Here is an 83,003-nt window from a genome sequence, read left to right on the forward strand (position 1 = left end):
CGACGGTGGAAAACGTCGAAGTGATGGGCAGTCACGTCGGGATGGGATTGAACGCCGATGTGTACCGCGTGATCGCTGATCGGCTGGCGATGCCGCATAGATCGCAGCTCCACTTGGCGGATTCACACGCCGCGGCCGCGCACAGTTGAATCCGGCGCGCGTCTCACGCGCGTCCGTAAACCGCAATAATCGCGCCCGGCGTCACGCGGCAATCGTTCGAGCACAGATAAGCGATCGCATCCTGGGCGAAGGCGTCGCGCCTTGACTGTTGACTATTTGAAATTCGCGTTTGCGAAATCCCAGTTGGCCAGTTCCCACCACGCCTCGACGTACTTGGGACGCGCGTTGCGATAGTCAATGTAGTACGCATGCTCCCAAACGTCGCAGGTGATTATCGGGGTCTGACCTTCGCGTATCGGGCATCCCGCGTCATGGGTCGCGATGACTTGCAGCGAGCCGTCCTTCGCGCGCACCAGCCACGCCCATCCGCTGCCGAAGTGACCAGCGGCAACCTCGCTGAATTTTTTCTTGAACGCATCGAAATTGCCGAAGCCTTTTTTGATCGCATCGGCGACCGGACCTCCGGGTTCGCCGCCGCCCTTCGGACTCAAGGATTTCCAGTAGAAGGAATGATTCCAATGCTGCCCCGCGCTGTTGAAGAGCGGCCCCGGTTCCGCCGTCTTCACAATCTCTTCGAGCGAAGCGCTCGCGAATTTGGTGCCCACCACCAGTTCGTTGAGCTTGGTGACGTAGGCCTTGTGATGCTTGCCGTGATGATACTCGAGCGTCTCGGCGGAGATATGGGGTTTCAGCGCGTCCATACTGTATGGGAGATTTGGAAGTTCAAAAGCCATGGCGAAATATCCTTTCGGGCGGAGACGCCAAATGCGATACGGCGCCCGGTTGTGGGTAAAGATCGACCGTAAAATCCTACGCCCGATTCGGAGTTGAGGATACACTACCGAATTTCGGTCCCGCTTCGTCCCGGCTAGTCCGGCCTAGTCCACCTCACAATTTCAAAACCGCCCATCACCTAATTTCGAGTTCAGCCGAAGTTTCTCGCTAAAAAGAAAGCATAAGCAGCGCCAACCGCGGCTGCTTCATTTCTTCTTCGCTGCCTCGGCAAGAAAAGCCACCAAGTCGTCGATCTTATTCTTAAGCTGAGGCTGCGCACGCATGTTATGCGTCGTGCGCTTGGGTTTGTATCCGGGCGGATACTTGAGATACAGAATGCGATCGGCAACCAACTCGCGCGATGAACCCGCGATCGCCGGTCCCTTGCTGCCGGCCAGGTTGGGATCGCGGTTATGGCAAACCATGCAGGTGGTCACGTACGCGATTCGCCCCCTCTCTGCCGGCGTCAACGGCTTTGACGGACCGCACGCCGACAGTGCTATCGCAAATATCGCCGCGCACGCGCCGAGCCACGATTGCCGTCGCGCACGCGCCGCCGTTCCTGACCTGATGGGTTGGCCGAAGACTGTTTGCACGTGGGCTAGAGTTCGCGGCGGCCGCTGAGCGCACTGGTCAGAGTCGCGGAGTCGCTGTATTCGAGGTCGCCGCCGGCTGGCAGTCCGCGCGCCAGCCGCGTCGTCCTCACGCCGAGCGGTTTCAGCGCGCGCGCGATGTAAAGCGCGGTCGCCTCGCCCTCGACGGTCGCATTGGTCGCGATTATCACCTCGCGAACGACCGCGGGCGGGCTCACGCGGGCAATCAGTTCTTTCATCTTGATGTCGTCGGGGCCGATGCCGTCCAACGGTGCGAGCGCGCCATTGAGCACGTGATACACGCCTCCAAAACTGCGGGCTCGCTCGATAGCCATTAAGTCCGCCGGCCCTTCCACTACGCAAATCACCTCCCGTTCGCGTCCCTCGTCGTCGCAAATCTGACAGCGTGGATGGTCCGACAGCCCGAAGCATCCCGAGCACAGACCGACACGCTCTTTCATTTCGAGCAGCGCTTCGGCCAGCGCGATCACCTGGTCGCGCGGCCGATTGAGCAGATTGAACACCAGCCGCGACGCTGTCTTCTCGCCGATCCCGGGCAGCCGCGACAGTTCTTTGACAAGCCGCGTCATCGCAGGCGGCAGGCCGTCCTGGCGCTTCAGGTTTTCCGGCATCCCGCGCTCCGTCATTCGGTGCCGAAGCCGGGGATCTGCAGACCCTGGAGCGGACCGAGCTTGCCCATCTCGTCGGCGAGCATCCTCTGCGCGCGCGCCATCCCGTCGTTAACGGCGACCAGGATCAGATCTTCGAGCATCGACTTGTCGTTGGCCGCGACGATCGCGGCATCGATTTCTATTTTGCGCAGGCGCAGCGAGCCGTCAACGACCACGCGCACCATCCCGCCGCCCGATTGAGCCTCAACGGTTCTGGCTGACGCCGTTTCCTGCATCTCCTTCATTCGCAACTGCAGCGCTTGCGCCTGCTGCATCAATGCCGACAAGTCTATTTCTGCCATTCTGATTGCTCCTTGCCGCGTGCTCCCCTGCGCGGCGTACTACCTTGATTCCGGGTCGCCGCCTTCCCTCGCCGAAGCCGGCGCGAGATTCGGTATCCTGAGTTCCACCAGCCGCGCGTCCAGCGTATCAAACACTCTTCGCACCGCGGGATCCGCAAGCACCGCTTGCCGTTCCTCGGGTGTCGCTGCGCGCCGCGCAGCATCCATCGCCGGCGGCGTCGGCGCGATTTCTCCGGTTGGTTCAACAGGCTTCGATGCCGCCGTCTCTTTTTGCGCGTTCTTCGTCGCAATCGGATTATTTGTATCCGCCGCCGCTGCAGACGGCAATTCTCGCGTCAGGCCGTTGCCGCCGAGCGGGATCGTAGCGCGGCCGGCAGCAGCAAGCTTCGCCACCCCGTTGGTCGAAAGCTCGACTCGAATCGCGCGGCCAAGATGCTCGCTCGCAAGCTCCGCAATCACCGTCTTGTTGTCGTTCAGATAGCGGACGTAAATGTCGTTTCGCGCCGTGACCGTCAGCAGATCGCCGTCGAGCACAAGTCCCGCGCCCTGCTCCATGAAACCGGCCAGCGCAGCGCGTCGGCCCCGGATGAAATCGCGCAGCTCGGGAAGTTCACGCGGGCTGTTGTCTTGAACCTCGTGGCGAAGCGGCGCATCGGCCTTGACTTCGCCCTCGACGCGCAGCCGCCGCGCACCACTGGATTGTTCCTTCGATGCGGCCTCCGGCTTCGCCGCGCCCCGGCTGCTCGAGCCGCCGCCGGACGGCGCGGGTGGAGTCCCCGAGGCCGGCGGCGCCGCAGTCTTGTCCGAGCCGATCGCACGCAGCAACTCGTCGGCGTCGATCACCGCCGCCAGCGACGCCATCCGTACCACCGCCATTTCGAGCAGCAGGTCGGGATACGGCGAGCGAAGAATCTGTTCCTGCGAATCGGCCATCAGACGAAACAGCCGCATGAGGTCGCGCGAGCTCGCGCCCGCGGCCAGCCGCTTGAGCTCCGTCACTTCGTGATCGGGAATATCGTCGAGCGGGCTGTCCGCGTCGCTTGCGGGAAGTTTCGCGACCGCGAGATTTCTGAACGTCTCGAGCAGATCGCGCCCCAGCGATTCAAGGTTTGCGCCGCGGCTCTTAAGCTCGCGCACGTGCGCGAGCGCTCCGGCCGCGTTCTTCTCCAAAATCGCGTCGGCCAGTTTCAAAACCGTAGTCCGGCTCGCGACGCCGAGCGACGATGCCACCTCGGCCTCCGTCACCTTGCCCGACGCCGTTGCCGTTGCCATCGCGGTCTCGAGCATCCGCTCCGCATCGCGCATGCTGCCGCCGGCCTCGCGCGCGAGCAGCCGCAGCGCGCTCTCCTCGACCTCGAGCCCTTCGCGCCGTGCGAGATCCTTCAGCCGCTCGAGAATCGTGGCGTACGGGATGCGCCGAAAGTCGTAGCGCTGCAGGCGCGACAGGATCGTCTCCGGCATCTTCTGCGGCTCGGTCGTCGCGAGGATAAACTTGACGTGCGGCGGCGGCTCCTCGAGCGTCTTCAGCAGCGCGTTGAAGGCCGAATCGGTCAGCTGATGCGCCTCGTCGATAATGTAAATCTTGAAGCGGTCGCGCGCCGGGCGGTAGCTCAAGTTTTCGATTATCGCGCGCGCGTCCTCGATCTTGCGGTATGTAGCGCCGTCGATCTCACTGACGTCGAGCGAGCGGCCGCCGCGAATCTCCACGCACGCCGCACATTCGCCGCACGGCTCCGCGGTCGGACCCTTCTCGCAATTGAGGCATCGCGCGAGAATTCGTGCCGCCGTGGTCTTGCCGACGCCGCGAATCCCGGTGAATAGAAACGCGTGCGCTATTCGGCCCCGCTTCAGCGCTTCGCTGAGCGTGCGCGTCACGTGCTCCTGGCCCACCAGCTCCGAGAAGCGCTCCGGCCGCCATTTGCGCGCGAGTACGAGATGTGTCGTTAGGGATTCGGCCATCGCGAAATCTTTTCGCACTGGAACTGCCCGTCGAATGATAGCCAGGCACCCCTGCGGCACAGGGTGTCAGCCGGTACCGTTGCTTCCTTCCGGACCTGGCGGGGTTCGCGGCCTTCCCTTGCGCAGGACCCGGCTATCAGCGGCGGGCAGTTCCGATAAATTACTCCAAACGCGCGTTCCTTTTGCGCGCTTTATTAGAATATCACAGCGCCGTTCATGCAACTGCCAATGACGAAAATTTTTCGTGCCCCATGTAACTCGATTGTGCTGCAACCGACGCGAGTCTTCGAGCGTCGGAAGACGCCAGGGGTGATGGCGTGCGCGGCGCGCGGTTGCTATCACAATTGTCATGGGATCGCGCGCCGACAAGGTCGCTATTGGCCTCCTCCAGATGAGCTGTGCGCCCGAGCCGCGTCTCAATCTCGACAAGGCAATCGCCAAAATCGAGGAGGCCGCCCGGCGCGGCGCGCAAATCGTCTGCACCCAGGAGCTGTTCGGCGCGCACTACCCGTGTCAGACCGAGGACCCGAAATTTTTCGATCTCGCCGAACCGATTCCCGGACCCACCACCGAAGCGCTCGGCGCCGTGGCAAAGGCGCGGAAAATCATCATCGTCGCGTCGATCTTCGAGCGCCGCGCGGCGGGCCTCTATTACAACGCTGCCGCTGTTATCGATGAGGCCGGGAAAATCGTCGGCCGCTACCGCAAGATGCATATCCCCGACGATCCCCGCTATTACGAAAAATTCTACTTCACCCCCGGCGATCTCGATTTCGTCGCGCACCCCACCTCGCGTGGCCCGCTCGGCGTGCTCGTATGCTGGGATCAATGGTTCCCCGAGGCGGCCAGGCTCACCGCGATGGCTGGCGCGCAGATCCTGTTCTATCCGACCGCGATCGGATGGTGGCATGGCGAGCCGGAAACAGTCCGTCCCAAACAGCAAAACGCCTGGGAGACGATCCAGCGCAGCCACGCCATCGCCAACGGCGTCTTCGTCGCGGCCGTCAATCGCGTCGGCGTCGAGGGTGAACTCGAATTCTGGGGCGCTTCATTCGTCGCCGATCCATCGGGCGAGGTCATCGCGCGCGCAAGCACCACCGACGAGGAAACGCTGGTCGTCGAATGCGACCTGGCCAAGATCGAGGAAGTCCGCCGCAACTGGCCCTTCCTGCGCGATCGCCGAATCGACGCCTACGCGGACCTGACGCGCCGCTTTCGATCGTAACCGTGAATCCCATTTCACCTGAGCATCGCCGCCTGCTCGCGGCCTACCGGATGCCGCCCGAATGGGCGCCGCATCTCGCCTGTTACCTCGCATGGCCGCACAATCTCGACACCTGGCCCGGCAAGTTCGACGTTATCCCACCGATCTATGCGGATATGGTCGCGGCCATCGCGCAATTCGAGCCCGTCCGCCTGATGGTCAACAACGAAAATGAAACGCAGATCGATGAAGTGCGTGTGATGATTCGCGACGCGGCCCGCCGCCAGGGCAATAACGACGGCGCGGCGATTCGGGCTGTCGATATATTTTATCTGCCCACCAACGACGCATGGGCGCGCGACCACGGTCCCATTTTTGTCAACCGCCTCGCAACCGATTCGCCCGTCGGCCCAAATCAGATCGCGCTCGACTGGCGCTTCAACTCGTGGGGCCGGAAGTACGGCGCATTCGATCTCGACGACGTCGTCCCGCAAAAGCTAGGGCTCCGCTACGGCTTCGAAGTGATCGAACCGGGAATCGTGCTCGAAGGCGGCTCGATCGACGTCAACGGCGCCGGCGCCGTGCTCACCACCGAGTCATGCCTGCTCAACCCGAATCGAAATCCCGCGCTCAGCCGCGCCGACATCGAGGATTACCTCCGCACATATCTCGGCGTGACCAACGTGCTGTGGCTCGGCGACGGAATCGCCGGCGACGACACCGACGGCCACATCGACGACCTCGCGCGCTTCGTCGCCCCCGACACTATCGTCACTGTCCTCGAGGACGACCCCGCCGACGTGAACTACACGACGCTGCGCGACAACCTTAACCGCCTCCGCGCGATGCGCGATCAGGACGGCCGCCCCTTCAACATCGAAACTCTCCCGATGCCACCGGCCGTCATCTACGACGGCACGCGCCTGCCCGCCTCCTACGCGAACTTCTATATAGCCAACCGCGCAGTCCTGATGCCGACCTTCGAATCCCCGCGGGATTCCGTCGCGGCCGCGACGCTCTCCCGACTCTTCCCCGGCCGCCGCGTCGTCGCCGTCCCCTCGACGGACCTGGTCTGGGGCCTCGGCTCGGTTCATTGCCTGAGCCAGCAGCACCCCGTGCCGCATGCTTAGAGAATCGGGAAGAGGTCAGGGCTTGGCTGGTTCCGCGTTCGGGGATGAACTGTTCAGCCTGCCCCCGGCGGATTTGCTGTGCTACGCGAACAGCATGCACAAAGTCACGATACTGCACGCCTCACTCGAAAGCGGACTACTCGTGCTTTTGCCACGACCCCGGTGTCCAGTGAAAATTAATTTTGACGGAACGAAACTACCGATAGAGCATGGTCGTCCAAGAACCACAACCAGTTGTATGAATTGCTCGTTTTGCGTCGAAATCAATAGGTGAAAAAGACGGCTTGCGGCGCGCATCGCGGCTCTGTCGCCTGCGATTCAGGCAAGCCCGCTTGCCATCCGCGGTTTCAATGAAAAATTAAGAATCTTAATCTGAACTTGACAATCTTAATATTTAGGCGAATCTTACTCATCATGCGGCCAATAATTCTTAAATGCCCATCATGCGACGGAAATCTCACCGTCGCGCGCCTGCGATGCCCCGACTGCTCGATCTCGATCGATGGCGAATTCGCCCCGCCCGCCCTGCTCAAGCTCAGCGGTGCGCAGATTGATTTCGTCGAGGTCTTCGTCAAGAACCGCGGCGTAATCCGCGAAGTCGAGCGTGAACTCGGCGTCTCATACCCGACCGTGCGCGCGCGCCTCGACGAAGTCATCACCGCGCTCGGCTACTCCGCCAAGTCCGCTCCCGAGGCCGCGGCTTCCGGCGACGACGGCTCGCGGCGCCGCTCGGTCCTGGCCGATCTGAAGGGCGGCAAGCTCACGCCAGCGGAAGCACTCGCCGCGCTCAACGAGCCCGGCTCAAAAGACGACTGAACAGTCAATCAAGCAAAATCAACGGAGGAAATCCGCTATGGCCATCACGACGCTTGAAGGAGTTGAATCGATCCGCATCCTGCGCGCTGCCGGAAATCTGAAAATCTCCGGCGCAAACCGTTCTGCCGTCGAGATCGATACCAACACCGCGCCCGAGCTCGCTCGCGACGCGGGCGTCGCCGAAATGACGCTGCGCGGCAACGCCACCATCGCGGTCCCCGCCGGCGTCACCGTCGAAGTCGAAGATCTTGCCGGCGACCTGAACGTCTCCGATCTCGCCACCCCCTTCGCCGTCAAGCGCGTCCGCGGCAATCTCCACGCGCGCCGCATCGGCGCCATTTCCATTCGCGACACCGTCAGCGGCAACGTCTCCATCAAGGAAGCCGGTTCGGTTGAAGGCCTCAAAGTCCGCGGCGCGCTCTCGGTTGAATCCGCCCACGCGATCGCTTTCAGCCTGGTCGCCGGCGAATTCGATTGCCGCGCCATCGACGGCGAAGTGGCGATCGAAAAAATAGCCGGCGGCGCGCGGCTGCTTGGCCTGCACGGGCCGTTCATCGCCCGCATCGTCGGTGGACATCTCGAAATCGAAGATGGCGCCCACGTCGAGGCCGGCGTCGTCGGCGGCAAAGTGCGCGCCTCGAATCTGTCTGGCGCAATCCGGATCGGCAAAATAGGCGGCAAGCTCGCGGCCGACAGTATCGCCGGCGAAATCGCGGTGGGCTTTGTCGGCGGCAGCGCGCGGATCGGCCGCGTCGGCGGCGCGCTCAACCTCGAAGACGTGGGCGGCGCGGTCTATCTCGCCGGTCCCTTTCCGGCCGATAAAACCTGGAGCGTCAGAAGCCGCGGACGGGTCAACGTGGAAGTGGAAGCGAACGCCTCGCTCGAGCTCGACGCCTCCGCGGGATGGGGCCGAATCCGCACCTATGGCGTCGACGCCGCAGGACTCAAGTGGCTCGGCCGCAATCATGTTCACGGTCCGATCGGTCCCGACCCGGCCTCGGGTGCGCGCCTGAAACTTGCCGTTGAGACTCGCGGCGCCGACGTGATTGTCGCGAGCGCCGACGCGCGCGAGCGCGATTTCTCCGGCCGCGGCTACCGCTCGCGCATGAGCGGCGCATTCTCCGCCCCGTTCGAGGATCTCGCCGACGAGCTTGGCGGCGAGATTCCCGCCTTTGTGCGCAGCGTGCTCGACGCCGCCGGCCAGTTCGTTGCCGAGAGCGGCGGGATGTCCAGCACCATCGTGCGCGAAGTTACCCGCGACGTGAAACGCAGCGTCAGCGAGGGACTCCACGAAGTCGAGCGGGCGGTTGCCGAAATCGAAGAGTCGGTTCCCGGCGATGTCGGCGACAGGCTCGCGAAGCTGGGCAAGGAAATCGGCGACCTGGTGGCGGATGCCGTGCGCGGCGGATCGCGCGAGGCGCGCCACGAGATGCGCGAGCGGGTGCGCCACGCCGCGCGCGAGATGCGCGACAAGATCCGCGAAGCCGCGCGCAACGTGCGCGACCGTTCGCATGATCGGGCCGGCAGCACTACTCAGTCAGCGACCGGATCAACTACTCAATCGAATACTCAGTCGGATGCTGAAACGCCGGCCTCCGATAGTCAGTCGGCGAAATTCACCCCCGGCGCAACTGAAAAACTGAGTCGCGATGACGCGATCCTTGAGATTCTCGCCGCCGTGAAAGATGGCCGCCTCGAGCCCGACGAGGCCGACGATCTGATCAACGCCTGGATGGAGGTATCCCGCGGTGCCGACGCCCGCCGCTGACGCGTCGGACTACTCACTTCGAAGGGAACTGAGTTAGCGACAGAGTATTGCCGTCGGGGTCCTTGAACCAGCATACCTTAGTGCCATCCGGAGTCGTCCAGACGCCGGCGTCATCTTGCGGCATCTCTTTGTAACGCTCGAACTTGACGCCCTTGTGCGCGAGTCTCGCCACGGTCGCGGCGATGTCGGCGACGGTCCAGCCCATCGCCGTGAACGGCAAAGGCGAAAACTGCTTCACCTTCTGAATATGGAGCCTCGTGCCTCCGGCCGTGAACACAATCGCGAACCATCCGTCTTCGACCAGCTTGAGCCCCAGCACGTCCGAATAGAAGTGTTTGGCGCGCTCCGGCTGCGTCGTCGCGATCATCGCTATCACTGGGTAGTCGCCTAGCATCTGTTATTCTCCTCGCGGCGCTTAGCCGGCCCAGACCCTTATAGCGCTTTGGCAGGGATGCGTCTTGCGCTGGATTGCCCGCAGCGGAGCCGCTGGCCGTCGATTGCAGTTATGGGGTAGACTCGCGCGGAGGTTAGTGGGTAGTTCGATACTCGACTTCTTCAGACGAGCGCCGTGGCTCACACGCCGGCGCCTCGTCATATATCCGAAACTGTTCCTCGCAGCTTACGCCATAAGCGCCGTCGTCTGGCTGATGCGCAGCAAAGGTCTCGTCGATCCCGCCGGACATGCCATCGGCGCCGACTTCATCGACCCGTGGTCTGCGTCGTGGCTGACGCTCCACGGCGCTCCGGCCGCCGTTTACAACGTCGCACGCCTGTGGACCGTCGAACGCTCGGCGGTAGCCGACCCGGCGCTTGGCTTTGCCGGCTTTCACTACCCGCCAATGTATCTGCTGATAGTGTTGCCGCTGGCGATGCTGCCGTACGCCTGGTCTTTGATCGCATGGACCGCGGCAAGCTTCGCCGCTTATTTCGGAGTCTTGTGGAAGATCGACCCCGAGCGCGATTCGCTTTGGCTCGCGATCGCTTTTCCCGGCGCGCTGGTCAATCTGACCAACGGGCAGAATGGATTTCTCACTCTCGCTTTGCTCGGAGCCGCCCTGCTGACGCTTAAGCGACGCCCGATTCTTGCCGGCGTGATGTTCGGACTGATGAGTTACAAGCCGCAATACGGCGTGCTCGTGCCGATATTTCTACTCGCCACCGGCCGCTGGCGCGCGATCGGATCGGCGTCGGTCACGGTGGTATTGTTCGCAGCTCTGTCACTCGCGATATTCGGTGAACAAACTTGGCAGGCTTTTTTTGCCAGCGTCAGCTTTACCCGCCACGTCGTGCTCGAGCAGGGCGGCAGCGGATTCGAGAAGCTACAGAGCGGCTTCGCGGCCGCGCGCCTGTTGGGATTCGATGTCGCGGCATCTTACGCCTTCCAAGCCGCGGTAAGCTTGATAACCGCGCTCGCCGTCATCTGGATATGGCGGCGAACCGCGAAATTCGAGCTTCACGCCGCCGCGCTCGCAACCGGCATATTGCTGGCGACGCCCTACATAATGGACTACGACCTGGTCGTGCTTGCGCTGCCCATAGCATGGATTGCGATTGAAGGCCGGCGCTCGGGTTTCCTCCCGTGGGAAAAATCGCTGCTCGCCTTCCTCTGGCTCCTGCCGCTGTTCGCGCGCTCACTCGCCGGTCGCGCGATGATTCCAATCGCACCCCTCGCGATGCTCCTGCTGTTGGCCGACATCGCCCGCCGCGCGCAGGCGCCAGCCCCTGCACCGGGTTTCGGCGCGATTGTCAGTGAAGGAGGGCGCGCGCGTGGCGGAACATAAAAAACTTTCGGGCGTTGCAATCGGCCTGATGTCGTTCGGGCCCTTTGTCCTCTACGGCTTTGCTTCCGGCGCCAATCACTGGCGCGTGGCGACCGGCGGCGGGTTAATCCTCTGTCTGGTATTTATCGCCGTGCGGCTGCGCCGCGGCATCTCGATCAGACTGATGGACTGGACCACGCTGACCTTCTTCGTGATCGGCTCAGTCCTGATGATAGGCCTGCACTCGACCGTGTTCCCGGCCTACAACGTGGTCGTCATCTGGTCATGCTTCGCGGTTGCCGCGTGGAGCTCGGTCGTGATCGGCCATCCGTTCACCGCCGCCTACGCCCGCGAAAACGCGCCGTCCGAATTTTGGGATCATCCGATCTTCATCCGGCTTAACCTGGTGATGACTCTTGTCTGGTGCGGACTGATGACCGTCAACGTCGGCTTCGCTGTGACCGGCGTCGTCATCGGCGGCAACTTCGGCAAGCTGGTACCCGGATTTGCGCTGCCGACGGCATTGTTGATTGCCGGGTTCGTCTTCAACAGTCGTTTCCCCGCCCGCTACCTGGCGCGATCCGGCTACCAGGGCGACGGCGCAAGCCCGACGGTTCCCAGGTAAGGGATTTCGCTTTCTTGCAAGCGCAGGCGAAGCGGGCAAGCGAGATGGTCGCGATGAAAATTCGTCCGGCGGAGAAATAGTACGGCGCCCGGACGGCGCGGCTACAGCTTCACAGCCTTGAGCGCATCCAGGACTCTCGCCGTCAGCTTCGGGTTCATCGTCTTGCCCTGGAGAGCCATCGCTTCGAGGATCAGGAACGCGATGTGCGGGATCAGCTCATAGTCGGCGCCGGCCGAATCGGGACGCGGGAAGAGTTCCTTGAAGGATTGATCGATGAAATCCGCCATCCGATCGTTCGCTGCGCTCACCGACTCGCGCAGATACGAATCGGTGCGGCTCGCGACAACCAGCTCGAGCCATGCGGTCGCCAGCCGGCCGTTGGCAATCTCCCACAACAAATCGATCGCCACGGTGCGCCGATCATTCTCACTGGTCAGGCGGCTGACCTTCTCCTTCATCTCGCCGAACATCAACCCGAAAAGGTGCTCGACCGCGCTGGTGAGCAATTCCTCTTTCTTGGGGAAATGGTAGAGCTGTGCACCGCGGGAAAGGCCGGCGCACTCCGCGATTTCGGAAGTCGTCGTGTTCGCGTAGCCGCGATCGATCAGGCACACAATAGCCGCGTCGAGAAGGCGGCGCCGCGTTTCCGCGGTTTTCTCGTCCTGCGTCAGCCGCGGCCTGAAACTATTTCCGGTTGGTGAAGAGGCGCCCATAGCGGCGACAATCGTAGCAGACCGGGAATCGCGATCAAGGAAGCGCTGTCCGAGCCGAACGGATCGTGAAGACGTTTACGCGCGATATCGGCATTTCAGGCGATATGAAGTCAGCAGCGCACGGCGCCGTGGGAATTTGACGCAGACGCGCAAGGAAGAGGCAAATGGACAGTTGTTGTGATACGGTCATCGCCGAGGAGGATGGAGAGCGGGGTGGCGAAGCCGTATAGCTCTGCGGAACCTTCGCAATGAGCGCAAGTCGGGGGGTTGGTGCGCCGGCTGCCGGATCGATAAACGTCGAAACGGCGGCGCCGTCGCGGCTGAAGAGGGTCTCACTTCTCCATTACTCACCTGCCTTAATCTTCATAGCCATCGTCGTTGCGGATTCGACGCGGCTGGCGGACCCGGACCTATGGGGGCACGTGCGATTCGGACAGGACGTGCTCGCGCAGCGGCGCCTGATTTTTTACGATCAGTATTCGTATTCGGCGCCGGGGCATCTGTGGCTCAACCATGAATGGCTGACCGAAGTTCTGATGGGTGCGATATACAACGCTTTCGGCACGGTCGGACTCAACCTGATGAAGTTCGCCTGCTCCGCTGCGACGATCCTTTTCCTCGCGGTGGCAATGGAGGAAACCGAATCGCCGGCGCGCGTCCAGTTCGCAATCCTGATCGCCGCAAGCGCGCCGTTGGCTATGCACATCCAGTTCAGACCTCAGATCTTCACATTTGCCCTGATGAGTGCCCTGCTCGCGATTCTTTCGCGGTACAACTATCGTGGCCGCGCCCCCGTATGGCTCGCGATTCCGATTCTCGCGATCTGGGCGAATTTGCATGGCGGCTTCATCATGGGTCTCGCCGCCCTGGGCACGTTCACCGCCGTGGTATTCGGTCAGGACCTGGTCCTTGGCCGCGGGATGCGTCGGGCGATGTGGCTGTTGGCGATCACCGCCGCTTCCACGATAGCGACGCTCGCGACTCCGTACGGCGTCGGTACCTGGCAGGCCGTCCTCCATGCGCTTCAGAACCCTCACACGCGCACGGCCATCGTCGATTGGCTATCGCTCCCACAGTCATTGCTTTTCCACTGGAGACAGAGCCACGGGTGGGGCGTCGCCTGCAAGATCCTGGCGTTAGCGATGTTCGTGGCGCTCGGTGTGACCTTCATTCAGACGCCACGCGGTGGCGACATTGCGCTGATTTCCATCGCGGCTCTGATGATCGCAGCCGCGTTGCTTGCGGTCAGAAATCTTCCGCTTGCAGTGATCGCCACGGTTACTCCGCTCGCGCGGCATACGACGCTGGCGCTCGAGGCTCGTCGCGAGCGCTTGGGGTTGCCGGTGGCGCATGCGAAAGAGCGCTCTGCAACGATAAATCAGTTGATGGTCGCGGTTGCGGCGTTTGAGTTGCTGATCCTGACCGGGCTCTTCTCGAAAAAGATGGCGGCAAACGATCCTTATCCGGTCGGCGCAATCTCCTACATGAAGGAGCATCGCTTGAGCGGCAACATCCTGGCCGACTTCCAATGGGGCGAGTACGTCATCTGGCACATGCCGCCCGCGAGCAAGGTCTTCATCGACGGGCGCTACGACACCGTGTATCCGCCCAAGGTTATTGACGATTACCTGGCGTTCGCCAATGGGAAAGTCGCCGGCAAAGAAACCCTGGCCAACTATCCGCACGATTTCGTCCTCGTCGGGCAAAAGAACGACCCCCCGTACAAACTGGTCATCGCGCAACCCGGGTGGAAGCAGATCTATCGCGACGGTTCCTGTGTCCTGTTCGCCCGTGACACTTCGGCCGCGGCAAAGATTGCGCCCATAACCGTTTCAGTCAAAGACACCCCTGAGAATTCTTTCCCTTGATTTTCCCTCCCGCCTTCGCGGCGACAACCGTAGCAGACAGGAAATCGCGATTTTACGTGCGATATCGGCATTTCAGGTGATATAAAGTCAGCATGCCGGGATTACAGGGTGTGACAAGCGAAGCGAAGGGCATGAATCCCTGGCGGCGTTCATTGGCGGATTACACCGATCGGCGCGTGCTGCTGATCCTGCCGCTCGGCTTCGCCAGCGGCATCCCGCTGCTGCTGACCTTTTCGACACTGTCAGCCTGGTTCGCCACCGCCGGCGTGAGCCGTGCAGCCATCGGCGCCTTCGCCCTGGTCGGGACGCCATACGCCTTCAAGTTCCTGTGGTCACCGCTGATCGATCGGCTGCCGCCGCCGATTCCGCTTGGGCGACGGCGCGGGTGGGGCATCGCCATTCAGCTCGCACTCGTCGCCGCGACGCTCGCCTTGGGCTCTTGTCAACCAAAGTTCGATCTCGCGCTCATGGGGGCGCTGGCGCTGCTGGTCGCATTCCTTTCCGCGAGCCAGGACGTCGTTATCGACGCGTATCGGGTCGAGATCCTCACGCCCGAGCAGCAGGGCCCCGGCGCCGCCATGATCCAGACCGGGTACCGGATCGCCATGCTGGTCTCGGGCGCCGGCGCGCTGATCGTTGCGGCCCGCTACGGTTGGTTCGCGGCCTATGCCACGATGGCGGCGCTGCTGGGTGTGGGGATGCTCGTGTTCATCCTCGGGCCCGAGCCAACGACGCCGCCAGAGGCCGAGCCGCATACCGCAACGGGGGGATGGGATGCGCTCCGCGATTGGCTCGCTACTGCGGTTACGGGGCCGTTCGCCGACTTCATGCGGCGGCCGATGTGGCCGGCGATCGTCCTTTTCATCGTCGGTTACAAGCTCGGCGAAGCGATGGCGGGCGTGATGGCGATGCCGCTCTACATCTCGCTCGGTTTCTCACTCAACGAGATCGCCGCCGTCTCCAAACTGGTCGGATTCGTCGCGACTGTTGTCGGCGCCCTGGTCGGTGGCGTGGTGACGTCGAAGCTCGGTGTGATGCGCGCCCTCATACTGTGCGGGGCCCTCCAGTCGGCCGGCAATTTGTTCTACGTGCTGCAGGCGGTGGGCGGCCATCGGCTCGACTATCTCGCGCTGTGCGTCGCCGCCGAGAATCTGACGGGCGCGATGGCGGGCACTGCCCTGGTGGCCTACCTCTCCGGCCTGTGCTCACCCGCGTTCACCGCTACTCAGTACGCGCTGCTGTCTTCACTGGCAGCGGTGGGGCGCACGATGGTCGCGTCTTCGGGGGGCGTGCTGGCAGACAAGCTCGGTTGGGTGCCGTTCTTCATCCTCACCACAGTCGCGACGATCCCGGCGCTTGTGCTGCTGATCTGGATCGCACGGCGCGACGCCGGGCCATTGCTTGGGAGCAGGAACACTACATTTGTGTGATCTGCACAGCGATTGAGCGTCAGCGCGAATTTGTTACATAGATAACAACATTCGTCGAATGAACTTTATGTCGCGGGCGTTATTCTGCTCGCGCGCCAATCCGCCTGCTAGATTCGAAAGATGCGCCCTGTTCGAGCATCCGGCAGCCGAAGACTGCGGGGCCTCAAGAATATCTCCTGGCTCACGGCGCGCCAGCTCGAAAAGCTCTCCAACGCGCTGACGGTCAGCACAGTCGAAAAACGCACGATCATTTTCGACGAAAAACATTCACCCGATTCCGCATATATCTTGCTGGCAGGAGTGGCGCGAATCACATGCCGCAATCGCAAGGGTCAGCGTACATTGGTGATCATGGTCGCGCCCGGCATGATACCCGGCTTCCCGCCGCCGGTCCCCGGCATCAGTTACAACTTTCGCTGCGAAGCGGTCACCCCTTGTCAGATAGGCACGATTGACCTCGAGTCGTTCGTCGAAATATCGCTGGGAATCGCATCGGCGGACTTCAAACAATTGGCAGCGAGCTATATGGGCCGCTGGGATTTGGTTCAATTGCGCTGCGCAAATTTCATGAGCTGCACTTTGGAAGAGCGCCTGGCTCTGATTCTGCTGGAATTGAGTGAAAATTTCGGCATCCCCGATGGAAAAAGGATCCGGCTGACATTGCCGGCCCGGCACAGGGACCTGGCTGACCTAGTCGGCGCCTCGCGGCCCCGAATTACCGAACATTTGAATTTGTTCGAGCGAAAGCATCTGATTTCGCGCGACAATCGTCAACTCATTGTCAATCGCGATCGATTGGAAAGTTTTCTGGCGCAAACTCATATTTCTGCTGATAAACACGAGTTCGAAAAAGTACGCCGTAGTTTGCATTAACGAGTAGTTGGCGACTGCTGCCTATTGCTGCATAGGGAATTTTCCGTTCTCGTTCTCAAGTGCTCTAGAGCACAAGACATATGTTATGCGGGTGACATCGCATTTCCTTTTTCGGCGCCAATGGAGTATGGTTTATTCTCTCTTGCGGTGCAATTCTGCACGAGGTGCGATCTTGAATGAAAGAAACACTTCCCGCGAAACCGACCTCGACAGACTAAGCAGGCTTAAGGCTCTGTCGTGGCTCTCACCGCCTGAGCTTGCGCTTCTGGTCGGCGCGCTTGCGCTGGCCAATTACAAACGGCACGCGGTGATTCTACGCGAGGTTGCGCTCGCCCAGGATGCTCACATCCTGTTAGCAGGAATTGCGCGGATCACCTGCTTAAACGCGCGCAATGAGCGGGTCACGGTGGCGATGCTCGCGCCGGGACCGATTCCCGAATTCCCTGCGCTGCCGATCAGCCAGTCCAGTTTCCAGTGCGAGGCTTACAACGATTGCCGCGTTGGCACCGTCAGTTGGGATGATTTCGACGGCATTACCGTAAATGCTCCCGAGTCCGCCTTCAAGCAATTTCATCGCAACGATTTGAAGCAGTGGTATCGCCTCCTGCTGCGCAGCTCGAGTTTCCTGAACCTTGGTCTGCACGAACGAATAGCGATTGCGCTGCTGGAACTATGTTCAGACTTTGGAATCGAAGAATCGCGCGGCACGCTGCTGCGCGTATCTTTCAGCCATAAGGACATCGCCAACCTGGTCGGCGCCTCGCGGCCAAGAGTGACCGAGCATCTGGCGCGATTGGAGCGCGAAAAGTTCGTGATTCGCCAGGGACGACAGATGGTCGTGCAGGTCGCCAAGCTCTTCGATTCCATGAATGCGCAAGCTGGTGCGCATCTAACTGATGCGCATCTGAATTGAGTGACGCCCACCGATAAACAGGTGGCGGCTTAAAGGCGCACGATCCGAAATCGCCGACCGAGGGCGTCGCAAAAGGAATCGCAAGGCTTGGCTCCGTGTGATCCGCGAGTTTACGGGGAAAGCTTTGGAAACTGACCCCAACTTTGTACGGGTCGAGTTGATCGACGATCCAGCCGCGATTGCTGAGTTCGGGTTTGAAGCCCGCTGCGAGGGCGACGACTTGATTTGCCGTCGCTGTGGAAATGCGAAGCTGTCGATCGCGGCGATCCTGGTTGTGCCGGCGGGCGGACACGCGCGATGGGCGCTGTGCGCCAATTGTTTGCTCGAGATGCCCTGAAGCAGCGCCGGTACAAGAAGCGATACTACCTCAGTCTCCGAGCGGTTCAGAGCTCCCAGGTAGGATCTTTGAGGGCACGCCGTGCTCCTTGATATGTTAAAGCAGTGTCGTGAAGAGAACCATCTGCCTGGCGATGATCGCCTGCTTATTTTCATGCGGCAGCGTGACCAAGGATAGCGTCGCGCCGGCTGCATGCGGGCCATTTGGCGATCCGTCAGCGGCGGTATTTTCGGAAGTCAAACCCAATTGCGGCGAAGGCAAGTTGATCGGTCCATGGAAAGACGCGGACCGCATCGATCGCTACGCTTGCCTCTACGAGCCCAAATCCACAGGCGCAAATCGCAAGTTACCAATGATCGTATACTTGCATCCGTCGCTGTTTTCGGCTGGATGGATTACTCAGACCAATATACTTGACCTCCAGGATTCCGTCTCACTCACCGACGATCCGAAGAATGTCGGATACATCGTGTTGGCTCCCCAGGGACGCAAAACGACGCACTATTACCCATTTCCGGACAACAAGGGGGTTGGATGGGATAATTGGTATCGCCAGTTGAACCCAACCGGTGACGTAAAGACCGGAGACACGACCTGGCGGGAAAATGCGGACGCGGCCGCGATCGATCATTTCATTGCGGCCGAGGTCGCGACCGGGAAGGTCGATGTTACCCGGATTTACGTCTCCGGATGGTCCAACGGAGCCGCGATGGGCTATCTGTACGCGGTGAATCGTCCGAACATAGCGGCGGCGGCGGTTTATTCGGGACCCGATCCGTTCGGCGCGTTCGACGATCCTTGTCAGCAGCGGCCGGTCGCCGGATCGCCCGAAAACAAACAACAGATTCAGATCTTCAATCCGGCCGCACGGACCATGCAAATCCACAACGCTTGCGACATCGGCGGCATCTGTCCCAACGGCGAGCAACTGGCGAGTGAATTAAACGCAGCCGGAGTAGTTGTCGATGACGTGATCCTCGACAATCACCATCGCCGGGTTTACTCATGTACCGATTCGTGCGGAACCGATCCAAAGGCTCCCGAGAAATCAACGGCCAGTACTATGGGATCTATAATTGGTCTTGGTAATCACATGCGATGGCCCAAAGAATGGACGACTACGATGCTGGACTTTTTCAGGAATCATCCGCTGAAGACTACGCCTTAGGTTGACCTGCCCTCTCGATTCCAGGCATCGATCGACTGCGCGATTCCATCTTCCAGAGTCGAAAAGGGCTCGGTGTAGGCGGCATTCCTCAGCGCCGAGATCTCGGCTTGCGTGAAGCTTTGATACTTGCCCGCCAGGTTCTCGGGAAACGGTACATACTCGATCCCGCCCGCACCGATCTGCGCGATTATTATTCTGGCGACGTCGTTGAAGCTGCGCGACTGTCCGGTGCCGGCGTTAAAGATGCCGTTGCGCACGGGACCTTCGGCAAGCGCCAGGTTTACGCGAACGATGTCGCCGACAAAAGTAAAATCGCGCCGTTGCTCTCCGTCGGCGTATCCGTCGGTGCCCTTGAACAGCCGTGCGCGTCCGCTCGCCTTCAACTGCCGGTAGAGCTGATACACCATCGACGCCATTTTGCCCTTGTGGGATTCGCGTGGACCATAGACGTTGAAGTATCGCAGCCCGGCCACAGTACTCTCGGACTTGGCGGCAACGCTGCGGACATGATTGTCGAAAGCGAGTTTGGACAGCCCGTAGAGGTTGAGTGGGCGTTCGTTTTCGCGTGACGGCGCGAATGCGCGCGATGAGCCGTACACGGCTGCGCTTGACGCGTACACCAGTGGAACTTTGCTCGAGAGAGCGAAGTGCAGAATCGACTTCGAAAACGTGAAATTGTTTTCGATCATGTAGCGGCCGTCGTCGCAGGTGGTGTCGGCGCATGCGCCCTGATGAAAAATCGCTTCGATTCGGTCAGGGAGAATCCTGCGCTCGATTGCCCGGGCGAATTCCCCGGGCTGCATGAAGTCCGAAAACCGCAGATCGCAAAGGTTGCGGAAATTATCGCCCAAGCGATCGACTACCAGAACGTCGGTGATGCTCTTGGCATTCAGCGCGTGTAGCAGATTGCTGCCGATGAAGCCCGCAGCGCCGGTTAGGATGATCATGGGTTGCCCGCCCGCAAGCATATAATGGATTTCGCCATTGCACTAACTGGCGCGGTAAAGACGCGCTGCTCCAGCATGGCGCTGTGCAATTTCTTTGCGCAGAGAGGCGGGCTTGAGCACCTCGATCCACGGCCCCATGCTCATTATCCAGTTCGCCAACTCCGTCGTACCCCTGACAGTCATCGTCATGATCGTCGTACCGTCGCGGCGATGCGAGAAACGCTGGCTGCGATGAATCGTGCGCGAACGAACGTACGCTTCGGTTTGTTCGCTATGAATCTTCAGTTCGACCTTGGTCTCGGGGCCTTCGACAATTCCGAAAGTCCCTTCAGTGTGCGCCGCCGGGTCGAAGCCGCGCGGATAGATGAACCGCGCCGGGGTCCCATCGGGTTGACGAATGAATTCGACCGAGCGGATTCGCTCCACCGCGAGATAGATGATCGCGCTGCTTCGATGGCTGTAGCCGAGAATGTAGAGACCGCCGCGGTAGGCGATCAGCGAGTATGGATCGAAGTCGTGCTGCCGGCCTTCGCCGGTCAGACCGGCATAGTCGACTTTGAGCCGAATCTGATCCAGCAGCGCTCGCAAAATTACGTCGAGTTGCTCGCTGAACTCACCGTAGTCCTTGGGCGCGTAAGGGACGGCGTAGAACTTGCGCTCGAGGTCGGACAGCCGCGTCTGCTGCGTGAGGCTCAGGTTCTGGTAAATCTTCTCCCACAATCCTTCCACGCCTTCTTCCAACACCGTGCCCTCCAGGAACTTGAGCACGGTCAGCGAGAAATACAGCAGCGCGACCTGGTACGAAGATGCCTCCGCGGCTTTCATCGAACTGACCAGCCGAAGTTTGCGCTCGCCGCCCGTGCCGACAACTTCAACCAGCGGATCGCCGCGCCAGTCGAGCAGATCGCTGCGCAGCACCGACACGTAGCGGGCAAGTGTGCGCCCGGAAATTTCCAGACTTTCCTCGATCGCCCTGAAACTCCAGCCGTATGGTTTCGAGAACAACCCGGCGGCGATTCGTGCCAGCCGAATCGCGGCGCCGTAGGTGGGTTTGCGGCGAAGTTTCTTCATGAATCGCCTCTGCTCCGAAGGTCTGCTGATCCAATCATCCCGCTTATTCGATGACAACGGTTGTCAGAAAGACAATATATGTTCCTCAAGTGTAAAACGCGTATAGCTGTGCCGCGATGATTCGTCTTTACTATTCCAATCGCCTCGAGAATCTGATCGCACCCCTGGCCAACGCCGTAGCCGCGCATCAGAGGCGCGAGCCGCTCGAGCCGGTCTCGATTGTCGTACCCAATCGCGTCGTCGAACAATTCGTCCGGTATCGGCTGGCCGAATCGATCGGCGTCGCGGCGAATCTGGAATTCCCGTTCCTGCGGAATTATCTGGCCGAACTTCTCCAATCGACGGATAAGAACCTGAAGATCCTGGACGCCGATGAGCTCCAACTGATCCTGTTCGAGTGCCTTCGAAGTTCGAGCCATCGCGACGACCTCGACTTGAAGCCGGCGCGCGACTACATCCAGGCGGGATCCAAAACTGACGCCGATGTCGAGCTCAGAACGATCCTGCTTGCCGCACAGTTGGCGCGGCTGTTTCGCGAGTATTCGATTTCGAGGCGGCGCATGATCGAGAAATGGCGCACTGCCCGGCGATCTGACGTTGATGCGATGGGCGAGACTGAGCGATGGCAGCGGCATTTGTGGCAGTCGGTATTCGATTCGCACGGCCGCGTGCGCGAGCAATGGTTGTTGGAGCGCGAGACTCGATTGATGATGTTGCCCGATGCATTCGAGGCGGGCGATGGCGGGCGCCTCAAATCTGCCCTGCCGGCGACGCTTCACGTGTTCGGTTCCTCGTACGCGGGGAATGCTTATGCGGAAATTTTCGCGAGACTCGGCGCGCTCGGCGATATTCGGATCTACGCGCTCAATCCGTGCCGCGAGTTTTGGGACGATGTGGACAGTCCCCGTCGCGGCGCGCTCACCTTGTGGGCTCATCGTCAAGACAAAGTCGGAGAACAACTCGCTGAATCCGAAGACCCGTTCGCGTTGAATGAATCGTCCGACCCGCCTGCTCTGAGGCTCTGGGGGCGGCCGGGCCGTGAATACGTTCGGCTGCTCAACGAGCTGTCTCAATGCGATTTCGCGCCGCTCTTCTCCGATCCGGTTTCTCGCGAACCACCGACGCTGCTCGAAGCTCTTCAGCAAAGCATCCTCGATCGAGAACCGCAGCCCCCGGACGTCGAGGATGGAGACGGCAAGCCATACGAAGCGCGAATCCGGTTTCTTGCCTGCCCGGGAATTAGACGCGAGGCCGAAATCGTCGCCAACGAGATCTGGCCGATCGTTCGCGACAACGAGAAGCTTGCCGCCAGCGGCAGCGCCGAGCGCATTCGGTTTCACGAAATCGCAGTGCTGATTCCTGACGCGGCGGTTGACGACTATATACCCCACATCGAGAGCGTTTTTCGAAAGCAGCACCGAATTCCAATCGATCTCGTCAGCCGCAGCATCGCTGGCGCGAGCCGCGTCGCCGAGGCCGTCGAGTTGCTTCTCAATCTGCCGCGCGGCCGCTTTTCGCGCGCGGAAATGATCCGGCTGCTGACGCATCCCGCGTTGAACAGCGAAAGCGAAACCCGAATCGACGTCGAGATGTGGCCTCGATGGAGCGAGGCGCTGGGCATTTTCTTCGGCGCCGACGATGCCGAATTGGAAGAAACGTACATTCCGCACGGCCTCTATCACTGGGATCAGGCGATCAAACGCCTCGCGCTGGGCGCCATGATGACCGGTCAGCGCGGCGGGATTCCCGCATTTTACGAGACCGGAGCAACAGCCCCCGGCTACCTGCCCTTTGAAGTTGCGCAGGATGAACTCGAGACGGCGGCGCGGTTCATGCGCAGGGCACGCTCGCTCATCGCCGATGCGCTCTCGATGCGCAATGCGCGGCTCACGCCCCGGCAATGGTCGCGAATGCTCATCGAATTTTTGAACACATACCTCCGCCCGGCGACCGCGCTCGATGAACGGGTTAGGGATAGTTTCCTCGAGGCGATCGAGTCTATCGGCGACTCAGAACTGAACATTGGTCCAATGTCGTACGAATCGGCGCGCGAGATGATCGCAACGCGAATCACCGATCTCGAATCGCGTCGCGGGCAATTTTCGGGGCGGGGTGTTGCGGTTGGATCGCTTTCCTCGCTGCGGTCGATCCCGTTCAAAGTCATCTTTGCGCTCGGGCTGAACGAAGCTGTCTTTCCTGAGCGCGACCGTCGCGACCCGCTTGATTTGCGGATGCTCAAGCGCGGCGCGGGCGACGTCACTCCGGCTGAGCGGGACCGTTATCTATTCCTCGAGACGATCCTGGCCGCGCGCGAGCGGATTTTTTTCTCCTACATTGCTCGCGATGCGAAAACCGGCGACGCCCTCGAACCCTCGTCCGTCATTCGCGAACTGCAATACATGCTGCGGGGATTCATCGATGAAAAGACGCTCGCGAAGCTGACGGTGAAACATCCGGTCAGCCGTTATGATTTGAAATATTTTCCTGAATTCGCCGATCGCGCAACTCCGGACAGCGATCACGAATTCGCGAGCTTCGATCCTGACGCGCGCCGCGGCGCACGGATGCTCGCGCTCCGGCAAAAACTCGATGCCCCTGCAACGCATCGAGCAAAGCCGCACCGTGAGCGTTTGCTGGATCGTCTCGGCGGGAAGTTGCGCGAGCGCGTGCAGGAGGATTTGCAATTCGCCGAATTCGAAACAGCGCCTGCCGCGGCACGCCACGCGCCGATGGAGGAGCTCGCGCTTCCGATAGCCGCGATTCGAAAATATCTCGAATGTCCTTTGCAGGGCGCCGCGCGTTATTCGCTCGGAATGCTGGAGGACGAAGATGCGCCTGAGCAGGCGGAAGACGAGCCGCTCCAGCAGTCGCGGCTCGATCGTACTGTGATGCTGCGCGATGTCTTCTGGCGCGCTCGCGCCAAGCTCAAGGTTCTCGACGAAGAGTACGCGCGCCAGGTTCGGATTGCGCAGGCCAATGGGCACGCACCCGCGGGACAATTTGCGCAGGCCGCTGCAACGGCTGACGCTGCGGCGCTTCGTCAATGGATCGCGCGGGCTTCCCAGGCCGGCGTAACCGATTTCGACGGATGGAAGGACATCCGGATCGGACGCGCCGACGAATTCGCCGACGTCGGCGAGATTCTTGCTCCAATCGCACTGAATGCCAGCGTCCGCCGCCACGACGGAACGATAGTGACGCAGCGCGTGAGTCTCTACGGCACGATTCGGGGCGCGTCGCCGCAGGCAGGCGCAGCGATCAACTGCGTGCTTCATAAGAACGTCAGGCCAAAAGATTTTCTCCCGGCGTTTCTAAACGCAATTGTCCTTGCCGCCAGCGGAGCGAAACTGCCCGAAAGATTTCGCGCGATCGTGATCGGAACACAGTCAACGAAGCAGAACGAATGGATTCGCGAGTTCCGGCCGATGGACCGGGATTCGGCGCTCGGCTTCCTGAACACGGTCGTCGGCGATCTGCTTTCGACGGGCAATGACTACTTTCTGCCGATCGAAGCGGTTGAAGAAGTCGTCAAGGAATCGCGCGAGCCCCCGAATCGTCGCGACTTGGTCGAAGCTGTCGAGCGCATCCGCTTCAATGAGTTCTCGAAGAGCAGTTCCGAATACGGACCAGTGCGAAACGCGACCCGTTTCGATCCGCCGGACGAAGAAGAGATCGAGAAAATCGTCGCGCGCCGCTTCGACTCGATAATCGGGATATTCAAATGAGCGCGACCGCATCTCCGGCAAACATCGAATATTATCGGCCCGCGATCCTCGATGAAATTCTCGACGGCGGGCACAAGGTTATCGACGCGTGCGCCGGTACCGGCAAGACGTTTACGATTGAGCATATCGTCGTTGACCTTCTCCTCACCGGCCCCGTTCTCCTCGATCAGATCCTGGTCGTGACGTTTACCGAAAAGGCGACGGCCGAGCTGCGCTCGCGAATCCGCGCGACGATCGAAGCCGTCCTGTCCGGGCATAGTGCGGACGCCACGCATACGTCGCAGCGCAAGCGCTTGGGTGACGACGAACGGCAAAGACTGACGACCGCGTTGTTTTCGTTTCATCATTCGCCCATCCACACGATTCACAGCTTTTGCCGTCGAATGCTCACGGAGCTCGCTTTTGACAGCGGAGTGCGTTTTGGAATTGACCTCACCAGCGGCCGTCTCGAGTTCCACGAGGCCCTGCGCGCTGTATTGCGCGAGCGGCTGAAGTCGGATGATCGCGTCGCGCGGCTCATTGACGAGTGGCTCTCGGATGAGAAACGCACTTCAGATGAACTCGAGGAACTGCTCTGGCAGGCTCACTCTCAACGCTACTTGCGAACGGCGGGGCGCGAACTCAATCAACAGGCGTTGACCGATTTGGAGAACGCGTTCGATGCAAACACGTTGGTGGACGCCTTCCGCGTCGCGGCGATCACAGATGATGCCCGGCACGATGCGATCGCCGCGACGCGTGAACTCGAGCTGCTCGTCAATCGTGCCGATGGATCGACCGCGATTCTGGCCGAAGGCTTGTGCGGCTTCGATCTCGATCGCATCTGCCGTCCCAGAAGCGCACGTCGCACGCGAACCGAAACGCGGCCGATTTTCCCCGACGAGATGCCCGACCGCGTGCGCACGATCGTCAACGCGGGGGATCGGGTTCAGGCAGCGCTGGCTATCGAGCAACGCGTGGTTGACGAACTGCTGCCCGCTATCGCTGCGCGAATGGACGCGCGAAAACGCGAGCGCGGGACACTGGACTACGAGGACATGCTGGCGTGGCTTGCAGACGCACTCGACGGTCCTCGCGGCAAATCGCTCGCGGCGACCCTGCGCGAGCGCTATCGGGTGACGCTGATCGACGAATTCCAGGACACGGACGAACTTCAGTGGAAGATCTTCCGACAGGTGTTCATCGAAGGCGGCGCCGGCAACACCGTCTTCGTAATCGGGGATCCCAAGCAGGCGATTTACGGATTCCGCGGCGCCGACGTGCACGCTTACCTGGAAGCGCGCGAGCAACTCTCCAAATCAGGAGCCACGGTTGTTCGCTTGCGCGAAAATTTCCGTTCGACCGGCGACATGATCGAGGCGTGCAACCTGATGTTCGATCAGAATGCTGCGGCGCCATTGTTCACCGGTGAGATCGCCTATACCCATCCGGTCAAATGCGGGCGTCCCGCTCTGCGAGCCGTCGCGGCGAACGGCCAGCCGATCGCACCCGTGACGCTCATGAAGTTCCAGCCGCGTAACGATCGATACAAGTCTTCGCGGCCGATGCGCGAAGCGATAGGGCCGCGAATCGCGCAAGCGATACGGCGAATTATTGCGGAACCGGATCACGCGATAGAAATTTGTGGCGACGGGCAGGCGCCGCGCAAGATTACAGCCAAAGACGTTTACGTCCTTACTCGGACCAACCGCGACAGCGCGGAAATTGGCAAGTATCTGCGCCACGCGGGAGTCCCGTTTGCCTTTTACAAGCAGGACGGGCTGTTCCAGACCTGCGAGGCCGCCGACATTCTCGACCTGCTCAGAGGAATTGACGAACCCGGCCGCCGCTCGAACCGCCTCAAGGCGTGGGCTTCGCCCTTCTTCGCGGTTGAATACGGGGACCTGGCGCGGCTTGACGACGAGCGCAACTCGCACCCGATGCTCGAAAGACTGTTCGAATGGCGCGCACTTGCCGAGGCCGGGCGTTTCGCCGACTTGTTCGACGCCTTGCTCCATCAAAGCGGACTGGTCGAACGTGAATTGCTGTTGTCAGACGACCGTCGCGAACTCACCAACTACGAACACATCTTCGAGATTCTAACTCAGCAAGCATCGCGGCACGGAATCTCGCTCGCGGAAATAATCGAACTTCTCGACGCCTACATCACGGGGCGCGCGGCGCCGGCGGGCGACGATCCGGATGTGCAACGTTCCGAAGACGATCGCGACGCCGTGCAAATCATGACGATTCACAAAAGCAAAGGACTCGAAGCCGGCGTCGTAGCTCTCTACGGAGGATTTTTCGCAAACAACCGGCGCGATTGGGTCAGCATCTACCACGACGGAAAGCAACGGCGCCTTGCGATTGGCAAACCGGCGCGGGACGTTGAAAGGACGGCGCTCAAGAAAGAGCAGGACGAGGAGGATCAGCGGTTGCTCTACGTCGCGCTGACACGCGCGCGCGCCAAGCTGATACTGCCCTACGTCCCGGACGGAACGCTGAATCGAGACCTGTCGGGCTCCTATGCGCAACTGAACAATCGGCTGCGCACCCTCGATCGCGAAGCTCGATTGGAGACGCTCTTCACGACGGAAACTGTGGTCGCTCCAGCGTCAATCGATTCACAAAGTGAAAAAGAGGACGACGAAACGGCGCCTGACGAGAATGCCTTGTGTGACTGGCTCGCATCCGCGTCCGACACCGGCGGCCTTGACCGCGAATTCGCCGAGCTGGGCGTTGGGCATCGCGGCTTGATGATCGAATCTTACACCTCGCTTCAGACGGCGCGCGAAACTGGGGTGGCCACCGCTTTCGATCCCGATGAATTCAAAACCAGCGTCGATGCCATCGATGCGCGTGCCGACAACCTCGATTTGCCCGGCGGCCGCCACGTCGGCATTTTCCTGCATGAGGCGATCGAGAAGCTCGATTTCAAATCCTTTGGCGATGCCCCGGATATGGAATCCTGGATGGCGCGGGATGACGTGCGCGAGTTGTTCGCGAGCGCCATGCGCCGCCACGGCGTGAATGATCCGCGATGGCTGGCCCGCGGACGCGAGATGGTTTTCAACGCGCTCACCTCGCCGGTCGCGCTGGGCGAAACGGTACTCGAGCGCGCACTGTACCGGCTGCCCGCCGTCCGCGAAATGGAATTCGCGTATCCAATTCCCGAGAAACATCACTCGTTGCTCGGCGACGGCCCGGACGGCGCGTGGATCGTCGGACGGGGCTACATAAAGGGTTTTATCGACTTGGTATTCCAGCGCGACAAGCTAATATACTTCGCCGACTGGAAGGGCGATCTTCTGCCATCGTATGAGCCTGCCGCAGTCGCACGGCACGTCGAACGCCACTATCGGTTGCAGGCGCGAATTTACTCAGTCGGTATCGTGCGCCTGCTCGCAATCCACAGCGAGCGCGACTACGACTCGAGGTTTGGCGGTCTTTTGTACGTCTTTCTTCGTGGCGTCTCGCAGGCCGGTGACGGAAAATCCGGATTTTACTTCGCAAGACCATCGTGGAATGAAATAGTCACTTATGAATCCGACCTATTGACTCGCGAACCCGGCTCCGAGCTCCGCGCTTGAAAGAGAAATACTCATTACTCGGAATGGATACCGCGTGGCGACGCTTCGATTCAGCCCGTGACGGCGGCCGTTCCGCGTTCAACGCTCGCATGCGCGCGCTCGAAGTCTCGGCGTCCGGGCTTAATCTTGCGCCTGAGTCGGTTCACTTGGCGGCCGAGCTCGCGGCCCTTGAACCGGTTCTGAAAGACGATGACCGAATCGCACTCATCGTGCTCATCCTCGTCTCGCTGGTAGCGCTTCAGGACGGAAGTACCCGCTTTCCGGTAGCTGGTCCGCTTTCGCGAGGGCCTATGCGGCGCGTGCTCGGTTCGCTCTGTGCCGATGGCTTTGGTGACGACGCCATCGCTACGATCGCTGCTTCGATCGAAGGCCTTATACAGTCCGACCGCGCATCAGCAGTAGTCGGTCGGCGGGAGGATGAATACAAACCCTTATTATATATCGCGCCTTACATAGTTCATCACCGCATTTATCACTACGAGTGTGAACTGGCTATTCGACTCGCTGCACTATTGACTACGGGTACGCAAGAAGAGGTGGACGCGGAAAACCTTAATCGCGCGCTTCAGGGTGTGATTGCTCGCCCCGTTATTGTGCAGGGCGAACAGATTGTGATGTCTGATGAACAGTGCAACGTCGTTGCCGCTTCGGCGCACGCCGGACTAACAGTTGTTTCAGGTGGCCCGGGCACCGGTAAGACTTCGATTATCGTCGCGATCATGCGTCTGATGGTGCGGCTCGGGGTCGACCCGTCCCAGATTGCCCTGGCGGCCCCAACGGGAAAAGCCGCCTATCGGATGGGCGAGTGCATCGGCGAGTCGCTGACGCGAATAGAACGGCTCGACAATGTAGATCAGGCACTCCTGGATGCGCATCTCGAGCCCGCGACGATTCATCGCATGCTCGGCTACTCGCCTGATTCCGGGCGCTTCCGCCATCATCGCAACAACCCGCTCTCCGCGAAGGTGGTGATCGTCGACGAAGGATCGATGCTTGATGTCACCTTGATGGAACGACTGACGAACGCGATTCAGCCTGGAGCGCGGCTGATCCTGCTCGGCGATGCGGATCAATTGCCGTCGGTCGCTGCGGGTTCCGTGTTTCGCGATCTCGTCCCGTCTGCCGGGGACGATACCGGTCCGCTCACCACGGCATCGATGCGGCTCGAAGTGAACCATCGGATGAACAGCGAAAGCAGCGCCGGCCGATGCATTTTGCTCGCGGCCCGGTCGATTAACGACGGCGATGCCCAGCTCCTGAATTCAATCGACGAATCGAATACTCCGATTGTGGCGCGGCGCTCATCACCGGATCAACTCACGTTCGCCGGCGTCGAATTTATTACAACCGCGTCGCGCGAACTCGGCCCGTTTCTGGATCGCTGGTACGCCGATCGAGTGCGCGGCGGCCCGGAAATGGAAGAATTGGTTGCGCATGAATACGTCGAACGCGATGGCCGTTTCGATGACGCCGACTGCGAGCGATTACGGTGCCTGTTCGCGCACGCCGGAAAATCACGCATCTTGTGCGTGACGCGCGTCTTCGAGACCGGCGCCGAGCGAATAAACGCGCGTCTTCATTCGCGCGCCGCCGAATCCGCGGGCGTCGCGGCAGAGCGCGCCCCATTGGTGGTTGGCGAGCCGCTAATCGTGCTGCGTAACGACTATGAACGCGGACTCTTCAACGGCGACAATGGAATCAGGCTGTGGGTCCGGCGCCGCAACGGCTCGCAAGTCCCGATGGCGATATTTCCGCGCGGCGACAACTTCGTCGCATTCCGATTCGAGGCGCTACGCGAATTCGTCGAGCTCAGCTACGCGATGACGGTGCACAAGGCGCAGGGCTCCGAGTTCGATTCCATCGCCATCGTTCTTCCCGAGAAACCCGTCGCTGTTTTGACCCGCGAGCTCATCTACACCGCCGTCAGCCGCAGCAGAACCTCGGTCGTCATCGTCGGCGACGAATCGACGCTCAACCACGCAATCGCCTCTCGCGTCGAGCGATTCTCGGGACTCGCCGATCGGATCAAACTGGCGCTCGCCGGTTAACTCTTCGGCGTGTGCGAGATCAGGAATTCTCTCGCGCGCTTCACCGTCGCGCCAATCACGTCAGGCGTCTTCCAGTTGTCGATAAGTTCGGAGTTCGGTGCGAGCGCGGCGATTTCCTTCGAGGTTTCCGCCGGATGATAGTCGTCGTTGCCGCAAAGAATCAGCATCGGCGTTTTGCACGAGCGCACAAATTCGCGCGAAACGTTGAACACGAAATCGCCGCCATACATCCGGTCGCGGAACTGCCGCAGCGCGGAGTCGTCAAGCTTTGGACGATGCGCCTTCAGCGCCTGCGCCCATCCGTCGAACATCGCGAAGAACATCTCGCGATTGCGCTGGCTGAGTCCGATTGGATTCTGCAGAATCGCGGCGCTGACCCGTAGCGGCGCGGCTTTGATCGTTCCGAGGCAGTACGACGATCCGATGCATCCGCCCATCACGTGGCATTGCTCGATCCCAAGATGATCGAGCAGTGCAATATGATCGCCCGTGTAAGTGTCCCATCCATCATCGCCGCTGATCGGCCCGGCCGACTTGCCGGCGTTGCGCTGGTCCATCGCGATCACGCGGAAGTTGGCCGCGAGTTCCTTGGTCGGATCGAACGGGCTCGTGGCCCAGAACTCGATACTCGAGCGCATCCCGCCGGGCGCGAATAGCAGAATCGGATACCCCGTGCCGTACTCCTCGTAGTATATTGATACATCGGCGCGCTTGAACGTTGGCATCTTCAGACTCCTTGCAAATGCTTGGAATGGATTCTCCACGCACGCGCGCTCGCCGACCCCGGCTTCTCAGCTATGCCACGGCTCGACCAGGATCTTCGCGTGCGTCTCCGGTGACGCGAGGTCCTCGAACGCCTTCGCTACTCCTTCCACGCCGACCTTGCCCGTGATCATCGGGTCGCCGTTGATCCGTCCTTCGGCGAGATGGCTCAGCGTCGCCGCGAACTCTTCGGGCGAATAGCCGAGCACGAACTGGATATTCAGCTCTTTGCTGATTCCTGTGAGCGGCTCGATCTGGTCGCGCTCCACGCATACTCCAACCACCACGATCCGCGCATTGCCCGGCGCCGCCAACATGATCGATTCGATCACGCCCGGCACCCCCACGCATTCGAAGATCACCGCGGGCCTGAGCGCCGGTCCCGGCATCCACGGCGGCAGCATCGGCGCCTTCGCGGGATCGCTGTACGTAGCCATCTGCCGCCAGCTCTCGTACGGTGACTTCTCTTTTGGATCGACGACGAGGTCTGCGCCCATCTGCCGCGCCAGCTCGCGCCGTCGCGGCGAAAAATCCGCCGCCACGATCGGATGCACGCCGCCGAGCTTGAGAGCCGCAATCACCGCAAGGCCCACCGGCCCGCATCCTATAACCAGCGGCGCGTCATCTCTGTCCAGCCGCGCTTTCTGCACCGCGTGATAGCCGACCGCCATCGGCTCCGTCATCGCCGCGCGCTCGGTGGAAAGCCCGTTGGGCACCTCGAGCAGCAGAAACTCCGTCAGCCGCATCAGTTCGCCGTATCCGCCCGGATATTCGTTCGAGTAGCCAACCGATTCGACGCCGGTCGCCTTGATCAGCACCGGCATCGCACACACGCGCGTCCCCGCCTTCAATCGCTTTTGCGTCTGCGGCCCGTAATCGACCACCTCCGCGCAGAACTCGTGACCCATCACGACGTCGCGAGTGAGATCCATCACGAACGGCGCTCCGGATTTTCGCGACGCCTCGACCAGCTTCTCGGCATGCTTGAGCGTGTGCAGATCGGACCCGCATATTCCGCACGCGAGCGTTTTAACCAGCGCCTCGCCCGCTCCAGGAGCCGGTGTGGGAATGTTATCGACGACGAGCTTTTTGCCTCGCATTACGGCAGCGCGCATTACTCTTCTCCTTCATCCTTTCCCGATCGAAATGATTTCAGTGCGGTTCCGGGCGGCGGTTTGAACGATCGGTCAAGCCCCCGCTCCGTTACTCTAGCAGGGTTGTTCCATCGCTCGTAAAGTCCCCGCTCCCGCGATTCTATTTCTGTTGCTTGTATTTGCACGGTGACTGTAACATCTCTCTCCGGGGATACAGCGATGGGCCGCAAGATTCTTTTCATTACCACCGATCAGCAGCGTTACGACGCGCTCGGATGCAACGGCGGCCGTATCGCGCGCACGCCGGTCGCCGACTCGCTCGCCGCCGCCGGAATCAATTATCGCCGCGCCTACAATCAGAACACCGTCTGCATGCCCGCGCGCTCGACCATGATCACCGGCCAGTACGTCCGCACTCACGGCGTGTTCTCCAACGGCGTCCCTCTTCCCTTGGACGCGCCCAGCGTCGCCGCGTGGCTTCACGACCGGGCTGGCTATCGCACCGCACTCATCGGCAAGGCGCACTTCGAGCCGATGTTCGATCCTGCCGGGCGATGGGCTGAGAACCGCATGGGCCGCGAACGCTCTCATGGACCGTATCGCGGATTCGATTGGATGGAACTTGCGATGCACGGGCCGATGGCCTTCTTCCACTACTCGATGTGGTTGCGCGAGAACTATCCCGCGGAGGTCGGCGGCTTCGTCACGATGTTGTCCGGCAGCCCCGGCGGCGACAGCGGCGCGCCCGAAGTCGCCTACAATCCGATTCCGCGCGAGCACTATCACACCGATTGGGTTGCCGACCGCACCATCGCCTATCTGCGCACGCTCTCGCCCGACGACGACTGGTTCGTGTGGATGAGTTTTCCCGATCCGCATCATCCATGGGATCCTCCGGCTTCCGAGGCGCGTCGAATCAACTGGCGCGATCTCGATCTCCCGCCCGGCCATCCCGGCTCGCGCGAGAAAATCGAAAAAATCCTTGCACAGAAGCCGCGCCATTGGCTCGATTGGTATCAGGGCCGCTTCCGCAACGAGGAGGGCGGCCCGTGGAACTTCGTGCCGTGCCAGATGACTCACGACCAGGTGCGCGAGATCAACGCGCTCGTCCACGTCAAGAATGAACTGATCGACCAGGCCTGCGGCCGCGTGCTCGCCGCCGTCGCCGCGCGCGGCTGGGAGGCTGACACCGACGTCTTTTTCACCACCGATCACGGCGAGCTGCAGGGCGACTTCGGCCTGATGTTCAAGGGCCCCTATCACGTGGACGCGCTGATGCGCGTGCCTCTCATCTGGCGTCCCGCACCGTCGGCAAAATTATCCGCCGCCGAAGTCTCCGAGCCCGTCGGACATCTCGATCTCGCGCCGACGTTTTGCGCCATCGCCGGCGCGCCAATCCCCGATTGGATGCAGGGTTCCGCTCTGCCCACCGCCGCCGGCTCGCCGCGCCAGCGCGCAATCACCGAGTGGGATAGCCAATTCGCGCAGCTCGGGATGCGTCTGCGGAGCATCTATCGCGACGGTTTCGTCTGCACCGTGTACGAGCCTTCGACCCGTGACATCGGCTTTGACCTCGTGCGCGCGTACCAGGCGCTTCGCATCGCAACTCCACTCCCCGACATCCGCTACGACGGTACCGAGGGCGAGCTTTACGATTTGCGCGAGGATCCCCTGCAATGGCGCAATCTCTGGAATGACGCCGGCCACGCCAGGCTCAAATCCGATCTCATCGCCGACCTCTACGGCCATCTTGCGCCCGAGCGGACTCCGCGGCTGACCGTCGACGCCCCCGCTTAACGATCCAACCCGTTCGCCGCATGCCGGGAGGGGATTCAACGCGCCCGCCAGTGCGCGGCTCTGGGAGCTGGCGTGGGTTCGACTCGCGTGGCAGGTGGACGTGCGCAGTCTCGTCGCGTACACAGTAGCCAAGGCTCGCGACGTTTCAGGCGGCGGAGCGGCAGCGCTGATGCCAGCAAAAATCAAACGCGCGATCGCATTGTCAATTGCTACGTGTGCAATTGCGCTCGCGGGATGCTGGCCGTTCCATTCCAATCAGGAAACGCAGCAGCAAAAATTTATCGAAGCGATGAATCACGGCAATGGCGCGCAGGCCAGCCAGATCTGGCTCAACATGGACGCCAGGAGCCGCGCCGACTTTGAACACAGCCAGGGAATGCGGCCGAACTTGTCGCCCGATGAAGTGCAGAAGCAAGTGATGCAACACTACCAGGACAAAATGGGCGCCGACGACAGCAACGAATCGATCGAACGGCCGACCCCCTACGTCGATCTCGGTGGGCTGGAGAGTCTTCCCGGGTATGTCGGCCCGTCGGGCGCGCCGCCCCAGTCCGTGACGGTGCCGACACAGAACGCGCCGTCCAGGTGAGGGTTACGACGATGGAGTTTGCGCTGACAGCCGAGCAGAAGTTGCTGCAGGAAACGCTGCGTGACTTCGCGCAGCGCGAACTGCTTCCCAATTACGCGTCGCGCGACGCGGATAGAGACCTGCCGCCGGCGCTGGTGAGGAAACTCGGCGAGCTGGGAGTGCTTGCGCCGACGGTCGGTGCGCAACTCGGCGGTTCCAGCCTCGATTATGTGTCGCTTGGAATCGCGCACGAGGAAATCGCGCGCGGCGATTTCAACGCCGCGTACGTCCTGCTGCTTGCGGCGCTGACCGCCGCAATAATCTCCCGCAGCGGCGACGCGCGTCAGCAGGCCGCGTTTCTTCCTCCGATTTGCCGAGGCGAAATTATCGCGGCGCTGGCTGTGACCGAACCCGGCGGCGGCTCCGACGCCGCACATGTCATGATGCAAGCGCGTCGCGATGGCGACAACTACGTCTTGAGTGGCGAGAAAACTTCCATCTCATTCTCATCATCGGCCGGCGCTGCCCTCGTCCTGGCCCGAACCGGCACGGCGCAACAGTCCGCTCGAGGTGTGAGCGCATTTTACGTCGATCTCAACTCACCGGGCGTATCGCGCACGCGCTTTCGCGATATGGGCTCGCGTGCCATCGGCCGCGGTCAGCTCTTTTTTGACGGCGTCCGCGTGCCCGCTGCCGCCCGCATCGGCGCGGAAGGCGCAGGCTTCGCCGAGGTGATGCAGGGATTCGATTTCAGCCGCTCGTTGATTGGCCTGATGTGCATCGGCGCGGCCGAGCAGAGCGTCGATGAGACTTGCGCCTACGTCGCCGAGCGCCAGGCGTTCGGCGCCCCGCTTGCACGGTTCGAGGGGGTATCGTTTCCGCTCGCAGAGGCGGCAGTTCGGCTGCGCGCCGCGCGTCTGCTCTGCTACGAAGCGCTGTGGCTCAAGGATCGCGGAGAGCCGCACGGATGGCTCGCGGCCGGAGCCAAGTGGCTCGCGCCCGAGCTGGCCGTCGAGGTCTTGCATCAATGCCTTCTGCTCCACGGGCATCTCGGGTTCAGCCTCGACCTGCCGCATCAGCAGCGAATGCGCGATGTGATCGGACTCGAGATCGGCGACGGCACCGCGCAGATCATGAAGACGATTGTCGCGCGCGAGATTATCGGCAAGACTGCTCGCCCGTACTAGATGGTGGCGTCTAGATGGCTGGATCGAAATGGCCGATTACCTGGGATGCGCGATGGATTTGGGCCGGGCCCGCGCCCTTGCCGGTTTCGCCGATCGATCCGGTCGGACTTCCGCCGAAAGAAACCTGGAACCGATTTTGCTACTTGCGCCGGACGGTTCACCTCGGATCGATCCCTGCGTCAGTTCCCGCACGAGTGACGGCCGACTCGCGCTTCGTGATGTTCGTCAACGGCGTCGAGGTTGCTCGCGGACCGGCGCGTTCGATACCCGAGCGTCTGGCATGGACGGAGATCGATCTCGCGCCGTATCTTCACGCGGGCCGAAACGCAATTGCGTCACTGGCGCGCTTCTACGGCTTGCCGGGACCGTGGTGGCGGCCCGCGACGCCGAGCTTCCTTCTCGGTTTTGGATCATTCGCGTTCGAATCGCCGGCCATCGGCGTGATTTCGGATGCCACGTGGAAAGGACGTGCCGCGCCGTATCGGCAGGATGTGGTCCGGATCGCGGCTCTGCCGGTGCCGCCGATCGAAATCCTCGACGGCGCCGCAATTCCCGCTGGATGGAACGACGCAGCGTTCGATGATTCCGATTGGCAGCCTGCTGTCGAATTGTCGGCCGGCACTCTTTCGCCCAATCGCACGCGAATTCCGGTCGAGCCTTTCACCGCGCCCGAGCCCGGGGAAATAGCGCAGCTGACTTCGATTCCGATCGCACTGAATGAACTCTCCCGCCGTGGCGTCGCGACTCTCAATAGCGATGACCCACGCAGCGCGTATCCAACGGCGGAGCAATCCACCGATGGTCCCGACACCATCGTTAATTTCGACGCAGGAATGATCACGCTCGCGACGCCTTGGGCCGTCGTTCGCGGTCCTGCAGGTTCAATCATCGACTTGTACTGCGGCGAGGACCTGCGTGCCGACGGCAGCGCGGAAATGAATCCGCGCCAATTTGCGATGCGCTATATCCTGCGCGGCGGCGCGGCAGAACGGCTCGAGTCCTACGAATCGGTCGGTTTCCGCCATCTGTCGATCGTCACGCGCGGCGGTGCGCAGATCGAATCGGCCGGCGCGATCGAGCGGCGCTATCCGCGCGGTGACGAGGCGTATTTCGAATGCGACGATCCGGCGCTCAACAAAATCTGGCGCGTTGGTGCGCGCACGCTGGAACTCTGTTCGACCGACGCCTTCATCGACTGTCCCGGCCGCGAACAACGCGCGTGGCTCGGCGATTCCTACATCCACGCCCTGCTGACGTACGCGACCAACGCCGATTGGCGCCTGGTGCGCCGCCATCTGCGAATCTGCGCGCATTCGCGCCGCGGCGACGGTCTGCTGGCGATGGCCGCTGCCTGCGACTTCTCGATATCTTCGACCACCATCCCCGACTACTCATTGCACTGGATACGCGCGCTCGCCCGCTACTTCGAATATTCCGGCGACGCCACGACGGTTCGCGAACTGATGCCGACCGCGGCCGGCGTGCTGCCGGCCTTCGAGCGTTATCGCGCACCCGACGGACTGATTCGCGGGATGCCGGGTTGGATTTTCATCGACTGGGCGATGACCGAGCGATCGGAAGTAACCGGCGCGCTCGATGCGCTTTACGCGGCGGCCCTCGATGATTTCGCGTCGCTCGCCGATACTGTCATGGCCGATTCGCGTGCTGCCGCCGATGCTCGTGCGTGCGCTCAGCGGACCCGGCGGGCATTCGAATTGCTGTGGGACGAGGCCGCGGGCGTGTATGTGGACGCCGCCGACCGGCGCGGCGCCGGCAGGCGAGTCAGTCAGCATACCAACGCGATGGCGATCGTAGCGGGATGCGCCCCGCGACACCGCTGGCCCCGGATGCTCGACTACATCCTCGATGAATCGCGCGTCATCGTCACGCCCACGATTTCCGATAACCTCGCAGCGTACTTGAGCCAACGTATGGACCCCGGCGAGCACATGACCTTCGACGCCGGGCACGACGTGGTCGCGGCGCAACCGTTTTTTTCCCACTTCCTTCACGATGCGATGGTCCGCGCCGGCCGCCGCGACCTGATTCCTGCGCGATGCATGAAATGGTGGCCACAGATCGAACGGGGTGGCACTGCGTTCGAGGAGTACTGGGACGCGCGCCCCGGCGCCGGCAGCAGATGTCACGCATGGTCCGCGACGCCAACCTGCGATTTGACCACTTGGGTTCTCGGCGTGAGGCCGGCCGCTCCCGGCTACTCGCGCGCGGAAATCGCGCCGCGGTTCGGATCGCTTAGGCATCTCGAAGGCCGCGTCCCAACCCCGCACGGGCTTATCGAGGTGAATCTGGATCGCGAAGGCGGCGGCGAGGTCGTGATTCCGGACGATGTGGCCGCCCTCGTGCGCTTCGACGACGCGCCTCTCACCGGCGGCGAATTCGGCCCCGGGCGCCATCGCATTCCCCGTTGACGCCTGCCCGTGCGATAGTGGTAAAAATCGCGTCGGCCCTTCGGCTTCGCATCAGCCAGGACAACCGGCTGCGTAGCGTCTGGAATTGCCGCCATGAGTATCGACCGCACAGAGCAAAATCGAGGCAGGGACACGTCGAAGATTCCCGGCGATTTTCCGGCCGCACCTCTTACGCTCGAAGGTTACAGCATTCTCCATCAGATGTTCCGCGTGCGGCGCCGCGAATTGCGGATGCTCGACGCCGCCAAACGCAACGCTGCTCTCAAGGACGCGTCGCAGCTGTTCGGCGAGATGGCCCGGCGCGAAGACGGTGAAACCGCGCTCTTCTCCGCGCTCGGCCACAAGGGCGATCTGATGGTCGTCCACTTCCGCCGCAGCTTCGAGGAACTTGGCCAGGCCGAACTCGCCGTCGCCGGGCTCGCACTCACCGACTACCTGGAACCGACTACGTCGTATCTGTCGGTGATCGAAATCGGCCTCTACGAAGCGACGGTCGCGCTCTATCGCCGGCTCGTCGACAATGGGGTCGGACCGCGCTCGCCGCAATGGAAGTCTGAAATCGAGTCCGAGATCGCCCGGCAGCGGGAGAAGATTTCGCCGCGCTTGTTTCCGAAAATCCCCGCGCGTCCCTACTTGTGCTTCTATCCGATGGACAAGAAGCGCGAAGGCGCCGACAACTGGTATCGCCTGCCGATCGAGGATCGCCAGCGTCTCATGCACGAACACGGCATGGTCGGGCGCCGTTTCGCCGGCGAAGTGACGCAGATCATCTCGGGCTCGATTGGATTTGACGATTGGGAATGGGGCGTCGATCTTTTCGCCGACGATCCGCTCGTGTTCAAGAAACTCGTTTACGAGATGCGCTTTGACGAGGCCAGCTCGTCGTATGCGAAGTTCGGCCCCTTTTACGTCGGCATCCGTCTCGAGGCGGCCGAACTCGGCAAACTGTTTTCGATCTGATCGACCAACGCATTTCAACTCATGCCGGGAGACAACCATGATCACGCAAGGCGACGAATATCCGATTCATCAGACGCCGGAGCCGGTCCAGCAGGTCTTCACCAGCGACCGCAACTTTTACGATCGATTTTTTTTCAATGGCTGCTTCCCCGAGGGCGAGCCGTACTTCGCCGTCGGGATGGGAATCTATCCGAACCTCGGAATCATCGATTCCGCATTCGGCGTAACCGTCGGCGGCGTGCAGCATAGCGTGCGCGCGTCGCGGGTGCTCGGCGCAGAGCGGATGGACACGCGCGTCGGCCCGATCTCAATCGAGGTCCTGCGCCCGATGCAATCGATGCGCGTTCGCGTCGACCATGAAGCCGTGAAGGCCGACCTGATATTCGAGGCGCGCGCCGCGGTAATAGAGGAGCCGCGCTTTACCCGCCGCGCCGGTCCGCGGATCGTAATGGACATGACGCGGTTCACGCAGCACGGCGGTTACAGTGGAAGCCTGACGGTCGCCGGCAAGACCTACGAGGCAAAACCGTCGCGAGTGTGGGGTGCGCGCGATCGCTCCTGGGGCGTGCGCGGAATCGGACCGCAGGACCCGGCGGGAGTGCCCTCGTCCGCGATGGGCCAGTACTACTGGCTGTGGTCGCCGGCCAATTTCGAGGATGTCTGCACGCTTTGGGACGTCAATGAAAACGCCGACGGCTCGCGATGGCACGAGCACGGCGCCGTCACGCGCGCACAGCCCGGCGCCCCGCTCGATCTCTCGACCGGGGGCCTCGACTTCAACATCAACTATGCTTCCGGAACGCGCCACGCCAAAAGCGCCGAAATAATTTTGCGCACCCCGCAAGCCGGCGAAAGCCGCATCGAGTTGGAAATTCTGTACAACTTCTACATGCAGGGCATCGGCTACTTTCATCCGAAGTGGGGGCACGCAATGTACGTCGGCCCCGACGTCTCGACCTACGACTCGCTCAAAACCGCCGACGTCGACCAGCGCGATTTCTTTAATCAGCACATCGAGGCTGTATGCCGGGCGAAAATGGGTTCGCGCAAGGGGATGGCAATTCTCGAGATGTTAATCCTGGGTCCGCACACTCCGAGCGGCTTCAAGGATTTACTCGACATGCATCCGTAGCGGATTGATTTTTTGTCAGGACGGTTCGCGGCCGGCCCCTGATTCGCTCACTTCCCGAGCTTTCCGAGCATGCGCCCGACGAAGCCTTGCCGTTTCTTTTCTTCTACCGGCGCAGGCTCGCGGCCTTCTTTGAGAGCCGCGAAGATCTCTTCGACTTCGCCGTCAACCGGGAATCGGCCGGTACTCGATTTCGAGAAGACCAGCCGCCCGTTCACGATCACGTCGAACTGACCCGTTTTGCCGGCCGTGATTTCCGCCTTCTCGCCGAACCTGGAACCTAATGACGCGGCCAGACTGGCCGCGCGCGGCTTATAGCCTCAAGCTGCGCAGTAGAGAATTTCTGTAGCCATGATCAAAGCCTACCCGCCGGTCTCGCGCCGTTCAAACGCGCGTTGTGGTTCGCTCGCGAACTACTTGCCGTTGGGGATATCGACGAACACCGCCGCGGCGACCACCGACGACCACAGCCCGTCGCGATCGCCTATCGCCGACTGCGTGACGTTGCGCGTCGTTACGATTTTGTCCGACATCCGCCACAGATCCTTGCGCTCGTCGTAGCTCAGATTCGGATCGAAATCGATGCCAAGAATTGTCGCCAGCATCATCGCCGCCAGATCCTCCGCGTAGTCGCCCGCCTTCTGATCCGTTTCTCCCGTGCTGTGATGCTCGGACAGGTATCCGTACTGCGCCGGATTGCTGGGAAGCGCGACCCCCACCGACGATGCTATGAGCCGATGCGGTTCGTTGGTCGCGTTATCGCTCATCACGGCAAAAACGATCTGCCCCGGCGTCAGGTACTTCAAGCCTTCCTGCTGGCTGAGCAGTTTGCAGTTGGGCGGGAAAATCGATTTGACGCGCACGAGGTTGAACTCGGCGATTCCCGCCGAACGCAGCGCCAGCTCGAAAGAAGTCAGCTTCTCGCGATGCCGGCCCACGCCCTTGGTCAAGAATGTCCCCTTCGGAATCGGCCCCATTTATTTTCTCTCCCATCGATTGCGCGGGTGGCCGCGGTTGGTTGCCACAATTCCAGTTGGTTTGCGACGCTCGCGAAATCCGCTGCGCGCCGCCCCTTCTCCGGTTCCGGTCTCCTTGCTATGAATCCGCCCGCCCAACGCCGTGCTACACCGTGTTCACCGGTATGTACTCACCGAATACCTTGCGCATCGCGTCCGATATTTCTCCAAGCGTGCACCATCCGCGCACTGCATCGATTATCGGCGGCATCAGATTCTGCCCGCCGCCGGCAGCCGCCTCGACCCGCGCGAGCGCTTTCGTCGCCGTCTGCGCGTTTCTTTCTGCCCGCACGCGCGCAACGCCTGCCTTCTGCTTCTCCTCCAGCTCCGGCTTGACCCGCAGGATTTCCCCCGGCGGTTCGCCGCCCCCGGTGAACTGGTTTACGCCTACGATAATTCGCTGCATGGTTTCAATCTCGCGCTGGTAAATAAATGCGGCGTTCTGAATTTCGCGCTGCATGTAGCCGCGCTCGATTGCGGCGACTGCGCCGCCGAAGTCGTCGATCTTTGACAGGTACTCGACCGCCTTTTCTTCCAACTCGGTCGTCAGCCGTTCGACGTAGTACGAACCGCCGAGCGGATCGATCGTGTCCGCGACCTCCGACTCGTGCGCGATAAGCTGCTGTGTGCGCAGCGCGAGCAGCACCGAGGATTCCGTCGGCAGCGCGAGCGCCTCGTCTTTGGAGTTGGTGTGCAGCGATTGCGCTCCGCCCAGCACCGCCGCCAACGCCTGCATCGTCACGCGCACGACATTGTTGTCCACCTGCTGCGCGGTCAGCGTCGAGCCCGCCGTTTGCGCATGAAACCGCATCATCATCGAGCGTTCATCCTTCGCTCCGAAGCGCTCCTTCATTATTTTCGCCCACAGCCGCCGCGCCGCCCGGAACTTCGCGACTTCCTCGAAGAAGTTGTTGTGCACGTTGAAGAAGAACGACAGCCGGCTCGCAAACGCGTCGAGTTGCAACCCCGCTTTCAGCGCGGCGTCAACGTATGCGATCCCGTCGGCAATCGTGAACGCGAGTTCCTGCGCCGCGGTCGAGCCGGCCTCGCGGATGTGGTAGCCCGAAATCGATATCGTGTTCCAGTTCGGAACTTCCTTCGTCGCAAAACTGAAAATGTCGGTGATGATCCGCATCGAGCCGCGCGGCGGATAGATGTACGTCCCGCGCGCGACGTATTCCTTCAGGACGTCGTTCTGGATGGTGCCGTTGACCTTGTCCCAGCCCACACCCCGGCGCTCCGCCACCACCAGGTACAACGCCAGCAGGATCGACGCGGTCGCGTTGATCGTCATCGAGGTCGAAATCTTGTCCAGCGGCAGCTCGGCGAGCATCGTCTCCATGTCGGCGATCGAGCATATCGGCACGCCGACCCGTCCGACTTCGCCCTCGGCCAGCGGATGGTCCGAGTCGCGGCCCATCTGCGTGGGCAGGTCGAACGCGACCGACAGCCCCGTCTGGCCCTGCTCGAACAGGTAGCGGTAGCGGCGGTTCGATTCCTCCGCGCTGCCGAAGCCTGCGTACTGGCGCATCGTCCACAGGCGCCCGCGATACATCGTCGGCTGCACGCCGCGTGTAAACGGATACTCGCCTGGGAAGCCCAGCTCGTTCACAAAATCGAAGTCGTTCAGGTCTTCGGGATCGTACGCTCGCTTGATTTCGATTCCCGAGCTCGTGACGAACTTCGCCTTGCGCTCGGCGCCGCGCTTCAAAGAAGGATTGAGTTTGCGTTCCTCCCAGGTCTTGCGCGCGTCCCCGATTTTGCGATCGTCTTCAGCCATCGTAACTTGCCTCTAACAGGATGTTGAACGGTTCAGGACACGAATTGCCCTTCGATAGGAGTGTTTCAACACCCTGCTAAGGTACGCGGTAGCCTTCCAGTTCGGCGCCGTCACGCAATAGAACCACGTATGTGACCTCGCCGCTCGTGGCAAGCACGCCGGAAAACTGCGGGCGGCCCCACATGTTGCTGCGCGGCAGCTTCAAATCCATGATTTGTGTTCCATTCGCGAGTTTGAAAACCCTGAACCCACGATAATACGAGGGGTCAAGTTCGAACATAACGTGGCTCTGGTCGCAATCGAGCAGCTCATATCTCAGGTCCCCGGACAGATCCGGGCATGTGCAACCCCAAGGCGACTGGGGTGGAACCCTCCTCGAGTAGGCCGCGATGCGTGTCATCCGTCCAAAGGGGTTGAGATTGTTATGCAAATCGTCTAACGAGGAGAAACCAAGCGGAGCGAGTTTCGGCCCACATGCCTTTTCTTCCGGCGTCGAAGCGCTCTCGGCGAGCCAGAGTTTGTTGATAATGGTATAAGTACACACCGTTTCAGGCTTCAGGCCGGGAAGAGTTAAGGTTTCCACCGCATACTGGCCGGTAAGGGTCACGTTGCCGTCGATCGTTTCGCGCTTATACTCCTGAAGGCCGCTCACTACGAAGGCCCCGCTGGGGCTGAAACCCATGTCGCCTGCGGCCAGCAGAGGATCGGTGACCACGACGCGGCTGAGCAGCTTGAACCCGTGGAGATCGATAATGTTCAGGACAGATAGCGGCTTTGCAGATTCGCCGGGGAGAGCCTCGTTCCATTTGTCTGCGTTCTGGCTCAAACGGACCACGAGATAATTCGCTGCGGGGTCCATTAAGAGCTGATCGTTCCGATCCACCCGGTCTCCTTGAAAATTTGAATCGATTGGTTCATCATTCGGCCCCACGTCGACATCCAGCTCGTCCTCACGCGGTTGCGAGGTGGCCCAGTCCGCGATGCGCCGCAGCTTCCAGATTTGCTTGGGCTGTTCGCGCTGCTTGGTGACCACCAGCAAGGCACCATCGGGCATCGAATGCAGGGTCGAGAACTCCTGGTTATTCTGTGGCTTGTGCAACCTGTAGGTGAAGGATCTTGCGTTCCCCTGGCCGGGGCAGACCGTCAAGAAGAAAGCAACCACCAGGAAAAGAGTCCGTCGCTCAAGCATTGCGCAATCGTATCACTCCGGAATCTTCTTTTTGAGAACCGTTCCGGCCAAATTGTATCCCTCAGCAGGCGGTCGCATGCGGCTGGCGCTGCTACTCGATGACCATCATCAGTTGGCCCTTCTCGACCGCCTGCCCCGCGACCACCTTCACTTCCACGACCTTGCCGGCCTTGGGCGCCTTGACTTCGTTTTCCATCTTCATCGCTTCGACGATGATAATTCCCTGTTCCGCTTTGACTTCGTCTCCCGGCGCGACCAGCACGTTAACCACCCGGCCCGGCATCGCGGATTTTATTTCCACGCGGCCGCTGACCTCGCGCCGCTTGCCGGCCGCGCGCGCCGTCCGTCGCGCCGCATCGGCGACCGTGAGCCGCGTCGATCCGCTCCGCGACGCAACCACAGTTTCCTCGCCGTCGCGCGCCACGTCAAAATCGAACGAGCGATTGTTGATAATCACCGAAAAGGACACCGGCCCGACCGTGCGCAAATCGGCTTCGAAACGATTCTCACCGAAACGAATCGCGAACGAGTCCGCGGCGAGCTCTTCAATCTCGATTTCGTGTTCCTGAGCGCCAAGCGTCACGAGGTACCGCATCGGTAACAGTCCCGGCTATCTCCTCAGCGTGTCGAACCGGCCGATCGCCCGCCATGCGGACGCCTGCGGCGCGGCCACCGGCTGTGCGCCGGCGCCATTGCCGTGGTTGGCATTTTTCTGCGCTGCGATCGCCGCGAGAAATATCGCCGCCAGTTCCGCACCGCGCGGCGCGGCGCCGTTTTCATTCGGATGATACTCGCGGTCGATAAAATAGGTATCGAATTCACCTTTCAAAAACTTGGGATGCGTCATAATCCAGCGATGGAAGTCGAGGTTGGTGCGCAGATCGCCGGAAATTACGAATTCGCCGAGCGCCCGCCGCATCCTGTCGATCGCCTGCTCGCGATTCGCGCCCCACACCGCCAGCTTCGAGATCATCGGGTCGTAAAATACCGGCACTTCGGCGCCCGGATAAACTCCCGTGTCGTTGCGCACCCCCGGACCGTCGGGAAATCTGAGCGTCTCGATCTTTCCCGGCGCCGGTGCGAAGCCGGCCGCCGGATCTTCCGCGTAGATTCGGCACTCGATCGCCCAGCCGCGTTGGGTGAGATCTTTTTGCTTGAACGGCAGCTTCGCGCCCGCGGCGATTTCGATTTGCGCGCGCACCAGGTCCACGCCCGTCACCAGCTCGGTCACCGGATGCTCGACCTGGATGCGCGTGTTCATCTCGAGGAAGTAAAAGTTGCGCTCTGCGTCGACCAGGAACTCGATCGTTCCCGCGCTGACGTAGTTCACCGCCTTGGCCGCGCGCACCGCGACCTCGCCCATCTCCGCCCGCATCTTCGCCGTGATAAACGGCGACGGCGATTCCTCGACGACCTTCTGATGGCGCCGCTGAATCGAGCATTCGCGCTCGAAGACATGGACGATGTTGCCGTGCGCGTCGGCGAGCACCTGCACTTCGATATGGCGCGGTCGCTTCAGAAATTTCTCGACGTAAAAGCGCCCGTCGCCGAACGACGACTTGGCCTCGCTTGAGACCGTGCGCACCACTGACGCGAGGTCTTTGCCGTTCTCGACGAAGCGCAGCCCCTTGCCGCCGCCGCCCGCGGCCGCCTTCACCATGATTGGAAACCCGATCTTTTTCGCGAACGCGGCTACTTCCGCCTCGGTCTCCAACGTCCCCGGCGAGCCCGGCACGACCGGCACTCCCGCCGCCGACATCAATTTGCGCGCCTCGACCTTGTCGCCCATCCGCTCGATCGCGTCCGCCGGCGGCCCGATCCAGGTCAGGCCGGCCCGCTGCACCGAGCGCGCAAACGCGGCGCGTTCGGAGAAAAAGCCGTAACCCGGATGAACCGCGTCGGCCTTGGAAGATTTCGCGGCCTCAAGAATTTTCGCGGTGTTAAGATAGCTCTCGGCAGCCGGCGCCGGACCGACCGGGTAGGCATGATCGGCTTCGCGCACGTGCAGCGCGGCGCGATCGGCGTCCGAGTAGACGGCGACCGACTCGATTCCCAACTCGCGGCATGCGCGGATGATCCGCACCGCGATCTCTCCGCGGTTGGCGATTAGAATCCGCTTGAACATCAATTTTCCCTGGCGCCGACCTTCTTTCAGACCGCGCTCACGTTCTCCAAATTGTATACTGAATCCAGCCCACGCGAGCTAACCGCGCGCGGCGGCCGGTGCGGACGCTTTTGGTCAAAGTGGAATATTGCCGTGCTTGCGCGGCGGATTCTTGTCGCGCTTGTTCGCGAGCGCCTTGAGCGCGCCGATCAGCCTGGGGCGCGTGTCGCGCGGCATGATCACTTCATCGATATAGCCGAGCTCAGCCGCCTTGAACGGATTCGCAAAAGTTTTGCGATAGTCCTCGGCCAGCCGCGCGCGCTCGGCGACTGCATCTTTGGCCTTGGCGAGCTCGTTGCGAAAAACAATGTTGATGGCCTGCTCGGGTCCCATCACCGCGATCTCGGCGCTCGGATACGCAAAGTTGAAATCGCCGCGAATATGCTTCGACGACATGACGTCGTACGCACCGCCGTAAGCCTTGCGCGTTATCACCGTCACCTTGGGCACGGTGGCCTCGCAGAACGCGTAGAGCAGCTTCGCACCATGCCTGATAATTCCGGCGAACTCCTGCGAGGTACCGGGCAGAAAGCCCGGCACATCCACGAACGTGACAAGCGGAATGTTGAACGCGTCGCAGAAGCGCACAAATCGCGCCGCCTTCACCGACGAGTCGATATCGAGGCATCCCGCCAGAAAGGCCGGCTGATTCGCGACCACGCCGACCGAGTAGCCGCCGAGCCGCGCGAACCCGATCAGCATGTTGTGCGCGTAATCCTTCTGCACTTCCAGGAACTGGCCCTCATCGACCACGCGCCGGATAATCCCGCCCATGTCGTAAGCCTTGTTGGGATTTTCGGGGACGATCGAATCGAGCGCGGCATCGCAGCGGGCGGGGTCGTCACCGCTCGCGACGAATGGCGGGTCTTCGACATTGTTCGACGGAATATATGAAAGCAGCTCGCGGATCATCGCGAGCGCGCCCGCGTCGTCGTCGGCCTCAAGATGGCACACGCCCGACTTCTGGCTATGCGTATCTGCGCCGCCAAGCTCCTGCATCGTGACCTCTTCGTGCGTGGTCGCCCGGATCACGTCGGGCCCGGTGATGAACATGTACGAGGTATCGCGCACCATCACGATGAAGTCCGTCATCGCCGGCGAATACACCGCGCCGCCGGCGCACGGTCCCATGATCGCGGAAATTTGCGGGATCACTCCCGACGACATTACGTTGCGCAGAAAAATATCCGCGTAGCCCGCCAGCGACACGACGCCCTCCTGGATTCGCGCGCCGCTGCCGTCGTTGAGCCCGATCACCGGGCATCCGGTCTTCATCGCGAGGTCCATCACCTTGCAGACTTTCTCCGCGAACGCGCCCGACAGGCTGCCGCCGAAGACCGTGAAATCGTGGCTGAAGATGCACACCTGCCGCCCGCCGATCGTGCCGTAGCCTGTCACGACCCCATCGCCGGGGATTTTTTTCTCCGCCATGTCGAAGTCTGTGATTCGATGCGTCTTGAACTTGTCGATCTCGACGAACGAGTCACGGTCGAGGAGAAACTCGACACGCTCGCGCGCGGTCATGCGGCCCTGTGCGCGTTGCTTCTTGAGCCGGTCCTGGCCGCCGGCCGCCTCCGCCTCGCGCGTGAGCCGCTTGAGTTGTTCGAGATTTTCTTTAAGGCCCATTTGTCACAACCGCGATAAAGCGAGATAGACGCCAAACAAAAAGGCGCCAGTCACGCGCCACCGGCAAGATAGATACCGCATGTTCGCCGCCGGTTAAAGCGCCCGATTATTCCGAGGTGCGGGGTGAAAACCCGGAGAAATCGAATCGGTCGCCGGCCTTGATCCCGTTCTTTGCGCAGAAACCGCCGTTCACTTCGAGCACATACTGCGAGTCGCCTTCGACGCCGACCAGCTTGTCGGAAAACGGCTCCGCGTTCACGACGATTCCAATCACCCGGCGCGCCGCATCCGCGAAAATCATGTCGAGCGGAATCGGCGTATTGTGCATCCAGTAATTCCGGCGCGCCGTATCCGGGAAAACAAAGATCATCCCCGCATTCTCGTCGAGATGCTTGCGATACATCAGGCCGAGCTCGCGCTGCGCGTCCGTGTTCGCCACTTCGACCGCAACTGTGGCGCGCGGCTTGCCGTCAGCGCCGACTATCGTGACGCATGGACCGCGCGCGCATCCGAGCAACGCGAGCAGGATGACCACGGGCGCAAATGGGCCGAATCGGAGGCGCAAGCGGCGACGCAACGTTGCTCCCATGGCTGGGCGCAAATCTAGCGCGTCGATGAGCCGCGGGGAATCAGATCAGGTTGTTTCCGGCGAGATATCCTCGAGCTCTCGTCCCGAGGTCTCCGGAAAGAACAATATGATCGCCGGCGCGATTATCCAGAAGACCGTCACGTAGCAGATCGCTCGCGCGTGCGAGCCGGTGAACCGGAACAGCACGCCCTCCAGGAACAACCCCAGTGCGCCGCCGGTCGTGCCCGCGACCAGGAGCGCGCTCCCCGCGGTCGAACGATAAGAGGTCGGAAACAACTCCGCGCTGTAGGCAGCCAGAATGTTGCCCGACGCGATGTCGAAAAATATTTCCAACATCCATACTGGAACAATCGACCAGCCCGGCGCCGTATACATCCAGATAGTCAACAGCGGCGACAGGAACGTGAACGCCGCCCCCATCACGCGCCGCCCATAGCGATCGCTCAGGCGGCCCGCGACGATCGAGCCCAATATTCCGAAAGCACCGCCGAACAGAAACAACGACGAGACGTTGCCCGGCGACCAATGATGCGTCTCCTGCAGAAACTTCGGAAACAGAAAGCCTGACACGTTGCCGCCCATCGAGCTCAGAAACGCCACCGACAGTATCATGACGAGCCGTCCCGGGTACGCGCTGTACAACTGCACGAGCGGCTGCCAGATCTTCACCGGCTGCAGCCCTTCGAGCTTCTCTTTCTCGAAGCGCGCGCTTTCGGGCAGCAAGCGCCGCAGCGGAATGATCAGCACCAGCGGCACCAGCGCGATCACGTACAGTCCGCGCCATCCGTAAGGAATCACATTGATAAACGCGAACACGATCGCGGCCAGGCCGTAGCCCATCGACGACACCGCGCCGAGCAGTCCAATCGCCCATCCGCGATTGGCAGCGTCAACTTCCTCCGCCACTATCACCATCGCGATTGCGGCTTCGGCGCCGGCGAACGCGCGCGCAATTATTTCAAACGCTGCAAAGCTCCGCTCGCCCGGCGCGATCGCGATAAGGCCGGTGAAAATCGTGTAGCCGAAGACCGTGTAGAGCAGCAGCCGGCGGCGCCCGAACACGTCGGCAAAGGGAGTCATCAGCAACGCCAGCAGGTAGCCGAGCCGGATCACCGAGAGCACGGCGCCAAGGTGCGCCTCCGCGATCTTGAGCCCCGCCTGAATTTGCTTGAGCGCGAGACTCAGCAGGGCGCGATCGTATTGATCGAAAAAGCCCGCGGTTGATGCGATCCAGAATACCCGGCGCTGGCGCTTGGTGAACGGCGGCGTCCTGCCCAGCAGACCAAGGTTGACACTCCGGCGGCCTGCTTCCTCAGCCACATGCCCGGTTTCGGGTTTCAAATCGGGCGCGCTGGCGGGATCGGTCATCTGGATTCAATCGATCGCGACCGGCAATGACTCGAGACCGCGCAAAAAGTACGACCCCTTGTAAACCGGTTTCATCGCGGGGTCTTTCAGCCGCAGCCGCGGGAAGCGCTCGAGCATCGCGCCGATCGCGATCGCACCCTCCATCCGCGCCAGCGGCGCGCCGATGCAGAAGTGGATTCCCTCGCCGAACGCAAAGTGGTCGCGAGGCTCGCGCGTGATGTCGAAACGATCGGGATCTTCGAACTGCGCCGGATCGCGATTTGCCGCGGCAAGGATTATGAAGCAACCGAGATTGGCCGGCAGCTCGGTCCCGCCGAGTATCGTATCTTCCTTCGTGAAGCGAACGGTGGACTGCACCGGTCCGTCGTAGCGCAGGATCTCCTCGATCGCCCTGGCCATCAGCTCCGGCCTTTGCCTCAGTAGATTCATCTGCGCGGGATTGCGCCCGAGCGCGAGCATCCCGTTGCCGATCAGATTGGTCGTGGTCTCGTTACCGGCCAGCAGCAGGAGCAGCACGAACGCCAGCAATTCGCCCGCGTTCATCGCTTCGGCGTCGTCGTGCGCGGCGACCAGCGCGCTTATCAGGTCGGCGCCGGGATTCTTGCGCCGCCGCTCAATCTGCTCGGCGAAATAGCTGCGCAGCGCCTTGGTCGCGGTGTGAAATTGCTGCGGCAGCGGAGTCCCGGGCAGAGTGTTGTCGCCCGATACCACCGTGTCGGACCAGTGCTTGAACTGTTCGTAATGGTCCGGCGGCACGCCGAGCATCTCTGCGATAACCATCACCGGCAGCGCGTTCGCAAACCCGCTCATCACGTCGAGCTCGCCCTTGCGCTGGGCATGGTTGATGAGATTTTTCGCGATCTCGCGGATTCGCGGCTCGAGATCGCGGATTCGCCGCGGCGTGAAATCACGCGACACCAGGCGGCGCAGCCGGGTATGCATCGGCGGATCGGAAAACAGCATCGTGCGTGCGCCGGCAAACGGCCCCTCGTTCGGAGGTTCGGCGGGATCGCGCGGCCGCTCGCTCGAGAAATGGGCATGGTCGCGCAGCACCGCCATCACGTCGCCGTAGCGAGTGACCATCGCGATCGGCCCGAACAAATCGAGAATACGCGGCGGACCGGCGAGCAACGGCTTGTAATGCGGATACGGATTGGCGCGGAAGTTCTCGTCCCACGGATTGAAGTAGAAATCCTGCGACGCCCCAAGCGCGGTTGCTTCGCTCATCGTCAGATTACCTCCCGCTCGATTCGATCGAATGAATCCAGCTACTCAGCGGCCCTTGAAATTCGGCCGACGCTTTTCCAGAAATGCGCGCACGCCCTCGCGATAATCCTCGCTGTCGAAGCATCGCGCGACCATCGTCGAAACCGCCTTCACGTCGCGCTCCTCGCGATCTTTCAGGCTCTCGCCAATCGCCAGCTTGGCAGCCGCCATCGTCAGCGGCGCGTTGCCAGCCATCTTGAGCACGTAGTCGCGCACGTTTTCCTCGAGCTTTTCGGGATCGACCACGCGGTTGATTAGCCCCATCTGCAGAGCCTCTTCCGCGTCGAACAGCCGCGCCGACAGGAGGATATCGCGCGCGTTGGCGGGACCCACGGTATGCGCGAGCATGGTGACGCCTTCCAGCGGATACGCCAGTCCAAGCTGCGCGGCTGGAATCCCGAAGCGCGTCCCGCGCGCCGCTATTCGGATGTCGCATGCGAGCGCGACCTGCATGCCGCCCCCGATGCATACCCCGGAAATCATCGCGACGATCGGCTTGCGGCATTCGACAATCGCCGCGATTGCACTGTTGGGCGCGTCGCGATACGCACGCGCCTGCGCCGCATCGGCCCGCATCGCAGGGAACTCCGAGATATCCGCGCCCGCGATAAACGCCTGCGGCGTCCCGCCGCGCATGACGATCACGCGGACCGCGTCGTCGCTCGCCAGTTCCGCGACGCCTTCCGCAATCCGCAGCCAGGTCCTAAGATTGAGCGCGTTGCGAACTTGCGGGCGGTTCAGCACCAGCCATCCAATCGGCGCCTCGTCGTGGCGAACTATCAACGGATCGGCTGAAGTTTCATCGTTCACGGATATCGTACCTCTGGCGAGATTTATGACGATAATCGAGCGGGCTTCTAGTCAGGATTTTGAGCACATTTGCGCGCTGGACGAAACCGTCCATGCAGGCGCCCCACGGCGCAGATTTATCGGCGAGGCTTGCGCCCACGGCCGCGTCGCAGTGGCGCGCGTCGACGGAATCGTGCGCGGCTTCGTCATCGCGGATGAAAGTTTCTTCGAGCAATGTTTCGTGCGCCTGCTGCTCGTGCATCCCGATTTCCGCCGCCGCGGACTCGCGAGCGCCCTGATGCGCGCAGCCGAGCTCGATTGTCAGACTGAAAAGCTGTTCACTTCGACTAATCAGTCGAACATCGCGATGCAGCGGCTGTGCGATCGATTGGGCTTCGTCAAATCCGGCTACATCGAGAATCTCGACGAGGGCGACCCGGAACTCATCTATGTAAAGATTCTAGCGCCGGTTCCGAGCGCGCCGCCCCGCGACACCGGCGAAGAGTGAAGAAGTGAAACACTGAACTCAAACGGGACGGAAGACGAAGAAGTCTACCGGCTCTACCACCGGCTCGTACATACAATCAAGTTTTTCCTTCTCGCCTCCTTGTTCAAATTTCGCAGGCGCGTTACTTACTAGAGCCATGGATATTGGGAAAGTTGGAATATGGTTCTTCCTCGACGCGATGGCCGCGGCGGACACCGCCGAGTTCGCCAAACTGGTCGAGAAGCTCGGTTACAAAGCGCTCTGGATCCCCGAGGCCGTCGGCCGCGAGCCGTTCGCACACGCCGCGTACCTGCTCAGCCATACCGATCGCCTCGCCATCGCAACCGGCATCGCGAACATCTGGGCCCGCGACGCGTTTACGATGGCGGCCGCGTCGAAGACCGTGGCCGAGCTTTCCGGCGGCCGCTTCGTGCTCGGCATCGGCGTCAGCCACAAGCCTCTCGTCTCCAACCTGCGCGGCCACAACTACGACAAGCCCTACAGCTACATGAAAGAGTATCTGCCCAAGATGAAGAACGCGCTCTACTTGGCGCCGGCGCCCAAAGAGCCGGTGCCCGTGGTGCTCGCCGCGCTGCATCCCAAGATGCTCGCGCTGTCGGCCGCCGAGGCCAACGGCACGCACACCTACTTCGTTCCGCCCGAGCACACCGCAAAAGCACGCGCGCAAATCGGACCGAACGCGATGCTATGCGCGGCGCAGGCCGTCATCCTCGAAACCGACGCGGCCAAAGCCCGCACCGCAGCGCGCGAGTACATGAAGACCTACGTTCCACGCCTGCCCAACTACACCAACAACCTGAAAGCGCTCGGATGGGCTGACAAGGAATTCGAAAACGGATGCTCCGATCGGCTGGTCGACGCCATCGTGGCGTGGGGCGCCGAGGACAAGATTCGCGATCGCATCGACGCGCACCTGAAGGCCGGCGCCTCTCACGTCTGCATCCTGCCGATCCGTTCCGACGGCACGCCGCAGCCCGACCTTCGCGCTGTCCAGGCGTTCGCTCAACGCTGAGGAGTGTCGTCGATGCGCCAACTTTCTTCCAATTTGGCTGTCCTTGTCCTCGCGATCGCTGTGGCCGGATGCGCGTCGCAAGGCGAGCCGCAGGCCCGGCAGGCCGAAGCCGCGGCAGCCAAGGCTCAGGAAGCCGCCGCGCGCGCCGAAGAGTCCGCGACCAAAGCGCTCGACGCCGCCAACAAAGCGACCGAGGCCGCAGATCGCGCGACCAGGGCCGTCGAAGACGCGACCCGCGAAATCAACCGCGTCGCCGATCATCTCGATCAAATGGAACGCGACCGCGAAGCGGCAATTCACGGGCGTCGGATCTCGCACGTGACGAAGTCAGCCAGGAAGGCGGCGGCTGCGTCGGAGGCCTCCGCGTCGGCGTCTGCGTCTTCGGGCGGCGCCCCGGCGGCGGAAGCCTCGGCGTCGCCTGGCGCGGCTGCCGCCGCATCCGCGACCTCCGACGGCGTCACGTCATCGGCCGTGGCGCCAGCGGCCGTGCCGCCCGCGCCGGGGGTGCCTGCGCCGGGGGCGATAGCGCCGCCACCGAAGAAATAGCGGCCATCGGTCGAGCGCAAGTGGCTGAGCCAATCAAATCGCAACCAGCCCGCACGCCGACCGAAGCCGACATTCGCGCCGAGAATCTCACTCCGCAAGTCCGCCGCCACACCTGGATCAATATCGCGGGTCCGCTCGCCGCCGTCTTTCTCGGAATTTTCGCGGCTGCGATGTACCTGCGGCCCGTCGATGTCCTCCGATGGATTCAGATCACGCGCCTGGGATGGTCTGGGGTAACGCAGAACGATCTTGCGCTCAAGGACGGCCTCATCACTTACTTGATCACCGGCGGCTATTCGGAAATGGAGCCGGTCGTGATGATTCACGGGCTCGGTCCGGACGCCGCGCTCGTGTGGCGCGGGATCATGCCGCCGGTTGCCGACGCGCACTACAAAGTTATCGCGCCCAACCTGCCCGGCTTCGCCTCATCCGATCACAAGCAGGTCAACTATTCGATCGCGTACCAGGCTGCGGCGGTCGCGCAGATGATCGACGAGATGAAGCTCGATCACGTCAACCTGGTCGGCAACGATCTCGGCGCCGACGTCGCGCTCTACTACGCCGTCGAGCACCCCGATAAAGTCGAACGGATGGTCCTGGTGTCGGGCGGCCTGGTGGGTGCGCGCGGCGCTGAAAAGCTTCGCAAGGGGATGTTGCCGACGACGGTCGAGGCGATTCGCGCGCAGGTCGAGGCGAGCTTCTTCGATTTGCCCCCGATGCCCGAATTCATTTACCAGCGCATGATGGCTGAACTCAGCAGCGACCTTCAGGCCGAGACCGACATGATCAATTCCGTGCCTCGCGACGAGGCGCACATCCGCTCCAAACTGGGCCAGGTCTTCAACACGCTCACCATCATAATGTGGGGCGCGAAAAATCCGTTCTTCTCGGCCGCCGAAGGCGAGGCGCTGCACGCCGCGATGCCCGGTTCGGCCACTGTGGTCTTCAAGACCTCCGGCACCTACCCTCAACTCGAGCATCCCGACGATTTCGCCGAGTCGCTGATCTTTGTAATCAAGCAGGAAGAAGGCGGCCGGTAACTGACGGCTTGCGCGGCGCGCGGTCGTCTGCGATAAGCCAGTTTGAATTTTAAGCCCGCGAGGAATCGACGACGATGAAGCTCTACAACATGAATCTCTCCAACTTTGCCACCAAGTGCCGGCTCGTCATCTACGAAAAGGGACTCAACATCGAGATGGCGCCGATTCCCGGCGGCGATCTCCACTCCGCCGAATACGCGAAGGTCAATCCGCTCGGTAAAACCCCGGCGCTCGACGTTGACGGTCTGCTCATCCCCGAGTCCGAGGTCATCAACGAGTATCTCGAGGACAAGTACCCGACTCCGCCGCTGCTTCCCAAGAGTCCCGAGGGCCGCGCCAAAGTGCGAATCCTGACCCGATTCCACGACCTCTACCTCGAGCCTCCCCTGCGTGCGCTGTTCTTCCAGATGGATCCGAAAACTCGCGACGAAAAGCTCGTCGGCGAGAAGGTGGCCGACTTCAAAAACCGCGTCGACCAGCTCGAAAAGATGCTCGCCGACGGCGGCTTCGCGTGCGGCGCCAACTTCACGCTCGCCGATTGTGCGCTGGCGCCGACGATGTTCTTCGTGACCAACCTGATGCCCGTCTTCGGGGTCAACGCGCTCGACGGACATCCGAAACTCACGGCATGGTGGACCCACGTCCAGACCCGCCCGTCGGTAAAGAAGGGCCTCGCCGAGATGGGCGAAGCGCTGGCTGCGATGCAGCGCGGCGGCGGCATCCGCTAAGGATTCGTCCGGCGATTTTTCACCGCTCAAAAAAAGCGGGGGCATCCGCCACAATGCGCCCGCTTTCGCTGCCCGGCAAGGATGAACTAACTATGGCTTATCTCGATCGCGATGGCGTGCGCATCTACTACGAACAACGCGGCGCCGGGCCCGCCGTTTTGCTCTCGCACGGCTACAGCGCCAGCGCGCGCATGTGGCAAGGTCAGATGGATGCGCTGTCGGACCGCTACCATCTGATCGCCTGGGATATGCGCGGCCACGACCGCTCCGATTCGCCCGACGATCCGGCGCTCTATTCGCACGAAGCCACCATCGCCGATATGGCCGCGGTGCTCGACGCTTGCGGCGCGAATCGCGCCGTCATCGCCGGCTTGTCGCTGGGCGGCTTCATGTCGCTGGCGTTTCATCTGGCGCATCCCGCGCGCACGACCGCACTGATGCTGTTCGACACCGGCCCCGGCTACAAGAAAGACGACGGGCGCGAGGGATGGAACCGGCTCGCGGAAAGCATCGCAGTGGCGTACGAGAAAAAAGGACTCGCGGCGGCCGGCGCCGGCGCCGAAGTGAGCGTCGCCCGCCATCGCAGCGCGCAGGGCCTTGCGCATGCGGCGCGCGGGATGCTTGCGCAGAAGGACGGCCGCGTGATCGAGTCGCTACCGGCAATCGCGGTGCCGACGCTGGTGCTGGTCGGCGAAAACGACAAGCAGTTCCGGCCGTCGGCCGATTACATGTCAGCAAAGATTCCCGGCGCGGAGAAAGTGATCCTCGAGCAAGCGGGTCACGCCGCCAATATCGATCAGCCCGCCGCGTTCAACGCCGCCGTGCGCGCATTTCTCGATCGCGTGACCGCGTAGCCGCAATCGTCAAGCGTCAGTCCGCTTCATTGTCGATGACCGTCTGGAGAACGGCGCTGCGAATCGGCATTATGTAGATGGGTTGCCGATATCGGTTCCACGATCCGATTGGCGACAAGTTTGCAAACCTGATTGATCATCCAGGAGGCTGCTCCGAGATTCCTCGAGGACCGATGCAAGAATGGCTGTTCCTCCACTTTCCGAAATCAATCGCAACCTGTTCAACAAGCTTACCGATCATCACATCCGTTTCTCGCTGGCCAAGCGGCGGAGCGAGTTGTCGAAGCATGACTGGTATCGCGCGATGGCGCTGGTGGTTCGCGACATGTTGGTCGAAAAAATGCTGGCGACGCGCTTGCGTTTCGATCGCAACAATTCCAAGAAGCTCTATTATCTGTCGCTCGAATTTCTGATCGGCCGCTCGCTGGAAAACAATCTCTTCAACCTCAGCATCATCGACACATGCCGCGATTTTCTGGCCGAGAACGGAATCGACCTGCAGATCCTGTTCGATGAGGAGCCCGACGCGGCGCTGGGCAACGGCGGCCTGGGCCGGCTGGCTGCATGTTTTCTCGATTCGTTGGCGACGCTCGATCTGCCCGGCTACGCGTATGGCATCAACTACGAGTACGGGCTGTTCCGCCAGGAGATTCGCGGGGGTTACCAGCTCGAGCGACCCGACGCATGGCAGCGCGAAACCTCGCCGTGGCTGGTGGCGCGCCCCGAGCAGTCATGCCGGATTCCGGTTTACGGGCGAATCGAGCACCGCATCGATCGCAACGGCGAATACAATCCGGCCTGGGTGGATCGGCGCGTGTTGGTCGGCGTGCCGTCCGATCTGCCAATCGCGGGATTCGGCGGGCGCACGGTGAACTTTGTCCGCCTGTATTCAGCCGGCGCATCAGATGAATTCGATATGCAGATCTTCAACGCCGGCGATTACATGAAGGCCGTCGAGCAGAAGATGCTTTCCGAGACCATCTCGAAAGTGCTGTACCCATCCGATGCGGTGGCTGCGGGCCGCGAGCTCAGGCTATTGCAGGAATATTTCTTTGTGGCCTGCGCGGTGCACGATATAGTAGGGGGATTTGTCGCTCGTGGTGAAGACTTCAGTGCTTTCCCATCGCAAGTGGCTATTCAGCTGAACGACACTCATCCCGCATTGACTATTGCGGAGCTGATGCGCGTTTTCATCGACGAGTACGATCTGCAGTGGGCAATGGCGTGGGAGATTACGCGCGACACGGTCGCATATACCAACCACACTCTTCTGCCTGAAGCGCTGGAAAAATGGCCGGTGAGCCTGCTTGAACGAGTCGTGCCGCGCCATCTGCAGATCATTTACGAGATCAATCGGCGCTTTCTGGCGGACGCGGAGTCGGTCTGGCGCAACGACCCCGAACGCCTCGAGCGCGTATCGATCGTCCAGCAGGGCTACGAAGTCCAGGTCCGCATGGCGCATCTGGCGATCGTCGGCAGCCATTCGGTGAACGGCGTGTCAAAGTTGCACACGGAACTCGTCAAGACGCGCCTGGTGCCCGATTTTTATCAACTCTGGCCCGAGCGGTTCAGCAACAAGACCAACGGCGTCACGCAGCGGCGATGGCTGTTGATGGCCAATCCGGGTCTTGCAAGCCTGCTCGACACGACCATCGGTGCGGGATGGGCGACCGACCTCACGCAGTTGAGCGCGGTCGAGAAATTCGCGGACGACGTCGAGTTTCAGCGCCTCTTCAGGGAAATCAAGCGCGCCAACAAGGAGCGGTTGGCCAGAATCGTGAATCGGCTCGCCGCCGTGGACGTCGATCCTGCCGCGATGTTCGACATACAGGCCAAACGCATCCACGAATACAAACGCCAGCTCCTGATGGCGCTGGGAATCGTGCATCAGTACCTGCGGCTCGTGGATGACGGCGTCGAACCGCCGGTGCCGCGCACCTACCTGCTCGCGGGCAAGGCGGCGCCCGGCTATTGGGCGGCGAAAATGATCATCAAGTTGATCAACAACCTCGGTCAAGTGATCAACAACGATCCGAAAACACGCGAATTGATCAAGGTCGCCTTCCTGCCGGACTACCGGGTCTCGCTCGCGGAAAAAATCATCCCGGCTGCCGACGTTTCCGAACAGATTTCCACCGCCGGCCGCGAAGCATCCGGCACCGGCAACATGAAGTTCGCGATGAATGGTGCGCTGACGGTGGGGACTCTCGATGGCGCGAATATCGAGATTCGAGAAGCCGTCGGCGCGGAAAATATATTCATTTTTGGCCTGACCTCCGGCCAGATCGAGGAACTCACGGTGAAGGGTGGATATCGGCCGCGCGATTACTACGAGGCTGACCCGCGACTCAAGCGGGTGCTCGATGAGTTGGCGTCCGATCGCTTTTCTCCCGGCGAGGCGGGACTGTTCAGGTGGGTTCGCGACGCGCTGGTCAACCGCGACGACTATTTCCTGATGGCGGACTTCGGCGCATATATCGACATCCAGTCAGAGGTATCGACTGAGTATCAACATCCGGAGGTCTGGACGCGCAAGGCTATACTCAATCTCGCGCGGATTGGCGCGTTTTCGAGCGATCGGGCAGTTGCGGAATACGCTCGCGAGATATGGCATCTCGGCCAATCATGACTTGACCGGCGGCGATCGAGGAAGATCAAAGATCGCCGACGCGACGCAACTTTTCGGAAACTTCCTTCATCACTGTCTGAGGCAGGCGGCCAAGCGGCCGAAGCAACCGCCGGCGATCAATCGCGCGGGACTGATCGATCATGACCTCGCAGGCGCGAGCGTTGCCAGCCATCCTTTTCGGCAGCTCAACACGCAGGACGTTCTCTCCGGCCAGCCGGGTTGTGCAGGGAAGGATCCACGTGCTCGGATGGTCCGTCTCGTTCAGGAGGTCCGACTGGACTACGACAACGGGCCGGACCTTTCCAGGCTCGCTACCGCGGCGGGGATTCAGGTCCGCCGCCCAGAGCTCGCCCCGGCGCGGTGACCGGTCAGGCATCTTCGAGGCCGTCGCCCACCAACGGGTCCAGTTCCTGCACCTCCTCGAGAGCGGAGGATCGCACGCGCGCCGAAGCCACCCGGAATTGCCGGCGAAGTTCCTCTCGAGAAATGGATTCCTCCAGCAGCCTGAGCGAGCGGCGAATAACTTCTGTATTGGACGGGGCCTTGAGCAGCCGGCGTAATCGCAGGACTTGTGCGTGCTCCGCCGCTGCCAAGGTGAAAGACGATTTCCGCGCGGTATTAGATTTCATGCTTATCTCATACCTCGAACACATCTCGGATTCAAACGCGATGCCGACACGCAACGATAGACCAAGCGGGAGAGGACGATCGCCTAAGTTTGCTTCCGGACCGGCCGCAGAATCTTTTGCAGCCATTCGCCGCCGATCGCGCCAGTCATCGACGGCCTTTTGCCAGGTGGCATCACAGGCTCAGGGGTGGCACGGCGGCCGGTAATCTCCACGATGTGAATGCGGAAGAAAAACGCCGCCAGCGGGCGTTCTGTCTCGTGCAATATCGTTTTCGCGTAACCAGGCTCCCACCAGATGGCGTTGCGTTCCAGCAGTTTTTTGCGGGCGTATTCGCGAGCGACGCGCCATTCGGGGATATTCGGCAGTTCCTCGTAGCGACCGAAGACGATGACGCTCACCCACTGCTGCGGATTTACCACCTCGTCTGCTTCGACGCAGACCTTGGGGTTAGCGCGCATCCACTCGATCTTTTGCCCGACGGTGGAGAAGCTATATAGGTATTCATTGTCATAGGCGAAATAGAACGGCACGACGTATGGCTGGCTCTTGTGGGCGCACGCCAGTCTCCCGAGATGCGCACGGGCCAGCAGGTCCAGACTCTCCTCCCTGCTCAGTTCCTGGATCAGCACGACTATGACTCTCCGGCCTCGGCCGCTATGAGGCGGCATTTATTTGCGGTGCTGGCGAATAGGAATACACATACAAATGGTTGATGACTAGGATTGCAATACTAAGAGAGTTCGAAAATACGATCAGGTTGCATTGAAAGGGGCGATAAAACTGCGAGTCGCGGCCACTGACCCGTTCAGCGGCCTCAGTAGCGACGAGGCGGCGCGGCGCCTGAAGAGGTACGGGCCGAATCGTTTTGTGCGCGCAGCACGCGGCGCTGCAATCCTGGCATTTATCAGAACCGCCGCGGACCCGATGGCAGTAATGCTGGCCGCGGCCGGCGCGGTTTACTACGCGCTGGGCGAGCGGACCGACGCTTACGTCCTGTTCGCAGCGATCGTTCCTGTCCTTGCCGTCGATGTAATCCTTGAGGCGCGATCGCGCACCGCCCTCAAGAAGCTTGCGGGCGTCGTCGCGCCGCGTGCGCGAGTGGTTCGCAATGGTGTCCAGACCGAGACTCCGACTGCGGACCTTGTCCCCGGTGATCTGCTGCTCCTGAAAGAGGGCGACATCGTTCACGCCGATGCGGTTGTGCGTTCGAGTTCCAATCTCGCGCTCGACGAATCGCAGCTCACTGGCGAAGCAGAGCCCGTTTCGAAGCGGCCATGCGAAATACCTGGAGCCATGGCGGATGCACCGGAGGCCAGCCGCGTGTATGCGGGTTCGCGCGTGCTCGAAGGCCAGGGGTTTGCCGAGGTAACGGCGACCGGGGAGCGCACCCGCTATGGCGATCTGGCGCGACTGGTCGCCGAGGTAGGTCCGCGTCCGACACCGCTTGAGCGCAAGACGGCGCGGATGGTGCGCTGGATGGTCGGCGTGGCGATTACCGTTTCGGCTCTGCTGTTTGTCTTGCGCGTGCTCGGCGGGGCGCCAGCGGGCAATGCGTTTCTGTATGCGGTCAGCCTCGCGATGTCCGCCGTTGGCGAAGAGTTCTTGCTGGTGCTGACGATGTTCCTCAGCATCGGAGCATATCGCCTTAGCCAGCACGGAGTCCTGGTGCGTCGGTTGGCCAGCGTCGAGACGCTCGGCTCAACTACCGTCATCTGCCTCGACAAGACCGGCACTCTGACGGCTGGCGAGTTCGTGCTCGAGGAGCATCTGCCGCTGGGGCCGGAGATGTCGGAGGACGCGCTGCTCGAAGCGGCCGCGCTCGCGTGTGAGCCCCAGGCCGCCGACACGATGGAGCGAAAGATTCTTGCCCATTGCACGGAGCACGGGATCAACGTCGATGCGCTTCACTCGCGATGGCGTCTGGTGCACGACTACGCTTTCGACGCGGTTGGCAAACACATGTCGCACGTCTGGAGCAGCGCACAAGGCGACGGCGCCGGGAGCGCACAGCGAATCGTAGCGAAGGGCGCTCTGGAGGGGATAATCGAGCATTGCGATCTGGCGCAGGCGGATTTCGCTCGCGCCGAGAGCGCCAATGCCGAGATGGCGGGGCGCGGAATGCGCGTGCTTGCCGTCGCCGGACGCGATGCGCGGGCGGGCGGATTCACGGGGGTGCGCGCGTCGGACGAGCGCGGGTTTCGTCTGTTCGGCCTGCTCGGGTTTCGCGATCCTCTGAGAGCTGCGGTTCCGGACGCGGTGGCGCAATGTCAGCGCGCCGGGGTGGAACTCAAGCTGATTACCGGCGACCACGCGCTCACCGCGCATGCGATCGCCGACGCCGCCGGAATCGCGCATAGCGACGACGGCATCGTCACCGGCGCGCAACTCGACGGCGTTGACCAGCCGGCCTTCGACCGGCTGGTCCGCCGCTGCAGCATCTTCGCGCGCATCCGCCCCGAACAAAAGTATGCGATCGTCGAGGCCCTGAGGCGGGCGGGCGAAGTCGTCGCGATGACCGGCGACGGGATAAACGACGCGCCTGCCCTGCGCCGGGCGGACATTGGCGTGGCGATGGGCCGGCGCGGAACGGAGGTCGCACGCGCGGCTGCGGACATCGTGCTGCTCGAGGACGATTTCTCCGCGATGGTCGCAACGATTCGCGAAGGCCGCGTTCTGCTCGACAACATTCAGCGCGCATTCCTTTATCTGATCGGCTTCAAGGTAATGCTGGTGTCGCTCACGCTGTTGGCCCCGGTCTTCGGCCTTCCGCTGCTGCTGTTGCCGGTGAATTTGGTTTGGCTCGAGATGATCGTACATCCTGTCTCCGCTCTCGCCTTCGAGGGCGAACCTGCGGTCGATGATGTGATGCGACGGCCGCCGCGTCCGCCAGCATCGCCGATTGTCGAGAGACCGGCGGCTTACCGTGCGGCTCTATCCGGGGCGCTGCTGACGGTCATGGCGCTTGCGCTCTTCGCACTTCGACTCCGCGAGGGCGAGAACTATGCCCGCAGCGTCGCGATGGTCGTCACCGTGGTGGGAAGCCTGTTTCTCGTCTGGGCGGAGTACGCAGGGACCCGTCGATGGTGGCGGGTTCGCGCGCCGCAGCAGCGGCGATTTTGGGTTGTGATCTTTGCCGTAGCCGCCAGTCTGCCGGTATTCATGCTGACGCCGCCGCTGGCCGCGGTGCTGATGATCCGCCCGATTGCTCCCGCCGATTGGGGGATCGCAATATTGGCGGCGGCGATCGCCGTCGGTTGGCGCGCGTTCGGTACGCGCAGTGTCAGCCCTTCGGTAAGCCCAGCACGCGTTCGCCGATGATGTTGCGCTGGATTTCGCTGGTGCCGCCGGCGATCGTAAACTCCCGGGCGGCGATTATGCGGCTGGCCCATTTGCCACCCTGGACAGTTCCAGGCGACCCGCTTTCGAGATTCGCGTATGGACCGAGCATCTCGTCCGCGAACATTGCCAGGCGCAGGCTGAGTTCTGTCGCGCACAGTTTTCCGATCGAACTCTCCGGTCCGGGCACTCGCCCCTTGAGCTGCGCGGTCATCGCACGATAACGGCCAAGCCGGATGCATCGCGCCTCCGCGGCAAATTGCGCGAGCTTCTGGCGGATGTACGGACTGTTCCACGCGGGCATGCCGTCAAAAGCGACGGTCTTTGCAAGCGCGATCAATTCGCCCATCGTGCGTTCCACCGGATGGCGCACTCCGCCCGAGGCCCGCTGAAACATCAGCGTCGCGATCGACACTTGCCACCCTTCGTTCAGCTTGCCGACCAGGTTCTGCTTCGGCACTCGCACTCCGTCGTAAAAGACCTCGTTGAATCCCATCTCGCCGGTAATCTGCATGAGCGGCCGGATCGTGATTCCCGGACTGCGCAGGTCAACCAGCAGATACGAAATTCCTCTGTGCTTGGGCGCCGCCGGATCGGTGCGGACCAGCAGGACCTGGTAATCCGCGCGATGCGCGTTGCTGGTCCATACCTTCTGGCCGTCGAGCACAAAGCAGTCGCCGTCGAGCACCGCCCGCGTCTGAAGTCCCGCCAGATCGGAACCTGCGTTGGGTTCGGAGTATCCCTGGCACCAAATTTCTTCGCCGGTCAGCATCGGAGCCAGATACCGCTTCTTTTGCTCCTCGCTGCCCAACAGCATAATCGTCGGACCAATCCGATCGATCGCGAAATTGTTCGCGCCGTACAACGGCAGCCCCAGACGCAAAGCCTCGTCCTGGTAAATCGATTGCTCGACCACCCCGGCTTCGCTCCCGCCCCAATCCTTCGGCCAGTGAAGCGCGAGGTACCCGGCGTCGTGGAGCCGCCGATGGTATGTGAGTATCTTCTGCCAGAGTTGATCGTCCCGGCTGTAGAGCAGGCTTTCGACAGTTACACTCGGCGAGTCGACAAGATCGCCAAAAAGTTCCGACGCCGTCGCCTCCATCCATGCGCGAACCCGGCTGCGGAATTGCTCCTGCTCCGGTGTGTAGTCGAAGTCCATCGAAATAGACGTTTGGAAGCAGACCCCGGGCAGTTGGTCCTAAACCTACGCGAACAACATCTTTCTGAGCGCCGGCAGCAGGCGCATTTCCTCGCTATCGATCAAATCGTCGAGCTTCACCACGAGCACACACAGAGCCTTGCCCGCCACGGCGACAACTTTGTCTGGATCTTCTTTGAACGACACTCCGTTAAGCTTGCTGATCAGCGAGCGCATTTCGAGGTGGCTCTTCTTGATTCGATCCATGACCTCGGGAGGAAGACCGCCCGCAACTTCCGCCCAGGGCAGCACTGTTTCATCTTCGCTCAACAGATGCTGATTAAGTTGCGGCTTCAGAATTTCCCAACAGCGCTGCGCCTGCGCACGCATCTCGCGATCCGACGGCCTGAAGCCGAGAATGGCGCCTGCCACCGCTGCGTCGAGCAGCGGCATCCCGAGGCTGTATTCTTCACGGCTCAGTTTTTCCGTGAGGTTTTTGATCTTGCCCGTGTCGGAGAAGTTTTCGGCCGGGATTGCTGACGGCTTCTTGGCGTTGGTCATATTCATCGTCCTCGTACTCACAATTGCATGCGGACTCCAGATTTCCAATTCATTCTTTGTGCCGAAGGGTGGCCGTGATGCGACCCCTGATATCCGGCGGAATTCGGGCGGCAAGCTGAGCATTTGTATCGTTCCGACACAGGACTGCTGCCCTTGGCAACAGCGATCGGATTAAACCGACCGATGAGCGATTTCGGCATCAAGACCAAGCAGCGCCGGCGTTGGGTGCTTTCGATGGAAATAAGATCGTCTGATAATCGAATTGCGCGATACTTGCAGGAATCCGATCGTTCTGTCAGAAATTTCCGGAGATTTAGTTCGATGCTCGGTGATGCCGGGCACAAATGTTGCTCCGACACGGATGGTTGCCGAATGTTTAGACGTTGATTGGGGGAATTATGCCAGCCAGACGAATTTTCTCGATGTTTCTGTTTGCACTTGGCGTCGCGGCGCTATCACTGGTGAGCCTGGCGCGCGCGGCCGACAGCGACGGCAGCGACGCCGCCGCGATGAAGGAAATCAGAAGCGAGCTGCGTCAGATGCGGGAGGAGCGCAAGCGTGACCGCGAAGTAATTCGCTCGCTCGAGATCAAGGTTCAGCAACTCGAGACGAAGGATTCAAGGGTCGAGGCCACCACGCAGCAGTTGCACAACACCGATCAAAAGCTGAAGGAGACAACCCTCGAGCTTCAGCAGACCAACGCCCAAGTGAAGACTTTGCAGACCAAGGTCGATGCGCCGATCGCGTCGTCAGAGTTTGGCGATGCCGTTCAGCGATACCTCGGAACGCACTCGTTCACTGTGAGCGGGGCGGCCGGCGGCAACTACATCTTTGACCAGCAACCCGGCGCCCTCGACGGCCTTTATCATGCGTCGCAGAACTCATTCTTTTTCGATTGGGAGCCGATGATTCTGTACCGCCCGACTGACTGGATCATGTTCGAGGGCGTGATCAGCACGGCGTTTGGAAGTACCGGAACGGGGGTCGACCTGTCGACCGCTGATTTTCAGCTCTTTCTTAACGACTATATGACGGTCGTGGCCGGGCTTTTCGACCAACCGTTCGGTGATTGGTACGAGAACCAGAGCCCGATGTGGGTGAACCGGTTTGTCACGGCGCCGCTGCCGTTTGGAGTTGAGCCGGTGGTTCCACCGTCGGAGATTGGAGTCCAGCTTCGGGGCGGCATGCAATTCGGCGCGCTCGGCCAGGATTTCGACTACACAGTATGGGGCGGAAACGGTCCCAACTTCAGCTCGCCAGTCCTTGGCGCCGTGGTCTCAAGTCCAACCGCGGTCGCAAACAGCCAGACCAACGGCAAATCGATCGGCGCGCGTTTTCGCATCTATCCGCTCCCGGTTGATTCTGAAATGGGCCGGCTCGAGCTTGGAGCGTCCACCTACAACGGCAAGTGGGCAAATGGAAATTGGTACAACTCGTGGGGCGTGGATTTCAACTACTTCATCGGCAACTTGCAGACCCGCGGTGAATGGGTGCAATCGTACCGCCAACTGCCCGACGAACTCGGGACCGACAATCGCCAGGGATGGTACCTGCAAGCCGGTTACTTCCTGACCAATCTCAACGTCCCGGGCCTTCCCGACATGCTCAACAGCTATCTCCATCGATTCGAGCCGCTGGTGCGCTATTCGGGAGTTAACCAGCGCGGCGTTTCAACCGGCGACATCCCCGCCGCCATCGGCACGCAGGTCGGACTGGTCCCCGATTTCGGCATCAACGGGTCGCCGGCCACGTATGCGCCGCACGCTCGCGAAGTGGCGTTGGCTCTCGACTATTGGATTGCACCATCGATCGTTTGGCAGAACGAATTCGACATCGAGTTGCCGCGCGCTGGAGGACTATTCGTCTCACCCGAAACCGGCGCCGAGACACCCGCGGGTTCAATTCCGAACGATCGCGCCTTCCTAAGCCAATTCACGATCGGATTCTGAGCGGAGTCATGGCCATGAGAAAAATATTCGCCGCAATCGTACTTGCGACTCTTGCGCTCGGATTTGTGGGTGCCCCCGCTTCGGCGGTTGAGAATGTTTCCCCGGCCGAGCATCGCCGCCTGTTCCGGGAGGGTGCCCAGCTGTGGCCGGTTTACTGCAACACCTGTCATAATGCGCGACCGGGATCCGAGAAGGCTCCCTACGAGTGGGACCTGATCATCATGCATATGCGTACGCTCGGAAACTTACCGGCCGGCGACGTCAGGGCGCTGGTGGAATTCCTCAAGAGCCGTTGATTCGGCCCGGGCTGCGCGAACCTTGAAACGGAGGACGACGACAACGTGAATCGACTCATCTCGACAATTGGTGTGTGCGCGATCATCGCATGCGCGTTTGTGCCTGTGCGCGCGGCCGACATGGCTGCCGCCAAGCAGAACTTCGATATGTTTTGCATGAAGTGTCACGGCGCCAACGGCAAGGGCGACGGTCCCGCCGCGGCTACCCTTGCCACCAACCCTCGCAATTTCACTGATTGCGGCACGATGGGCAAGATTGACGACGCTACGCTGTTCAACGTGATCAAGAACGGCGGCGCCTCCATAGGTCTCAGCAAAGACATGCAGGCGTGGAGCACGGGTTTCTCGGACGACGAGATCCACGACCTCGTCGCCTACGTCAAGACCTTCTGCAAGAAGTAAGCGCGACCGCGATGCGCGATGGAAATTCGATCGACGCGGTTCCGCGCGATTTGTGGTGGTTCCGCAAGAATGTGCCGTGCCTTGATGCGTGCCCGGTCAAGACCGACGCGGGCCGCTACGTTCAACTGGTCGCCGAAGGACGCCTGGCCGAAGCATATCGCGTCGCGCGATCGCCCAATCCGATCGCGTCCATATGCGGCCGCGCTTGCGGCGCTCCATGCGAGGACGCGTGCCGCCGCGGCAAGATCGACGCGCCCGTGACGATTCGCGCACTCAAGCGTTTTCTCACCGAGCAATTCGGCCCCGAAGCACTCTCAGCCAGGGGAATCCGCGACATGATCGCCGGACCATCCGGCGGCGGCAGCGTCACTCCGGGTCATCTCGATATTCTCGGCGCGCGGCCCGATGCCGCGGCGTCCAGGCGCAAAGTCGCAGTCGTCGGCGCGGGGCCGGCCGGGCTGGCATGCGCACACGATCTGGCCGTGATGGGCTACAGCGTGACCGTATTCGAGGCGATGCCGCATCCGGGCGGGATGCTTCGGTACGGAATTCCCGCCTACCGGCTTCCGCGCGACGTTATCGACTGCCAGGTCGGCGAGATCGAAGCGCTGGGTGTCGAGTTTCGCTACTCGACGCCGCTTCGACCCGGCTTCGGAGTTCAAGAACTGAAAGAGCAGGGTTATGAAGCTATTTTTCTCGCCGTTGGAGCGTCGCGCGGCCGCGCAGTGCCGATCGAGGGCAGCGATGCCGACGGGGTGATCAAGGCGATCGACTACTTGCTCAATATCCATCGCGGCTTCCGCGTTCCGCTGGGCGGCAAGGTTGTCGTGATCGGCGGCGGCCTGGTCGCGATCGATGCGGCCCGAACCGCGGTTCGCACCCTTCTGCCCGGACTCGTCATGTCGCAAGAGGAAGAACAGAGCGTCGCGGTAGGCACGATGCGCGTGGCGCTCGATGCGGCGCGCGAGGCGGCGCGGCGCGGTGCGCTCGAAGTTACGGTCGCCAGTCTTGAGTCCGAGCTCGAGATGCCGGCGATGAAATCTGCGCAGGGTCGCGAGGAACTCGATATCGCGCGCGACGAGGGAGTCACTTTTCTGCCCGGTTGGGGCCCCAAGCGAATCGTCAGCCGCGACGGCCACGCGGTCGGAATCGAATTAGTCAAATGCGTCAGGGTATTCGATGACGCGGGCCGCTTCCGGCCGCAATTTGACGAGAACGATCGCCGTGTCGTTGACGCCGACGGGGTGATCCTCGCCATCGGGCAGGCGCCGGACCTGTCGTTTATCAAGCCCGAAGACGGAGTCACGATCACGCCCGCCGGAACGCTCAAGATCGACCCGGTCACTCTCGAGACTGGCATCGCCGGCGTATTCGCGGGCGGCGATGCGGCCTTTCCACCGTCGCTGCTGATCACCTGTGCACAGCACGGCAAGGTCGCCGCGCGCGGCATCGACGCGTATCTCCGCGGCAAGCCGCTCGGCCAGCCGCGGATGCACGTCACAATCGAGGAGCTGCCGACCGACACCTACGGGATGGTCGAACACTATGACCAAAAGCGGCGCGAGGTTCCACTGGTTCCGCTCTCGCGCCGCACCGGAATCACGGAAGTTGAGTCCGTGTTTACTCCGGGCGATGCGCGCGAGCAGGCGGAGCGATGCCTCTACTGCCATATCCATCCGATCTACGACGGGTCGAAATGCATTCTGTGCAATCGATGCGTGGACATTTGTCCGGAGCACTGCCTGCATTTCGCGCCCTCGGGGGAAATCGCCGATCAAGAGCGGGTTGCCGGCGTGATGACGGATGCGCAGACGCTCAGCGCTTTTCTCTACGACGAGGCCAAATGCATCCGTTGCGGCCTGTGCGCGATCAGGTGCCCGACCTCGGCGATTACCATGGAACGCTTTCAGTTCGAAGAGACGGCCGCCTGATGGACGCGGATCGGCGAAAGATTCTGCGCTTCATCGGCAAAGGGTCGGTGTTGGCCGCGTTCCTCGGCCAGATCGGCGCGGCCGGCAGGGCATTCTTTCCCAACGTGCTCTACGAGCCGCCGAGCCGCTTCAAGCTCAAGCGGCCCAACGATTATCCCAACGGCTACACCCTTGACGCAGCGCACCGGCTCTTTGTGATTCGTCAGAAGGATGCGTTCCACGTGATCTCCGCCATATGCACTCATCTCGGATGCAACGTGCAGTGGAAAGATACCGAGTTCGATTGTCCGTGCCACGGCAGCCGCTTTAATCCCGACGGCACGGTGATTTCGGGCCCTGCACCGCGTCCGCTCGATTGGTTTGCGACGACGGTTTCGCCCGATGGGTTCCTCGAAGTCGATAGCGCAACCGACGTTGCGCGCGACTTCAGGCTGGTCATCGGCGGAAAAGGCAAGGCCTGATCGGTGGGCGACAAGATCAAGGCGTTCTGGCGCAAGATTTCCTGGGCATGGTCCCCTGAAAGCGAGCGCGAATCGTCGGAAGCGATCGTCAAGAACTTCTGGCTCCACTGGTTTCCGGCCAAAGTCGCGCGCGCCAGCATGGACTGGAACTACTCGTTCTGGCTCGGCACCGCGTCGGCAGCACTGCTGCTGATCCTGACCGTCACGGGCGTGATGCTGATGTTTTTCTACGTGCCCTCCACCGAGCGCGCATACGGAAGCATCAAGGACCTGGAGTACGCCGTCAGCTTCGGCCGTCTGCTCAGAAATCAGCATCGATGGGCGGCGGAAGGGATGGTTGCCATCGTGTACATCCACATGGCGCGAGTGTTCTTCACGAGCGCGTACCGCGGCGCCCGGGCGATCAACTGGGTGGTCGGGGTAATTCTCTTCCTCGCGACTTTGCTTCTGTCCTTCACCGGTTACCTGTTGCCGTGGGATCAGCTCGCATTCTGGGCAATCACGGTAGGGACCAGTATCGCGAAGCAGGCGCCGCTGGTCGGGCCGACGATTCAATTCATTCTTCTTGGCGGCCATGAAATTGGGCAGCAGACCTTGCTGCGCTTTTACGTGCTGCACGTTTTCTTCCTGCCGGTCCTCGCGTTGGTGCTGTTCGGCTATCACATGTGGCGGGTGCGCAAGGACGGCGGTCTCGCGGTGATCGAGCGCGTTCGCAATGAGCGCGCAATGGCGCCGAAGGCGACCCCGAAGACCAAAAGTTACTCGCTGTTCGGACTTACGCCGGGCACCTCCGTGCAGGTGATGAGTTCGACCGAACTCGAAGAGTCCGATCAGGTTTTCTCGTCGCCGAATATGTCGCGGCGAATCGCGCTGGTCTTCCTGATCGTGTTCAACATCACGCTGCTGGCCGCGTTGCTGTTCAACGCACCGCTGGAGGGTCTCGCCAATCCATCGGTGACGCCGAATCCCGCGAAAGCGCCGTGGTATTTCGTCTGGCTGCAGGAGTTGGTCGCTTCAACGACTGTTCGCATGGGCGGGTTTACAATCAGCGGCGCGTTGCTGGGCGGAATACTGCTGCCTGGATTTCTCCTCGCCGTGCTGACGCTATGGCCATGGCTCGATCGTTCTCCACTTCGGACCGAAGGGCGATGGCTCGCCCCCGAGCGCAAGCGGCAGAACGCAACCTTCGCCGTCGCGACGCTCGTGATCATCGTGCTGATCATGGTCGGGGTTTACTTGCGCGGCCCCTACTGGCGGATCTACTGGCCCGGCCAGCCGCGTCCAGAGATACCGCAGCTTTACTGAAATGGCGGAAAAGAACGAATCGTTCGAGGTGAAGGACTTCGGCTGGCTGGTCGCGATGTCGATCCTGTTCTTCGCGCTGGTGGTGGTTGGCTTCTGGATTGAGTTCAGCACCGAGTGGGGACCTTATCAGCAGGAGTTTCCCCAACTGCTCGGGCACTACGGTAAAGTCGAAGACGCGCGCGACTTCCGCGCGGGCATCAAACAGATCTGGATACCCAAGATCGGCGTCACCGACCGCTGCATCACATGCCATCTCGGCTACGAATGGTCTTCGGTTCTTCCGGCCACGATCGCCGAGCCGCTGAAACCGCATCCGATGAACGATTGGCTCGTGAAGCATGAATTCTCAAGGTTCGGATGCACGCCATGCCACGGCGGCGACGGATCGGCAACGACTGTCGCGGGGGCTCATCAAGGCGGACGGGGATGGGACGACCCCATGCTCTCGCGCGCACTGGCGGGACAAAACGGGCTCACGATGAACGAGATGATTCAGATGCGATGCAACTTTTGCCATCGCCATGATGCCGCCACGCCCGCGATGGAGGAGATCAATCTCGCCAAGCAGCTGGTCAAAAAGAAAAAGTGCATGGTCTGCCATGTCGTAGAAGGGAGCGGCGGCACCACCGGACCCGAGCTGACCTACGAGGGAGACCGAAACCCCGAGTTGCTGAACTTCGCGCACGTGCGCGGCGAACGCACGATGTTCAATTGGAACGTGCAGCATCTGACGCAGGCGAGCGTAGTTTCGCCGCACACGCAGATGCCCGATTTCAACATGAAGCCCGAGGAATCGAGAGCGCTGACGCTCCTGCTGTTGAGCTGGCGGCGGCTTCCGTATCCCCCGGAATACATCCCGGATCCCGAGGTGGCCGCAGCGGCGATGCAACCGTCGCCTACATCAACCGCGACTCCGACTCCGACCGCGACGCCTATCGCGCGTTGAGCATACCGAGTTAAATATTCCTGGGTGAATCGATGAAGCTAAAAGCGTTGTGGTCGATGTTTGCGCTAGGCGTCGTGCTGTCCGTCTCTCAGCCCGCGCTATCTGCGGGCAATGACGTGAGCGACGGGCACCGCTATTTCATTCGTTACTGCGCGTCATGTCATGGTCTGGACGGTCTCGGAGACGGTCCGGTGGCGAAGAGCCTGTCCACGCCGCCGACAAGTCTCCGCAAGCTCAGCGACAAATATGGCATACCACTGCCGGCGCATCGCATCGCCGAACTGATAGACGGTCGAGATACACCCAGAGCGCATGGGACTCACGAGATGCCGGTATGGGGAGAGCGCCTTTACGAGCTTGGTCAGGGTGAAAGAGGCGAATACGGGATCGGGGAGGTGATCGGCAAAATAATCGCCTACCTCAACACGATTCAGGATCGCCGAATGGCGGTACGATAACGCTGCGCACGCGCCTTGACGCCTTCGTGGCGCTTGCAGCGCCAAATCGAAAGAGGAGCGAGCGATGAAACGTGGAAAGGGCATGATTCGGAGTCTTGACCGGCGCGGCACGCGCGCCAACCAGAAGCCGCCGGTCGCGCTCAAAACACCGGAGCCATTCGACCCGACTGTGTGCCAGCGATGCGGCGCAGTGTATTCGCTAGAGACCTGGCGTCGGAATCACCCCCTTACAGGCAGGCTGCTCGAGCGTGCGCAATGGGGAACCTGCCCAGGATGCACGCAGGCCGTGGGCGGCGAGTATCACGGCCGAGTGATCGCGCGAGGCGCAGCAGTGGCCGCCAAGCTCGACGCCATCCGCAAAAGAATCCACAACGTCGCCGAGCGGGCGGGTTTCACGCAGCCGGAGCGGCAGATCGTTTCCATCGAATGGGATGGCGCCACATTGGAGATTCTGACGACCTCGCAAAAGCTTGCGCATCGAATCGCGCACGAACTCGCAAAGGCGTTTGGCGGGCGCGCGAAGTACGAATGGAGCCGCGGCGACGGGGGCGAGGCGGGATTGCTCGCGACCTGGCAGTCCGAGGCCAAGCGCAAATGATGCTGCTGCCGATCCTCGTTTCCGAAGGCTGCGGTCTCAATTGGCGTCTGAGTTGCGATGTTCGCAGGGCATACGATGCAGCAGGTGATCGAGGGCATCGTCGATTTCGGCGGCAAGGTATTCGCGCTCCCGGGTGGTGTCGATGCGCACGTGGTTTTGCGGCGGAATCTCGCGAAGCGGCTCGAACTCGGCGCGCTGCCGCTCGTACACCTCCGGTGTAGCGTCTGACACTTCACCGGGTATCGATCCGCGCCGCTCCAGCCGGCGTATCGCCTCGTCTTCGCTGACCACGCATTCGACGAAGAGCACCGGCACGCCGCGCCGTGCCGCTATCGCCAGCGCGAGCTGCCGATCGGCAGACGCCTTGAACGTCGCGTCAAGAATTGCTCCGCGGCCGTCGCTCAGGAGGCTCTCCGCTTCGCCGAGCATCGCGTCATAGGTGATTCTCGTAAATCGATCGGAATATATGTCCGTTCCGTAATCCGTGCGGACGTGCTCGTGCGCGGAGACCGCTGCCAGACGCTTGCGGACGCGGTCCGAGTTGATGATTTTGAAGCCTTTGCGGTGCTGAAGCATGCGGGCGACGGTCGATTTGCCCGTGCCCGAAAGCCCGCACACTACGATCAGAGCCGGCGATGCGCCACGCGCATAGCGCCATGCAAGCTCGAAGTAACTACGCGCGAGCCGGCGGGCGCGCTCGCTCTCCGCGGCGCCAACCTCGCGCTCGAGGCTTCTCAGGCTCTCGACCTTGCCGCGCACGCATGCGCGATAGCATTTGTAGAACGGGACGAACACCGCAAGCTCTTCGTCGCCGGTGATCTCGGCGTAGGCCTCGACTAACTCCTCGGCGAGCCGGGGCGCGCCGAGCCGTTCGAGGTCCATCGCCAGGAATGCGATCTCCGAAGCGACGTCGCCGTAGCGCAGCCGCTCGCTGAACTCGACGCAATCGATCACATCAATTTCGCTTCCGTCGCCCGCAATGCAGATGTGTTCGGCGCGCAAGTCGCCGTGGCCTTCGCGGACGCGGCCCTCGTGCGCCCGCTCGTTCAATGGCCGCCAATGAGCCGTGATAAAGGCGCGGCAGAAGGCGTCAATCGCCGTGAATTGGTCTTGGCGAAGCGTGTGACCGATAAAACCCTCGTTCTGCGCGATGTCCTCGATCACGCCGCGCCAGATTGCCGCGGCTGAACCGTAGGTCCATCCACGATTCGACGGCACGCTCGCGTGGAAATCCGCAATACGCGTCGCAATAGCGCGGATCGTGGCGCTGTCCACCCGGCCAGCGGCGAGGAGCCGATCGAGCATTCGGTCTTCGGGCAGCCGGCGCATCTTGACCGCGTACTCGACGGCTTCGGGATGCTCCACACGAACCTCGGGTCCGAGGACGAAGGAGTCCGCACGCTTAAGAATCGCGAACACGCCGAGGTACACGCGCGGCGAAAGACGCGCATTCAGACGCACCTCCTCGGTGCAGTAGTGGAACCGACGCGCGAGCTTGGAACAGTCTAGAAATGCAAAATGAACCGGCTTTTTGACCTTGAAAACCGTCTCTCCGGCGACAAAGACGTAAGATATGTGTGTCTGCTTGAGTTCGACACGAGCGGGCGAATCCGGGTAGAAGCCCGGCCGCATCATTGCCTCGACCAGCGTCGAGACGCCGCCGGTTGGATGTCCGTCAGGCCTTGGCGTCCCGCATGTTTCCATCATTTCACCCGGGTCCGCGCATCGCTCCTGACTAGTCGCCGTGCTCAGACTCGTGTGGTCAGCGCCTCAAGCACGTCGTCGGTGGTTATCACGCCGACGAGCTTACCATCTCCCAGCACTGGCAGCCCTCCGATCTTCCGCTCGCGCAGCAAGCGCGCGGCCTCTTGAATATCGGACGACGGCGTTACAGTTATCAGCGCTTCGCTCATCGCCTTGCAGGCTTCGATTTGATCCAGGGAGCCCGTGTGCTGGCGGATGTCACGGTCGGTCACAATGCCGACCGGGGCGCCTGCGTCATTCAGGATCGGCACGCATCGAAAACCTCCCGCGTGCATCTTTGCCGCGATGGAGGCGAGCTTCTCGTGCGGAGTCGCGGTGACCGGATTTTTCGTCATCCAAGTGCCGACCAGTCCGTTTTGCGCCGGAGTGCAGCGCACGGTCAGGACAGGGCAGGTGGATTCGCGCAAGACGACTTCGGCGATGCTGCCAAGGAAAAAGCGCTTGAAGCCTCGCCGCCCATGCGTGGCCATAACGATCACGTCGGCGCTCATCTTCTTTTCGGCGTTTAAGATGGCGCCGGCCGGCTCGCCCGTATGGGTCAGGAGTTCGTACTTGAGGCCGGCCAGCCGCTTGTGTGCGATCTCGAGCAGCTTGTCGCGAGCAGTCTCTTCCTGCCCCTTGTAGAGATCAACATAGACCGGCATTCCCGTCGGCGCGATGATCATCGGAACCACGTGCAAGACAAATACAGTGCCGTTGTTCTCGCGGGCGAAATTCGCGGCAGTATCGAGCGCTTGCATCGAGTTATCGTCGAAATCCACCGGGCAAAGAATCCTGCGGAATGGATATGCCATAAGAATGCGCTCCTCCGTGGTCAGCCGCACTCATATACTAGCACAATGCCGTACCATCGTCCGGGTTTTGTTTTTTGCGGCTCGCAACTAGCGATTCGATTGCTTGTCGCGTTGACCTGTGTCCGATCGCAGCACTCAAAAAATTTCAATGCCGCTTCCTGCACGATCGTGAAGGTGTATCGGATCGCGACATCTCGCAAATGTCGATGCGGCTGACGTGCAGGTGAGACAGGGTGCAGCTCACAAAAGCCTTCATCTTCATCACGGCCCGCGAGCATCGATGCTTAACCGCCGATGGCAAGCGAATTGCAGTCTCACCAACTGACTGCCTTGGAGGACAACCATGCAGATTGTCAACCTGATGACCTCGGACCCCATCGTAATCAACCCTGATGACACACTGGCGAACGCAAAGGCAGTTATGGACGACGGCCGGTTCAGGCGTTTGCCGGTGGTGGAGGACGGGCGGCTGGTCGGGATCCTCACCGAGCGCGACATACGCGAGCACATGGGCTATCTGGGATCCACGCGTGTGAATGCGGCGATGCGCACCGGGCTCATCACCGTCACGCCGTATAACACGGTGGAAGACGCGGCCCGCCTGATGCTGAAGCACAAGATCGGTGGACTGCCGATTGTCGCCGACAACGGCAAGCTGGTCGGCATCGTCACCACGACCGATTTGCTAAGGGCGTTCTTACTGGTCGTTGCCGGAGCCAGCCAGATCATGAACGGCTAAGGGCAGGTTCGAGGTGCTGACCACGTCGCAAAAGCTCGCGCATCGTATCGCCCGCGAACTGCAGAAAGCTTTCGGCGGACGCGCGCGTTACACGTGGTCTGACCAGGACGGCGCCCTCACGGCCATCTGGCAGGGTGAAACGCGTCGGCCGCGCGCCTGATCATTCGATTCCGTACTTCACGATCTTGGCGTAGAGCTTCTTACGAGAGATCTTCAGCAGCTTGGCAGCCTGCACCTTGTTGCCTTCAGTCGCCTCAAGCGCGCGGCGGATAAGGGCGTGCTCGGCATCGGCGAAACTGCCAACCGGGTTTTTCCTGGCGATGGGCACGCGTTCGGCGGCGCGCGCACCGGCGATCGATGCCGGCAGGTCCTGCAATCGGATCACGGGCGAGCGGCTGAAGGTGAATGCGGTCTCAATCGCGTTGGCAAGTTCGCGCACGTTGCCCGGCCACGGATACCGTCGCATGGCCTCGATCGCTTCGTCCTCGGCCCCCGTGACGGGAACTCCCCGCATCTGCCTTGCGTTGAAGAGCTCAATGAAATGCTCGACCAGCAGCGCAACATCCTCAAGGCGCTCTCGGAGCGGCGGTATGTGAATGACGCCCGCCTGAAGACGGTAGTAGAGGTCGTCTCGAAGGCGCCCCACCTTCACCTCCTCCTGGGGATCGCGGTTGGTCGAGGCGATCAGGCGTACGTCCACTGCAACCTCTCTGGTCGAGCCTACAGGACGCACCGCGCGCTCCTGAATAGCGCGCAGCAGCTTGCTCTGCGTGTCGGTACTCATCTCCGTGACTTCGTCCAGGAACAGAGTTCCGCCGTCAGCTGCGCGGAACAGCCCCAGATACTCGGCGTTCGCTCCGCTGAACGCACCGCGCTTGTATCCAAACAGCTCGCTTTCGATCAGGTCCTTGGGTATAGCCGCGCAGTTGAGCGCGACGAACGGCGCCCCCGGCTGCGGGCCGCATTCATGAATGGCGTGCGCTACCAGCTCCTTGCCCGTGCCGCTCTCGCCGACGATTAAAATCGTGCCGCGCGTGACGCCAGCAGCTTCCACCCGGTCGTACAGCTGCCGCATCGTCGCACTGGCACCGACCATCCCGTGGAACCGGCTGCGAGAATGATACGGAAGCGCCTCGGCCTCGCGTTCGAGCGCCAGGATTCGCGCTCCGGAGACGGCGGTCTTCGACCGGAAGTAGGTATCTGCAAGCACCACGATTCGGATATGACTCAGCTTGTCGAACGACTGGTACGTCCGCGGCATTAGTGGCGGGGACGACGGAAACACGGTGGCCGCGCTCTCCTCGAAAAGGTGAATCGAGACGATTAGCTCCGAGAATGGCACGCCCCGTTCGGCGAGCTGTTCCCCGATTCGTGCAACGTCGGCGGCGAAGGCGTCCATGTCTTTGTCGAGTAGATCCTTCATCGTGGCGTCGAGTTCGCTGCCGAAGATCTCCATGAATTCCGTCTTCGTCAGCGCGCGGCTGTCGGCAAAGTGCAGCATGTAGAGCTGGTACCAGTGTTCCAGCACGCGGTTGCGATTTTTCTCGATGGACTCCAGCAGCGGACGGAGCTCGTCGAGTTCCGTGTCCCACAGCAAGTGAAAATAACGTGGCCCCCCGCTGGGCAGAGGGGCCGGAGGCGGTGGGTTGGTGTTTGTCTTCATTCGTTGGCTTTCCGGGTGAACTGGCTCCAAAGGCGTCAAACCGGTCAAAAACTGCGTTCAACGGGGACGAATCTTTTTAACATATGTCCCTCCAAAAACCAAAATCGTCGGATTTCAGCGGAGTTTTGCCCGAGCAATGGCGCTGGCATGCTTCAAGCAAGAGCTGGGATAGCAGGTTGCTAGCGTGGGACATCAATGCTCCGGCGGCACAACCAACTGAAACTCGAATCAGCCTCCTCGCAGGGCAAGGTAAGCCGCAAGTCTGCGCACCGGGTTACGCTTGCATCGCCGGCGGACCCGGCAGGAACCGCGGTCGAAAGGCGTTGGGCGGCAGCGGTTTTTTCGCGCGACGAATCGGTCGTGAAGACGATCGCCGAGGGCATGAGCGATTCCTGGGTCATGGAGAAATTTACCGATCCGCATGAGGGGCACGCGTTTCTGCTGAAGCCGGATGCCAGGATAGTTGTAATCGACGACGAGGCTATCGATGAATCGACGTGCGGCTGGCTTCTTGGCCAAGTGCGAAAACACGCCCCCCGCGCACTCGTAGCCTACATCGCCGCGGTTCACAGTCCCGAGACCGAACGGCGCGCGCGTGCATATAACGTCCAGTATTACACCTCGAAACCGATGGATCGAGAACGCACGCTCAGGGTTTTGCATTCGTTCGAGAACGCGGCTCATTAGGCCGCCAAATAACTGTTTTGCTTGGCGCTGCGGGCGAAGCCACTAACGGATAAGCGCTCGCGTGTTGCGTCACCTCTGCTGGAGGCTCTCGACGTATCGCGCCATCGATTCGATTCTTTTCTTCACCTCGGCATCGCTTTCGGCCGTGAACTCCTTGCCCGGTTTCTGAAGGGTCGTCCCCCAAAAAGGCATCTGGAGTCGCGCGTGCGACGGTATATTCTTGCGGCCGTCGATCGAGTCCACGACCTCATCGAAGGGAAATTTTCCGCCATTTTTCTTTGCCATCTGAGTGAGATCGTTCGGTGGCGGGTTCATCGGAATGGTCAAGCGTGAGGGGCCGTCACCCTTACCGCCAAGCCCATGGCACTCAGCGCAGTAATTTTGATAATCCTGTATTCCGGACTGCGCTGCGGCGGTCCGGGCAGTAGCCGCGAGCACCAGGATCAGCAACAGGAACGCGGTCGACGTCTGCGCCGTTGCGGTGAGTACGCTGCTTAGGAGCGCAATCGCGACGCGATCATCTGCGCCTATCATTGTGCGGGGGGTCCTTTCAGTGTTCATTTGAAATCGCCTTTATACCCAGCTCATTAGGCACTCTTTGCGTCTTTTCAGCAACCATCAACCGGCCGGCGTTTAGAACTCACGAGTCTTGATTTCCCCGCCAAGCTTTTTTTGAGGCTCCATTCATTTGCTCTGCTAACCGCCGCATTACTACGGGCGCACGGGAGAGGCGCCCGACGAATCATGACGCCAACGGCACCACCGGGTGGCGCGATCGGCTGCATGATTCGATCTATCTCTGCCACGACCGATTCTGTGGAAAGAGGGAAAGAGTCTCAATATTTTCGCCACAAGATGTGCTACGAGCGCGAAACATCCCGTTGAGGCAAGAAGGCTGCCTGACACAAGTCGGCAGCGAGGAGCAAAAGCCGCGAAAAATCTTTTGTTTATGAGAGGAAGAATGGTGGATGATCCAGTCCGATGTGTACTGCTCTCCGCGTCAAATTCCCTGATCATCAGGGAAAATACAGGGAATTATCGCGATTTCGGCTGCCTTGGAGTCGAATTGAGACCAAATAAGTCTTGTCTTCTCTCGGGTTTTTGACGAAATTCCCTACTCAACCGAACAGGGAATTATTTTGGAGGAACAGAGAATTTTTTCGACGTAACAGGGAATTTTCAGGGCGAAGCAGGGAAATTCATCTGGCGGGCGGCGCGGCGCGAAACTCCCGTGTTTTCGGCGTGGATGGAGTTTTGAGGAGGCACCGGTCGAGGCCGGGGTGTCGCCGGGCAAGATGGATCGCTAGACTTTTCGAGACCTTGGGAGTTTTCAGTTGATGGGACAGGGGCATCACCAAGACCGCGGTCGCGCGCGACTCAGGAAGTTACTTTCCGCGTGGACCAGGTTTTGAGAAGGCTCAGGTGGTATAAGGTTGGGAAAGTCGGCGCGGGCCGGGCGATGGCGTCAGCAATGAGGTGAGCTATGGCTACCAGAATCCGACCAGAAGAAAAGCGCGCGAGTCCGCTGATGGAAGGCGCCGAGGCTCCGGTAAGGGCCGAGGGCTTCAACCATCTGCACATCAATGTGCGCGACCTCGCCCGCTCGATACGTTTCTATGGGGAGGCATTCGGGCTGAAAGTCGGTTTCAGCGCGGGCAAAGGCCTGATCTTCATGGTGCCGGAAGCAAGAGGGCACTCACTGGCATTGCACCAGGTTGGGCCGGATGAACCGGTCGGCATGGCGGGCGGATTCCAGCACTTTGGATTCAAGCTGGACGTCAAAGATCACGACCGGGTGATCAAGCAGGTCGAAAAGGCGGGCGGCAAGCTGGTCTCGCGCGGCAAGCACGGCGGGCAATTCCCGTACGCATACGTCGCCGATCCCGACGGCTACGTAATCGAGCTATAGCGGACGGATCAAATACGAGGGCGGCAACGCGTTCGCATTGTGCGCCGATGCTTCGAAGTCCGCCGGCGCCAGCGCGATGGTCGATGAGACGATCAGACGCTTCGGCGTGCCGAACATCGTCTACATCGATTCAGGTCGGCCGAAGGCGCACTGTCTTTTTCGCAGGCCCAAGGGAGGTCCGTTCATGAGCGGGTTTTTCGGAGAAATGCGACAGATCGCGTTCGTCGTGCGCGACCTCGAAAAAGCGCTCGACTATTGGACGCGCACGCTCGGCGTCGGCCCCTTCTTCATGATGCGCGATGTTACGCCGGACAACTATCGCTATCGCGGCAGGCCTGCCCCGCCGCCGCGAATCTCTCTCGCGTTAGGTTTCTCGGGCGAGTTCCAGATGGAGATCATCCAGCAGCTCGACGACAACCCAAGCGCCTATCGCGATTACCTTGCCGCCGGTCATGAAGGCTTCCAGCACGTCTCCTCATGGATGACGCGCGCGGAATACGATCGCGTGTGTGGCGAATTGCTGATTCTGGGAAAATCAGTAATTCGCCACACACACGCTCCGGCGCATATGGCCTGATCTTCAACCGCGATTGCCGGCGATTCACTCCGCGACGACGCGGAATACGGGATAGCGCGCCGCCACCTTCTCGAACTCCGCCAGCGGTGCGTCAGGATTTACGTCGAAGTGCGGGCGGCCGCCTGGAGCCCGTTGAAGATAGGCCTTGAGGATCGGCGGACGCCGCGACGCCGGCACCTCCTCCAGCCTCACCCTTTCCGTTCTCCGATGGCGGAGCACGGCGGCGCCCGCGCTAGCGCGCACGTTGCGCACCCAGTCGGCGTTCTCGCCCAGCATCGACACCAGGTATCGTTCCGTGCCGACCTGAGCCACGACCAGCTGGACCAAGCAGACCCTGCCGCTTCGCCGCCCCCTCGTTTCCAGGGCGACCATCAGTGTCGGCAAAACTCCGAGCGCGGATAGCCGCGCCTGTCCAGAGTTGAGACGTCTCGAGAGCGCGTTCGGCCTGCCGCCGGGATAGAAGAGCGCCCTGTACCACGAGTGCGGCAAGGTCCACGGCAGGGTGAAAAAAACGACCGCTGCGCCGAGGACGATCGCCACCGCCAGAAGATACGGACTCATTGCTTGCCCAGCATCTTATTTAAAGTTAGCCACCCGCGTACAGCATGGCTCAAACGACGCCAGTACCTGTCTGTGTCGAATTACTGATTTTCCCAGAGTCAGCAATTCGCCACACACTGGTCAGGAGTTTTGCGACTCGCCGTTCTCCTCAATAAAAACTCCAAACGTGGTAATAGATCTGGATTTTTCGCCGCTATTAGAAGGCCAAGGCTTCCCTGCTGTTCGAAGAAAATTCCCTGTTCCCCTGAAATAATTCCCTGACGTTACCGGAGAGGCTGGCGAGATCGCAATTCGCCGATTGTCGCTGCGCCGAAGACTCTGACCCAGCCCGGGTTTAGGGGCCGGATGAACGGCGCGCGAAATCGCACAGCGTTCCGCTGCACCACAGATCTACGGACTTCACGACCTGGGCTGCATTAGGGCCCGTTCGGCCCGGGACTCGGCAATCGCCTGCTCGAACATCGCGTCGGTGACTTGGGTGAGGGCCGCGGCCGAGTCCTTAAGCTCCGTATGCTCGACGGCGCGCGAAAGGGTCTCCGCCGGGGTGGCTCCGCGACGCTGGCCCATGAAGGGCTTGAGAATCAGGTAAACCACGTCGCGCATCGGCATGAAGCGCGTGAAGCGGCGCAGCAGCCGAACGGTCTGCAGCGGATAATGAAGCAGCTTGTAAAGGAATATTCTGCGGAAACCCGCGCTGCGCTCGCGGTTGATCACCTCGCCCGGCAGGCAGGTCCGATCGATCTCGGAGCACTTGAAATACTTGAACCAGTCTCGGGCCTCGTCGACCAGGTTGCGGCGGATATATTCCTGCCACAACGGGGTGCCGCGATAGACGCATAGGCGGTTGAAGTTGAACGTGTCGAGCGGAAGTCTTGAGGCAAAATC

Annotated in this window: 75 protein-coding genes, 1 other RNA gene and 1 pseudogene; 42 read left to right on the forward strand and 35 right to left on the reverse strand. The window is 61.4% G+C overall.

Features of this window, described 5'->3' with window-relative positions; all coding sequences use genetic code 11:
* Positions 1–272: 272 nt before the first annotated feature.
* The 6 genes from ABR989_RS13690 to ffs form a co-directional block, all read right to left on the reverse strand.
* Positions 273–854 carry a superoxide dismutase gene (locus ABR989_RS13690; RefSeq protein WP_428129539.1) on the reverse strand — a complete coding sequence of 194 codons (582 nt, stop codon included), beginning with the start codon at positions 852–854 and terminating at the stop codon, positions 273–275.
* A gap of 246 nt (positions 855–1,100) precedes the next feature.
* Positions 1,101–1,364, reverse strand: coding sequence for a c-type cytochrome (locus ABR989_RS13695; RefSeq protein ID WP_428129542.1), 264 nt, complete (start codon positions 1,362–1,364; stop codon positions 1,101–1,103).
* A gap of 131 nt (positions 1,365–1,495) precedes the next feature.
* Entirely contained in the window at positions 1,496–2,119 is a 624-nt protein-coding gene (recR, locus tag ABR989_RS13700; RefSeq protein WP_423945700.1) for a recombination mediator RecR, read from the reverse strand.
* Positions 2,120–2,130: 11 nt separating this feature from the next.
* Positions 2,131–2,460 carry a YbaB/EbfC family nucleoid-associated protein gene (locus ABR989_RS13705; RefSeq protein WP_428129545.1) on the reverse strand — a complete coding sequence of 110 codons (330 nt, stop codon included), beginning with the start codon at positions 2,458–2,460 and terminating at the stop codon, positions 2,131–2,133.
* Positions 2,461–2,499: 39 nt separating this feature from the next.
* Positions 2,500–4,419, reverse strand: a complete 1,920-nt coding sequence (gene dnaX / locus ABR989_RS13710; protein ID WP_428129548.1) for a DNA polymerase III subunit gamma/tau — start codon at positions 4,417–4,419, stop codon at positions 2,500–2,502.
* 36 nt (positions 4,420–4,455) lie between these two features.
* Positions 4,456–4,554, reverse strand: an RNA gene (ffs, locus tag ABR989_RS13715) — signal recognition particle sRNA small type.
* 214 nt (positions 4,555–4,768) lie between these two features.
* Here ffs and ABR989_RS13720 point away from each other — a divergent pair.
* From ABR989_RS13720 to ABR989_RS13735, 4 genes are all read left to right on the forward strand, one after another.
* A complete protein-coding gene (locus ABR989_RS13720) occupies positions 4,769–5,644 on the forward strand; it encodes a carbon-nitrogen hydrolase (protein ID WP_428129550.1) in 876 nt (291 codons plus the stop codon).
* Between the two features lie 2 nt (positions 5,645–5,646).
* Entirely contained in the window at positions 5,647–6,753 is a 1,107-nt protein-coding gene (locus ABR989_RS13725) for an agmatine deiminase family protein (protein ID WP_428129553.1), read from the forward strand.
* Positions 6,754–7,167: 414 nt separating this feature from the next.
* Positions 7,168–7,569, forward strand: coding sequence for a DUF2089 domain-containing protein (locus ABR989_RS13730; protein WP_428129557.1), 402 nt, complete (start codon positions 7,168–7,170; stop codon positions 7,567–7,569).
* A gap of 37 nt (positions 7,570–7,606) precedes the next feature.
* A complete protein-coding gene (locus ABR989_RS13735; RefSeq protein ID WP_428129559.1) occupies positions 7,607–9,337 on the forward strand; it encodes a hypothetical protein in 1,731 nt (576 codons plus the stop codon).
* A 13-nt stretch (positions 9,338–9,350) separates the two neighbouring features.
* Here ABR989_RS13735 and ABR989_RS13740 read toward each other — a convergent pair whose 3' ends face one another.
* The gene (locus ABR989_RS13740) at positions 9,351–9,731 is read right to left on the reverse strand and encodes a VOC family protein (RefSeq protein ID WP_428129561.1); all 381 of its coding nucleotides are present in this window, start codon (positions 9,729–9,731) and stop codon (positions 9,351–9,353) included.
* 136 nt (positions 9,732–9,867) lie between these two features.
* Here ABR989_RS13740 and ABR989_RS13745 point away from each other — a divergent pair, with 136 nt between their 5' ends.
* Both ABR989_RS13745 and ABR989_RS13750 read left to right on the forward strand, forming a co-directional pair.
* Positions 9,868–11,118, forward strand: a complete 1,251-nt coding sequence (locus ABR989_RS13745; protein WP_428129564.1) for a glycosyltransferase family 87 protein — start codon at positions 9,868–9,870, stop codon at positions 11,116–11,118.
* Positions 11,105–11,722 carry a hypothetical protein gene (locus ABR989_RS13750; RefSeq protein WP_428129565.1) on the forward strand — a complete coding sequence of 206 codons (618 nt, stop codon included), beginning with the start codon at positions 11,105–11,107 and terminating at the stop codon, positions 11,720–11,722. The genes ABR989_RS13745 and ABR989_RS13750 overlap by 14 nt, the downstream gene beginning before the upstream one ends.
* Positions 11,723–11,823: 101 nt before the next feature.
* On the opposite strand, the gene ABR989_RS13755 is transcribed toward ABR989_RS13750, so the two are convergent.
* The gene (locus ABR989_RS13755) at positions 11,824–12,435 is read right to left on the reverse strand and encodes a TetR/AcrR family transcriptional regulator (RefSeq protein ID WP_428129567.1); all 612 of its coding nucleotides are present in this window, start codon (positions 12,433–12,435) and stop codon (positions 11,824–11,826) included.
* A 248-nt stretch (positions 12,436–12,683) separates the two neighbouring features.
* On the opposite strand from ABR989_RS13755, the gene ABR989_RS13760 reads away from it, so the two are divergent.
* Together ABR989_RS13760 and ABR989_RS13765 are read left to right on the forward strand one after the other, a co-directional pair.
* Entirely contained in the window at positions 12,684–14,303 is a 1,620-nt protein-coding gene (locus ABR989_RS13760; RefSeq protein WP_428129570.1) for a hypothetical protein, read from the forward strand.
* Between the two features lie 110 nt (positions 14,304–14,413).
* Entirely contained in the window at positions 14,414–15,733 is a 1,320-nt protein-coding gene (locus ABR989_RS13765; protein WP_428129573.1) for an AmpG family muropeptide MFS transporter, read from the forward strand.
* 33 nt (positions 15,734–15,766) lie between these two features.
* Here ABR989_RS13765 and ABR989_RS13770 read toward each other — a convergent pair whose 3' ends face one another.
* Positions 15,767–16,000 (reverse strand): hypothetical protein, encoded by a 234-nt coding sequence (locus tag ABR989_RS13770; RefSeq protein WP_428129710.1) that lies wholly within the window; start codon positions 15,998–16,000, stop codon positions 15,767–15,769.
* Between the two features lie 21 nt (positions 16,001–16,021).
* Between ABR989_RS13770 and ABR989_RS13775 the strand changes: the two genes are divergently transcribed.
* The 4 genes from ABR989_RS13775 (at position 16,022) to ABR989_RS13790 (ending at position 19,024) form a co-directional block, all read left to right on the forward strand.
* Positions 16,022–16,606 (forward strand): Crp/Fnr family transcriptional regulator, encoded by a 585-nt coding sequence (locus tag ABR989_RS13775; protein ID WP_428129703.1) that lies wholly within the window; start codon positions 16,022–16,024, stop codon positions 16,604–16,606.
* 172 nt (positions 16,607–16,778) lie between these two features.
* On the forward strand, positions 16,779–17,519 hold the full coding sequence (locus ABR989_RS13780; protein ID WP_428129576.1) for a Crp/Fnr family transcriptional regulator: 741 nt from the start codon (positions 16,779–16,781) through the stop codon (positions 17,517–17,519).
* Between the two features lie 124 nt (positions 17,520–17,643).
* Positions 17,644–17,856: a hypothetical protein gene (locus tag ABR989_RS13785; RefSeq protein WP_428129579.1), complete on the forward strand. Its 213-nt coding sequence runs from the start codon at positions 17,644–17,646 to the stop codon at positions 17,854–17,856.
* A gap of 109 nt (positions 17,857–17,965) precedes the next feature.
* Complete coding sequence (locus tag ABR989_RS13790; protein ID WP_428129581.1) at positions 17,966–19,024, forward strand: alpha/beta hydrolase family protein; 1,059 nt, start codon at positions 17,966–17,968, stop codon at positions 19,022–19,024.
* Here the strand turns inward: ABR989_RS13790 and rfaD are convergent.
* Entirely contained in the window at positions 19,021–19,971 is a 951-nt protein-coding gene (gene rfaD, locus ABR989_RS13795; RefSeq protein WP_428129583.1) for an ADP-glyceromanno-heptose 6-epimerase, read from the reverse strand. The genes ABR989_RS13790 and rfaD overlap by 4 nt on opposite strands.
* A 42-nt stretch (positions 19,972–20,013) precedes the next feature.
* Positions 20,014–21,042 (reverse strand): helix-turn-helix transcriptional regulator, encoded by a 1,029-nt coding sequence (locus ABR989_RS13800; RefSeq protein WP_428129584.1) that lies wholly within the window; start codon positions 21,040–21,042, stop codon positions 20,014–20,016.
* Between the two features lie 116 nt (positions 21,043–21,158).
* Between ABR989_RS13800 and ABR989_RS13805 the strand changes: the two genes are divergently transcribed.
* The 3 genes from ABR989_RS13805 (at position 21,159) to recD (ending at position 30,384) form a co-directional block, all read left to right on the forward strand.
* The gene (locus tag ABR989_RS13805) at positions 21,159–24,767 is read left to right on the forward strand and encodes an exodeoxyribonuclease V subunit gamma (RefSeq protein ID WP_428129587.1); all 3,609 of its coding nucleotides are present in this window, start codon (positions 21,159–21,161) and stop codon (positions 24,765–24,767) included.
* Entirely contained in the window at positions 24,764–28,336 is a 3,573-nt protein-coding gene (locus tag ABR989_RS13810; RefSeq protein WP_428129589.1) for a UvrD-helicase domain-containing protein, read from the forward strand. The genes ABR989_RS13805 and ABR989_RS13810 overlap by 4 nt, the downstream gene beginning before the upstream one ends.
* A gap of 89 nt (positions 28,337–28,425) precedes the next feature.
* A complete protein-coding gene (gene recD / locus ABR989_RS13815) occupies positions 28,426–30,384 on the forward strand; it encodes an exodeoxyribonuclease V subunit alpha (RefSeq protein WP_428129705.1) in 1,959 nt (652 codons plus the stop codon).
* Here the strand turns inward: recD and ABR989_RS13820 are convergent.
* Both ABR989_RS13820 and ABR989_RS13825 read right to left on the reverse strand, forming a co-directional pair.
* Positions 30,381–31,109 (reverse strand): alpha/beta fold hydrolase, encoded by a 729-nt coding sequence (locus tag ABR989_RS13820; RefSeq protein WP_428129592.1) that lies wholly within the window; start codon positions 31,107–31,109, stop codon positions 30,381–30,383. The two genes, recD and ABR989_RS13820, sit on opposite strands and share 4 nt — an antisense overlap.
* A gap of 66 nt (positions 31,110–31,175) precedes the next feature.
* Entirely contained in the window at positions 31,176–32,261 is a 1,086-nt protein-coding gene (locus ABR989_RS13825) for a zinc-binding dehydrogenase (RefSeq protein WP_428129594.1), read from the reverse strand.
* Between the two features lie 198 nt (positions 32,262–32,459).
* On the opposite strand from ABR989_RS13825, the gene ABR989_RS13830 reads away from it, so the two are divergent.
* From ABR989_RS13830 to ABR989_RS13855, 6 genes are all read left to right on the forward strand, one after another.
* A complete protein-coding gene (locus ABR989_RS13830) occupies positions 32,460–34,037 on the forward strand; it encodes a sulfatase family protein (RefSeq protein ID WP_428129597.1) in 1,578 nt (525 codons plus the stop codon).
* Positions 34,038–34,206: 169 nt separating this feature from the next.
* Entirely contained in the window at positions 34,207–34,626 is a 420-nt protein-coding gene (locus tag ABR989_RS13835) for a hypothetical protein (protein WP_428129599.1), read from the forward strand.
* An 11-nt stretch (positions 34,627–34,637) separates the two neighbouring features.
* Positions 34,638–35,792, forward strand: a complete 1,155-nt coding sequence (locus tag ABR989_RS13840; protein ID WP_428129600.1) for an acyl-CoA dehydrogenase family protein — start codon at positions 34,638–34,640, stop codon at positions 35,790–35,792.
* A gap of 14 nt (positions 35,793–35,806) precedes the next feature.
* Complete coding sequence (locus tag ABR989_RS13845; RefSeq protein ID WP_428129603.1) at positions 35,807–38,221, forward strand: alpha-L-rhamnosidase-related protein; 2,415 nt, start codon at positions 35,807–35,809, stop codon at positions 38,219–38,221.
* Between the two features lie 93 nt (positions 38,222–38,314).
* On the forward strand, positions 38,315–39,181 hold the full coding sequence (gene hemQ, locus ABR989_RS13850) for a hydrogen peroxide-dependent heme synthase (RefSeq protein WP_428129606.1): 867 nt from the start codon (positions 38,315–38,317) through the stop codon (positions 39,179–39,181).
* Positions 39,182–39,218: 37 nt separating this feature from the next.
* Positions 39,219–40,313 carry an Rv3169 family protein gene (locus tag ABR989_RS13855; RefSeq protein WP_428129607.1) on the forward strand — a complete coding sequence of 365 codons (1,095 nt, stop codon included), beginning with the start codon at positions 39,219–39,221 and terminating at the stop codon, positions 40,311–40,313.
* Between the two features lie 47 nt (positions 40,314–40,360).
* On the opposite strand, the gene ABR989_RS13860 is transcribed toward ABR989_RS13855, so the two are convergent.
* From ABR989_RS13860 to ABR989_RS13910, 11 genes are all read right to left on the reverse strand, one after another.
* Positions 40,361–40,606 carry an Rdx family protein gene (locus ABR989_RS13860; RefSeq protein ID WP_428129708.1) on the reverse strand — a complete coding sequence of 82 codons (246 nt, stop codon included), beginning with the start codon at positions 40,604–40,606 and terminating at the stop codon, positions 40,361–40,363.
* Between the two features lie 117 nt (positions 40,607–40,723).
* Positions 40,724–41,287 carry a pyruvoyl-dependent arginine decarboxylase gene (locus ABR989_RS13865; protein ID WP_428129609.1) on the reverse strand — a complete coding sequence of 188 codons (564 nt, stop codon included), beginning with the start codon at positions 41,285–41,287 and terminating at the stop codon, positions 40,724–40,726.
* A 145-nt stretch (positions 41,288–41,432) separates the two neighbouring features.
* Positions 41,433–43,106 (reverse strand): acyl-CoA mutase large subunit family protein, encoded by a 1,674-nt coding sequence (locus ABR989_RS13870; protein ID WP_428129611.1) that lies wholly within the window; start codon positions 43,104–43,106, stop codon positions 41,433–41,435.
* Between the two features lie 76 nt (positions 43,107–43,182).
* The gene (locus tag ABR989_RS13875; protein WP_428129613.1) at positions 43,183–44,295 is read right to left on the reverse strand and encodes a hypothetical protein; all 1,113 of its coding nucleotides are present in this window, start codon (positions 44,293–44,295) and stop codon (positions 43,183–43,185) included.
* 91 nt (positions 44,296–44,386) lie between these two features.
* Positions 44,387–44,890: a biotin/lipoyl-containing protein gene (locus tag ABR989_RS13880; protein ID WP_428129616.1), complete on the reverse strand. Its 504-nt coding sequence runs from the start codon at positions 44,888–44,890 to the stop codon at positions 44,387–44,389.
* Between the two features lie 15 nt (positions 44,891–44,905).
* Positions 44,906–46,420: an acetyl-CoA carboxylase biotin carboxylase subunit gene (gene accC / locus ABR989_RS13885; RefSeq protein WP_428129619.1), complete on the reverse strand. Its 1,515-nt coding sequence runs from the start codon at positions 46,418–46,420 to the stop codon at positions 44,906–44,908.
* A 114-nt stretch (positions 46,421–46,534) separates the two neighbouring features.
* Positions 46,535–48,085 carry an acyl-CoA carboxylase subunit beta gene (locus ABR989_RS13890; RefSeq protein ID WP_428129622.1) on the reverse strand — a complete coding sequence of 517 codons (1,551 nt, stop codon included), beginning with the start codon at positions 48,083–48,085 and terminating at the stop codon, positions 46,535–46,537.
* 106 nt (positions 48,086–48,191) lie between these two features.
* The gene (locus tag ABR989_RS13895; protein WP_428129625.1) at positions 48,192–48,674 is read right to left on the reverse strand and encodes a DUF192 domain-containing protein; all 483 of its coding nucleotides are present in this window, start codon (positions 48,672–48,674) and stop codon (positions 48,192–48,194) included.
* 45 nt (positions 48,675–48,719) lie between these two features.
* Complete coding sequence (locus ABR989_RS13900; RefSeq protein WP_428129627.1) at positions 48,720–50,042, reverse strand: MFS transporter; 1,323 nt, start codon at positions 50,040–50,042, stop codon at positions 48,720–48,722.
* 6 nt (positions 50,043–50,048) lie between these two features.
* Positions 50,049–51,269, reverse strand: a complete 1,221-nt coding sequence (locus ABR989_RS13905) for a cytochrome P450 (protein ID WP_428129629.1) — start codon at positions 51,267–51,269, stop codon at positions 50,049–50,051.
* Between the two features lie 45 nt (positions 51,270–51,314).
* Entirely contained in the window at positions 51,315–52,118 is an 804-nt protein-coding gene (locus ABR989_RS13910; RefSeq protein ID WP_428129632.1) for an enoyl-CoA hydratase, read from the reverse strand.
* Between the two features lie 25 nt (positions 52,119–52,143).
* Here ABR989_RS13910 and ABR989_RS13915 point away from each other — a divergent pair, with 25 nt between their 5' ends.
* From ABR989_RS13915 to ABR989_RS13945, 7 genes are all read left to right on the forward strand, one after another.
* Positions 52,144–52,605 carry a GNAT family N-acetyltransferase gene (locus tag ABR989_RS13915; protein WP_428129635.1) on the forward strand — a complete coding sequence of 154 codons (462 nt, stop codon included), beginning with the start codon at positions 52,144–52,146 and terminating at the stop codon, positions 52,603–52,605.
* Between the two features lie 136 nt (positions 52,606–52,741).
* Positions 52,742–53,617, forward strand: a complete 876-nt coding sequence (locus ABR989_RS13920; protein ID WP_428129637.1) for a TIGR03620 family F420-dependent LLM class oxidoreductase — start codon at positions 52,742–52,744, stop codon at positions 53,615–53,617.
* Positions 53,618–53,629: 12 nt separating this feature from the next.
* Positions 53,630–54,163, forward strand: a complete 534-nt coding sequence (locus ABR989_RS13925; protein ID WP_428129639.1) for a hypothetical protein — start codon at positions 53,630–53,632, stop codon at positions 54,161–54,163.
* A gap of 20 nt (positions 54,164–54,183) precedes the next feature.
* Positions 54,184–55,203, forward strand: a complete 1,020-nt coding sequence (locus tag ABR989_RS13930) for an alpha/beta fold hydrolase (RefSeq protein WP_428129641.1) — start codon at positions 54,184–54,186, stop codon at positions 55,201–55,203.
* A gap of 74 nt (positions 55,204–55,277) precedes the next feature.
* The gene (locus ABR989_RS13935) at positions 55,278–55,931 is read left to right on the forward strand and encodes a glutathione S-transferase family protein (protein WP_428129644.1); all 654 of its coding nucleotides are present in this window, start codon (positions 55,278–55,280) and stop codon (positions 55,929–55,931) included.
* 92 nt (positions 55,932–56,023) lie between these two features.
* Positions 56,024–56,785: an alpha/beta fold hydrolase gene (locus tag ABR989_RS13940; RefSeq protein WP_428129646.1), complete on the forward strand. Its 762-nt coding sequence runs from the start codon at positions 56,024–56,026 to the stop codon at positions 56,783–56,785.
* A gap of 181 nt (positions 56,786–56,966) precedes the next feature.
* A complete protein-coding gene (locus ABR989_RS13945; protein ID WP_428129647.1) occupies positions 56,967–59,414 on the forward strand; it encodes a glycogen/starch/alpha-glucan phosphorylase in 2,448 nt (815 codons plus the stop codon).
* 25 nt (positions 59,415–59,439) lie between these two features.
* Here ABR989_RS13945 and ABR989_RS13950 read toward each other — a convergent pair whose 3' ends face one another.
* From ABR989_RS13950 to ABR989_RS13960, 3 genes are read right to left on the reverse strand one after another with little or no spacing between them, the layout of a single operon-like run.
* The gene (locus tag ABR989_RS13950; RefSeq protein ID WP_428129649.1) at positions 59,440–59,790 is read right to left on the reverse strand and encodes a type II toxin-antitoxin system PemK/MazF family toxin; all 351 of its coding nucleotides are present in this window, start codon (positions 59,788–59,790) and stop codon (positions 59,440–59,442) included.
* Entirely contained in the window at positions 59,783–60,169 is a 387-nt protein-coding gene (locus tag ABR989_RS13955) for a hypothetical protein (protein WP_428129651.1), read from the reverse strand. Before ABR989_RS13955 ends, ABR989_RS13950 begins: the two co-directional genes overlap by 8 nt.
* Complete coding sequence (locus tag ABR989_RS13960; protein WP_428129653.1) at positions 60,127–60,672, reverse strand: pyridoxamine 5'-phosphate oxidase family protein; 546 nt, start codon at positions 60,670–60,672, stop codon at positions 60,127–60,129. Before ABR989_RS13960 ends, ABR989_RS13955 begins: the two co-directional genes overlap by 43 nt.
* 133 nt (positions 60,673–60,805) lie before the next feature.
* Between ABR989_RS13960 and ABR989_RS13965 the strand changes: the two genes are divergently transcribed.
* Positions 60,806–63,361, forward strand: a complete 2,556-nt coding sequence (locus ABR989_RS13965; RefSeq protein ID WP_428129654.1) for a cation-translocating P-type ATPase — start codon at positions 60,806–60,808, stop codon at positions 63,359–63,361.
* On the opposite strand, the gene ABR989_RS13970 is transcribed toward ABR989_RS13965, so the two are convergent.
* Complete coding sequence (locus tag ABR989_RS13970; protein ID WP_428129657.1) at positions 63,324–64,538, reverse strand: acyl-CoA dehydrogenase family protein; 1,215 nt, start codon at positions 64,536–64,538, stop codon at positions 63,324–63,326. The genes ABR989_RS13965 and ABR989_RS13970 overlap by 38 nt on opposite strands.
* A 45-nt stretch (positions 64,539–64,583) precedes the next feature.
* Positions 64,584–65,078 carry a hypothetical protein gene (locus ABR989_RS13975; RefSeq protein WP_428129659.1) on the reverse strand — a complete coding sequence of 165 codons (495 nt, stop codon included), beginning with the start codon at positions 65,076–65,078 and terminating at the stop codon, positions 64,584–64,586.
* A gap of 398 nt (positions 65,079–65,476) precedes the next feature.
* Here ABR989_RS13975 and ABR989_RS13980 point away from each other — a divergent pair, with 398 nt between their 5' ends.
* From ABR989_RS13980 to ABR989_RS14020, 9 genes are all read left to right on the forward strand, one after another.
* On the forward strand, positions 65,477–67,027 hold the full coding sequence (locus ABR989_RS13980) for a hypothetical protein (RefSeq protein WP_428129662.1): 1,551 nt from the start codon (positions 65,477–65,479) through the stop codon (positions 67,025–67,027).
* 14 nt (positions 67,028–67,041) lie between these two features.
* Positions 67,042–67,323, forward strand: coding sequence for a cytochrome c family protein (locus tag ABR989_RS13985; protein WP_428129665.1), 282 nt, complete (start codon positions 67,042–67,044; stop codon positions 67,321–67,323).
* A gap of 45 nt (positions 67,324–67,368) precedes the next feature.
* Positions 67,369–67,725, forward strand: a complete 357-nt coding sequence (locus ABR989_RS13990; protein WP_428129667.1) for a c-type cytochrome — start codon at positions 67,369–67,371, stop codon at positions 67,723–67,725.
* Positions 67,726–67,736: 11 nt separating this feature from the next.
* Entirely contained in the window at positions 67,737–69,656 is a 1,920-nt protein-coding gene (locus ABR989_RS13995; RefSeq protein WP_428129670.1) for an FAD-dependent oxidoreductase, read from the forward strand.
* Positions 69,656–70,117, forward strand: a complete 462-nt coding sequence (locus tag ABR989_RS14000) for a QcrA and Rieske domain-containing protein (RefSeq protein WP_428129673.1) — start codon at positions 69,656–69,658, stop codon at positions 70,115–70,117. Before ABR989_RS13995 ends, ABR989_RS14000 begins: the two co-directional genes overlap by 1 nt.
* A 3-nt stretch (positions 70,118–70,120) precedes the next feature.
* Entirely contained in the window at positions 70,121–71,422 is a 1,302-nt protein-coding gene (locus ABR989_RS14005; protein ID WP_428129675.1) for a cytochrome b, read from the forward strand.
* 1 nt (position 71,423) lies between these two features.
* Complete coding sequence (locus ABR989_RS14010) at positions 71,424–72,368, forward strand: c-type cytochrome (protein ID WP_428129677.1); 945 nt, start codon at positions 71,424–71,426, stop codon at positions 72,366–72,368.
* 32 nt (positions 72,369–72,400) lie between these two features.
* Positions 72,401–72,826 carry a c-type cytochrome gene (locus ABR989_RS14015; RefSeq protein ID WP_428129679.1) on the forward strand — a complete coding sequence of 142 codons (426 nt, stop codon included), beginning with the start codon at positions 72,401–72,403 and terminating at the stop codon, positions 72,824–72,826.
* A gap of 64 nt (positions 72,827–72,890) precedes the next feature.
* Complete coding sequence (locus tag ABR989_RS14020) at positions 72,891–73,424, forward strand: hypothetical protein (protein WP_428129681.1); 534 nt, start codon at positions 72,891–72,893, stop codon at positions 73,422–73,424.
* 36 nt (positions 73,425–73,460) lie between these two features.
* Here ABR989_RS14020 and ABR989_RS14025 read toward each other — a convergent pair whose 3' ends face one another.
* Together ABR989_RS14025 and ABR989_RS14030 are read right to left on the reverse strand one after the other, a co-directional pair.
* A complete protein-coding gene (locus tag ABR989_RS14025; RefSeq protein ID WP_428129684.1) occupies positions 73,461–75,128 on the reverse strand; it encodes a bifunctional aminoglycoside phosphotransferase/ATP-binding protein in 1,668 nt (555 codons plus the stop codon).
* Positions 75,129–75,172: 44 nt separating this feature from the next.
* The gene (locus ABR989_RS14030; RefSeq protein WP_428129686.1) at positions 75,173–75,982 is read right to left on the reverse strand and encodes a universal stress protein; all 810 of its coding nucleotides are present in this window, start codon (positions 75,980–75,982) and stop codon (positions 75,173–75,175) included.
* Positions 75,983–76,325: 343 nt separating this feature from the next.
* Here ABR989_RS14030 and ABR989_RS14035 point away from each other — a divergent pair, with 343 nt between their 5' ends.
* Complete coding sequence (locus ABR989_RS14035; protein WP_428129688.1) at positions 76,326–76,721, forward strand: CBS domain-containing protein; 396 nt, start codon at positions 76,326–76,328, stop codon at positions 76,719–76,721.
* A gap of 160 nt (positions 76,722–76,881) precedes the next feature.
* Here ABR989_RS14035 and ABR989_RS14040 read toward each other — a convergent pair whose 3' ends face one another.
* Positions 76,882–78,384, reverse strand: coding sequence for a sigma-54 interaction domain-containing protein (locus ABR989_RS14040; RefSeq protein ID WP_428129691.1), 1,503 nt, complete (start codon positions 78,382–78,384; stop codon positions 76,882–76,884).
* A gap of 360 nt (positions 78,385–78,744) precedes the next feature.
* Here ABR989_RS14040 and ABR989_RS14045 point away from each other — a divergent pair, with 360 nt between their 5' ends.
* Positions 78,745–79,071 (forward strand): response regulator, encoded by a 327-nt coding sequence (locus ABR989_RS14045; protein ID WP_428129692.1) that lies wholly within the window; start codon positions 78,745–78,747, stop codon positions 79,069–79,071.
* 69 nt (positions 79,072–79,140) lie between these two features.
* Here the strand turns inward: ABR989_RS14045 and ABR989_RS14050 are convergent, their stop codons facing one another.
* The gene (locus ABR989_RS14050; protein WP_428129694.1) at positions 79,141–79,605 is read right to left on the reverse strand and encodes a c-type cytochrome; all 465 of its coding nucleotides are present in this window, start codon (positions 79,603–79,605) and stop codon (positions 79,141–79,143) included.
* 949 nt (positions 79,606–80,554) lie between these two features.
* Here ABR989_RS14050 and ABR989_RS14055 point away from each other — a divergent pair.
* Positions 80,555–80,980 (forward strand): VOC family protein, encoded by a 426-nt coding sequence (locus ABR989_RS14055; RefSeq protein WP_428129696.1) that lies wholly within the window; start codon positions 80,555–80,557, stop codon positions 80,978–80,980.
* Positions 80,981–81,164: 184 nt separating this feature from the next.
* Positions 81,165–81,557: a VOC family protein gene (locus ABR989_RS14060; RefSeq protein ID WP_428129698.1), complete on the forward strand. Its 393-nt coding sequence runs from the start codon at positions 81,165–81,167 to the stop codon at positions 81,555–81,557.
* A gap of 24 nt (positions 81,558–81,581) precedes the next feature.
* Here ABR989_RS14060 and ABR989_RS14065 read toward each other — a convergent pair whose 3' ends face one another.
* Positions 81,582–82,118 carry a nitroreductase/quinone reductase family protein gene (locus ABR989_RS14065; RefSeq protein WP_428129700.1) on the reverse strand — a complete coding sequence of 179 codons (537 nt, stop codon included), beginning with the start codon at positions 82,116–82,118 and terminating at the stop codon, positions 81,582–81,584.
* A 399-nt stretch (positions 82,119–82,517) separates the two neighbouring features.
* Positions 82,518–83,003: pseudogene (locus ABR989_RS14070) on the reverse strand (B12-binding domain-containing radical SAM protein); the annotation flags it as partial.

This window comes from Binatus soli (SeqCode) (assembly GCF_050015535.1).
Taxonomy (GTDB): Bacteria; Desulfobacterota; Binatia; order Binatales; family Binataceae; genus Binatus; species Binatus soli.

Coding starts and splice junctions, on each gene's coding strand:
- ABR989_RS14015 (WP_428129679.1), top strand. CDS start 72,401: ATGAAGCTAAAAGCGTTGTGGTCGATGTTTGCGCTAGGCGTCGTGCTG.
- ABR989_RS14065 (WP_428129700.1), bottom strand. CDS start 82,118: ATGAGTCCGTATCTTCTGGCGGTGGCGATCGTCCTCGGCGCAGCGGTC.
- ABR989_RS13870 (WP_428129611.1), bottom strand. CDS start 43,106: ATGGCTGAAGACGATCGCAAAATCGGGGACGCGCGCAAGACCTGGGAG.
- ABR989_RS13980 (WP_428129662.1), top strand. CDS start 65,477: ATGCCAGCCAGACGAATTTTCTCGATGTTTCTGTTTGCACTTGGCGTC.
- rfaD (WP_428129583.1), bottom strand. CDS start 19,971: ATGATCATCCTAACCGGCGCTGCGGGCTTCATCGGCAGCAATCTGCTA.
- ABR989_RS13900 (WP_428129627.1), bottom strand. CDS start 50,042: ATGACCGATCCCGCCAGCGCGCCCGATTTGAAACCCGAAACCGGGCAT.
- ABR989_RS13840 (WP_428129600.1), top strand. CDS start 34,638: ATGGAGTTTGCGCTGACAGCCGAGCAGAAGTTGCTGCAGGAAACGCTG.
- ABR989_RS14000 (WP_428129673.1), top strand. CDS start 69,656: ATGGACGCGGATCGGCGAAAGATTCTGCGCTTCATCGGCAAAGGGTCG.
- ABR989_RS13970 (WP_428129657.1), bottom strand. CDS start 64,538: ATGGACTTCGACTACACACCGGAGCAGGAGCAATTCCGCAGCCGGGTT.
- ABR989_RS14030 (WP_428129686.1), bottom strand. CDS start 75,982: ATGGCATATCCATTCCGCAGGATTCTTTGCCCGGTGGATTTCGACGAT.
- ABR989_RS13705 (WP_428129545.1), bottom strand. CDS start 2,460: ATGGCAGAAATAGACTTGTCGGCATTGATGCAGCAGGCGCAAGCGCTG.
- ABR989_RS14050 (WP_428129694.1), bottom strand. CDS start 79,605: ATGATAGGCGCAGATGATCGCGTCGCGATTGCGCTCCTAAGCAGCGTA.
- ABR989_RS14060 (WP_428129698.1), top strand. CDS start 81,165: ATGAGCGGGTTTTTCGGAGAAATGCGACAGATCGCGTTCGTCGTGCGC.
- ABR989_RS13985 (WP_428129665.1), top strand. CDS start 67,042: ATGAGAAAAATATTCGCCGCAATCGTACTTGCGACTCTTGCGCTCGGA.
- ABR989_RS13760 (WP_428129570.1), top strand. CDS start 12,684: ATGAGCGCAAGTCGGGGGGTTGGTGCGCCGGCTGCCGGATCGATAAAC.
- ABR989_RS13920 (WP_428129637.1), top strand. CDS start 52,742: ATGGATATTGGGAAAGTTGGAATATGGTTCTTCCTCGACGCGATGGCC.
- ABR989_RS13915 (WP_428129635.1), top strand. CDS start 52,144: ATGACGATAATCGAGCGGGCTTCTAGTCAGGATTTTGAGCACATTTGC.
- recR (WP_423945700.1), bottom strand. CDS start 2,119: ATGCCGGAAAACCTGAAGCGCCAGGACGGCCTGCCGCCTGCGATGACG.
- ABR989_RS13880 (WP_428129616.1), bottom strand. CDS start 44,890: ATGCGGTACCTCGTGACGCTTGGCGCTCAGGAACACGAAATCGAGATT.
- ABR989_RS13810 (WP_428129589.1), top strand. CDS start 24,764: ATGAGCGCGACCGCATCTCCGGCAAACATCGAATATTATCGGCCCGCG.
- ABR989_RS14020 (WP_428129681.1), top strand. CDS start 72,891: ATGAAACGTGGAAAGGGCATGATTCGGAGTCTTGACCGGCGCGGCACG.
- ABR989_RS13820 (WP_428129592.1), bottom strand. CDS start 31,109: ATGCCAACGTTCAAGCGCGCCGATGTATCAATATACTACGAGGAGTAC.
- ABR989_RS13865 (WP_428129609.1), bottom strand. CDS start 41,287: ATGGGGCCGATTCCGAAGGGGACATTCTTGACCAAGGGCGTGGGCCGG.
- ABR989_RS13770 (WP_428129710.1), bottom strand. CDS start 16,000: ATGTTTTTCGTCGAAAATGATCGTGCGTTTTTCGACTGTGCTGACCGT.
- ABR989_RS13940 (WP_428129646.1), top strand. CDS start 56,024: ATGGCTTATCTCGATCGCGATGGCGTGCGCATCTACTACGAACAACGC.
- ABR989_RS13890 (WP_428129622.1), bottom strand. CDS start 48,085: ATGGGCCTTAAAGAAAATCTCGAACAACTCAAGCGGCTCACGCGCGAG.
- ABR989_RS14025 (WP_428129684.1), bottom strand. CDS start 75,128: ATGGAAACATGCGGGACGCCAAGGCCTGACGGACATCCAACCGGCGGC.
- ABR989_RS13950 (WP_428129649.1), bottom strand. CDS start 59,790: ATGCCTGACCGGTCACCGCGCCGGGGCGAGCTCTGGGCGGCGGACCTG.
- ABR989_RS13755 (WP_428129567.1), bottom strand. CDS start 12,435: ATGGGCGCCTCTTCACCAACCGGAAATAGTTTCAGGCCGCGGCTGACG.
- ABR989_RS13800 (WP_428129584.1), bottom strand. CDS start 21,042: ATGAAGAAACTTCGCCGCAAACCCACCTACGGCGCCGCGATTCGGCTG.
- ABR989_RS13720 (WP_428129550.1), top strand. CDS start 4,769: ATGGGATCGCGCGCCGACAAGGTCGCTATTGGCCTCCTCCAGATGAGC.
- accC (WP_428129619.1), bottom strand. CDS start 46,420: ATGTTCAAGCGGATTCTAATCGCCAACCGCGGAGAGATCGCGGTGCGG.
- recD (WP_428129705.1), top strand. CDS start 28,426: ATGCGCGCGCTCGAAGTCTCGGCGTCCGGGCTTAATCTTGCGCCTGAG.
- ABR989_RS13735 (WP_428129559.1), top strand. CDS start 7,607: ATGGCCATCACGACGCTTGAAGGAGTTGAATCGATCCGCATCCTGCGC.
- ABR989_RS13905 (WP_428129629.1), bottom strand. CDS start 51,269: ATGAGCGAAGCAACCGCGCTTGGGGCGTCGCAGGATTTCTACTTCAAT.
- ABR989_RS13995 (WP_428129670.1), top strand. CDS start 67,737: ATGCGCGATGGAAATTCGATCGACGCGGTTCCGCGCGATTTGTGGTGG.
- ABR989_RS14040 (WP_428129691.1), bottom strand. CDS start 78,384: ATGAAGACAAACACCAACCCACCGCCTCCGGCCCCTCTGCCCAGCGGG.
- ABR989_RS13825 (WP_428129594.1), bottom strand. CDS start 32,261: ATGCGCGCTGCCGTAATGCGAGGCAAAAAGCTCGTCGTCGATAACATT.
- ABR989_RS13845 (WP_428129603.1), top strand. CDS start 35,807: ATGGCTGGATCGAAATGGCCGATTACCTGGGATGCGCGATGGATTTGG.
- ABR989_RS13740 (WP_428129561.1), bottom strand. CDS start 9,731: ATGCTAGGCGACTACCCAGTGATAGCGATGATCGCGACGACGCAGCCG.
- ABR989_RS13855 (WP_428129607.1), top strand. CDS start 39,219: ATGATCACGCAAGGCGACGAATATCCGATTCATCAGACGCCGGAGCCG.
- ABR989_RS13975 (WP_428129659.1), bottom strand. CDS start 65,078: ATGACCAACGCCAAGAAGCCGTCAGCAATCCCGGCCGAAAACTTCTCC.
- ABR989_RS13925 (WP_428129639.1), top strand. CDS start 53,630: ATGCGCCAACTTTCTTCCAATTTGGCTGTCCTTGTCCTCGCGATCGCT.
- hemQ (WP_428129606.1), top strand. CDS start 38,315: ATGAGTATCGACCGCACAGAGCAAAATCGAGGCAGGGACACGTCGAAG.
- ABR989_RS13935 (WP_428129644.1), top strand. CDS start 55,278: ATGAAGCTCTACAACATGAATCTCTCCAACTTTGCCACCAAGTGCCGG.
- ABR989_RS13830 (WP_428129597.1), top strand. CDS start 32,460: ATGGGCCGCAAGATTCTTTTCATTACCACCGATCAGCAGCGTTACGAC.
- ABR989_RS13690 (WP_428129539.1), bottom strand. CDS start 854: ATGGCTTTTGAACTTCCAAATCTCCCATACAGTATGGACGCGCTGAAA.
- ABR989_RS13895 (WP_428129625.1), bottom strand. CDS start 48,674: ATGGGAGCAACGTTGCGTCGCCGCTTGCGCCTCCGATTCGGCCCATTT.
- dnaX (WP_428129548.1), bottom strand. CDS start 4,419: ATGGCCGAATCCCTAACGACACATCTCGTACTCGCGCGCAAATGGCGG.
- ABR989_RS14035 (WP_428129688.1), top strand. CDS start 76,326: ATGCAGATTGTCAACCTGATGACCTCGGACCCCATCGTAATCAACCCT.
- ABR989_RS13835 (WP_428129599.1), top strand. CDS start 34,207: ATGCCAGCAAAAATCAAACGCGCGATCGCATTGTCAATTGCTACGTGT.
- ABR989_RS13730 (WP_428129557.1), top strand. CDS start 7,168: ATGCGGCCAATAATTCTTAAATGCCCATCATGCGACGGAAATCTCACC.
- ABR989_RS14055 (WP_428129696.1), top strand. CDS start 80,555: ATGGCTACCAGAATCCGACCAGAAGAAAAGCGCGCGAGTCCGCTGATG.
- ABR989_RS13875 (WP_428129613.1), bottom strand. CDS start 44,295: ATGCTTGAGCGACGGACTCTTTTCCTGGTGGTTGCTTTCTTCTTGACG.
- ABR989_RS13955 (WP_428129651.1), bottom strand. CDS start 60,169: ATGGCTGCAAAAGATTCTGCGGCCGGTCCGGAAGCAAACTTAGGCGAT.
- ABR989_RS13805 (WP_428129587.1), top strand. CDS start 21,159: ATGATTCGTCTTTACTATTCCAATCGCCTCGAGAATCTGATCGCACCC.
- ABR989_RS14010 (WP_428129677.1), top strand. CDS start 71,424: ATGGCGGAAAAGAACGAATCGTTCGAGGTGAAGGACTTCGGCTGGCTG.
- ABR989_RS13945 (WP_428129647.1), top strand. CDS start 56,967: ATGGCTGTTCCTCCACTTTCCGAAATCAATCGCAACCTGTTCAACAAG.